108 protein-coding genes, 2 tRNA genes, 1 other RNA gene, 3 pseudogenes and 1 riboswitch (2 of these 115 running past the window's edge) are annotated in these 112,656 nt (G+C 59.5%); of the genes and pseudogenes, 48 read left to right on the top strand and 66 right to left on the bottom strand.

Features of this window, described 5'->3' with window-relative positions; all coding sequences use genetic code 11:
* From ftsZ to rsmI, 17 genes are all read right to left on the bottom strand, one after another.
* Positions 1-280, bottom strand: partial view of a cell division protein FtsZ gene (gene ftsZ, locus ACYZTW_RS27920; RefSeq protein ID WP_047532942.1) — the start only. The gene continues 914 nt to the left of window position 1, outside the view; only the first 280 of its 1,194 coding nucleotides appear in the window; it begins with the start codon at positions 278-280; its stop codon lies beyond the left edge, outside the window.
* Between the two features lie 75 nt (positions 281-355).
* Positions 356-1,615 (bottom strand): cell division protein FtsA, encoded by a 1,260-nt coding sequence (gene ftsA, locus ACYZTW_RS27925; protein WP_033061341.1) that lies wholly within the window; start codon positions 1,613-1,615, stop codon positions 356-358.
* 14 nt (positions 1,616-1,629) lie between these two features.
* On the bottom strand, positions 1,630-2,499 hold the full coding sequence (locus tag ACYZTW_RS27930; protein WP_462002643.1) for a cell division protein FtsQ/DivIB: 870 nt from the start codon (positions 2,497-2,499) through the stop codon (positions 1,630-1,632).
* A gap of 4 nt (positions 2,500-2,503) precedes the next feature.
* Complete coding sequence (locus ACYZTW_RS27935) at positions 2,504-3,472, bottom strand: D-alanine--D-alanine ligase (RefSeq protein WP_462002644.1); 969 nt, start codon at positions 3,470-3,472, stop codon at positions 2,504-2,506.
* Positions 3,469-4,929 carry a UDP-N-acetylmuramate--L-alanine ligase gene (murC, locus tag ACYZTW_RS27940; protein ID WP_462002645.1) on the bottom strand — a complete coding sequence of 487 codons (1,461 nt, stop codon included), beginning with the start codon at positions 4,927-4,929 and terminating at the stop codon, positions 3,469-3,471. Before murC ends, ACYZTW_RS27935 begins: the two co-directional genes overlap by 4 nt.
* On the bottom strand, positions 4,922-5,992 hold the full coding sequence (gene murG, locus ACYZTW_RS27945) for an undecaprenyldiphospho-muramoylpentapeptide beta-N-acetylglucosaminyltransferase (protein ID WP_462002646.1): 1,071 nt from the start codon (positions 5,990-5,992) through the stop codon (positions 4,922-4,924). The genes murC and murG overlap by 8 nt, the downstream gene beginning before the upstream one ends.
* Positions 5,982-7,199, bottom strand: coding sequence for a putative lipid II flippase FtsW (ftsW, locus tag ACYZTW_RS27950; protein WP_462002647.1), 1,218 nt, complete (start codon positions 7,197-7,199; stop codon positions 5,982-5,984). The genes murG and ftsW overlap by 11 nt, the downstream gene beginning before the upstream one ends.
* Complete coding sequence (gene murD, locus ACYZTW_RS27955) at positions 7,196-8,542, bottom strand: UDP-N-acetylmuramoyl-L-alanine--D-glutamate ligase (RefSeq protein ID WP_462002648.1); 1,347 nt, start codon at positions 8,540-8,542, stop codon at positions 7,196-7,198. Before murD ends, ftsW begins: the two co-directional genes overlap by 4 nt.
* 5 nt (positions 8,543-8,547) lie before the next feature.
* Positions 8,548-9,630 (bottom strand): phospho-N-acetylmuramoyl-pentapeptide-transferase, encoded by a 1,083-nt coding sequence (gene mraY / locus ACYZTW_RS27960; RefSeq protein ID WP_123365686.1) that lies wholly within the window; start codon positions 9,628-9,630, stop codon positions 8,548-8,550.
* Positions 9,630-10,997 carry a UDP-N-acetylmuramoyl-tripeptide--D-alanyl-D-alanine ligase gene (locus ACYZTW_RS27965; RefSeq protein WP_462002649.1) on the bottom strand — a complete coding sequence of 456 codons (1,368 nt, stop codon included), beginning with the start codon at positions 10,995-10,997 and terminating at the stop codon, positions 9,630-9,632. Before ACYZTW_RS27965 ends, mraY begins: the two co-directional genes overlap by 1 nt.
* Entirely contained in the window at positions 10,990-12,453 is a 1,464-nt protein-coding gene (locus tag ACYZTW_RS27970; RefSeq protein WP_462002650.1) for a UDP-N-acetylmuramoyl-L-alanyl-D-glutamate--2,6-diaminopimelate ligase, read from the bottom strand. Before ACYZTW_RS27970 ends, ACYZTW_RS27965 begins: the two co-directional genes overlap by 8 nt.
* Entirely contained in the window at positions 12,453-14,192 is a 1,740-nt protein-coding gene (locus ACYZTW_RS27975; protein ID WP_462005849.1) for a peptidoglycan D,D-transpeptidase FtsI family protein, read from the bottom strand. Before ACYZTW_RS27975 ends, ACYZTW_RS27970 begins: the two co-directional genes overlap by 1 nt.
* Complete coding sequence (gene ftsL, locus ACYZTW_RS27980; protein WP_030129814.1) at positions 14,192-14,485, bottom strand: cell division protein FtsL; 294 nt, start codon at positions 14,483-14,485, stop codon at positions 14,192-14,194. The genes ACYZTW_RS27975 and ftsL overlap by 1 nt, the downstream gene beginning before the upstream one ends.
* Complete coding sequence (gene rsmH / locus ACYZTW_RS27985) at positions 14,482-15,429, bottom strand: 16S rRNA (cytosine(1402)-N(4))-methyltransferase RsmH (RefSeq protein WP_462002651.1); 948 nt, start codon at positions 15,427-15,429, stop codon at positions 14,482-14,484. The genes ftsL and rsmH overlap by 4 nt, the downstream gene beginning before the upstream one ends.
* Complete coding sequence (gene mraZ, locus ACYZTW_RS27990; protein ID WP_008147486.1) at positions 15,426-15,881, bottom strand: division/cell wall cluster transcriptional repressor MraZ; 456 nt, start codon at positions 15,879-15,881, stop codon at positions 15,426-15,428. The genes rsmH and mraZ overlap by 4 nt, the downstream gene beginning before the upstream one ends.
* Before the next feature lie 356 nt (positions 15,882-16,237).
* An RNA gene (rnpB, locus tag ACYZTW_RS27995) (RNase P RNA component class A) lies at positions 16,238-16,591 on the bottom strand.
* Positions 16,592-16,666: 75 nt separating this feature from the next.
* Positions 16,667-17,572 (bottom strand): 16S rRNA (cytidine(1402)-2'-O)-methyltransferase, encoded by a 906-nt coding sequence (gene rsmI, locus ACYZTW_RS28000; RefSeq protein ID WP_462002652.1) that lies wholly within the window; start codon positions 17,570-17,572, stop codon positions 16,667-16,669.
* A gap of 176 nt (positions 17,573-17,748) precedes the next feature.
* Here rsmI and ACYZTW_RS28005 point away from each other — a divergent pair, with 176 nt between their 5' ends.
* The 4 genes from ACYZTW_RS28005 to ACYZTW_RS28020 all read left to right on the top strand — a co-directional run bounded on the left by ACYZTW_RS28005 (position 17,749) and on the right by ACYZTW_RS28020 (position 21,195).
* Entirely contained in the window at positions 17,749-19,560 is a 1,812-nt protein-coding gene (locus ACYZTW_RS28005; protein WP_462002653.1) for a penicillin-binding protein activator, read from the top strand.
* On the top strand, positions 19,560-19,922 hold the full coding sequence (locus ACYZTW_RS28010) for a YraN family protein (RefSeq protein WP_282481488.1): 363 nt from the start codon (positions 19,560-19,562) through the stop codon (positions 19,920-19,922). The genes ACYZTW_RS28005 and ACYZTW_RS28010 overlap by 1 nt, the downstream gene beginning before the upstream one ends.
* 104 nt (positions 19,923-20,026) lie before the next feature.
* Positions 20,027-20,620, top strand: coding sequence for a phosphoheptose isomerase (locus tag ACYZTW_RS28015; RefSeq protein ID WP_008025961.1), 594 nt, complete (start codon positions 20,027-20,029; stop codon positions 20,618-20,620).
* On the top strand, positions 20,617-21,195 hold the full coding sequence (locus ACYZTW_RS28020; protein WP_008147477.1) for a BON domain-containing protein: 579 nt from the start codon (positions 20,617-20,619) through the stop codon (positions 21,193-21,195). Before ACYZTW_RS28015 ends, ACYZTW_RS28020 begins: the two co-directional genes overlap by 4 nt.
* Before the next feature lie 191 nt (positions 21,196-21,386).
* On the opposite strand, the gene ACYZTW_RS28025 is transcribed toward ACYZTW_RS28020, so the two are convergent.
* The 7 genes from ACYZTW_RS28025 to rplM all read right to left on the bottom strand — a co-directional run bounded on the left by ACYZTW_RS28025 (position 21,387) and on the right by rplM (position 26,272).
* A complete protein-coding gene (locus ACYZTW_RS28025) occupies positions 21,387-21,800 on the bottom strand; it encodes a ClpXP protease specificity-enhancing factor (protein WP_008155980.1) in 414 nt (137 codons plus the stop codon).
* Positions 21,801-21,816: 16 nt separating this feature from the next.
* Positions 21,817-22,434, bottom strand: coding sequence for a glutathione S-transferase N-terminal domain-containing protein (locus ACYZTW_RS28030; RefSeq protein ID WP_008155978.1), 618 nt, complete (start codon positions 22,432-22,434; stop codon positions 21,817-21,819).
* 148 nt (positions 22,435-22,582) lie between these two features.
* The gene (locus tag ACYZTW_RS28035; protein WP_462002654.1) at positions 22,583-23,365 is read right to left on the bottom strand and encodes a cytochrome c1; all 783 of its coding nucleotides are present in this window, start codon (positions 23,363-23,365) and stop codon (positions 22,583-22,585) included.
* Positions 23,365-24,576: a cytochrome b gene (locus tag ACYZTW_RS28040; protein ID WP_462002655.1), complete on the bottom strand. Its 1,212-nt coding sequence runs from the start codon at positions 24,574-24,576 to the stop codon at positions 23,365-23,367. Before ACYZTW_RS28040 ends, ACYZTW_RS28035 begins: the two co-directional genes overlap by 1 nt.
* Positions 24,576-25,169: a ubiquinol-cytochrome c reductase iron-sulfur subunit gene (gene petA, locus ACYZTW_RS28045; RefSeq protein ID WP_033061319.1), complete on the bottom strand. Its 594-nt coding sequence runs from the start codon at positions 25,167-25,169 to the stop codon at positions 24,576-24,578. Before petA ends, ACYZTW_RS28040 begins: the two co-directional genes overlap by 1 nt.
* Positions 25,170-25,436: 267 nt before the next feature.
* Positions 25,437-25,829, bottom strand: coding sequence for a 30S ribosomal protein S9 (gene rpsI, locus ACYZTW_RS28050; RefSeq protein WP_003216038.1), 393 nt, complete (start codon positions 25,827-25,829; stop codon positions 25,437-25,439).
* Positions 25,830-25,843: 14 nt separating this feature from the next.
* Entirely contained in the window at positions 25,844-26,272 is a 429-nt protein-coding gene (gene rplM, locus ACYZTW_RS28055; RefSeq protein WP_007905295.1) for a 50S ribosomal protein L13, read from the bottom strand.
* Between the two features lie 245 nt (positions 26,273-26,517).
* Here rplM and ACYZTW_RS28060 point away from each other — a divergent pair, with 245 nt between their 5' ends.
* Positions 26,518-27,558 carry an NADP(H)-dependent aldo-keto reductase gene (locus tag ACYZTW_RS28060; protein WP_462002656.1) on the top strand — a complete coding sequence of 347 codons (1,041 nt, stop codon included), beginning with the start codon at positions 26,518-26,520 and terminating at the stop codon, positions 27,556-27,558.
* A gap of 102 nt (positions 27,559-27,660) precedes the next feature.
* Here the strand turns inward: ACYZTW_RS28060 and ACYZTW_RS28065 are convergent, their stop codons facing one another.
* Positions 27,661-28,797, bottom strand: coding sequence for an acyl-CoA dehydrogenase family protein (locus tag ACYZTW_RS28065; RefSeq protein WP_462002657.1), 1,137 nt, complete (start codon positions 28,795-28,797; stop codon positions 27,661-27,663).
* 244 nt (positions 28,798-29,041) lie between these two features.
* On the opposite strand from ACYZTW_RS28065, the gene ACYZTW_RS28070 reads away from it, so the two are divergent.
* Positions 29,042-29,938, top strand: a complete 897-nt coding sequence (locus ACYZTW_RS28070) for a GlxA family transcriptional regulator (RefSeq protein WP_177338842.1) — start codon at positions 29,042-29,044, stop codon at positions 29,936-29,938.
* A 195-nt stretch (positions 29,939-30,133) separates the two neighbouring features.
* On the opposite strand, the gene zapE is transcribed toward ACYZTW_RS28070, so the two are convergent.
* From zapE to ACYZTW_RS28085, 3 genes are all read right to left on the bottom strand, one after another.
* Complete coding sequence (zapE, locus tag ACYZTW_RS28075) at positions 30,134-31,228, bottom strand: cell division protein ZapE (protein ID WP_046048269.1); 1,095 nt, start codon at positions 31,226-31,228, stop codon at positions 30,134-30,136.
* Between the two features lie 91 nt (positions 31,229-31,319).
* The gene (locus tag ACYZTW_RS28080; RefSeq protein WP_462002658.1) at positions 31,320-32,675 is read right to left on the bottom strand and encodes a tryptophan--tRNA ligase; all 1,356 of its coding nucleotides are present in this window, start codon (positions 32,673-32,675) and stop codon (positions 31,320-31,322) included.
* A gap of 24 nt (positions 32,676-32,699) precedes the next feature.
* Positions 32,700-33,329, bottom strand: a complete 630-nt coding sequence (locus ACYZTW_RS28085) for an alpha/beta hydrolase (protein WP_462002659.1) — start codon at positions 33,327-33,329, stop codon at positions 32,700-32,702.
* Between the two features lie 144 nt (positions 33,330-33,473).
* On the opposite strand from ACYZTW_RS28085, the gene ACYZTW_RS28090 reads away from it, so the two are divergent.
* A complete protein-coding gene (locus ACYZTW_RS28090) occupies positions 33,474-33,908 on the top strand; it encodes a Z-ring associated ZapG family protein (RefSeq protein ID WP_123365671.1) in 435 nt (144 codons plus the stop codon).
* A gap of 201 nt (positions 33,909-34,109) precedes the next feature.
* Here ACYZTW_RS28090 and ACYZTW_RS28095 read toward each other — a convergent pair whose 3' ends face one another.
* Complete coding sequence (locus ACYZTW_RS28095; RefSeq protein WP_462002660.1) at positions 34,110-34,832, bottom strand: OmpA family protein; 723 nt, start codon at positions 34,830-34,832, stop codon at positions 34,110-34,112.
* A gap of 114 nt (positions 34,833-34,946) precedes the next feature.
* Entirely contained in the window at positions 34,947-35,591 is a 645-nt protein-coding gene (locus tag ACYZTW_RS28100) for an MBL fold metallo-hydrolase (protein WP_462002661.1), read from the bottom strand.
* Between ACYZTW_RS28100 and ACYZTW_RS28105 the strand changes: the two genes are divergently transcribed.
* Entirely contained in the window at positions 35,590-35,997 is a 408-nt protein-coding gene (locus tag ACYZTW_RS28105) for a hypothetical protein (protein WP_462002662.1), read from the top strand. The genes ACYZTW_RS28100 and ACYZTW_RS28105 overlap by 2 nt on opposite strands.
* Before the next feature lie 3 nt (positions 35,998-36,000).
* A complete protein-coding gene (locus ACYZTW_RS28110; protein ID WP_462002663.1) occupies positions 36,001-36,819 on the top strand; it encodes a PP2C family serine/threonine-protein phosphatase in 819 nt (272 codons plus the stop codon).
* Between the two features lie 54 nt (positions 36,820-36,873).
* Here the strand turns inward: ACYZTW_RS28110 and ACYZTW_RS28115 are convergent, their stop codons facing one another.
* From ACYZTW_RS28115 to ACYZTW_RS28135, 5 genes are all read right to left on the bottom strand, one after another.
* Positions 36,874-39,612 (bottom strand): LuxR C-terminal-related transcriptional regulator, encoded by a 2,739-nt coding sequence (locus ACYZTW_RS28115; RefSeq protein ID WP_462002664.1) that lies wholly within the window; start codon positions 39,610-39,612, stop codon positions 36,874-36,876.
* A 371-nt stretch (positions 39,613-39,983) separates the two neighbouring features.
* Positions 39,984-41,348: a DUF1329 domain-containing protein gene (locus tag ACYZTW_RS28120; RefSeq protein ID WP_462002665.1), complete on the bottom strand. Its 1,365-nt coding sequence runs from the start codon at positions 41,346-41,348 to the stop codon at positions 39,984-39,986.
* A gap of 28 nt (positions 41,349-41,376) precedes the next feature.
* The gene (locus ACYZTW_RS28125) at positions 41,377-43,314 is read right to left on the bottom strand and encodes a DUF1302 domain-containing protein (RefSeq protein ID WP_462002666.1); all 1,938 of its coding nucleotides are present in this window, start codon (positions 43,312-43,314) and stop codon (positions 41,377-41,379) included.
* 337 nt (positions 43,315-43,651) lie between these two features.
* A complete protein-coding gene (locus ACYZTW_RS28130; RefSeq protein ID WP_462002667.1) occupies positions 43,652-45,334 on the bottom strand; it encodes a fatty acid--CoA ligase in 1,683 nt (560 codons plus the stop codon).
* Between the two features lie 160 nt (positions 45,335-45,494).
* Positions 45,495-46,124, bottom strand: coding sequence for a LysE family translocator (locus ACYZTW_RS28135; protein WP_129441329.1), 630 nt, complete (start codon positions 46,122-46,124; stop codon positions 45,495-45,497).
* 91 nt (positions 46,125-46,215) lie between these two features.
* Here ACYZTW_RS28135 and ACYZTW_RS28140 point away from each other — a divergent pair, with 91 nt between their 5' ends.
* The 3 genes from ACYZTW_RS28140 (at position 46,216) to ACYZTW_RS28150 (ending at position 49,062) form a co-directional block, all read left to right on the top strand.
* Entirely contained in the window at positions 46,216-47,181 is a 966-nt protein-coding gene (locus ACYZTW_RS28140) for a 2-hydroxyacid dehydrogenase (protein WP_462002668.1), read from the top strand.
* A gap of 33 nt (positions 47,182-47,214) precedes the next feature.
* On the top strand, positions 47,215-48,213 hold the full coding sequence (locus ACYZTW_RS28145) for a methyltransferase (RefSeq protein ID WP_462002669.1): 999 nt from the start codon (positions 47,215-47,217) through the stop codon (positions 48,211-48,213).
* 51 nt (positions 48,214-48,264) lie between these two features.
* Positions 48,265-48,389: riboswitch (yybP-ykoY riboswitch) on the top strand.
* 88 nt (positions 48,390-48,477) lie between these two features.
* Positions 48,478-49,062: a TMEM165/GDT1 family protein gene (locus ACYZTW_RS28150; RefSeq protein ID WP_008155932.1), complete on the top strand. Its 585-nt coding sequence runs from the start codon at positions 48,478-48,480 to the stop codon at positions 49,060-49,062.
* Between the two features lie 125 nt (positions 49,063-49,187).
* Here the strand turns inward: ACYZTW_RS28150 and ACYZTW_RS28155 are convergent, their stop codons facing one another.
* Positions 49,188-50,003 (bottom strand): M48 family metallopeptidase, encoded by an 816-nt coding sequence (locus tag ACYZTW_RS28155; protein WP_462002670.1) that lies wholly within the window; start codon positions 50,001-50,003, stop codon positions 49,188-49,190.
* A gap of 1,362 nt (positions 50,004-51,365) precedes the next feature.
* On the opposite strand from ACYZTW_RS28155, the pseudogene ACYZTW_RS28160 reads away from it, so the two are divergent.
* Together ACYZTW_RS28160 and ACYZTW_RS28165 are read left to right on the top strand one after the other, a co-directional pair.
* Positions 51,366-51,563 (top strand): annotated as a pseudogene (locus ACYZTW_RS28160) (HAMP domain-containing protein); the annotation flags it as partial.
* Between the two features lie 111 nt (positions 51,564-51,674).
* Positions 51,675-52,418, top strand: coding sequence for a methyl-accepting chemotaxis protein (locus ACYZTW_RS28165; RefSeq protein WP_415773844.1), 744 nt, complete (start codon positions 51,675-51,677; stop codon positions 52,416-52,418).
* 434 nt (positions 52,419-52,852) lie between these two features.
* On the opposite strand, the gene ACYZTW_RS28170 is transcribed toward ACYZTW_RS28165, so the two are convergent.
* Genes ACYZTW_RS28170 through ACYZTW_RS28180 form a run of 3 tightly spaced genes read right to left on the bottom strand, consistent with a single transcriptional unit; the run spans position 52,853 to position 53,967 of the window.
* Complete coding sequence (locus tag ACYZTW_RS28170) at positions 52,853-53,476, bottom strand: SOS response-associated peptidase (RefSeq protein ID WP_462002671.1); 624 nt, start codon at positions 53,474-53,476, stop codon at positions 52,853-52,855.
* Positions 53,477-53,511: 35 nt separating this feature from the next.
* Positions 53,512-53,772, bottom strand: coding sequence for a putative signal transducing protein (locus ACYZTW_RS28175; protein WP_462002672.1), 261 nt, complete (start codon positions 53,770-53,772; stop codon positions 53,512-53,514).
* A 12-nt stretch (positions 53,773-53,784) separates the two neighbouring features.
* Positions 53,785-53,967, bottom strand: a complete 183-nt coding sequence (locus ACYZTW_RS28180) for a CPXCG motif-containing cysteine-rich protein (RefSeq protein ID WP_008153387.1) — start codon at positions 53,965-53,967, stop codon at positions 53,785-53,787.
* A 142-nt stretch (positions 53,968-54,109) separates the two neighbouring features.
* On the opposite strand from ACYZTW_RS28180, the gene ACYZTW_RS28185 reads away from it, so the two are divergent.
* Positions 54,110-55,273 (top strand): 1-acyl-sn-glycerol-3-phosphate acyltransferase, encoded by a 1,164-nt coding sequence (locus tag ACYZTW_RS28185; RefSeq protein WP_462005850.1) that lies wholly within the window; start codon positions 54,110-54,112, stop codon positions 55,271-55,273.
* 125 nt (positions 55,274-55,398) lie between these two features.
* On the opposite strand, the gene ACYZTW_RS28190 is transcribed toward ACYZTW_RS28185, so the two are convergent.
* Positions 55,399-55,683: a hypothetical protein gene (locus ACYZTW_RS28190; protein WP_462002673.1), complete on the bottom strand. Its 285-nt coding sequence runs from the start codon at positions 55,681-55,683 to the stop codon at positions 55,399-55,401.
* A gap of 192 nt (positions 55,684-55,875) precedes the next feature.
* Here ACYZTW_RS28190 and ACYZTW_RS28195 point away from each other — a divergent pair, with 192 nt between their 5' ends.
* The gene (locus ACYZTW_RS28195) at positions 55,876-56,082 is read left to right on the top strand and encodes a hypothetical protein (protein WP_462002674.1); all 207 of its coding nucleotides are present in this window, start codon (positions 55,876-55,878) and stop codon (positions 56,080-56,082) included.
* Positions 56,083-56,273: 191 nt separating this feature from the next.
* Here the strand turns inward: ACYZTW_RS28195 and ACYZTW_RS28200 are convergent, their stop codons facing one another.
* Positions 56,274-56,858 carry a YajG family lipoprotein gene (locus tag ACYZTW_RS28200; RefSeq protein WP_033061281.1) on the bottom strand — a complete coding sequence of 195 codons (585 nt, stop codon included), beginning with the start codon at positions 56,856-56,858 and terminating at the stop codon, positions 56,274-56,276.
* 204 nt (positions 56,859-57,062) lie between these two features.
* On the opposite strand from ACYZTW_RS28200, the gene ACYZTW_RS28205 reads away from it, so the two are divergent.
* Both ACYZTW_RS28205 and mqo read left to right on the top strand, forming a co-directional pair.
* The gene (locus tag ACYZTW_RS28205) at positions 57,063-57,296 is read left to right on the top strand and encodes a hypothetical protein (RefSeq protein WP_462002675.1); all 234 of its coding nucleotides are present in this window, start codon (positions 57,063-57,065) and stop codon (positions 57,294-57,296) included.
* Between the two features lie 739 nt (positions 57,297-58,035).
* Positions 58,036-59,544, top strand: coding sequence for a malate dehydrogenase (quinone) (gene mqo, locus ACYZTW_RS28210; RefSeq protein WP_462002676.1), 1,509 nt, complete (start codon positions 58,036-58,038; stop codon positions 59,542-59,544).
* Positions 59,545-59,747: 203 nt separating this feature from the next.
* Here the strand turns inward: mqo and ACYZTW_RS28215 are convergent, their stop codons facing one another.
* The 4 genes from ACYZTW_RS28215 to ACYZTW_RS28230 all read right to left on the bottom strand — a co-directional run bounded on the left by ACYZTW_RS28215 (position 59,748) and on the right by ACYZTW_RS28230 (position 61,804).
* Positions 59,748-60,038 (bottom strand): PA4642 family protein, encoded by a 291-nt coding sequence (locus ACYZTW_RS28215; protein ID WP_462002677.1) that lies wholly within the window; start codon positions 60,036-60,038, stop codon positions 59,748-59,750.
* Between the two features lie 63 nt (positions 60,039-60,101).
* Positions 60,102-60,587, bottom strand: a complete 486-nt coding sequence (locus tag ACYZTW_RS28220) for a hypothetical protein (RefSeq protein WP_008153398.1) — start codon at positions 60,585-60,587, stop codon at positions 60,102-60,104.
* A gap of 182 nt (positions 60,588-60,769) precedes the next feature.
* Entirely contained in the window at positions 60,770-61,243 is a 474-nt protein-coding gene (locus ACYZTW_RS28225; protein WP_462002678.1) for a WbuC family cupin fold metalloprotein, read from the bottom strand.
* Positions 61,244-61,246: 3 nt separating this feature from the next.
* Entirely contained in the window at positions 61,247-61,804 is a 558-nt protein-coding gene (locus tag ACYZTW_RS28230) for a hypoxanthine-guanine phosphoribosyltransferase (protein ID WP_109634772.1), read from the bottom strand.
* A 176-nt stretch (positions 61,805-61,980) separates the two neighbouring features.
* Here ACYZTW_RS28230 and upp point away from each other — a divergent pair, with 176 nt between their 5' ends.
* Entirely contained in the window at positions 61,981-62,619 is a 639-nt protein-coding gene (gene upp, locus ACYZTW_RS28235; protein ID WP_059406165.1) for a uracil phosphoribosyltransferase, read from the top strand.
* 2 nt (positions 62,620-62,621) lie between these two features.
* A complete protein-coding gene (locus tag ACYZTW_RS28240; RefSeq protein ID WP_282481448.1) occupies positions 62,622-63,896 on the top strand; it encodes a uracil-xanthine permease family protein in 1,275 nt (424 codons plus the stop codon).
* 112 nt (positions 63,897-64,008) lie between these two features.
* Here ACYZTW_RS28240 and hemH read toward each other — a convergent pair whose 3' ends face one another.
* Both hemH and ACYZTW_RS28250 read right to left on the bottom strand, forming a co-directional pair.
* Positions 64,009-65,034, bottom strand: coding sequence for a ferrochelatase (gene hemH, locus ACYZTW_RS28245; RefSeq protein ID WP_462002679.1), 1,026 nt, complete (start codon positions 65,032-65,034; stop codon positions 64,009-64,011).
* Between the two features lie 13 nt (positions 65,035-65,047).
* Complete coding sequence (locus tag ACYZTW_RS28250) at positions 65,048-65,950, bottom strand: TIGR01777 family oxidoreductase (RefSeq protein ID WP_462002680.1); 903 nt, start codon at positions 65,948-65,950, stop codon at positions 65,048-65,050.
* A 196-nt stretch (positions 65,951-66,146) separates the two neighbouring features.
* Between ACYZTW_RS28250 and ACYZTW_RS28255 the strand changes: the two genes are divergently transcribed.
* The 6 genes and pseudogenes from ACYZTW_RS28255 (at position 66,147) to ACYZTW_RS28280 (ending at position 71,421) form a co-directional block, all read left to right on the top strand.
* Positions 66,147-67,133 carry an NAD(P)/FAD-dependent oxidoreductase gene (locus ACYZTW_RS28255; RefSeq protein ID WP_462002681.1) on the top strand — a complete coding sequence of 329 codons (987 nt, stop codon included), beginning with the start codon at positions 66,147-66,149 and terminating at the stop codon, positions 67,131-67,133.
* Positions 67,134-67,292: 159 nt separating this feature from the next.
* A pseudogene (locus ACYZTW_RS28260) lies at positions 67,293-67,727 on the top strand (2-thiouracil desulfurase family protein); the annotation flags it as partial.
* A gap of 26 nt (positions 67,728-67,753) precedes the next feature.
* Positions 67,754-68,695, top strand: coding sequence for a MerR family transcriptional regulator (locus ACYZTW_RS28265; RefSeq protein WP_462002682.1), 942 nt, complete (start codon positions 67,754-67,756; stop codon positions 68,693-68,695).
* A 35-nt stretch (positions 68,696-68,730) separates the two neighbouring features.
* The gene (phrB, locus tag ACYZTW_RS28270; RefSeq protein WP_462005851.1) at positions 68,731-70,176 is read left to right on the top strand and encodes a deoxyribodipyrimidine photo-lyase; all 1,446 of its coding nucleotides are present in this window, start codon (positions 68,731-68,733) and stop codon (positions 70,174-70,176) included.
* 13 nt (positions 70,177-70,189) lie between these two features.
* On the top strand, positions 70,190-70,969 hold the full coding sequence (locus ACYZTW_RS28275; protein WP_462002683.1) for an SDR family NAD(P)-dependent oxidoreductase: 780 nt from the start codon (positions 70,190-70,192) through the stop codon (positions 70,967-70,969).
* A gap of 146 nt (positions 70,970-71,115) precedes the next feature.
* On the top strand, positions 71,116-71,421 hold the full coding sequence (locus ACYZTW_RS28280) for a YkgJ family cysteine cluster protein (RefSeq protein ID WP_008153413.1): 306 nt from the start codon (positions 71,116-71,118) through the stop codon (positions 71,419-71,421).
* Positions 71,422-71,583: 162 nt separating this feature from the next.
* Here the strand turns inward: ACYZTW_RS28280 and ACYZTW_RS28285 are convergent, their stop codons facing one another.
* The 6 genes from ACYZTW_RS28285 to hemA all read right to left on the bottom strand — a co-directional run bounded on the left by ACYZTW_RS28285 (position 71,584) and on the right by hemA (position 76,946).
* Positions 71,584-72,102, bottom strand: a complete 519-nt coding sequence (locus tag ACYZTW_RS28285) for an acyloxyacyl hydrolase (protein ID WP_462002684.1) — start codon at positions 72,100-72,102, stop codon at positions 71,584-71,586.
* 111 nt (positions 72,103-72,213) lie between these two features.
* Positions 72,214-73,005: a glutamate racemase gene (gene murI / locus ACYZTW_RS28290; RefSeq protein WP_462002685.1), complete on the bottom strand. Its 792-nt coding sequence runs from the start codon at positions 73,003-73,005 to the stop codon at positions 72,214-72,216.
* The gene (locus tag ACYZTW_RS28295) at positions 72,998-73,753 is read right to left on the bottom strand and encodes a molybdopterin-synthase adenylyltransferase MoeB (protein ID WP_462002686.1); all 756 of its coding nucleotides are present in this window, start codon (positions 73,751-73,753) and stop codon (positions 72,998-73,000) included. Before ACYZTW_RS28295 ends, murI begins: the two co-directional genes overlap by 8 nt.
* Positions 73,747-74,577: a peptide chain release factor N(5)-glutamine methyltransferase gene (prmC, locus tag ACYZTW_RS28300; RefSeq protein ID WP_462002687.1), complete on the bottom strand. Its 831-nt coding sequence runs from the start codon at positions 74,575-74,577 to the stop codon at positions 73,747-73,749. Before prmC ends, ACYZTW_RS28295 begins: the two co-directional genes overlap by 7 nt.
* Complete coding sequence (prfA, locus tag ACYZTW_RS28305; protein WP_046048306.1) at positions 74,578-75,660, bottom strand: peptide chain release factor 1; 1,083 nt, start codon at positions 75,658-75,660, stop codon at positions 74,578-74,580. It abuts the gene before it with no gap.
* Complete coding sequence (gene hemA / locus ACYZTW_RS28310; protein WP_462002688.1) at positions 75,657-76,946, bottom strand: glutamyl-tRNA reductase; 1,290 nt, start codon at positions 76,944-76,946, stop codon at positions 75,657-75,659. Before hemA ends, prfA begins: the two co-directional genes overlap by 4 nt.
* 182 nt (positions 76,947-77,128) lie before the next feature.
* Between hemA and ACYZTW_RS28315 the strand changes: the two genes are divergently transcribed.
* The 8 genes from ACYZTW_RS28315 (at position 77,129) to ychF (ending at position 84,052) form a co-directional block, all read left to right on the top strand.
* Entirely contained in the window at positions 77,129-78,853 is a 1,725-nt protein-coding gene (locus ACYZTW_RS28315) for a tetratricopeptide repeat protein (protein WP_462002689.1), read from the top strand.
* A 4-nt stretch (positions 78,854-78,857) separates the two neighbouring features.
* Positions 78,858-79,475: a lipoprotein insertase outer membrane protein LolB gene (gene lolB, locus ACYZTW_RS28320; protein WP_309674175.1), complete on the top strand. Its 618-nt coding sequence runs from the start codon at positions 78,858-78,860 to the stop codon at positions 79,473-79,475.
* 2 nt (positions 79,476-79,477) lie between these two features.
* Positions 79,478-80,329, top strand: coding sequence for a 4-(cytidine 5'-diphospho)-2-C-methyl-D-erythritol kinase (ispE, locus tag ACYZTW_RS28325; protein ID WP_462005852.1), 852 nt, complete (start codon positions 79,478-79,480; stop codon positions 80,327-80,329).
* Positions 80,330-80,365: 36 nt separating this feature from the next.
* A tRNA-Gln gene (locus tag ACYZTW_RS28330) sits at positions 80,366-80,440 on the top strand.
* Between the two features lie 46 nt (positions 80,441-80,486).
* Positions 80,487-81,428 carry a ribose-phosphate pyrophosphokinase gene (locus ACYZTW_RS28335; protein ID WP_003208392.1) on the top strand — a complete coding sequence of 314 codons (942 nt, stop codon included), beginning with the start codon at positions 80,487-80,489 and terminating at the stop codon, positions 81,426-81,428.
* Positions 81,429-81,569: 141 nt separating this feature from the next.
* Positions 81,570-82,175: a 50S ribosomal protein L25/general stress protein Ctc gene (locus tag ACYZTW_RS28340; RefSeq protein WP_462005853.1), complete on the top strand. Its 606-nt coding sequence runs from the start codon at positions 81,570-81,572 to the stop codon at positions 82,173-82,175.
* Positions 82,176-82,344: 169 nt separating this feature from the next.
* The gene (pth, locus tag ACYZTW_RS28345; protein ID WP_046030136.1) at positions 82,345-82,929 is read left to right on the top strand and encodes an aminoacyl-tRNA hydrolase; all 585 of its coding nucleotides are present in this window, start codon (positions 82,345-82,347) and stop codon (positions 82,927-82,929) included.
* A 22-nt stretch (positions 82,930-82,951) separates the two neighbouring features.
* Positions 82,952-84,052: a redox-regulated ATPase YchF gene (gene ychF / locus ACYZTW_RS28350; RefSeq protein ID WP_462002690.1), complete on the top strand. Its 1,101-nt coding sequence runs from the start codon at positions 82,952-82,954 to the stop codon at positions 84,050-84,052.
* A gap of 124 nt (positions 84,053-84,176) precedes the next feature.
* Here the strand turns inward: ychF and ACYZTW_RS28355 are convergent, their stop codons facing one another.
* Positions 84,177-85,394 (bottom strand): MFS transporter, encoded by a 1,218-nt coding sequence (locus ACYZTW_RS28355; RefSeq protein ID WP_462002691.1) that lies wholly within the window; start codon positions 85,392-85,394, stop codon positions 84,177-84,179.
* Positions 85,395-85,726: 332 nt separating this feature from the next.
* Here ACYZTW_RS28355 and ACYZTW_RS28360 point away from each other — a divergent pair, with 332 nt between their 5' ends.
* From ACYZTW_RS28360 to ACYZTW_RS28370, 3 genes are all read left to right on the top strand, one after another.
* Positions 85,727-87,784, top strand: coding sequence for a methyl-accepting chemotaxis protein (locus ACYZTW_RS28360; RefSeq protein WP_462002692.1), 2,058 nt, complete (start codon positions 85,727-85,729; stop codon positions 87,782-87,784).
* A gap of 116 nt (positions 87,785-87,900) precedes the next feature.
* Positions 87,901-87,977, top strand: a tRNA-Met gene (locus tag ACYZTW_RS28365).
* A gap of 143 nt (positions 87,978-88,120) precedes the next feature.
* Positions 88,121-89,029 (top strand): bestrophin-like domain, encoded by a 909-nt coding sequence (locus ACYZTW_RS28370; protein ID WP_462002693.1) that lies wholly within the window; start codon positions 88,121-88,123, stop codon positions 89,027-89,029.
* Here the strand turns inward: ACYZTW_RS28370 and ACYZTW_RS28375 are convergent.
* Positions 88,933-90,042 carry a DUF2817 domain-containing protein gene (locus ACYZTW_RS28375; protein ID WP_462002694.1) on the bottom strand — a complete coding sequence of 370 codons (1,110 nt, stop codon included), beginning with the start codon at positions 90,040-90,042 and terminating at the stop codon, positions 88,933-88,935. The two genes, ACYZTW_RS28370 and ACYZTW_RS28375, sit on opposite strands and share 97 nt — an antisense overlap.
* Positions 90,043-90,207: 165 nt before the next feature.
* Here ACYZTW_RS28375 and ggt point away from each other — a divergent pair, with 165 nt between their 5' ends.
* Both ggt and ACYZTW_RS28385 read left to right on the top strand, forming a co-directional pair.
* Entirely contained in the window at positions 90,208-92,040 is a 1,833-nt protein-coding gene (gene ggt, locus ACYZTW_RS28380; RefSeq protein WP_462002695.1) for a gamma-glutamyltransferase, read from the top strand.
* A gap of 258 nt (positions 92,041-92,298) precedes the next feature.
* Complete coding sequence (locus ACYZTW_RS28385; protein WP_462002696.1) at positions 92,299-93,111, top strand: MerR family transcriptional regulator; 813 nt, start codon at positions 92,299-92,301, stop codon at positions 93,109-93,111.
* Positions 93,112-93,152: 41 nt separating this feature from the next.
* Here the strand turns inward: ACYZTW_RS28385 and ACYZTW_RS28390 are convergent, their stop codons facing one another.
* The 3 genes from ACYZTW_RS28390 to ACYZTW_RS28400 are packed head-to-tail and all read right to left on the bottom strand — an operon-like array spanning position 93,153 to position 95,364.
* Positions 93,153-93,581: a TOBE domain-containing protein gene (locus ACYZTW_RS28390; RefSeq protein WP_149628902.1), complete on the bottom strand. Its 429-nt coding sequence runs from the start codon at positions 93,579-93,581 to the stop codon at positions 93,153-93,155.
* Positions 93,582-93,617: 36 nt separating this feature from the next.
* Positions 93,618-94,712, bottom strand: coding sequence for a D-alanine--D-alanine ligase (gene ddlA / locus ACYZTW_RS28395; RefSeq protein WP_462002697.1), 1,095 nt, complete (start codon positions 94,710-94,712; stop codon positions 93,618-93,620).
* Positions 94,713-94,722: 10 nt separating this feature from the next.
* Positions 94,723-95,364, bottom strand: a complete 642-nt coding sequence (locus ACYZTW_RS28400; protein WP_462002698.1) for a LysE family translocator — start codon at positions 95,362-95,364, stop codon at positions 94,723-94,725.
* A gap of 150 nt (positions 95,365-95,514) precedes the next feature.
* On the opposite strand from ACYZTW_RS28400, the gene ACYZTW_RS28405 reads away from it, so the two are divergent.
* Together ACYZTW_RS28405 and ACYZTW_RS28410 are read left to right on the top strand one after the other, a co-directional pair.
* Positions 95,515-96,324 (top strand): AraC family transcriptional regulator, encoded by an 810-nt coding sequence (locus ACYZTW_RS28405; protein WP_462002699.1) that lies wholly within the window; start codon positions 95,515-95,517, stop codon positions 96,322-96,324.
* 76 nt (positions 96,325-96,400) lie between these two features.
* Entirely contained in the window at positions 96,401-96,769 is a 369-nt protein-coding gene (locus ACYZTW_RS28410; protein WP_462002700.1) for a cupin domain-containing protein, read from the top strand.
* Between the two features lie 12 nt (positions 96,770-96,781).
* On the opposite strand, the gene ACYZTW_RS28415 is transcribed toward ACYZTW_RS28410, so the two are convergent.
* The 4 genes and pseudogenes from ACYZTW_RS28415 to ACYZTW_RS28430 form a co-directional block, all read right to left on the bottom strand.
* Entirely contained in the window at positions 96,782-97,381 is a 600-nt protein-coding gene (locus ACYZTW_RS28415; protein WP_462002701.1) for a flavin reductase family protein, read from the bottom strand.
* A 57-nt stretch (positions 97,382-97,438) separates the two neighbouring features.
* Positions 97,439-98,047 (bottom strand): methyl-accepting chemotaxis protein, encoded by a 609-nt coding sequence (locus ACYZTW_RS28420; RefSeq protein ID WP_462005854.1) that lies wholly within the window; start codon positions 98,045-98,047, stop codon positions 97,439-97,441.
* Positions 98,027-98,791: pseudogene (locus ACYZTW_RS28425) on the bottom strand (PAS domain-containing protein); the annotation flags it as partial. The gene ACYZTW_RS28420 and the pseudogene ACYZTW_RS28425, both read right to left, overlap by 21 nt.
* A 93-nt stretch (positions 98,792-98,884) precedes the next feature.
* Complete coding sequence (locus ACYZTW_RS28430; RefSeq protein ID WP_462002702.1) at positions 98,885-100,198, bottom strand: MFS transporter; 1,314 nt, start codon at positions 100,196-100,198, stop codon at positions 98,885-98,887.
* 201 nt (positions 100,199-100,399) lie between these two features.
* On the opposite strand from ACYZTW_RS28430, the gene ACYZTW_RS28435 reads away from it, so the two are divergent.
* The 3 genes from ACYZTW_RS28435 (at position 100,400) to ACYZTW_RS28445 (ending at position 103,771) form a co-directional block, all read left to right on the top strand.
* A complete protein-coding gene (locus tag ACYZTW_RS28435) occupies positions 100,400-101,818 on the top strand; it encodes a short-chain fatty acid transporter (protein WP_462002703.1) in 1,419 nt (472 codons plus the stop codon).
* 111 nt (positions 101,819-101,929) lie between these two features.
* Complete coding sequence (locus ACYZTW_RS28440) at positions 101,930-103,102, top strand: hypothetical protein (protein WP_462002704.1); 1,173 nt, start codon at positions 101,930-101,932, stop codon at positions 103,100-103,102.
* A 144-nt stretch (positions 103,103-103,246) separates the two neighbouring features.
* Positions 103,247-103,771 carry an SET domain-containing protein-lysine N-methyltransferase gene (locus ACYZTW_RS28445; protein ID WP_462002705.1) on the top strand — a complete coding sequence of 175 codons (525 nt, stop codon included), beginning with the start codon at positions 103,247-103,249 and terminating at the stop codon, positions 103,769-103,771.
* Positions 103,772-103,777: 6 nt separating this feature from the next.
* On the opposite strand, the gene can is transcribed toward ACYZTW_RS28445, so the two are convergent.
* Positions 103,778-104,422 carry a carbonate dehydratase gene (gene can, locus ACYZTW_RS28450; RefSeq protein WP_462002706.1) on the bottom strand — a complete coding sequence of 215 codons (645 nt, stop codon included), beginning with the start codon at positions 104,420-104,422 and terminating at the stop codon, positions 103,778-103,780.
* A 141-nt stretch (positions 104,423-104,563) separates the two neighbouring features.
* Here can and ACYZTW_RS28455 point away from each other — a divergent pair, with 141 nt between their 5' ends.
* Positions 104,564-104,968 carry a serine kinase/phosphatase gene (locus ACYZTW_RS28455; RefSeq protein ID WP_462002707.1) on the top strand — a complete coding sequence of 135 codons (405 nt, stop codon included), beginning with the start codon at positions 104,564-104,566 and terminating at the stop codon, positions 104,966-104,968.
* Positions 104,969-105,113: 145 nt separating this feature from the next.
* Here the strand turns inward: ACYZTW_RS28455 and rimI are convergent, their stop codons facing one another.
* Both rimI and ACYZTW_RS28465 read right to left on the bottom strand, forming a co-directional pair.
* Positions 105,114-105,566 carry a ribosomal protein S18-alanine N-acetyltransferase gene (gene rimI / locus ACYZTW_RS28460; protein WP_123365613.1) on the bottom strand — a complete coding sequence of 151 codons (453 nt, stop codon included), beginning with the start codon at positions 105,564-105,566 and terminating at the stop codon, positions 105,114-105,116.
* Entirely contained in the window at positions 105,559-106,299 is a 741-nt protein-coding gene (locus ACYZTW_RS28465) for an energy transducer TonB (protein ID WP_462005855.1), read from the bottom strand. The genes rimI and ACYZTW_RS28465 overlap by 8 nt, the downstream gene beginning before the upstream one ends.
* A gap of 206 nt (positions 106,300-106,505) precedes the next feature.
* Here ACYZTW_RS28465 and mksB point away from each other — a divergent pair, with 206 nt between their 5' ends.
* From mksB to mksF, 3 genes are read left to right on the top strand one after another with little or no spacing between them, the layout of a single operon-like run.
* Positions 106,506-107,795: an Mks condensin complex protein MksB gene (gene mksB, locus ACYZTW_RS28470; RefSeq protein WP_161990823.1), complete on the top strand. Its 1,290-nt coding sequence runs from the start codon at positions 106,506-106,508 to the stop codon at positions 107,793-107,795.
* Positions 107,785-108,486, top strand: a complete 702-nt coding sequence (gene mksE / locus ACYZTW_RS28475; protein ID WP_462002708.1) for an Mks condensin complex protein MksE — start codon at positions 107,785-107,787, stop codon at positions 108,484-108,486. Before mksB ends, mksE begins: the two co-directional genes overlap by 11 nt.
* The gene (mksF, locus tag ACYZTW_RS28480) at positions 108,483-111,323 is read left to right on the top strand and encodes an Mks condensin complex protein MksF (RefSeq protein WP_462002709.1); all 2,841 of its coding nucleotides are present in this window, start codon (positions 108,483-108,485) and stop codon (positions 111,321-111,323) included. Before mksE ends, mksF begins: the two co-directional genes overlap by 4 nt.
* A gap of 225 nt (positions 111,324-111,548) precedes the next feature.
* Here mksF and ACYZTW_RS28485 read toward each other — a convergent pair whose 3' ends face one another.
* Positions 111,549-112,656, bottom strand: the 3' portion of a protein-coding gene (locus ACYZTW_RS28485) for a PqiB family protein (RefSeq protein ID WP_462002710.1). The gene runs 1,196 nt beyond the window's last position; the window shows 1,108 of its 2,304 coding nt (coding positions 1,197-2,304); its start codon lies off the right edge, out of view — the gene reads right to left on this strand; its stop codon occupies positions 111,549-111,551.

Raw genomic sequence — 112,656 nt, forward strand, 5'->3', positions numbered from 1 at the left:
GCAGGACTTCGGCAATGCGCTCACGGTCTTCGAGAGCGGCCTGACGACCTACTTCAGGGTTGGCGCCAGCGCCGAGACCTTTGGTCACGCCGGTGCCCAGTTGCAGGATGGTCCGCGCGCCGATGCTTTTCAGCGCTTGGGCATCAGTGTTGGCGCAGATGAATTCAACGCCTTCAATGTTGCTCTTGACCATGTGGTTGACAGCGTTGCCGCCGCCTCCGCCAACACCGATAACTTTAATAACCGGGCTTGCGGGGATGTTGTCTACGAGTTCGAACATTTTCCCTCTCCTTACATTCTCTAGTTTTTTCGCCTACTGCTTTTTGAAGCGGTGCTGCGGTGCTGCGGTAAATCTTTAGAAGTTGCCTTGTACCCAGCTCTTGAAGCGATCGAGCAAGGCGACTTTCGGTTCTTCATTGCTGTAGCTGTCGCGGCTGCTGATGCCCGAGAACGAAATCCCGTCGGACTGCTTCTGCAGGCCGTACATCAACAGGCCAACGCCTGTGGAATAAATCGGGTTACGAACCACGTCGTCCAGGCCCTTGACGCCATGCGGCACGCCCAGGCGGACCGGCATGTGGAAGATTTCTTCAGCCAATTCGACCGCGCCTTCCATTTTCGACGTACCACCGGTCAGCACGATGCCGGCCGGGATCAGGTCTTCGTAGCCGCTGCGACGCAGTTCGGCCTGGATCAGCGTGAACAGCTCGTCGTAACGCGGCTCGACCACTTCGGCCAGGGCCTGACGGGACAGCTCGCGCGGTGGACGGTCGCCAACGCTTGGCACCTTGATGGTTTCACCGGCACCGGCCAGCTTGGCCAGGGCGCAGGCGTAGCGAATCTTGATTTCTTCGGCGTACTGGGTCGGGGTGCGCAACGCCATGGCGATGTCGTTGGTCACCTGATCGCCCGCAATCGGGATCACCGCGGTGTGACGGATCGCGCCTTCGGTGAAGATCGCGATGTCGGTGGTGCCGCCACCGATGTCCACCAGGCACACGCCCAGCTCTTTCTCGTCGTCGGTCAAGACCGAATACGCGGAAGCAAGCTGCTCGAGAATGATGTCGTCGATTTCCAGGCCGCAGCGGCGCACGCACTTTTCAATGTTCTGTGCGGCGTTCACGGCGCAGGTGACCACGTGAACCTTGGCTTCCAGACGAACGCCCGACATGCCCAGAGGCTCGCGAACGCCTTCCTGGTTATCGATCACGTAATCCTGCGGCAGGGTGTGCAGCACGCGCTGGTCAGCCGGGATTGCCACGGCCTGGGCGGCGTCGAGAACGCGCTCGAGGTCGGCGGAGCTGACTTCGCGATCACGAATCGCCACGATGCCGTGAGAGTTCAGGCTGCGGATATGATTGCCAGCCACGCCGACGAACGCCGAGTGAATGCGGCAACCGGCCATCAGCTGCGCCTCTTCGATCGCGCGCTGGATCGATTGCACGGTGGACTCAATGTTCACCACCACGCCTTTCTTCAGGCCACGGGACGGATGGGTACCAATCCCGACGATTTCCAGCGTGCCGTCGTCCGAGACCTCGCCGACCAGCGCCACCACCTTGGAGGTGCCGATATCGAGACCGACGATCATTTTGCCGCTTTGCACGTTTGCCATGGTCCTGCCTCTTCTTAATTCTTCGCGACAGCGGGTTGGGCTGTCGTGGGCGCTACAGGTTCCCGCCAGCCAACAGCGAGGCCGTTGGCGTAGCGCAGATCGATGCGCGCAATGTTCGTAATCTGTTCTTTAAGCGTTTTGTCGTAGATGGCAATGAAGCGGCGCATCTTTTCCACCAGGTTGCCGCGTCCCAGCAGCAGTTCGATTCCCGGACCTGCGCTTCCAGCGCCGGTGGTCAGAAACCAGCTGCCTCGTTCACGCAACTCCAGGCGTGCAATCGAGAAGCCCAACGGCCTGAGCATCTGGCTCAGCACCTGGTATTGCTGCATCACTTGCTGTTGGGCCCGTTGTGGGCCGAACAGCTGTGGCAAGTGTTCGTAGTTCGCCAGCTCACGCGGGGTGAACGCCTGACCCTGGTTGTTCAACAGCGACTCATCGCCCCAACGGGCCACCGGCAGTTGTTCTTCCAGGCGGATCACCACTTGATCCGGCCACACCCGACGCACTTCGGCGTGGGCAATCCATGGCATCGTTTCAAGCTCGGTGCGCATGCTCTCCAGGTCAATGGTGAAGAAGCTCGACGCCACGTACGGCGCGATCCGCTGCTGCACCGCTTGCTGGCTGATGTAACTCAAGTCGCCCTGCACGTTGATCTTGGTGATCGGCCGGTCGGCGTACGGCAGCAATCGCTGTGCGCCTTCGTATGTACCGAAACCCAGTGCAACCAGCAGTACGGGCCAGAACAGGCTTTTCAGAAAACCAAAATTGGCTTTCGGCAGGCGCGCAGACATCGGCTCTTTGGCCACCATTCGGCTGGCACCCCGCGGCACCGGCTTGCGGCCGGGTGGTGCGGAGGGCTGATGTCTCAGCTGAGCGCCTTGCATGGTCTTAACCTCGCGGCTCGTTATTGCTGCTAATGCTGGCGGCCAGAATCGCCAGAACCAATTGCTGGAAATCCAGACCGGCAGCACGGGCTGCCATCGGCACCAGACTGTGATCGGTCATGCCCGGTGCGGTATTGACTTCCAGGAACCAGAACTGCCCGTCGGCGTCCTGCATCACGTCAGCCCTGCCCCAACCGGCGATACCCAGCGCCTCACAGGCTTTCGCCGTGAGGTCCATCAGTTCTTTTTCTTTGCTGCTGTCCAGGCCACACGGAATCCGGTACTGAGTATCGGAAGCCACGTACTTGGCGTCGTAGTCGTAGAAGCTGTGCGTCGTGCCCAGGGCAATCGGTGGCAACACCTGGTCACGCAGGGTGGCGATGGTGAACTCCGGACCTTGAATCCATTGCTCGACCAACACTTGCGAATCGTAGGTACTGGCCGCTTTCCACGCGTCGATCAACTCAAGAGCTGAAGACACTTTGGCCATCCCGATACTTGAACCTTCATGGGCCGGTTTGACGATCAAAGGGAAGCCCAGTTCCGTCGCCGCGGAAATACAATCGGCCTCAGAGCTCAGTACGGCATGGCGTGGCGTCGGAATACCCAGGCTGTGCCAGACCTGTTTGGTCCGCAGCTTGTCCATGGCCAGCGCGGAAGCAAGAATGCCGCTGCCGGTGTATGGAATACCCAGGCATTCGAGCAGGCCCTGCATGCTGCCGTCTTCACCGCCACGGCCGTGAAGAATGATGAAGGCGCGATCGATTTTTTCGTTCAGCAGACGCTGCAACAGGTCATCGCCCACGTCGAGACCAAACGCGTCCACACCGGCGCTTAGCAGCGCGTCGAGAACCGCGTTACCCGACTTGAGAGAAACCTCACGCTCGGCACTCTTGCCGCCAAAGAGCACGGCGACGCGGCCGAAATCTTTCGGCGCAATAGTGGAGACGAGGTTGGCGTAAGCAGCAGTCATTTCAACTTCCCCACACTCGGCGCAGCAACGGCGCCAGCGAACAACGGACTTTTCAACAATTTCGGTGCGAGACCACCGATGTCACCGGCGCCCTGGCACAGCAGGATGTCGCCGGCACGCAGCAGCGGCTTGACGATCGGCGCGAGGTCGACACCGCGCTCGATGTAGATCGGGTCGAGCTGACCGCGCTGACGGATGCTGTTGCACAGCTTGCGGCTGTCGGCGCCCGGGATCGGTTCTTCACCGGCCGGATAGACTTCCATCAGCAGCAGGACGTTGGCGTCGGCCAGTACATTGACGAAATCGTCGTACAGGTCGCGGGTCCGGCTGTAACGGTGCGGCTGGTAGACCATCACCAGACGGCGTTCCGGCCAGCCACCGCGCACGGCTTTGATGACCGCGGCGACTTCGGTCGGGTGGTGACCGTAGTCGTCGACCAGCATCACATTTCCGCCTTCTACCGGCAGTTCGCCGTAGACCTGGAAGCGTCGGCCGACACCCTGGAACCCGGACAGGCCCTGGACGATGGCTTCATCGCTGACGCCCTCGTCAGTGGCGATGCAGATGGTTGCCAGTGCGTTCAACACGTTATGGTTACCCGGCATGTTCACCGAGACATCCAGCGGATCGCGATCAGGACGCAGCACGGTGAAGAAGGTCTGCATGCCCTGCTGACGCACATTGATTGCGCGTACATCGCAGTCGTCGCCAAAGCCGTAAGTGACGGTCGGACGTTTCACCTGTGGCAGGATTTCACGCACCACCGGATCGTCCAGGCACACCACCGCCAGACCGTAGAACGGCAGGTTGTGCAGGAATTCGACGAAGGTTTTCTTCAGTTTGTTGAAGTCACCGTCGTAGGTCGCCATGTGGTCGGCGTCGATGTTGGTGACCACGGCCACCAGCGGCTGCAGGTGCAGGAAGCTGGCGTCGCTTTCGTCAGCTTCAGCGATCAGGTAACGGCTGGTGCCGAGCTGGGCATTGGTGCCCGCGGCATTCAGACGGCCACCAATGACGAATGTCGGGTCGAGCCCACCTGCGGCAAACACCGAAGCGATCAGGCTGGTGGTGGTGGTTTTGCCATGGGTACCGGCGACGGCAATGCCGTGGCGGTAGCGCATCAGCTCAGCCAGCATTTCAGCGCGAGGCACCACCGGAATGCGGCGTTCCAGGGCGGTGGCGACTTCCGGATTGGACGTGTTCACGGCACTGGAGGTGACCAGTACATCGGCGTTCGCGGTGTTTTCGGCACGGTGGCCGATAAAGATCTGGGCACCGAAGGACTCGAGACGCTCGGTGACCGGCGAAGCTTTCAGGTCGGAACCGGACACTTCATAGCCCAGGTTCAGCAACACTTCGGCGATGCCGCACATGCCCACACCGCCGATCCCGACGAAGTGGATGCGACGGATGCGGCGCATTTCCGGTTGCGGCATGGCTTTCTGATTCTCAACCATGGGCCACCTCCAGGCAGGTATCGACCACGTTACGGGTTGCATCGGGTTTGGCCAGGCGGCGTGCCGCGGTGGCCATGTCGGTGAGTCGTTGTGGTTGCATCAGGACCTCTGTCAGGCGTGCGGCAAGATCCGCTGCGCCAGTCGTTCTTTGCGGCATCAGGAAGGCAGCGCCTTCACGGGCCAAATAATCGGCGTTGCGGGTCTGGTGATCGTCGATCGCGTGGGGCAAAGGCACCAGCATCGAGGGCAGACCGGCGGCGGCCAGTTCACTGATGGTCAGCGCGCCTGCGCGGCACACCACCAGGTCGGCCCAGCCATAGGCTTGGGCCATGTCTTTGATGAAAGGCTGCACTTGCGCCTCGACGCCAGCCGCGCGATAGCGCTCTGCAGTCACTTCATCGTGGTTTTTGCCAGCCTGATGAAACACTTCCGGGCGCAGGTCGGGAGCGACGTGCGACAGGGCTTCAGGCAGCAACTTGTTCAACGGTTCTGCACCCAGGCTTCCGCCCAGGATCAGCAAACGCGCCTTGCGACCGGCCAGAGCCTGTCGCGGTGTTTCGAGGAACAGCTCGGTGCGCACCGGGTTACCGGTGGTCCGACGGCTGCCCGACAGGGTAAAGGTGTCGGGGAACGCTTCACAGACTCGGGCGGCCAACGGCACCAGCAACCGATTGGCGGTACCGGCCACGGCGTTCTGCTCGTGAACGATCACCGGCACACCGGCCAGTTTGGCTGCAACACCACCAGGACCGGTCACATAACCACCAAAACCGACAACACACACCGGCCGCAGCTGACGAATGATCGCCCGCGCCTGCCAGATCGACTTGAGCAACATGAACGGTGCCTTGAGCAGGGACAGCTTGCCCTTGCCACGCAGACCGCTGGCATTGATCCGATGCAGTTCGATGCCGGCCACCGGGACCAGATCGTTCTCGATGCCACGCGGTGTCCCGAGCCAATGCACGGTGTAACCACGGGCCTGGAATTCACGGGCACACGCCAGCGCCGGAAACACGTGGCCACCGGTGCCGCCCGCCATGATCAATACGTTAGCGCCCATGGGTCGGCTCCTCGGCGAAGTCGCTTTCATGGAACTCCATCTCTTCACTGCCCAAGTGGGTTCGACTTTCCCATTCGATGCGCAGCAACAAGCCGAGACAGGCACAGCAGATCACCAACGAACTGCCGCCATAACTGAGGAATGGCAAGGTCAGACCTTTGGTTGGCAGCAGACCGACGTTCACCCCGATGTTGATCAGGAACTGACCAATCCACAGGAACGACAGGCCGTACGCGATGTAGGCGGCAAAGAACTGTTTGGCCTTCTCGGCCCAATAACCGATGTACATGCCACGAATACAGACAAAGACGAACAGCGCCACCGTGCACAACGAACCCACGGCACCCAGTTCTTCGGCCAGGACAGAGAACACGAAGTCGGTGTGAGCTTCCGGCAGGTAGAACTGTTTCTGCACACTGTTGCCCAGGCCAACGCCCAGCCATTCGCCGCGACCAAAAGCGATCAACGCTTGAGACAACTGATAACCGGCACCGAACTGGTCAGCCCACGGATCCGCAAAGTTGGTCAAGCGCGCCATACGGTAAGGCTGCACTTGAATCAACAACACCACCGCCGCGACGGCGAGGATAACCATCAGGGAAAAACGGAACAGCCCGACCCCGCCGAGGAACAGCATCGCCGCAGCCGCCCCCATCATCACGACGGTGGCACCGAAGTCCGGTTCCATCAGCAACAGACCCGCCATCGGCAGCAGAACGATGAACGGCTTGAAGAAGCCCATCCAGCTTTCGCGCACTTCTTTCTGACGACGCACCAGGTAACCCGCAAGGTAAATAACGACAAATACCTTGGCGATTTCCGACGGCTGAACGTTGAAGAAACTGAAGCCGATCCAGCGCATCGAACCGTTCACTTCACGGCCGATCCCCGGGATGATCACCATCACCAGCAAACCGAACGCGCCAATCAGCATCAGCCAGCCCAGGCGTTGCCAGGTGGCGATCGGAATCATCATGGTGACGATGCAGGCACCCAGGCCCAGCACAATGTAGATAAGGTGGCGAATCATGTAATACAGGGCGCTGCCCGACTGCACGGCCGCCACTTCGGTCGATGCCGATGCAATCATGACCAGCCCGAGGCCGAGCAATGCCAGGCAGCCGGCGAGCATAGGGAAATCGAGGTCGATACCGCGCCCGGTGATAAGTGGCGAAGGATACGGCTTGATGATGTTTCTCAGGCTCATGCCAGATCCTCCACAGCGCGGACGAACTGGTGACCACGGTCTTCGTAATTCTTGAACATGTCGAAACTGGCGCAAGCCGGCGACAACAGCACCACGTCGCCCGGTTGCGCAGCGACGCGGCATTGCTCCACCGCTTCGACCAGCGAACCGACGCGGATCAGCGGCACGGCGTCGCCAATGGCCTCACCGATCTTGTCAGAGTCGCGGCCCATCAGGATCACGGCGCGGCAGTTGGCCGTCACCGGATCACGCAGATCCTTGAACTCGGCACCCTTGCCGTCGCCACCGGCGATCAGCACGACCTTGCCGTCGATGTCTGCACCCAGGCCTTCGATGGCGGCCAAAGCGGCGCCGACGTTGGTGGCTTTGGAATCGTTGTAGTAGCTCACGCCATTCAGGTCACGGACCCACTGGCAGCGATGCTCAAGCCCGGCGAAGGTGCGCAGGCTCGACAGCATGGCGTCAAACGGCAGGCCGGCCGCGTGGCCCAGGGCCAATGCCGCCAGGGCGTTGGACTGGTTATGGGCGCCGCGAATTTTCAACTCGCGCACCGGCATCAGGTTCTGGAATTCGAAGGCCAGGTATTTCTCGCCGTCCTCTTCGCGGATACCAAAGGCCTTGAAATCAGGTTTGCTCAAACCGAAAGTCCAGCACGGCTGACCTTCGCCCATCAGCGGACGGCTCAGGGCATCCTGACGGTTGACCACAAACTGCCTGGCACCCCGGAAGATCCGGTGCTTGGCCAAGTGATAGGCCGGCAGACCGCTGTAGCGGTCCATGTGGTCTTCGCTGACGTTGAGTACGGTCGCCACTTCGGCGTTGAGTTGATCGGTGGTTTCGAGCTGGAAGCTCGACAGTTCCATCACGTACAGCTCGACGTCGTCGCTGAGCAGGTCCAGCGCCGGCGTACCAAGGTTGCCGCCAACGGCGACACGCTTGCCGGCCGCTGCTGCCATCTCGCCCACCAGCGTGGTGACGGTGCTTTTCGCGTTAGAACCGCTGATGGCGACAATCGGCGCCTTCGCGTTACGCGCGAACAGCTCGATGTCACCGGACAATTTCACACCACGGGCGGCGGCGGCCTGCAGGGCCGGGGTCGCCAGGGCCAGGCCGGGGCTCACGTAGAGCTCATCGGCGCGGCACAGGAATTCGACGTCCAGCTCGCCACAACGCACTTCCACGTGCGGATAGTCACGCTTGAGCGTGGCCAGTTCCGGTGGATTTTCCCGCGTATCGGCGACAGCAAACGACGTGCCCCGGTTCGCCAGGAAGCGAACCAGGGACATGCCGCTCTTGCCGAGGCCGACAACGATGCGGAAGTGGTCAGAAGCGATCAGAGACACTCGTTCTACCTCAGCTTCAGGGTGGCAAGGCCAACCAGCACGAGAATCACGGTGATGATCCAGAAACGGACGATCACGCGTGGCTCGGGCCAGCCCTTGAGTTCAAAGTGGTGGTGAATCGGTGCCATGCGGAACACACGGCGACCGGTGAGCTTAAAGGACGCAACCTGAATAACGACTGACAGGGTCTCCATCACGAACACGCCGCCCATGATGAACAGGACGATTTCCTGACGGACGATCACCGCAATGGTGCCCAGGGCCGCGCCCAGCGCCAGTGCGCCGACGTCGCCCATGAAGACTTGTGCCGGATAGGTGTTGAACCAGAGAAACCCGAGGCCCGCACCGATCAAGGCGCCGCAGAACACGATCAGCTCGCCTGCGCCCGGTACATACGGAATCAGCAGGTATTCAGCGAATTTCACGTTACCCGACAGGTAGCAGAAGATGCCCAACCCGCCACCGACCATGACGGTGGGCATGATCGCCAGACCGTCGAGGCCGTCGGTCAGGTTGACCGCGTTGCTCGAGCCGACGATCACGAAGTAAGTCAGGACGATGAAACCTGCGCCCAGCGCAATGCTGTGGTCCTTGAGCATCGGCAGGATCAGGGTGGTTTCCACCGGCGTCGCTGCGGTCTTATAAAGGAAGATCGCTGCACCGAGGCCGAACACCGATTGCCAGAAGTACTTCCAGCGGCTCGGCAAGCCACGGGAGTTCTTCTCGATCACTTTGCGGTAATCGTCGACCCAACCGATGGCCCCGAACAACAAGGTCACCAGCAGCACGGTCCATACATAACGGTTGGTCAGGTCAGCCCACAGCAAAGTGCTGACGCCGATGGATGAAAGAATCAGCGCGCCGCCCATGGTAGGGGTGCCGGATTTGGACAGGTGCGATTGTGGACCGTCGTTACGAACGGATTGACCGATCTGACGGTTCTGCAAAGTGCGGATCATCCACGGGCCATAGCACAGCGACAAAACCAGCGCGGTCAGCACACCGAGAATCCCGCGCAGGGTCAGGTACTGAAAGACCGCGAAGCCTTTGTAGAACTGTTGCAGATACTCCGCTAGCAGCAGCAGCATTAATGTTTCTCCAGGCTGGTCCCGCACAAAGCGGCGACGATGTTTTCCATCGCAGCGCTGCGCGAGCCCTTGATCAAAATGGTGGTGTTTGTGTCTTGCTCGGCGCCGAGGGCCTTGATCAGTTCAGCCTGAGTGGTGAAGTGATAGGCCTGCTCGCCGAAAGCGTTCACGGCGTGAGCCATCATTGGCCCGACAGCGTAAAGCGCGGAAACCCTGCCACGGGCGTACTCGCCCACGTCGCGGTGCCCCTGCTCCGCCCAGTCGCCCAACTCGCCGATATCCCCGAGCACCAGAACGGTGCGGCCGGAAAAGCCGGCGAGTATATCAACGGCGGCGCACATAGAGGTGGGGTTCGCGTTGTAGGTGTCATCAATCACGCGCATGCCATTGGTGGCCAGTTGCGCGACGGTGCGACCCTTGACCGGTTGCACCGCGCCAAGACCGGTGGCGATGCCGAACAGCGACACGCCCAGCGCATGGGCGGCTGCGGCGGCGGCCATGGCATTGGCAACGTTATGAGTGCCGAGCAGGTTCAGTTGAACGCGCTCCACACCTTCAGGACTGTGCAGGTCGAACGCCGGGCAACCGCGAGCGTCGCGGTCCAGATCGCTGGCGTAGAAATCGGCGCTGACATTGCTCAAGGCGAAGGTCAGCACTTTGCGACCGCCAGCGCGGGTCTTCCAGATGTCGAACGCCTTGTCGTCAAGATTGAGAACGGCGACGCCATCGGCATCCAGCCCTTCAATAATCTCGCCCTTGGCTTCAACGATTTTTTCCGGTCCGCCGAACTCGCCAACATGGGCGGTCCCTGCGTTGTTGAGCACGGCCACATGAGGCTTGGTCATGCCGACGGTGTAGGCAATTTCGCCGAGACGCGAAGCACCGAGCTCGATGACTGCGGCGGTGTGTTCCGGCGCGAGTTCAAGCAAGGTCAGCGGCACACCGAGGTCATTGTTCAGGTTGCCACGGGTCGCCAACACCGGACCGCGCGTGCGCAGGATGCTGGCGAGCATTTCCTTGACCGTGGTCTTGCCGCTGGAACCGGTGATGGCCGCAACCGGGTGGGTATAAGCAGCACGGTTCAGCGCGCCCAGTTGACCGAGGGCCTGACGAGTATCTTTCACCAGCAATTGCGGCAGCGCGCTGTCGGCGACTTCGCGCTCGACCAATGCCGCTACGGCGCCTTTTGCGGCAACGTCATTGAGATAGTCATGACCATCGAAGCGCGGGCCGGTCAGGGCAATAAAGAGTTGGCCTGGCTTGATCGCGCGGCTGTCGATGCTGACGCCGTCGAAGCGGGCATCGGCAGCAACCAAGCGAGCATTCAGCGCGCCGGTCAGTTCGCTCAGTGTCAGGGCTTTAAGCATGGGCCACCTCCCACGCGGTCAGGGCATGATCGGCCTCGACCAGATCGGAGAAGTCGTGACGCTGGCCGTTGATTTCCTGATAGTCCTCGTGACCTTTACCGGCCAGGACAATCACGTCATCCGCCGAAGCGCTGGCGATCAATTGGGCAATCGCCTGGCCACGGCCAGCGACGAAGGTGACTTTATCCACAGCGGTAAAACCGGCACGGATGTCGTCGAAGATCACTGCCGGGTCTTCGGTGCGCGGGTTGTCATCGGTCACCAGCACGCCGTCAGCCAGACGCTCGACCACTTCGGCCATCAACGGACGCTTGCCGCGATCGCGATCACCACCGCAACCGAACAGGCACAGCAAACGGCCTTTCGCATGTGGACGCAGGGCCATCAAGACTTTTTCCAGTGCATCCGGTGTGTGGGCGTAATCGACCACCACCAGCGGCTGAGTACCGCCGCCGAGGCGTTGCATGCGTCCGGCCGGGCCTTCGAGTTTTGGCAGGACGTTGAGGATTTCGTCCAGCGCGTAGTCCAGACCCAGCAAGGCGCCGACAGCGGCCAGCACGTTGCTCAGGTTGAAACGACCGAGCAAGGTGCTGCGCAAGTGATGCTCACCCTGCGGTGTGACTAACGTGGCGCGCACGCCTTCGTCATCGAACTGCGCTTCACGGCAATACAGGTAGGCGCTGGCGTCTTCCAGGCTGTAGGTGATCAGGCGAGATTCACGTTTGTCCGCAGCCAGTCGGCGGCCGAAATCATCGTCGAGGTTGACCACTTGGCACTTCAAATCATTCCAGGCAAACAGCTTGGCCTTGGCTTCACCGTAGGCTTGCATGGTGCCGTGATAATCCAGGTGATCGCGAGACAGGTTGGTCATCACCGCCACATCGAACGCCAGTGCGGTCACGCGTCCCTGATCCAGACCGTGAGACGAGACTTCCATGGCGACCGCTTTGGCGCCAGCCTTTTTCAGGTCAGCGAGGGTCGCTTGCACGGCGATCGGGTTCGGCGTGGTGTGCAGGCCGCTTTCGAGCGCGCCGTAAAAACCGGTGCCCAACGTGCCGACGATGCCGCAGTGTTGGCCGAGCAAATCCAATGCTTGCGCAACCAACTGCGTCACGCTGGTTTTGCCGTTGGTGCCGGTTACACCCACCAGATTCAGGTGGCGGCTCGGGTCGCCGTAAAAACGCCCGGCGATGTCCGACAGCTGCGCCGCCAGGCCTTTGACCGGAATCAGCGGCACATCGGTAATCGGCAATACGGTCGCGCCTTCGACTTCATACGCCACAGCGGCAGCGCCGCGTTGCAGGGCGTCGGCAATGTGCGCGCGACCGTCGAACTTACCGCCAGGGACGGCGAGAAACAAGTCGCCAGCCCGCACGTTGCGGCTGTCCAGGGTCAGTTCGCGGATCAACAGATCGCGGCCGGCGTGGGCGAAAATCTTGTTCAGACTCAGAGACATCAGCCGCGCCCTCCATTGGCTTTCAGCGGAACGACCGGTGCTGCGTTCGCTTGTTGAGTAGGTGGCAGGTTGTCCGGTGTGATGTTCATCAGACGCAAGGTTCCGGACATCACTTTGCTGAACACCGGCGCCGATACCAGACCACCGAAGTAACCGGCCTTGGTTGGCTCATCAATCACCACCACGATGGCGTAACGCGGATCGCTCATCGGGCCGAAGCCTGCGAACAGCGAACGGTAGGAGTTCTCGGCATAGCCTTTGGCGCCCACAGATGTCTTACGCGCAGTACCCGACTTGCCTGCCACGTGATACGCCGGCACCTGCGCACGGAACACACCGCGCGGGGCTTCGATCACTTGTGTCAGCATGCCTTGCATGGTTTTCGCGACCGCCTCCGGCAATACCTGTGTGGTTTGCGGTGGTTTGTCCGTTTTGATCAGGGTCAACGGCGCGAGACGACCGTTGTTGGCCAGAGCCGAGAAGGCGTGGACCAACTGGATCGCGGTCACGGAAATACCGTAGCCGTAGGACAGCGTGGCGGTTTCAGCCTTGCGCCATTCGCGGTAGTTCGGCAGGTTGCCGACGCGCTCGCCCGGGAAGCCCAGGCCGGTGTCCTGGCCGAGGCCGACTTTTTGCGCCAGACGAAAAATGGTTTCGCCGCCGATATCGAAGGCGACCTTACTCATGCCGACGTTACTGGAATTGATCAGAATGCCGGTCAGGTCCAGCACCGGCCCTTCGGTCTTCGATACGTCCTTGATGGTGTACTTACCAATCTGCAAGGAGCCCGGATACACCTCGACAGTGTCGCTCGGCTTCCAGCGACCGGTTTCAATGGCGGCGCTCATGGAGATCGCTTTCATCGTCGAACCCGGTTCGAACACGTCGATCATCGCGCGGTTACGCATCATCGCCGGTTGCAGGTTGCGACGGTTGTTCGGGTTGTAGGTCGGCTGGTTGACCATGGCGAGGATCTCGCCGGACTTCACGTCCATGATCACCAGGCTGCCGGCCTTGGCGCCGTTCTCGATGATCGCGTTACGCAGCTCACGGTTGGCCAGGTATTGCAGACGCAGGTCAATGGACAACGCCAAGGGCTTTCCGGCCTTGGCGTTTTTGGTGACCTGGACATCCTTGATAAGTCGGCCGCGCCGATCCTTGATCACCTGTCGCTTGCCGGCGACCCCGGCCAGCCATTCGTCGTAGGCCAACTCGACACCTTCACGACCGTGGTCATCGATGTCGGTGAAACCGACCATGTGGGCGGTGACTTCACCGGCCGGGTAGAAACGCCGAAACTCTTCAATGCCATAAACGCCCGGCACTTTCAGGTCGAGCACGGACTGGCCCTGCTCGGGGGTCAGCCCGCGCACCAGGTAGATGAATTCTTTATTGGCTTGAGCCTCGAGACGTTCGGCCAGGGCTTTAGGGTCTTGGCCCAGAGCGGCCGCCAGCGCAGGCCACTTCTCTTTGGCCAGCTGCATTTCCTTGGCGTTGGCCCACAGGGTGGTGACCGGAGTACTGACGGCCAAAGGCTCGCCGTTACGGTCAGTGATCAGACCACGGTGAGCCGGAATCGGAATATGACGAACGCTGCGCGCATCGCCCTGACCTTTAAGGAAGGCACGGTCGACGACTTGCAGGTCGATGATACGCCAGCAAATAGCCACGACCATGACACCGAGCAAACCCAGCACCAGGCGGAACCGCCACGGAAAGAGTGCGCCCTCGAGTTTCATCATGGCGCCACCATCTGCACTTCAGCTGCGCCAGGAATGCGCATCTTCAATTGCTCGGTTGCCAGGACTTCGATACGGCTGTGAGCGGTCCAGGTGCTCTGTTCAAGAATCAAACGGCCCCACTCTGCTTGCGCCTTATCGCGCACGCTCAACTCGTTGTACAGCGAGTTCAGCAGTTGACGGTTCCAGTGGGCGCTGTAGGAAACGCCGATGGCCGACACGAGCACGCCAACAAACAGCAGCAGCATGAAAAAGCTTCCGCCGGGAAGTGGCTTGGCGAAAAGCTTGCTCACCGCAGCTTCTCCGCGACGCGCATGACAGCGCTACGGGAGCGTGGGTTGGCTTTGAGTTCGGCCTCGGAGGCGGACTGTGCTTTGCCATGGATTTTGATGATGGGTTCGAAGGCGACGTGACGTACCGGCAGGTTGCGCGGCAGGTTGTCGGCTTCGCCTTTCACCAGTTTGCGCATGAACAGTTTGACGATGCGGTCTTCCAGCGAGTGGAAGCTGATGACCACCAGACGACCGCCGATTTCCAGGCATTCCAGCGCGGCTTCGAGGCCGGTTTCCAGATCACCCAGTTCGTTGTTGACGTGAATACGCAAACCCTGGAACGCACGGGTCGCCGGGTTCTTGCCCTTTTCCCATGCAGGGTTGGCGACTTTCAGGACTTCAGCCAGATCGGCAGTGCGCTCGAACGGCTTGATGTCGCGACGCTCGGCCACGGCACGGGCCATGCGGCCGGAGAAACGTTCTTCACCGTATTGCTTGAACACCCGGGCGATTTCTTCCACCGGGGCGGTGTTGACGAATTCGGCAGCACTGATCCCGCGGGACGGGTCCATGCGCATGTCCAGCGGGCCATCATTGAGGAAACTGAAGCCGCGCTCAGGGTCGTCGAGCTGCGGCGAGGACACGCCGAGGTCGAGCAAAACGCCGCTGACCTTGCCGGCCAGACCACGTTCGGCGACTTCCGAACCGAGCTCGGCGAAGCTGCGCTGTACAACGACAAAGCGGCCGTCTTCGGCCGCTAGCGTTTGCCCGGTGGCAATCGCTTGAGGATCTTTATCGAATCCGAGCACCCGACCATCCGGGCCGAGTTGGCTCAAGATCAACCGACTGTGCCCACCGCGCCCGAACGTACCGTCCAGATAGCAGCCATCAGGACGTACGGCGAGAGCCTCCACGGCTTCGTCAAGCAGTACGGTGATGTGGTTAAAGCCGCTATCAATAGTCACAGGATCAAATCACGCAGTTCATCAGGCATGGCGCCCGGTTGTTGAATAGCAGCCAGGTCAGCGGCAGAAACCGCATCCCAGGCATCCTCGTCCCACAATTGGAACTTGTTCAGTTGGCCTACCAACATCGCGCGCTTATCCAACTTGGCATATTCACGAAGACGCGGCGGAACCAGAAAACGACCACTGCCATCGAGCTCGAGGTCGACGGCATTACCAATCAGTAAACGTTGCAGGCGGCGGTTCTCTTCGCGAAGCGAAGGCAGTGCACGCAGTTTGGTTTCAATAATTTCCCACTCATCGAGGGGGTAAACACACAAACACGGATCAACGGCATCGATTGTGACGATTAACTGACCGGAACTACGCGAAACGAGCTCGTCACGGTACCGGCTCGGCATAGCGAGACGGCCCTTTGCGTCGAGACTGATAGCGTTAGCTCCGCGAAACACGTCAGCGTTTCTCCAAATATTAGCGTTTTGAGCTCAAAAAACCCACTTCATGCCACTTTCCGCCACTTGCGCACACTATAGGAATGCGGCCACCGCACCGTCAAGGCGCGGATTAAAGGAAAACCCTTACAGAACTGAGATTTAGGAGTGTAAAAGGAGGGGTAGCGAGAATCTGACGTGTCATCCTGCTCAATAACTTGAATCAGCACAGAAGGCTGCGTTCGAAAGTTAAAGTAATTTGTTAAGAGTAAGATTTTTTCGGTATTAGGAAAGTGCTTCTGCTGTTGATTCTGTAAGGAGGGAAATTGCTACTACAGATGCCCTGCTCAATGATTAAAGCAGGGAGGGGGAAAAAGGTGGAGAGTCGATCTGTAAGCCGGGTTCTGTCTTGAACAGTCATTCGTCTACGATGGCCATCACTGGACATCTTTAGCAACCTACCCGGTCCCAGCGCGGGCCACGCCTTGGGACCCTATTTGGTCTTGCTCCAAGTGGGGTTTACCTAGCCACGAACTGTTGCCAGACGTGCGGTGCGCTCTTACCGCACCTTTTCACCCTTACCGGCGCCGAAGCGCTTAGGCGGTTATTTTCTGTGGCACTTTCCGTAGGCTCACGCCTCCCAGGCATTACCTGGCACTTCGCCCTATGGAGCCCGGACTTTCCTCCCCCCCCTAATTTTCATAGAGGGCAGCGACTGTCCGATCGACTCTCCGCCGCGAAGATTAACGGCAGAGCGGCCGAAGGACAAGCGCTAAACGCCTTGGGCCACGCCTGCACGTCGGTTTTTACTCGCCCTTCTGTTTATCCAGCGCGACCTGATAGAGCACGTTCTTGCGCTCGCCGGTAATTTGCGCCGCCAACGCCGCGGCACGCTTGAGCGGCATTTCTTCAAGCAACAGATTCAGAATGCGCATCGCTTCACTGCTGACGGCGTCCTCGGTCTCGGGGGCAGACCAACCCGCCACCAACACCACGCACTCACCGCGCTGCTGATTGCTGTCTGACTCGACGAACTCGCGCAACTCGGCCAGCGGCAAACCCTTAAGGGTTTCAAAGGTTTTAGTGATTTCACGGGCCAGCAAAGCCGGGCGCTCCCCACCGAACACCAGTTCCATGTCTTGCAGACATTCAAGGATGCGGTGTGGCGCCTCATAAAAAATCAGCGTGCGCGGTTCTTCCTTTACCAACTCAAGACGGGCGCGTCGACCGACAGCCTTGGCCGGCAGGAAGCCTTCGAAGATGAAACGGTCCGACGGCAACCCCGCCGCCGACAACGCCGCGATCAACGCGCAGGCACCCGGAACCGGCACCACATTGATTCCCGCAGCCCGAGCCTGACGCACGAGGTGATAACCCGGATCGGAAATCAACGGCGTGCCGGCATCGGAAATCAGCGCCACATCGTCGCCGGCGAGCAAGCGGGTGATAAAGCGGCTACCTTCATCCCGCTCATTGTGCTCATGGCAAGCCGCCAGCGGTGTAGGAATGCCGAAATGCTGCATCAATCGCTGGGAGTGGCGGGTATCCTCGGCGGCGATCAGGGCGACCTCGCGCAGGATCTTCAGCGCACGTGCACTGATGTCGTCCAGGTTGCCGATGGGCGTCGCCACCACATAAAGCGAGCCAGCAGCGGAATTCAAAGCACCTGGAGCAGTCAAAGCGCACACCTCGTAATCGGTAAAAGCCGCCATTGTAGCGCGTCGTGACGTTCGCGATACGCGCAAGCAACCCTCGGTTTTGCAGCCTTTTGTACAGTGCCGCAACATTTGCACGAGCTAAATTGATCGATTCACACCAGTAACATCGCGCCCCGGCCAGTGCTTGGGTACAATTCCACGCTAATTTGATCGAGTATCAGGAACACTACATGATCGCTTGCCTGCGGCTGTTCACTGCCCTCTGCCTCGCTGCCTTGCTGGCGGCTTGCGCCAGCTCGCCCTCCTCCAGCCTTGGCGAACTTCCACGGACCCCGGATGCCAGTATCGAGCAATTGCTCGCACAGGCAGCCCAAAGCAAAGACCCGGAAAAAGCCTCGCTGTTGCGCCTGAGTGCGGCAGACCTGGCCTATCGCCAGGGGAATGCCGGCCAGTCCGCGCAAATCCTGCAACAAGTTCCCGTCGAAACACTCAAGCCTGGCCAGCAGGTTTTCGCCAGCACCCTGGCGGCTGAACTGGCCATGGTTCGCAATCAGCCCAAAGCGGCACTGACTGCCTTGAGTCATCCGAGCCTGCAACGCCTGAGCGAACTGCCGGTTGAGCAACAGGTTCGCACCGGCACTGTCCATGCCCGCGCCCTTGAAGCCGATGGCCAGACGCTGGCCGCCGCACGCGAGCGCATCTTCATCGCGCCAATGCTTGAAGGTGAAGCCGCCAGCAAAAACCACGAAGCGATCTGGACCCTGATCGCTTCGCTGCCGACCGACCAATTGCAGCCAAACACCTCCGATGACCTCGGCGGCTGGATGGGCCTGGCGCAGGCAGTGAAAAGTGCCGGCACCGTGGAACAACAGCAAGCGGCGATCGACAACTGGCGCGCCCAGAATCCTAAACACCCGGCCGCCATTCAACTGCCGTTGCCACTGACCAAACTCAAGGAACTGGCCAGCCAGCCCCTGAGCAAAATCGCCCTGCTGCTGCCACAAGACGGCCCGTTGGCGTCGGTCGGCAAAGCACTGCGCGAAGGTTTCATGGCCGCTCACTACCAGGCCCAACAAGCCGGGCAGAAGCCGCCAGCCATCGAGTTCTATGACAGCTCGAAACTCACTTCGATGGACGAGTTCTACCGCAAGGCCCAAGCCGATGGCGTGCAGTTGGTCGTCGGTCCGCTGGAGAAGCCGCTGGTCAAACAGCTCAGCGCTCGCCCGCAACTGCCGATCACCACCCTGGCGCTGAACTACAGCGAAGGCGAACAAGGTCCGGCCCAGCTGTTCCAGTTCGGTCTTGCGGCCGAAGACGAAGCTCGCGAAGTGTCGCGTCGCGCTCGCGCCGATGGCCTGCATCGCGCAGCCATCATGGTGCCGAAAGGCGAATGGGGCGATCGCGTCATGAGAGCATTCAGCCAGGATTGGCAGGCTAACGGTGGCAGCATTGTCGCTACCGAACGCGTCGACCAACCGGTTCAACTGGCCCAACAGATTGCCGACATGTTCCAGCTGCGTCAGAGCGAAGGTCGTGCCAAGACCTTGCAAAGCACCGTTGGCGCGCAGGTAGCCGCCCAGCCTTCGCGCCGCCAGGACATCGAGTTCATCTTCCTGGCCACAACACCCCAGCAAGCCCAGCAGATCAAGCCGACGCTGAACTTCCAGTACGCCGGTGACGTGCCGGTTTACGCCACCTCCCACGTGTTCAGCGCCAGCGGCGACGTGAATCAGTACAACGACATGAACGGCATTCGCTTCTGCGAAACCCCATGGTTGCTGGAGGCCAACGATCCACTGCGCAAGCAAGTAACCGCTCAATGGCCACAAGCTGCTGGCAGCCTGGGCCGCCTGTACGCGATGGGTGTTGACGCCTATCGCCTGGCACCACGCCTGGGGCAACTCAAGGCCTTGCCGGACAGCCGCATCGAAGGTCAATCAGGCAGCCTGGGCATGACTCAGAACCAACGTGTCGTGCGTCAGTTGCCGTGGGCACAGTTCGTCAATGGTCAGGTTCAACGCCTGCCGGATACCCCGCGCTGATGCCCGACAGGTCACGCCAGCAAAGCGGTAAAGATGCCGAGCGCCATGCGCTCGAGCATCTTCAACAACAAGGTCTGCGCCTGCTGGCGCAGAACTGGTTGTGTAAACGCGGCGAGCTTGATCTGGTCATGCTTGATGGCGATACAGTAGTATTCGTTGAAGTCCGCTACAGAAAAAACACTCAATGGGGTGGCGCGCTCGATAGCATTGATGAGCGCAAACGGCAGAAACTGATAGTTGCCGCGCAGTATTTTCTTCAGCGCGAGTCGCGTTGGGCCAATTCCCCTTGCCGTTTCGACGTGGTTGCCATCGACAGCAACCTCGATCAGTTGAACTGGCTGCAGAATGCCTTCGACAGCTGATCGCGTACGCCCCGAACCGGACACTTTCACCCAACACTTTTGCTCTTTGCTTTGCGGGCTGCACATTCATGTGCCGAGTAGCCGCGCTAATTAAGGTCACACAGATGGACATGCAATCCCGAATTCGCCAGCTTTTTCAGGCCAGTATCGATACCAAGCAAATGGCGATGGACGTACTTGCACCGCACATCGAGCAAGCCAGCCAGGTGATGGTCAACGCCCTGCTCAACGAAGGCAAAATGCTCTCCTGCGGCAACGGCGGCTCCGCCGGTGATGCCCAGCACTTCTCGTCCGAGCTGCTCAACCGCTTCGAGCGCGAACGTCCGAGCCTGCCGGCCATCGCGCTGACCACCGACAGCTCGACGATCACCTCGATCGCCAACGACTACAGCTACAACGAAATCTTCTCCAAACAGATCCGCGCCCTTGGCCAGCCGGGAGACGTATTGCTGGCGATTTCCACCAGCGGCAACTCGGCGAACATTATTCAAGCGATCCAGGCCGCACATGATCGCGAAATGATTGTCGTAGCATTGACCGGTCGCGATGGCGGCGGCATGGCGTCGCTGCTATTGCCCGAGGACGTCGAGATTCGCGTACCGGCCAACGTCACCGCACGTATTCAGGAAGTCCACCTGCTGGCGATCCATTGCCTTTGCGATTTGATCGACAGCCAACTGTTCGGGAGTGAAGAATGACCCCTAATCGCCTAGGCCTTCTGGCCTTGACCCTGTGCCTCGGCATCAGCGGCTGCACCTCGGTGGTTAACGCCAGCCGTGAAGCACCGATTGAAGATGACCGCGGCACCCGCACCTTCGGCAGCAAGATCGACGACTCTCTGATCGACACCAAGGTCGGCGTGAACATCGCCAAGGCCGATCCAGCCCTGGACAACGACTCGCACATCGTCGTCACCAGTTTCAATGGCGTCGTGCTGCTCGCCGGACAAACCCCGCGTGCCGACCTCAAGGCCAAGGCCGAACAGGCCGCTGCGGCTGTACAGCGCGTGAAGACAGTCCACAACGAACTGCAAGTCCTGCCACCTTCCGGCTTCCTTGCCCGCCAGAACGACACCTGGCTGACCTCCAAGATCAAAACCCAGATGCTCACCGACCCGAACATTCCGGGCTCGCGCATCAAGGTCGTCACTGAAAACGGCATCGTCTACCTGCTGGGCCTGCTGACCAAGCAGGAAGCAGCCCAAGCCACCAACCTGGTGCAAGGCGTTTCCGGCGTGCAGAAGATCGTGAAGCTGTTTGAATACATCGACTGACACCCACTTACTGGCGATGGCATCCTTGGATCGCCTTCGACCTGTAGGAGCTGTCGAGTGAAACGAGGCTGCGATCTTTTGATCTTTTAAAAGCAAAATCAAAAGATCGCAGCCTCGTTTCACTCGACAGCTCCTACGCTTGAAAGTGGTGAAGTAATAAAAAAGGCGATCCTTTCGGATCGCCTTTTTTATTACTTCACCACTTTCAAGCTGGGTCGACCGCTGGGACGCGGCGGCTCACTGTCGGGTGGCGGAATATCGTCATCCGGCTCGATCTCTTCCTCGTCTTCCATAGGCGATTCCAGATCGAACACCATGCCCTGACCGTTCTCCCGGGCGTAAATACCCAGGATCGATGCGATAGGCACGTACAGTGTGTGCGGCACGCCACCGAAGCGCCCTTCGAAGCTGACCGCCTCGTTGTCCATGTGCAGATGGCGCACGGCTGCCGGCGACACGTTCAGGACAATCTGTCCGTCACTGGCAAAACCCTGAGGCACCTGCACCGACGGATACTCGGAATTGACCAGCATGTGCGGGGTGCAATCGTTGTCCACAATCCACTCGTAGAGCGCGCGGACCAGATAAGGTCGACTGGAGTTCATAGCGGCTCCTTAAGCCTTAGCGCATATCGCGTTCGACACCAGACAGACTCGCCTGGAAAGCCTCACGCGCAAACGAGCGCTCCATGTAATCAAGCAGCGGCTTGGCAGGCCGCGGCAGTTCTATACCCAGAATTGGCAATCGCCAGAGTATTGGCAATAGGCAGCAATCCACCAGGCTTTGTTCCTCACTGAGGAAAAACGGCTTGTCGGCGAACAACGGCGACACGCCGGTCAGGCTTTCGCGCAGCTCTTTACGAGCCACGACACGGGCCGCTTCCTTGCTGCGCGAATCCAGGATCAGATCCACCAGGCCACACCAGTCACGCTGAATACGATGAATCAGCAGACGGCTGTTGGCACGCGCCACTGGATAAACCGGCAGTAAAGGCGGGTGCGGGTAACGCTCATCCAGATATTCCATCACCACGGTCGACTCCCACAACGCCAGGTCACGATCGACCAGGGTTGGCAAGCTGCCGTAAGGGTTCACTTCAATCAGTTTAGGCGGCTGGCGACCAGCTTCCACGTAAATGATCTCGGCGCTGACACCCTTCTCTGCAAGTACGATACGCACTCGGTGGGAATAGTGGTCGGCGGGGTCGGAGTAACAGGCCAACCGATTGGTCACGCCCATGGCGGTCCTCCTCGCTTGTTGAAATTATCGGAAACGGAAAAACACGCGCGCCCAGAGGGCGCCTCCCGTAACGCCTGGATCACCAGGCTCGTTACACCTTCAGAGACGCCCTTGGGCGCGCGCGATTGACAGCAATTTTACAGCATTATCAATGGACGTCTTTCCAGTATTCACGTTTAAGCAAGTATGCGAATACGAAGAAGAACGCCAGGTACAGCAACACATAGGTACCGATGCGCTGATGCTGCAGCTTCACCGGGTTGGCCGAGTAGGCCAGGAAGGTCACCAGATTCTTGACCTTCTCGTCGAACTGCTCTTCGTTCAGCGTGCCGGTTTTCGGCAGTATGGTCAGCTGGTCGCAGGCTTCATGAGTCAAAGCCGTGCCGGTCAGCGGATCGTATTGCTTCTTGCCGTCATCGACGATTTGAACTTGTTTACAGCCTACCACCTGACGACCCTGCAGGCCGACCAGAACGTTAGGCATCCCGACGTTCGGGAACACCTTGTTGTTCACGCCCCAAGGACGCGATGGGTCTTCGTAGAAAGACTTCAGGTAACCGTAGAGCCAGTCAGTGCCACGAACACGGGCGACCAGGGTCAGGTCGGGCGGCGCCGCACCGAACCAGGTCTTGGCGTCAGCCGGCTGCATGCCGACGCTCATGTGGTCGCCGATCTTGGCGCCGGTGAACACCAGCTTCGAGAGCATCAGGTCGTGCGGAATGCCCAAGTCATCGGCGACACGCTCGTAACGCTGGAACTTGGCGCTGTGACAGCCCATGCAGTAGTTGGCGAATGTACGCGCGCCATCCTGCATGGCAGCCTTGTCGGAAACGTCAATGTCGACCTTTTCGAGCTCAGGACCACCGTGTTCGGCCGCGAAGGACAACACAGGCAAAGCAGCAAGAATCAGTACAGCAAATAGCTTTTTCATCAGCCAGTCACCCTTTCCGGAACCGGTTTGGTCTTCTCGAGCCTGGTGTAGAACGGCATCAGAATGAAGTAGGCGAAGTACAGGAAGGTACAGACCTGCGACAGCAACGTACGCTCAGGGGTAGGCGCCATGACACCCAGCCAGCCAAGAATCACGAACGAGATGCAGAACACCCAGAGCCAGATCCTGCTCAGCCAACCCTTGTAGCGCATGGACTTGACCGGACTGCGATCAAGCCAGGGCAGAACGAACAGCAAGGCAATCGAGGCGCCCATGGCAACAACGCCCAGGAGCTTGTCCGGAATCGCCCGCAGAATCGCGTAGAACGGAGTGAAGTACCAGACCGGAGCGATGTGCTCTGGGGTCTTGAAGGCGTTCGCCACTTCAAAGTTCGGTTTCTCGAGGAAATAGCCGCCCATTTCCGGGAAGAAGAACACGATCGAGCAGAAGATGAACAGGAACACCACCACGCCGACGATATCTTTCACGGTGTAGTACGGGTGGAAGGCAATGCCGTCCAGGGGTACGCCGTTTTCGTCTTTGTGTTTCTTGATGTCCACGCCGTCCGGGTTGTTCGACCCGACTTCGTGCAGCGCCAGAACGTGCAGCACCACCAGACCGAGGATCACGATCGGCAAGGCCACAACGTGCAGGGCGAAGAAGCGGTTCAGGGTGATACCGGAAATCAGGTAGTCACCACGGATCCACTGAGTCAGATCGTTGCCGATGACCGGGATCGCACCGAACAGCGAGATGATCACCTGGGCACCCCAGTAGGACATCTGACCCCACGGCAGCAGGTAACCCATGAAGGCTTCAGCCATCAGCGCCAGATAGATCAGCATGCCGAAGACCCACACCAGCTCACGCGGCTTCTGGTACGAACCGTAGAGCAAGCCACGGAACATGTGCAGATAGACCACGATGAAGAACGCCGAAGCGCCGGTGGAGTGCAGCAGACGCAGGATCGAGCCGTACTCGACGTCGCGCATGATGTATTCGACGGAAGCAAACGCTTCTTCCGCCGACGGGTTGTAGCTCATGGTCAGCCAGACACCGGTAACGATCTGGTTGACCAGAACGAGCAGTGCCAGGGAGCCAAAGAAATAGAAGAAGTTGAAGTTCTTCGGGGCGTAGTACTTGCTGAGATGGTCTTCCCACATTTTAGTCGCGGGAAAGCGCGCATCAACCCAATCCATGAACTTGCTCATCACGCTTTCTCCGTATCGACGCCAATGACAATGATGTCATCGGTCTCATAGGAATGCGGGGGAACTGGCAGGTTCAAAGGCGCAGGTTGCGACTTGTAGACGCGGCCAGCCAGATCGTAGTGGGAACCGTGGCAAGGGCAGAAATAACCACCTACCCAGTCCTTGCCCAGATCCGCAGGTGCCACTTCTGGACGGAAGGTCGGCGAGCAACCCAGGTGCGTGCAGATACCGATCAGCAGCAGAACCTCTGGCTTGATCGAACGCGTTTCGGGGTCGACGTAGGTCGGTTGTGTCGAGTTCTTGGAGGTCGGGTCAGACAGCTGGCCCTCGATCTTTTTCAGATTCCCCAGGATTTCCGCGGTTCGGCGGACAATGAACACCGGCTGACCGCGCCACTCAGCAATCATCTGCTGGCCTGGCTCGATTTTGCTGACATTCACCTTCACCGGTGCACCTGCGGCTTTCGCCTTGGCACTGGGAAACCATGACCCCACGAACGGGACCGCAGCCCCCACCGCTCCTGCAGCACCCACCACGGATGTGGCTGCTACCAAGAAGCGACGCCGGCCTGCATTCACGCCGTCATTGCTCATTCAGTCCTCTCCCATCAGCTTTGTGGCCTGTTAAATCAGGCATCTACTAAGTAAAAATCTGAACTTATAAAAATTTTGCCGAATGGTAATGAAAAGCCCCAATTCTGACAAGGTAATTACCGAGGGGCTCCACTGCCAAGCCTTGCAGTATAGGGCTTCTACCGCTGTGGCAAGTTGTCACAGAGCAATTCTTTGATAAATCGCGCCCATAAAAAAACGCCCAGCTTCGCGAGGAAACTGGGCGTTCTTTTTGAACGTAAAAGCGAATTAACGCTTCGAGTACTGCGGACGCTTACGCGCTTTACGCAGACCAACTTTCTTACGTTCAACTTCACGTGCATCGCGAGTAACGAAGCCAGCTTTGCGCAGAGCGCCACGCAGGGTTTCGTCGTACTGCATCAGTGCGCGAGTGATACCGTGGCGGATTGCGCCAGCTTGACCACTTACACCACCACCGATCACGGTGACGTAGATGTCGAATTTCTCGACAGTCTCAGTCAGTTCCAGCGGCTGACGAACTACCATGCGGGCAGTTTCGCGGCCGAAGAAATTTTCCAGGGTGCGGTTGTTGATGGAGATGTTACCAGTACCCGGACGCAGGAAAACGCGTGCGGTTGCGGTCTTGCGACGGCCAGTGCCGTAATTTTGAGTCGCCGACATAATGAACTATTCCGTTAAAACTTCAGTTCTTGGGGCTGCTGAGCAGTATGAGGGTGTACAGCGCCCGCATAGACTTTCAGCTTACGATACATGTCGCGACCCAGCGGGTTCTTAGGCAGCATGCCTTTGACCGCGGTCTCGATCACGCGCTCAGGGGCTTTAGCGATCAGCTTTTCGAAGTTGATCGACTTGATGCCGCCCGGGAAACCGGAGTGGGAGTAGTAGATTTTGTCGGTGGTTTTAGCACCGGTTACACGAATCTGCTCGGCATTGATAACGACGATGTAATCGCCGGTGTCAACGTGAGGAGTGTACTCAGCTTTATGCTTGCCACGCAGACGGCTCGCGATTTCGGTGGCCAGACGACCCAGGGTCTGACCTGCAGCGTCGACGACAAACCAGTCGCGCTGTACTGTTTCCGGTTTAGCAGTAAAAGTTTTCATTCTTTATAGCCTCAGGGGCCGCCCTGTAAATTAGACGGCGGATCTTACTGAATAGTGCGTACTTTGACAAGTCAAAGGCAGCCGGATACAGACGCTTTCGGGGGCTCGGGTCGGCGCGTCCGTTCAACGGCAAGATTCTTCGGCGGCGGCGCATCACTTCCACTGCAGAAAGAGGTGCGCAATTATGCAGATTGCGAAAAATAATTCAACCTGCTTTTATGATTGTTTTGCCCAAGGAGCACCCGATGGACTATCGACAGCTAGGCCGAACCAATCTGAACGTGAGCGCCATCTGCCTCGGAACCATGACCTGGGGCGAGCAAAACAGCGAGGCTGAAGCCTTCGCCCAGATTGAACGGGCCAAAAGCGCCGGGATCAATTTCATCGATACCGCCGAGATGTACCCGGTGCCGCCCAAGGCCGAAACCTACGCCACCACCGAACGCTACATCGGCAATTACTTCAAAAGCCGCGGCGATCGTGCCGACTGGATCCTGGCGAGCAAGATTGCCGGTCCTGGCAACACCATTGACTACATTCGCGACAAAAACCTGCGACACAACCGCCAGCACATCACCGAAGCCGTGGACGCCAGCCTCAAGCGCTTGCAGACCGACTACATCGACCTCTACCAACTGCATTGGCCAGAGCGCAGCACCAATTTCTTCGGCCAGCTCGGCTATAAACACAAGATCGAAGCCAACCTCACGCCGCTGGAAGACACCCTCGAAGCGCTGGACGAACAGGTCAAGGCCGGCAAGATCCGCCACATCGGCCTGTCCAATGAAACGCCATGGGGCACCATGCGCTTCCTCGCCCTGGCCGAATCCCGTGGCTGGCCGCGCGCCGTGTCGATCCAAAACCCTTACAACCTACTCAACCGCAGCTTCGAAGTCGGTCTGGCGGAAATCGCCATCCGCGAACAGTGCGGCCTGCTCGCCTACTCGCCGCTGGCGTTCGGTTTGCTGTCGGGCAAATACGAAGGTGGCGCGCGTCCGCTTAAAGGCCGCCTGAGCCTCTACAGCCGCTTCAGCCGCTATTTCAACCCGCAGTCGGAAGCAGCGTGCAGTCGTTATGTGGCGCTGGCGCGTGAACACGGCCTGGACCCGGCACAGATGGCATTGGCGTTTGTCACTCAGCAGCCGTTTGTGACCAGCAACATCATTGGCGCGACGACGATGGAGCAATTGGACAGCAACATTGCCAGCTTCGAGTTGAAACTATCCGATGAAGTGCTGGCGGGTATTGAGGCGATCCACAACGATCACCCGAATCCTGCACCTTGATTGATTTCTAGATCCATTCGCGAGCAGGCTCACTCCCACAGGAGATCACTTAACCTGTGGGAGTGAGCCTGCTCGCGAAGGCGGTCTAACGATCACGCTGCATTACAGCGACCGCGCAATAATCTCCTTCATGATTTCATTGGTCCCGGCATAGATCCGCTGCACCCGCGCATCCGCCCACGCCCGGGCAATCGGGTATTCCCACATGAAACCGTAACCGCCATGCAACTGCACGCACTCGTCGAGTACCTTGCATTGCAAGTCGGTGCCCCAATACTTGGCCATCGCCGCTGTCGGCACGTCGAGCTTGCCTTGCAGGTGCAGTTCCAGACAGCGATCGACGAAGACCCGACCGATCTGAATCTCGGTCGCCATCTCCGCCAGTTTGAAGCGGGTGTTCTGGAAGTCGGCAATTGCCTTGCCGAATGCCTTGCGCTCGCGGGTGTACTCCAGCGTCCATTGCAGCGCAGCTTCAGCCGAAGCCAGCCCGCCGACGGCAACGGTAAGACGCTCCTGCGGCAATTCCTGCATCAGGTAAGCGAAGCCCATCCCGGCCTGCCCCAGCAGGTTTTCTTTTGGTACACGCACGTCCTGAAAGAACAGTTCCGAGGTGTCCTGAGCCTTCATGCCGACTTTTTCCAGGCGCTTGCCCTTGGCGAAGCCTGGGGTGTTGGCTTCCACCAGAAACAGACTGGTGCCTTTCGCGCCGGCTTTCGGATCGGTCTTGGCCACGACAATCACCAGGTCCGCCAGATAGCCATTGGTGATGAACGTCTTCGAGCCGTTGATCACATACTCGTCGCCATCGAGTACAGCGGTGGTTTTCACCCCTTGCAGGTCGGAACCGGCACCCGGCTCGGTCATGGCAATCGCCGTGACCATCTCGCCAGACACCAGTTTTGGCAGGTATTTGTGTTTCAACGCTTCACTGCCGTAATGCAGGATGTAAGGGGCGACGATGTCCGAATGCAGGGAAAAACCGATACCGGTCAGGCCGAGACGACCGACCTCTTCGATCACCACTGCGCTGTAGAGAAAGTCCGCCCCCAACCCGCCATATTCTTCCGGAAGATGCGAACAGAGCATCCCCGCCTCCCCTGCCTTGTTCCAGAGTTTGCGGTCGATATAGCCTTGTTTTTCCCATTGCCCATGGAACGGCACGGCCTCTTTTTCGAGGAACGTTCGCACGCTGTCGCGAAAAAGTTCGTGCTCGGAACTGAACAAGGTTCTGGGGATCATGCGGCACCTGTCGTTATTGTTAGCCGGAATTGACCTTCAGAGACTAAGCCCCGCATCCGATACAGGACACTGGACACATCAGACAAAAAATAAGACGATCCAGCCGTCTGGTGACCACTTTCCCCTATAAGAATAAAGTTGAATTATGTCTAACCAAGTCTCCACGCCCTTGCGGCGCGTCAGCATCCTGGCTATCGACCGGGTTTTCGCTTCCACCCTCATGCAAGCCAAGGATTTCTTCCACCTGGCCAGCCTGCGTTACGGCAAACAACTGGGCCAAGGCCTGACGCCGGCGTTCGAAACCCGCCTGGTCAGCCCCGACGGCAAACCGGTGAACAGCTTCAGTGACGTGGTCATGCCGGTGGACGGCGGCCTGGAAAACGCCGACATCATTGTCCTTCCAGCCTTCTGGGACGATTTCGACACCCTTTGCCAACGTTATCCACAGGTCCTGCCCTGGCTGCGTCAGCAACATGCTCGCGGCGCAGTGCTCTGCGGCGAAGCCACCGGGGTGTTCTGGCTGGCCGAGGCCGGGCTGCTCGACGGCAAGGAAGCGACCACTTACTGGCGCTTCTTCAATGCGTTTGCCGAACGCTTCCCACGGGTTCAGCTCAATCAGGACAAACACCTGACCGACGCCGACAACCTGTATTGCGCCGGCGGAACCACCTCGGCCTGCGACCTTTACATTTACCTGATCGAACGCTTCTGCGGCGCCAACGTGTCCCAGGCCGTGGCGCGGGACATTCTTTATGAAGTGCAGCGCAGCTACTCGCCAGGACGAATCGGTTTCGGCGGCCAGAAGCTGCATCAGGATGTGATCATCCTGCAGATCCAGCATTGGCTCGAAGAGCATTTCGCCGATAAATTCCGCTTCGAAGACGTGGCTCGCGAACACGGCATGAGCATCCGCAACTTCATGCGGCGCTTCCAGACCGCCACCGGCGACAAACCGCTGCATTACCTGCAACGCCTGCGTATCGAGACGGCCAAAGGCTTGCTGTCCGGCAGCCGCAAGAGCATCAAGACCATCAGCTATGAAGTCGGTTACGACGATGCGAGTTTCTTCGCTCGGCTGTTCCGTCAGCACACCGAGCTGTCGCCGAACCAATATCGGCAGCAGTTCCAACAGGCTGCTTAGGTTTTAACGCCCCACACAATCCAAATGTGGGAGCGAGCCTGCTCGCGATGGCGGCGGCACATCCAAAAAAGAGGTGACTGACAGACCGCAATCGCGAGCAGGCTCGCTCCCACAGAGATCTTGATGAGCCAGATAGTTTCTATAGCGCACAAAAAAGGGCCTGCATTGCAGGCCCTTTTTATTTTCCAAAAAACCCTACGGCTTGTGCGCCCGGGACAGGAATTCGTGAGACTGCATTTCCAGCAGACGGCTGAGGGTGCGCTGGAACTCGAAGTTCAGACGACCGCCGGTGTAAAGGTCTTTGAGCTCGACTTCAGCGGAAATGATCAGCTTCACGTTGCGGTCGTAGAACTCGTCGACCATGTTGATAAAGCGTCGGGCGATGTCGTCGGTGGTGACGCTCATCTGCTCGACACCGCTGAGCAACACGGCGTGGAAGATCTTGCCCAGTTCGATGTAATCGTTCTGGCTGCGCGGGCCGTCGCAGAGTTCGCGGAAGTCGAACCAGGCCACGTCATCGCACGTGCGCACGGCACGGATTTCGCGGTTCTCGATCATCAACACGTCGTTCTCGATGGCTGCCGTGCATTCCGGCGTCAGGGCGCGGAAGCTCTTGCGCAGGCTTTCGTGGGACGCATCATCCAGCGGAAAGTGGAACAGCTCCGCTTGCTCAAGGTGACGCAGACGGTAATCGACGCCGCTGTCGACGTTGACGATCTCGGTGTTCTGCTTGATCAGCGCAATGGCCGGCAGGAAGCGCGCACGTTGCAAGCCGTCCTTGTACAGACCGTCCGGCACGATGTTCGAGGTCGCGACCAGGGTCACGCCGTTCTTGAACAGCTCTTCCATCAGCGTGCCGAGGATCATCGCGTCGGTAATGTCGGACACGAAGAACTCATCGAAACAAATCACCCGGGCTTCGTCAGAAAAGCGCTTGGCGATGATGGTCAGCGGATTCTTCTCGCCGCCGAGGGTCTTCATCTCTTCGTGCACGCGCTTCATGAAGCGGTGGAAGTGAGTGCGGACTTTTTCCTTGAACGGCAGCGCTTCGAAGAAGGTGTCGACCAGATAAGTCTTGCCGCGACCGACACCACCCCAGAAGTACAGACCCTTGACCGGTGCCGCGTCTTTCTTGCCAAACAGTTTGCCGAACAGACCCGGTTTGCTGTGCGAGGCCGCGACCAGATCGTCGTACAGGCGTTGCAAGTGGCGCACCGCAGTTTCCTGCGCGGCGTCATGGAAGAATTCCGGGCGTTTCAGATCAGCTTGATATCGTTCTAGGGGCGTCATAATTCGTTAGCAAGGCAACAAAAACGGGCCGTCACTGTAGCGACGGCCCGTGGGAATGGCAATCGGCCCTTGGTCGGGCCGAGCCGCTGATTTATTCCTGAACCGGCGTCAGCGCAACCCGCAGGATGTCGATGGCGACGTCGCGAGCCGCACCGTCGGCGAAGGCCGGGCTGTCGGCAACGCACTCGCCTTCGAGCCAGACGCTGAAGCTCAAGTCTTCATTGCGCACATCCAGAGGCTGGCCGGATTGCAGCTGCTTGGTCACCTGGCCTGCGGTTTTACCGTCGGCGAAGTTGCGCGACAGCAGCAGCTGCTCGCCGTCGGCCGACAGCAGACGGAAGCGGAAACTGCCGTCGTCTTCACGGAAGCTGACGAAACGCGCGGCTTTCGCGGCTTTCTTCTTGATGGTGGCAGCGACTTGGGTCTGAGCGACGAAAGAGCGCAGACCAACCGCCTCACGCAGTTCGTGAAGGAACGGTGTCGCCACCGAGCGGGCCTTTTTGGCGCCGATCTGCAGGATGTCTTCCAGGTCTGCCGGGCGCTCGATCAGCTTGTAATAGCGATCGCGGGACTCGCCCAATTCGTTGTCCAACAGCTGGAACAGGCGATTCTTCGCCTCGCCCCAACCCAGCCCCTGCAACAGTTCGCTGCGGAATTCGTCGGACTGCGCCGGGGTGGCGAAGGCCTGGAACAAGGTAAACAGATGCGAGTTGTCCGGATCTTTCGCCTCGCCTGGAGCACGGGAGTCAGTAACGATCCGCGAAATCGCGTCCTTCATTTCCTTGGCGCTGCTGAACAACGGAATGGTGTTGTCGTAGCTCTTCGACATCTTGCGACCGTCGAGGCCTGGCAACGTGGCGACGCTTTCTTCGATCAGCGCTTCAGGCATGGTGAAGAATTCTTTGCCCTGACCGAACAGGTGATTGAAGCGCTGACCGATGTCACGGGCCATTTCCACGTGCTGGATCTGGTCACGACCGACCGGCACCTTGTGGGCGTTGAACATCAGAATGTCCGCTGCCATCAGCACCGGATAGCTGTACAAGCCCATGGTGATGCCGGCGTCCGGGTCTTCGCCGGTTTCGACGTTCTTGTCCACCGAGGCCTTGTAGGCGTGGGCGCGGTTGAGCAGGCCCTTGGCGGCGACGCAGGTCAGCAGCCAGGTCAGCTCGGGGATTTCCGGGATGTCGGACTGGCGATAGAAGGTCACGCGGTCCACGTCCAGGCCACCGGCCAGCCAGGTCGCGGCGATTTCCAGACGCGAGCGCTGGATGCGCAGCGGGTCATCGCATTTGATCAGGGCGTGGTAGTCGGCCAGGAAGTAGAACGAATCGGCATTGCTGTCACGGCTGGCGATGATCGCCGGGCGGATGGCCCCAGCGTAGTTGCCCAGGTGCGGCGTGCCAGTGGTGGTGATGCCGGTGAGGATACGGGTACGAGTCGTCATGGGTAATCGCTTGTCAGACTGCAATCAATTCGAAAGACGCGGCAGGATCAGATCCTTGAGATCGGTCAGCTTGCCATGAAAAAAGTGTCCGCATTCTGCCACTTTCAGCAGCTCATGGGGGCGCTCGAGTTTGTCGGACCAGTCGTAGACAGCTTGCGGATCGATCACTTCGTCGGTTTCCGGCTGGATCAGGGTCAGCTCGCCTTGCTGCGGCAGTTGATCCTGATCGCCCAGACGCATGACCGCAGGCGCGACCATGAACAAATGCTTGAGTTGCTCGCCCTTGGCTTCCAGGCGTCCGCCGAGACTTGCGGCAACAAAACCTCCGAAGGAGAAACCGAACAGGGTCAGCGGCAAATCTGGATGTTTGGCCCGCAGCCATTCGGCCACCGCTTGAGCATCGTCGACTTCGCCCGTGCCCATATCGTGGGTGCCTTCGCTGGCACCCACGCCGCGATAGTTGAAACGCAAAGTAATCAAACCGGCGTCACGCGCAGTGCGCTGCAAGGTCGAGACGACTTTGTTGAGCATGGTGCCACCCTGCACCGGGTTGGGGTGGCAGATCAGCGCCAGGCCACGGGGCTGCTCGTTATCCAAATAAAGAGCTTCCAGTTGGCCGACCGGGCCATCAATCACTACAGGGGTTTCGCGCATAAGCAAGGAAGGAACTCCGTGACCTCGAATCGGGTCGACTCGTCTAGCAAATTGTCTGTGCCAATCTATTGCGAGTGAATCGCGGTATACAGCGCAGGTTCGAGCCGTTAACGTAAAGCAAAGCCGTTTATAGAGGAAGGACTCGTGGAACACTCGCTCTTAGTTTGGTTGTTGCCGACTCTTGCCCTGGTTGTGGGTGTCGCCATTGGATTCCTGATCGCTCGCCTGGTGCCGAATGCCGCTCCTAGCAGCACGCAACGTCAGCTGGATGACGTTCAGGAACGTTTCGACAGTTATCAGAACGAGGTGGTCACCCACTTCAACAGCACTGCAACCCTGGTCAAGAAACTGACTCAGAGCTATCAGGAAGTGCAGGATCATCTCGCCGAGGGTGCCAACCGCCTGGCCCTGGACGAGCAGACTCGTCAACGCTTGCTGGCCTCGCTGCACGCCGATGCGGCAGCCGCCCCACGGGAACGCCTGACGCCGCCGCGCAATCAGGAGCCGCCTCGCGACTACGCCCCCAAAGCCCCGAATGCGCCGGGCATGCTCGATGAGCATTACGGCCTGAAGAAGTAATCAGGTTTCGCGCGACACAAAAAGCCCTCGGACGAGTGATTGTCCGGGGGCTTTTTTGTTGCTGATTCTATTCTCTAGTGCCTGATCCGGCCCCTTCGCGGGCAAGCCCGCGAAGAGGCCGGAACAGGCGACACAAAAAAAATGCCCGATCATTCAAGGATCGGGCATTTTTCCTATCAGGGAGAGATCAGCCCCTTATGGTTACTGCTGAACCTGGCCTTGCTGCTGGTTGCCATACTGCTGACCCGGAATCGCCTTCAGGTTGACTTCGACCCGGCGGTTCTGCGCCCGACCATTGACGTCACCATTGCTGGCAATCGGGTTATCCGGCCCGGCGCCGCGAGCCGACAGGTTGGTACCGCTCACGCCTTGCGACGTCAGGTACGTCGCCACGCTCTGGGCGCGACGCTGGGACAGGTCCATGTTGTGCTGGCGGCTGCCGGTACTGTCGGTGTAGCCGACGATCTCGATCTGATTCTGGCTGAACTCCTTGAGCGAGCCCGCCAGATTGTTCAGCGGCTGATAGAAACCCGACGCGATGTTCGCCGAATCGGTGGCGAAGGTGATGTTGCCCGGCATGATCAGTTTGATCTGATCACCCTGGCGCTGCACTTCCACCCCGGTGTTGGCCATGCTGGCCCGCAGTTTTTTCTCTTGCTGGTCGGCGTAATAACCGTAACCGGCAGCGGAAGCACCCACCACCGCAGCGCCAATCAGCGCGCCCTTGCCACGGTTATCGTGACTGATGGCGGCACCGGCCAGAGCACCGGCCAGAGCGCCGAGACCACCGTACTTAGCGGTTTTGCTCATGCCCGTAGAACCACCATCGGCCTGGCCCTGGTTGTCGTAAGGGTTAGGCGAGGCGCAGCCAGACAGCAAGGCCACAGCCGTAGCGACAATAATCAAACGCTGCTTGGTGAACATGAAGAGCTCCTACTTTTTTGCATTCTGTGGTGCAACGGACTTAAGGCTTCAGCCTTTGCGGGCGTTGGATCATTTCGGACGACAAAAATTCCGTCGGGCTTTCACAACCGCCGATCAGGCCCGAACAAAAGGGTTCTCGCGCATTTCATCGCCCAGACGCGTATCGGGACCATGCCCGGTCACCACCGTCGCCTCTTCGTCGAGGGTGTACAGCCGCTGCTTGATCGACCGCACGATGGTCGCCTGATCGCCACCCCACAAATCCGTGCGCCCTACCCCGCGACGAAACAACGTGTCACCGGCAATCAGCAGCTTAGCCTCTGAAAACCAAAAGCTCATGGAACCCGGCGTATGACCCGGCGTGTGCAACGCCACGCCGCAGCCGCAGGCCAGTTCTTCATCATCGGCCAACCAGCGATCCGGCGATGGCACCGGGGTGTAAGGCACACCGAACATCTGGCACTGCATCTCCAGGTTGTCCCAGAGGAATTGATCTTCTTTATGCAGATGCAGGGTTGCGCCGGTTTTCTCCTTCAACTGACCGGAAGCCAGGAAGTGATCGAGGTGCGCATGGGTGTGAATGATGCTCACCACCTTCAACCCCAAGGCATCGAGACGGGCGAGGATCAGTTCGTGATTGCCACCCGGATCGACCACGATGGATTTTTTAGTAATCGGGTCGCCGATAATCGTGCAGTTGCACTGCAAAGGGCCGACGGGGAAGGTTTCGCGGATAAGGGCTGTATTCGGGGTTTGCATGGGTTTAATCCTGGTGCCAAGGCTGGGTACTGCGGTTGTGATCCGCAAAATTGATAGGTTATCCTCGCGCCGCGCCTATTTTGAAACAAGACGGCAGAAAGCCAATGCCCCCCTTCAATGGAACACGTGCTCGTCGATAAAAGCGTCCTTTTTCTGGACCCGGACATTATCAACCGCATGCGCGGCAAGAATGGTCTGCCCTTTATCGCCCACTCCGATCTTCGCGCTCAAGCGAGCAACGGCACCACAGGACTGCCAGGCAAACTACCCTATTCCCAACAAGGATAATCCCATGCAAGAAGACTCTCTCCTTTGTCAGGAAGACCTCGCCGAAAACCCGACCTCACGCGTGCCCGTTTGCCTCGTGCTGGACATCAAAGGTATTGAAGCCTGGGCACAGGTCTGAACCATGCCCGAGATCCCGGTGGACCACAGCTGTAAAACGGCCTGCGCATTTGTGGCAGGACGCTCGCACCTCAAGACTCAAACGCCTTGCCAGGACTATGTCGCGGCCAGAGAGTCCAACGAGGTGACCTGCATTTCATTGGCCGATGGGGCTGGCTCCAGAGCCAGATCCGACATCGGCGCCCAAGTAGCGGTCACGGCTACGCTGGCCTTTGTCTGCAAAAATTTTGAAAGCCTCTGGCAAAACATGGACAAACACAACGCGAAGGCAGCCCAGCGACTGGTTAATCGCTGCCTGGACGCGTTCAGACGCAAATCTGCAAAGCTTGGCGGCGATATCAACGACCTGGCCTGTACCTTGTCGTTCGTCGCTTACTCACGAGGCCGCTACCTGGCAGGCCACTTGGGCGATGGCGTCATCGCAAGCGTTGATGCGGACGGACAACTTCAGGCCTTTTCTCATCCAGAAAATGGCGAGTTCGCCAATACCACTCTGTTTCTGACTGACCATAAAGCGGCGTCGCGGCTCAGGTTATACCGTGGGCAAATCGAAGCCACGACGGGCTTCGCGATCATGAGCGACGGCACCGCAGAAAGCCTCTATCACAAATCCAGCGGCGTCCCCGCCCCGGCGATCCAAAAGTTGCTGGAGTGGAATGCAACGTTGCCCAGAAAAAAAATGAGAGAAGTGTTGGGTGACAACTTGCAACAGTCCATTGCCAGTAAAACCGGAGATGACTGCTCCATAGGCTTACTGTCGATCCTGAAGCACTCCATTGACGTGGGGCAGACATCCGGAGTGATTGTCTCTGAGGAGAAATGACCGAAAACCTCTGATCGCAAGGCCCAACTTGTTTCGGAGGTCTTCAAACGGCGATTACTGCAATACACCCAACTCTTTCGCCCTGGCGACCGCTTGCGTTCGCCGCTCCACCCCAAGCTTGCTGTTGATATGGCTGGCATGGGTTTTCACCGTGTGCAGCGAAATAAACAACTGATCGCTGATTTCCTGATTCGAACAGCCCTGGGCGATCAGTCGCAGGACGGCCATTTCCCGCGCACTGAGTTGTTCCGCGGCGGCGGATGACTCCGCTGCGGGACGGGCTGTCACTGCCGGAAGTTTTTCTGAAAGACTCAATGAAACGGGGGTCGGCGCACCGAGTTGAAGTTGGTTACGTAGCCAGTCCGGATGTTCAGCCAACAACCCGTCAAACGGTTGCAGCGCTCCCCCGGCTGCAGCTTCCAGTGCCTGACTCAGGGCCTTGCGGGCCTCGGGTTCGCGTCCGCACCCCAGCAACAACATCACTTTTTGAGTCAGTGCCATCACGCTGAGCAGCTGCCTGCCCGTTTGCTGCCCATGCTCAAGCAACGAATTCAATCGTCCTTCGGCCAGCATCGGCTGCCCCTGAATGACCTCCAGCAAGGCCTGCTGCAACTCGATATGCAGCGGCAGTTGCGGATGGAACTCCGGAGGGGCTGCCGCGTGTTCACCGTTATAGGTTTGCCCCAAGCGAGCGAGCCAGGCTTCGGCCAGATCGGTACGCCCCTGAGCCAGCCAGAGTTCGCATTTGACCAGGGTGATCATCGCCAGGTAGTAGATCGGTGGCACGTCCCAGATGTGCATCAGGCGCTCGGCTTCGGCGAGTTCGGCGAAGGCTTTAGCGAATTCGCCGCTGCTGCCCTCAAGCCTGGCGATCACGCAGTAGCCGATCAATACGCTGATATCACGACAGGCGCGTGCTTCACTCAAACCGGCTTGCAAGCGTGCCCGCGCGGCTTGGGGCTGCAAGCGCAGGGCTAGCAAAAAGCCTTCGTACAACGTCAGTCGGGCGCGTACGGCATAGAGCCGTTGCGGGGATAACCGTTGCAGGCGTTGCAGCCCCTGACGCACTTCATCCAGCGAACGAAGGATTTCACCTCGCGCTTGCAGCACACGAGCGCGGTCGTAATGGGCCAGCGCTTCGAACAGCGGGTTGCCGACCCGTTGCGCCAACTCCAGAGATTCACGGTTCAATCCGCGTGCACGCCACAAGTCGCCGTCGGCAATGGCCAGGTTAGACAGGGTCGAGAGGCACATCAGGCGTTGCCCGTAGCGTTTGGCGGGCAGGCTCTCCTGCGCTTCGGTGCAGTAGAGCAGCGTCAGCTCACGATTGCCGCGCCCGCGGGCGATGATCCCGCTCAGGGCCAGCCATTGCGCCAGCATGGATTTCTGCGCGGTGGCCGACGGAGCCGGCAGGAAGCGGCTCAAATGACTGGCCAGCTCCTCGGCGGCGTCCAGCTGACAAGCCAGCCCCAACGCCCAGCTGTACAGCACGATCAACCGTGGTGTGCTGATCAGCAGGCTGTCGGGCAAATCCATTTTCCAGCGCAGCAACATGCCGACGTTCTGTTCGGCCAGCAGTTGTTCTTCGGACAGGTTCTGCACCAGGTTCGCCGCGACGTCCAGGTGCCCGGCACGCAATGCCTGCTCCACGGCCTCATCGAGCAGCCCCTGAGCATTGAACCAGCGACAGGCGCGCAGATGCAGACTGGCAGCCGGCACCATCGCCTGAGCCGTAGGCCGGGTGCGCAACAGGTCGGAAAACAAATGGTGGTAGCGATACCAGTGACCGTTTTCATCCAGTGGCACCAGGAACACCTGATGGGCCAGCAGAAAACGCAGGATCTCGGCACTGTCATGGGCTTCGCGAACGGCGTCGCACAGTTCGCTGCAAAAACGTTCCTGAGGCGCGGTGTCGTAAAGGAATGACTGCACCTCGGCGGGCAGACAATCGATGACTTCTTCCAGCAGGTAATCGCGGATCAGTCCTTCCCCACCATGCAGCGTCTGCGGCAAGGCACCCTGGGAGCCCGCTTCAGACGCCGCCAGCAGCCAGAAACGCAGTCCGGCGACCCAACCTTCGCTGCGCTGGATGAGGTTCTCCAGCGCTTCACCGCGCAAGGAGCTGCTGTGCCGATCAAGCAGGGTCAGGGCTTCGTCGTGAGTCAGGCGCAAGTCCTGTTCATTCAACTCGAGCAGTTGCCGCGACAGCCGCAGGCGCGCCAGATGCCAGTCCGGCCGCTGCCGACTGGTGACCATGACCAGCAAGCCGTCAGGCAGGTGATTGAGGAAAAATTGCAGGCAGCGATCGAGAACCGGGCCCTGCGCCAGATGGTAGTCATCAAGTACCAACAGCAGAGGCGCACTCGCAGACAAGTGCACGGCCAACTCATCGAGCAAACCGTCCAGCCATTCTTCAAAGGCAAACGGCTGGTGCCGCTGCCGCATTTTCAACAGTCCCAGGGACTGGCTGCCCAGTTGCGGAAAAAAGTCCTGGAGGCCTTCGAGCAACCGCTCAAGAAAACGTCCGGGATCGCTGTCTCGCGGACTCAACCCCAGCCACAGACTTTGCCAGTGAGCCGGCAAGCCCTGACAGAACTCCACCGCCAACGAACTCTTGCCAAACCCCGCCGGTGCGCTGACCAGCAACAACCTGCCACCGAGACCCGCACTCAGGCGCTCGCACAGACGAGGCCGCAGCACATGGCCGTCAGGCAACGGAGGCCGAAAAAAACGCCCGTCCAGTGCCGCGACGGCAACGCTTGCAGGGCCCGGGTGTGGGGACAGATCAGTCATGGCCGGCTCTTGTTTGAATGGCGGTTGGCGGCGTTGCAGATGTCCGCAGCCTAGCGGTAAACGAAGAGGGAATGAAGGTTATTGCTACAAATGGCTACAAAAAGAATACACGCAGAAGTATCCGCCTGATCTGAACTCACCTTGTAGCAGCTGTCGAGCTTGCGAGGCTGCGTTCGGCTGCGCAGCAGTCGCTATACCATGCGCCGCATAGTGTCAGGCTGAATGGCGGGGTAGGTTCTGCGACTGCTGCGCAGCCGAACGCAGCCTCGCAAGCTCGACAGCTGCTACAACGGATTGTTATGGCCATACAAAAAAAACGCCCCGAACCAGTCGGGGCGTTTCTCGAGGATGCGGCCTCTGTTCAGTGCAGCTTAGCGAACACCATCCTGGCGCAGAGCGGCCGGGGTGAAGTCGCTGGTGGTGGCGGTGAAGCCGAAGTCATACGCCGATTTTTCTTCGTTCTTCATGCCCAGTGCCAGGTAGCGGCCCGATTGCAGGTCGTACAAGGTTTCCAGGGTGTACCACGGCACTTGAACGTTGTAGTAGTTCTGAGAGTGAGCCTCAGCCACACGCCACAGTTGATTACGACCGTCGTAGTGGTCGATCACGGCCGCTTGCCAGGTGTCTTCGTCGATGTAGAAGTCACGCTTGGCGTAGATGTGACGCTGACCTTCCTTCAAGGTAGCCACCACATGCCAGACCCGGCGCAGCTCGTAACGAGCCAGGTCCTGGTTGATGTGACCGGCCTTGATGATGTCGTCGTACTTGAGTTGCGGCGAGTCGAGTTTGTAGCTGTCGGAGGCAATGTACATCTCTTTCTTGCCTTCGAGTTTCCAGTCGTAACGATCCGGCGCACCGTTGTACATGTCCAGGTTGTCGGACGTACGCAGGCCATCCGCCGCGGTACCCGGCCCGTCATAGGACACTTGTGGCGCACGACGCACGCGGCGTTGACCGGCGTTGTAGACCCACGCCGAACGCGGCTCCTTCACCTGGTCGAGGGTTTCGTGTACCAGCAGCACACCACCGGCCAGACGTGCCGGCGCGGTCACTTTCTGCTTGAAGTAGAACAGGATATTGCCCGGATTCGCCGGATCGTAGTCCTTCATCTTGTCGCGGAACACGAACTGATCCTGGAAATACACCAGGCTGTACGAGCCGTTCGGCTGTGGCGTGGCCTGGGTCACCAGACGGGTCACGCTGCCACCGCGATAGCGGGTGATGTGGTTCCAGATGACTTCGACGCCGGTCTTCGGAATCGGGAATGGAACTGCGGTTTCGAAGTTCTCCAATCCGTTGCCGCCGGACACCAGGTTAGTGGCGGTGGCGTTTTTCTTGATGGAGGCAAACACGGCATCCGGCACGGTCGCGCCGCGATGGGACGGGTAAACCGGCATTTTGAAGGTTTCCGGGTAGCGCTTGAACATCGCGTACTGGCCCGGTGCGAGCTTGTCCTTGTACTGGTCGACGTTCTGCGCCGTGATGGTGAACAGCGGTTTTTCACTGGCGTATGGGTCGGACAGGAAACCTTTGCTGTCGGCGGTGCCGGCGTTTTTCGCCAACGGCTTCCAGGCAGGGATCGATCCGTCAGCGTTGCCCGACATCTCGGCGCCCATCGGGGTCAGGCTCTTGCCCAGTTTGTCCGCTTCGGCCGCAGGGACCGCCGCCATGACGCCGGTCGCCAGCAGCGAAAGCCCCAGAACACCGACGTGGAACAGACTCTTTGTTATTTTCATAGGTGTGTTCGTCCTGATAATGCAGTGCTTAGAAGTTCACGCCGAAGCTGAGCGCAACGAAGTCGCGGTCATCGACGGTGGTGTACTTGCCATCAAAGAAGTTGGTGTAAGCCAGGCTCGCGGTGTAGGTGTTCTGGTACTCGGCATCGAGGCCCAGGCTCACCGCTTTGCGACCTTCCTCGAAGTTGCCGCCAGGGCCAGGCGAGTAGCCTTCCACGTCATGAGACCAGGCCACGTTCGGCTTGAGGTTCACACCGGCGAATACGTCGTTGTATTCCCAGATGGCACGACCGCGGTAACCCCAGGAGTTTGCGGTGGTGAACCCGTCGTTTTCACAGTAACGACTGACGTTGTTTTGCGGTCCGCCTGCCAGGGTAGAGGTGTTCAATGCCACGCACTGACCACTTGGCAATGGGCCAGGGCCGTAGCTCGGGTCACGACCGTAACGCGCTTTGGAAGAGCTTTCCAGACCGCCAACGTGAGTAAAGCCGACCTCGCCAACCAAGGTCAGTCGCTCAGCGCCCATCACCTGGTCGAAGAAGTGAGTAAGGGTCGTCTGGAGCTGGGTCACTTCCTTGCGGCGATAGCCTTGCTGATCCTGCCCTGGCGTCCCCTGAAGCACGGAAACGTTAGGGTTCAGAGGCGTCAGACCAGAAAATAGAATGTCGGTGGTGTTGAGCTGAACCGGAGCATTCGGCCGGTAGCTGACTTCACCACTCCACGCAGTACCTGTAGGTAACGTGGTGGAGAAGCTCAAGCCATACAGGCGAATATCTTCAGGGTACTCGACGTAGTAGCTGGAGTTACCCGCCACCACCAACGGCAGCAAGGTCGGGGCCAGGCCTGCCGCGACACCGGCCGGAACACCCGCAGCCCTCAGTGAACCCACCAGGCCCGCCGCGCTGTAAGCGCTCGCCGGAGCACCTTTGCCGCTGAAAATCGGCGCACGGCTGTGGTAGTTCATGAAGTAGGCGCCGAACTCGGTGTCCAGCGGATCGAACATGTATTTGAAGGACACGCCGAATTGACCGCTGTCACGGGCATCGCGGTCCGGACCGCGACGAACGATTACACCTTCATCCGGGTTGCCCCAGGTCACGCCTTTGGCAGCCAGGGTATTGATGCTTGCATTACGCAGCGAAGCCGGCAGCCCCGCAGCCGTCAATGCACCGTTGAGCCCGTTACGGGTGCGCAGTACGGCCAGGTTGTTATCGCAGCCATCCGCAATCACGTCCGGTTGCGAGAAGAAGGTGCCGCAGTTGTCGACAACGGTCTGGTCCCATTCGAGCTGGTAGAAGGCTTCGGTCGAGAGGTTCTCGGTGAGGCTCTGCGAGACGTAGAACATGTTGACCGGGATCAGGCCTTCCTTGATCTCGGCACCGGGGCGACGGAACGCGGACACGTCGATCGGGTTGATCGAGTTGATACCGCCGCCGATGAAGGTACTTTCACCCCAACTCACTACCTGCTTGCCCAGACGCACGGAGCCCGGCTGATCGGCAACGGAATAGTTGTGGTAGACAAAGGCGTCGAGGATCTGGCCGCCGGAGGACTTGGCGCCTTCCTTGCGGTTGCTGTCGCTGATGTCCTTGAACTCGCGGCTTTCGTCCTTGAGTTCAAAGTCGTACCAGTATTTGCCACGGACGAAAACGCCGGTGTCGCCATATTTCAATTCAAGGTCATGGATGCCCTTGAAGATCTTGGAGAATGTTTCGCCGCTCTTGAAGTTCAGGTGACCGTCATCGGAAGTCTGGGACAGGCCACGGCCGCCGTTGTTGACGCCGATGAGGTTCTTGTTGGCATTTTCAGTAGACCAACTGGCACCGATCGACAGGGACGAGTCGAACTGACCTTCGATTTCACCAACGTTGAAACTGACGCCGAATGCTGGCCCGGCGAGCGTAGAGGCAAGACTGACCGCCAGGGGCAGTTTCGCCCGGCGCCAGAACTGGTTTACTGATGTCATCGACGCTACTCCATGTGCATTATTGTTATGGCAGTGAGCACTTCTAAAAACGCTGTGGATGACTGGGAGCCAAGGTGTCCCTAAGTCATTCCAAAGATGCATCGCCCCGGTTTGTGCGTTTGCTCCGTTCTTAAAAATCCTTGAGCGGACTATAGCCAGCAGGTAGTACTGCTTGATCCCTCTAAAGTGTGATTTGCAGCTGCCAGCCACTCTGGAACAGTCCTTTCGCCAGTCCGACACCTGTCGGCCCGTCTAGGATGGCTGAAAATTCGGATTTGACAAGCCAAGCGCTTGCTTGGTGGGGCTGGCGTGCCCTTTTGGGCACGCCAAGTGACGCTTAAAGCGTCGAGAGGAAGGTGCTGTTGTTGGCTTGCCATTCGGTGATGTCGACGCGAATACGTTTCTTGTCGAGTTTGCCGACACTGGTCTTGGGAATTTCAGTAACAAGGGCGATCTGGCTCGGGATGGCCCACTTGCTCAGGTGCCCCAATTCCACGAACGGCTTGAGGTGTTCCTTCAGTTCTTTGGCCCCGATCACATGGCCTTCGCGGACCACCAGCAAGGCAAACGGACGCTCGCCCCACTGCGGATCGGCGATGCCCACCACTGCTACTTCGCGTACCGCCGCGTGGCGACTGATCAGATCTTCCAGGTCCAGGGAGGAGATCCACTCGCCGCCGGTCTTGATCACGTCTTTGATCCGGTCGCGAATGTCGATCACACCCATGCTGTCCAGGGTCGCTACGTCACCGGTGTGCAGCCAGCCCCCGGCCCAGAGCTCGGCGCCCTTTTGCGGTTCGTTGAAATAACCCTCGGTGAGCCACGGCGCACGCAGCACCAGTTCGCCTTGGGTCTCGCCATCGGCGGGCAGGAAGTTGCCGTCGGTGTCGACGATCGCCGCCTCCACCAATGGCCCCGGCACACCGGCCTTGATCCGGTACGTGGTGCGTTCGTCTTCGGTGCCGGCCATCAGCTCATCGTTGAGGTGTGCACACGACACCAACGGCCCGGTTTCCGACATGCCGTAAGCGGCGGTCAGTTGAATACCCTTGGCCTTGGCCGCTTCATAAAGCGCACGGTTCAGCGCACTGCCGCCGATGACGATTTTCCAGCCACCGAAATCCGTGCCTTGCGCAGCTTTTGAGTTGAGGACCATTTGCAGGATGGTCGGCACGCAATGGGAAAAGGTGACCTTTTCCTTGCGCCATAGCTCCACCAGGTACTCAGGGTCATAGCGACCGGGATAGACCTGCTTGAGCCCGAGCATGGTCGCCACGTACGGCAAGCCCCAAGCGTGCACATGGAACATCGGGGTGATCGGCATGTAGACGTCATTGGTGCCCAGCAAACGCACGCTGTCGATGGCGCCCATGATGGTCGATACGCCCATGGTGTGCAGGACCAGTTGCCGATGGGTGAAGTACACGCCTTTGGGATTACCGGTGGTGCCGGTGGTGTAGAACGTGGTCGCGACCGAGTTTTCGTCGAAGTCCTGGAAGTCGTACTGCGTGCTCGCCGCCGCCAGCAATTGCTCGTACTCGCCGATGAGGTTCGGCAAGTCAGCGGTTTTTTCCGGCAGGTCGGTCAGCAGCAGGGTTTTCTCCACCGTAGTCAGGTGCCCGGCAATGGCCTGGTACAACCCGACGAACTCGCTGTTGACCAGCACAAAGCGGTCCTCGGCGTGGTTCATGGTGTAGAGGATTTGTTCCGGCGACAGGCGCACGTTGATGGTGTGGATCACCGCGCCGATCATCGGGATGGCGAACATGCATTCCAGATAACGATGGCTGTCCCAGTCCATCACCGCCACGGTATCCCCGGCCTTGACGCCGGCCGCCGTCAGCACGTTGGCCAGCCTTGCGACCCGTTCGATCAGGGTCGGATAGCTGTAGCGCAACTGGTCGCGGTAAATGATCTCGCGGGTTTTCTCATAACGAGCGCCGGACATCAGCAGCCGTTTAATCAGCAGCGGATACTGGTAAGCGCCTTCGGCTGGGGGGATAACGCGAGTCTGCAACATAAGAGTCCCTTTTCTGACTGCACGGTCGTGGCTGAAAGTAAGCACTTTAGTGCCCTTGGACGCCAGCCAAATCAGCCAAAGGAATGATTTGCAAAGTCGTGCAAATGCTAGCGTTGCGCCAGCATCTGCGGATATTTCCTATCCATTACTCGTCGCGCGATCAATGCATCTCGGTAAACGCGAGTTTCACACCGATAGCGATCAGTACCGCGCCCATCGTCCGATCGAACCAGTGACCCATCCGGGCAAAACCTGCGCGCACGCGCTGCTGGCTGAACAGCATCGCCACCAGGCAGAACCACACAGCGGTGGCCACCGCGAGGTAGAGGCCGTAGCCCGCCTGAACCGCCAGCGGCGTGTGCGGGTTGATCACCACGGTGAACAGCGAGAGGAAAAACAGCGTCGCTTTCGGGTTCAGACCGTTGGTCACGAACCCCGAAGTGAAGGCGCCGCGAGCAGTGCGCTCGCCTGCTTCCTTATGCAGATCGTCAGCCGCAGGTTGGGCTGGCTGCGCTCGCAGGGCCTTGAAGCCGATGTACAGCAGGTACGCGGCGGCGGCCCATTTCAGGGCATTAAACAACACGATCGACTGGGACACGATCAGGCCAATGCCGAGCAACGAATAGCCGACGTGCAGGAAAATTGCCGTACCGACACCCAGCGCCGTCCAGGTGCCAGCGCGACGACCATGGGTCACGCTCTCACGCACCACCACCGCAAAGTCCGGGCCGGGGCTGGCCACGGCCAGCAAGTGAATCAGGGCAACGGTCAAAAACTCTGTCCAGTACATGGGGGATCCTTTTGGCCAAGCGTAACTGTTTGTTTCATCTGGTAGGCTCGGCAGATTACGCCTTCAGTTCATTGCACAAAAGGTACAGTTGATGACGAACACTCACCGCGCCGTTTTCCTCGACCACCCGTCCCTGGACCTGGGCGACCTCGACCTCAGCCCGCTGCAAGAGTGTTTCAGCGATTTACAGCTTTTCGCCCAGACCACGCCGGACCAGGTGATCGAACGCCTCAAGGGCGCCACCGTTGCCATCAGCAACAAAATCCTGATCGACGCCGCCGCCATCGCCGCCAGCCCCGAGCTGAAGCTGATCCTGATCACCGCCACCGGCACCAACAACGTCGACCTCGCCGCCGCCCGCGCTCACGGGATTACCGTCTGCAACTGCCAGGGTTACGGCACGCCGTCGGTGGCGCAGCACACGATCATGTTGCTGCTCAATCTGGCAACACGCCTGGCCGATTATCAAAAAGCTGTCGGCGAAGGTCACTGGCAGCAGGCGAAACAGTTCTGTCTGCTGGATTACCCGATTGTCGAACTGGAAGGCAAAACCCTCGGCCTGCTCGGTCACGGCGAACTGGGCAGCGCGGTCGCACGATTGGCCGAAGCTTTTGGCATGCGCGTGCTGCTCGGTCAGATTCCCGGGCGCCCTGCCCGGCCGGATCGTTTGCCATTGGATGAGCTGCTGCCGCAGATCGACGCGCTGACCCTGCACTGTCCGCTCAACGAACACACCCGCCACTTCATCGGAGCCCGTGAACTGGCGTCGATGAAATCCGGTGCATTCGTGGTCAACACCGCACGCGGTGGCTTGATCGACGAACAGGCGCTGGCCGATGCCTTGCGCAACGGTCACCTGGGGGGGGCGGCCACCGACGTGTTAAGCGTCGAGCCACCGACCGCCGGCAATCCGCTGCTGGCCCACGACATTCCCCGGTTGATTGTCACCCCGCACAACGCCTGGGGCAGTCGCGAGGCACGCCAGCGGATCGTGGGCCAGTTGACCGAAAACGCGCAGGGATACTTCAGCGGTAAAGCGCTGCGGGTCGTCAGTTGATAGACTGCGGCACTTTTTTCACAGGAGCAGAGTATGGATCCGCGCAGTGAAGTACTGCTTCGTCAGGCCGAGTTATTCCAGGGCTCGGTGCTGCTGGCCGGTTTGCCGGCCGATGACCTGCTGGGCCGTCTGCCCGACGCTCATGGCTGGTGCTGGCATGCCGGCGATCAAGCAGCGCTGGATGCCCGCTTTGCCGAGCGTAGCCATTTCGGTGTGAATGTATCGGAGCGCACGTTCGACACCGCCGTGGTGTTTCTGCCCAAGTCCAAGGACCTGACCGACTACATCCTCAACGCCCTCGCCTCCAAACTGGCCGGCCGTGAACTGTATCTGGTGGGTGAAAAACGCAGCGGCATCGAAGGGGCGGCCAAGCAACTGAACCCCTTCGGCAAACCGCGCAAACTCGACAGCGCGCGGCATTGCCAGCTGTGGCAGGTGACCGTGGCCACTGCGCCAGAAGCCAAGTCGCTGGAAAGCCTGGCCGAAACTTATGAATTGCCGCTGGCCGAAGGTCCGCTAAAAGTCATCAGCCTGCCGGGCGTGTTCAGCCACGGTCGACTGGATCGTGGTAGTGCACTGTTGCTGGAGCATCTGGACAAATTGCCGAGCGGCCATTTGCTGGATTTTGGTTGTGGTGCGGGCGTATTGGGAGCGGCCGTGAAACGCCGTTATCCACACAACCAGGTCACCTTGCTTGATGTGGATGCGTTTGCCGCCGCCAGCAGTCGCCTGACATTGGCTGCCAACGGTCTGGAAGCGGACGTGATTACCGGTGACGGTATCGACGCTGCACCGATGGGTTTGAGTGCAATTCTGAGCAACCCACCCTTTCATGTCGGGGTTCACACCGACTACTTCGCTACCGAGAATTTGCTGCGAAAAGCCGCCAAACATCTGAAAAACGGCGGCGAACTTCGCTTGGTGGCGAACAGCTTCCTGAAGTACCAACCGCTGATCGAAGAGCATCTGGGCGTATGTGCGATCAAGGCTGAAGGACAGGGTTTCAGGATCTACCGAGCCAAACGCGGCTAGGACTACTTTCTAAAAAAGAGGCTTGCCCAATCGGATTTGCCTAGGCAGAATCCGCTCCGTCCTAGGGGAGTAGTCTCCCACGAGCGCCATGCTCGTCCGGCATACGTCAACATACTTGGTCAACAGACCATGGCGTATGCGACCCAAGCGTCCGCATCAGACGGATCGCAGGGTTTGACAAGACCTATGACACGAACACCTTACCCGGGGCGGGAAGGCTGTACGTGTCATAGCCGTGTCGACCCGCCCCTTAGGAAAACCCTGATGTTGGATTCACTTCTCGTTCCCACCGCAATCGTTGCCTTGGCCGAAATCGGCGACAAGACGCAACTGCTCGCGCTCATTCTCGCCGCTCGCTTTCGCAAACCCTGGCCGATCATCGCCGGTATCGTCGCTGCAACCCTGGCCAACCACGCAGCAGCCGGTGCGGTAGGCGCCTGGGTCGGTAGCTTCTTCTCGAATGCGACGCTGCACTGGATCCTCGCCGCGAGCTTCACCGCGACGGCATTGTGGACCCTGGTGCCGGACAAGATGGACGACGACGAAGCCAGCACCGCCCGCAAGTTCGGACCGTTCCTGACCACGCTGATCGCGTTTTTCCTTGCGGAGATGGGCGACAAGACTCAAGTCGCCACGGTGATGCTCGCTGCGCAATACCCGGAACTGTGGCTGGTGATCATCGGCACCACCGCCGGGATGTTGATTGCCAACGTGCCGGTGGTTTTGGCAGGTAACTTTGCCGCGGATAAATTGCCGTTGACCCTGATCCGTCGCCTGGCGGCGTCGGCGTTCTTCATCCTCGCCATTGTCGCGGTGTACAAGGCGATGCAGAGCAGCGGGTGGGTTTGATGTCGTAGGCCGTCAGACCGCGTTATCGTTCTTCGCGAGCAGGCTCGCTCCCACAGGTGATCGCGTTCCAATGTGGGAGTGAGCCTGCTCGCGAAGGCGTCAGCGGCCTCACCGCATGACTATCATTATTTCTTGGCTTTCTCGTACAGCGGCATGACTTTCGGGATCGCCGCCTGCAACGAAGCAATACGACTCGACGACGCCGGGTGAGTGCTCATGAACTCCGGCGGCGAACCTTCCGAAGCCTTGGTCATCTTGTTCCACAGGGTGATCGCGGCGTTCGGGTTGTAACCGGCGCGAGCGGCCAGTTCCAGGCCGATCAGGTCCGCCTCGTTTTCATTGGCGCGACTGTTGGGCAAGGTCATGCCGTAGTTGGCCACGGTATCCGCCAGCGCCAGGCTGTCCTGACCCAGACCGAACAAGGCACCGGCGCCCTGCTTGGCCATTTCGATGCCGTAAGCCTTGGACATCGCTTCACGACCATGCTCACGCAGGGCGTGGGCGATTTCGTGGCCCATGATCGCGGCGATCTCATCATCGGTCAGTTGCAGGCTGTCGATCAGGCCGGTGTAGAAAATGATCTTCCCGCCAGGCCCGCAGTTGGCGTTGAGCTCGTCGCTCTTGATCAGGTTGACTTCCCATTTCCATTGGGCCGAATCCGGACGGAAAACCGGCGCCTGGGCAATCAGCCGGTCGGCAATGGCCTGGACACGTTTGGCCTCGTTACTGGTCTTGTCCAGCACGCCTTTGGTGTTCGCCTCTCCGACGGTCTTTTGATAAGACTGGGCGTACATCTGGTTGACCTCGTCGGTCGACAGCATGCTGAACATGTACTGTTTGCGCTCAACGCCCACCGCGCCACCGCTGGTGGTGTTGACCGACTGACAACCGGCGAGCAGCAGACCTGCGCTCAGTGCACACAAAACCAATCTCTTGTTCATCAAAAAAACCCCTGAAAACATGCGGCGTATCCTAGGCGTGGAATTGTATCGACGCCAGATACATCAGACATTCAGACGCACATTTCGGACAAAGCTCCCGTCGCCGCAGGAAAAAATTCACATAACCTCACCCGCCACGGCCGGTCCCGTCCTGCAATGATTCATTTGCGACATCAACCTCTCCAAAACAGCCAATTCGCCACCGCCCGCTCATGGTCATCCAGCCCCCTGCCGATACACCACCGCAGACGTCCTCTTGCGTGCGGAGCACCCATGAAATTCAAGTCGATCCAGTTTTCCGTGGCGGCCCTCGCCGGCGCCATCGTTCTTAGTGTCGTGGCAGCCCTGGTGCTGTACGCGCTGTTTTCCGGCGCACGAACACAAGACATGGTCCAGCAGCGGACCCAGGCACAATTCGAGCAAGTCATCGAACAGCGCCTGACGTCACTGGCGCAAACCCAGGTCAGCCAGATCCAGCGCGAGCTCGAAGCGCCACTGCTGATTGCCGGTGGGCTGGTGCGAGTCAACGCATTGATTGGCACACCGGGCGCCGATGGCCAGCCACAGCTGAGCCTCAGTCGTGAGCAAATGATCAGCCTGATCAAGGAAAACGTCACCAAGAACCCGAAAATTCTCGGCACCTACATCGGCTGGGAAAAAAACGCCCTCGATCACAACGACGCGGCCTACGTCGACACCAAGGTTGTCGGCATCGACGCCAGCAACGGCCGCTTTCTGCCTTGGTGGTTCCGCAACGAAGACGGCAGCCTGGGCCTGGACAAACTGGTGGACGTCGACGACCAGAAAACCTTGTCCACCGGCGTACGCGCCAGCGAGTACTACCTGTGCTCCAAAGAAACCAAAAAATCATGTGTGATCGATCCGGCGCCCTACAAGGTCGGCGACAAAATCGTCATGCTCGCCTCCTTTATAGAACCGATCATGCTCAACGGGGCCTTCCAGGGCATTGTCGGCGCCGACTTGTCGGTGAACTTCATTCAGGAAATGCTCCTCGGCGCGAATCAGAAGTTGTACAGCGGCTCAGGTGTTATGGCCTTGATCGGCGGTAATGGCCGGATCGTTGCCTACACCAAGGACCCGAGTAAATTCGGCGAGAAAGTCAGCGACATCCTCGACAGCCAGCAGATCGCCAACATGGCCAATCTCAAGCGCGGCGAAGTCACCTACACCGTCGACAAGGCCCAGGGCCGGATCGAGTTGTACCTGCCGTTCGGCATCGGCCAGACCGACGCTCGCTGGACCCTCATGCTGCAACTGCCGCTGAACGCGGTGATGGCCGACCTGCAAAAACTTCAGGGCGATCTGGACGCCCAGCGCAAGTCCGACACCTTCGGCATGGCCATGGTCGGCTTGCTGATTGCCGGTATCGGCTTGCTGGTGATCTGGCTGGTGGGCCACGGCATTGCCCGGCCGCTGAAGCAGATGGTCGCGATGCTCGACGACATCGCTCAGGGCGAAGGTGACCTGACTCGCCGCCTGACCAGCGACCGCGCCGACGAACTGGGCTCGATCGCCAAAGGCTTCAACACCTTCCTGGCCAAGTTGCAGGCGATGATCACCCAGGTGGTGACGTCGGTGCAGAGCGTCAGCGACTCATCGGAACACACCGCCGACATCGCCATCCGCACCAACATCGGTGTGCACAAGCAAATGGCCGAGATCGATCAGGTGGCCACGGCGGTGCATGAAATGACCGCCACCGCCCAGGACGTGGCGCGCAACGCGACCCAGGCTGCGCAAGCCGCCAGTCATGCCGATCAGGCAGCAGCGCAAGGCATGCAAATCGTCCGCGATACGTCGAACTCGATCGGTGTACTGGCGGTGGAAATCGGCAAGGCCGTCAGCGTGGTACAGACCCTGGCCAAGGACAGCGAGAACATCAACGCCATCCTCACCGCCATTCGCGGGATCGCGGAACAAACCAATTTGCTGGCCTTGAACGCCGCCATCGAAGCGGCACGAGCCGGCGAACAGGGACGTGGTTTTGCGGTGGTGGCCGATGAAGTGCGCAACCTGGCGCAGAAAACCCAGAAAGCCACTGAAGAAATCCAGACCATGATCCAACAGTTGCAACAAGGCACCCGCGATGTAGTGCGGGTCATGGAAGACAGTCAGAACCGCACCGATGAAAGCGTGCAGCATGCGGCGAAAGCGGCCGAGGCATTGGAGACGATTACGCAGGCGGTGTCGGTGATCAACGACATGAACACCCAGATTGCCAGTGCTGCCGAGGAACAGAGTGCGGTGGCTGACGACATTAATCGTAACGTGATCAACATTGGGCAAGTGGCCAATGAAGTAGCTGGCGGCGCGGATGAATCGAGTGCGGCCAGTGCGGATCTGACCAAGCTGGCTGAGCAGCAGCGGCGGTTGATCAATCAGTTCAAGGTCTGAAGAGCACCCTCACCCTAACCCTCTCCCGGGGGGAGAGGGGACTGACGGAGGTGATCTTTCGAGATACATCGACCTGAATTACCGAGCCGAACTCAGGATCTGAAAGCAACCGAGATCGGCTCCCTTTCCCCCTCTCCCCCGTGGGGAGAGGGGACTGACGGAGGTGATCTTTCGAGGTACATCGACCTGAGTTACCGAGCCGAACTCAGGTTCTGAAAGCAACCGAGATCGGCTCCCTTTCCCTCTCTCCCCCGTGGGGAGAGGGGACTGACGGAGGTGATCTTTCGAGGTACATCGACCTGAATTACCGAGCCGAACTCAGGTTCTGAAAGCAACCGAGATCGGCTCCCTTTCCCCCTCTCCCCTCTGGGGAGAGGGCTGGGGTGAGGGGTCGATTTTGAACCTGACAAATATTTGAAGACCCTCACGGTTCATCAACCCGGCGTTAGACACTCCGGCCCATTGAGCTTCGGATCATTCACCAGATTCGCCAACACCCGCTCGCGCAACCCCGCGGGTTCACTGGCGAGCAACGCTTGCAAGGCATGCAACGGCGTTTCGGGATTGAGCCACGCCTCCTGCCCCGCCGCATCGAGAATCAACGGCCGGCGCTGACTCGCCGCCGGTTGAGTGATCACCGCTGTACTCAACCACACCTGTTCCTGCACCGGATACGCTTCCCAAATCGCAGCAAAAAACAGCGTCGAGCCCTCCCCCGGTGTCAGCCAGTACGGACGCTTGCGAGTCGTGCCGCGCCATTCGTAAAAACCATTGGCCGGCAGCAGGCAACGGCGTTCGCGCAGGGCCTGGCGAAACATCGGTTGCTCGGCAACGGTCTCGGCCCGGGCATGGGCCGGTGTGCGGGACAGATCGGTCAGCCACGGCGGCGTCAAACCCCATCGCGCTCGGGCCAATTCACGCTGGCCGTCAACGCCCGCACGCAGCATCAGCACCGAATCGTTGGGAGAAATATTCCACTGGGCCTGCTGATCGGCGGGGAAGCCAGGCAGGGCCGCGAAGGCGGGGTTCCAGCGAAACAGGGCATAACGTCCACACATGGGGCAACACGACTCTTGATAAAACGAACACCAGCCTAACAGACCAGCGTGCCGGGAAAACTTTCCGGTTCATCACCGGGCATCGGCAGCGCGGCATTGTACGCGGTGATCAGCTCCCGGGCGTATTCCGCCTGGTCGTTAACAACCGATAATCCCAGCAGGCCGAAGACCGGCAATTCGCCGCTGCCACCGAGCAAGTCACGCCCCACCAGATGCGCTTCGATGCCCTCGCTGGCCAACATGCTTTGCAGCAACTCACCTTCCATGAGGTTTTCCGGCTCGTAGATTCGCTGCATGGGGTGCCCCTTTCATTCGTTTTCGCTGTGAACTTCGAGCAACCATTCCTGACCGTCAGTCTGCAGAACAAACGTTATCGGACGACAACACACCGGACAGTCTTCGATATAGGTCTGATCGCCACCGGACAGGTCCAGAACAGCCTCAGCCTCTTCACCACAATACGGACATTCGTAGCGCTCGGTTTCCAGCATCGCGGTCTCCCAAGTGACTTGTGCGTATAATCGCCGGTCTATTTGCAGGGCTATTTTTGTCTGGCTACCGTTTCAGACCGTGCCCCGCTGGTTTTCGATCAAAACCTTTACTTACCCTAGCCGTTTCTAACAAGAGAGCATGATGGGCGAATTCGATGCCATCCGACCTTACGACGACAGCGAAGTCCCAGCGGTGCTGGACCGGCTGCTTGGCGACAAGGCGTTTCTAGATATCCTCATCCACTTCCGCTTCCCGCGTTTTGCCGGTGCTTTCGGCTGGATGCTCAAACCTCTTATAGCTCATCGGCTGCGCCGTGAGTTCGCCGGCGTGACGTCGGTGGCCACGTTGCAGGATAAAGTCGAGATGTACGTCGACCACACCATCGAGCGAGCCACGGACGGGGTGACGTACACCGGCGTCGAGCAGTTCAAGTCCGGCAGCGCCTACCTGTTCATCGCCAACCACCGCGACATCGTGATGGACCCGGCCTTCGTCAACTACGCCGTGTACCACGCCGGCCTGCCGACACCGCGCATCGCGATCGGCGACAACCTGCTGCAAAAGCCCTTCGTCAGCGATCTGATGCGCCTGAACAAGAGCTTCATCGTGCACCGTTCGATCACCGGTCGCCGCGAGAAGATGGCGGCGTATCAGCTGCTGTCGGCCTACATCAACCACTCGATCCGCAACGATTGCGCGTCGATCTGGATCGCCCAGGCTGAAGGCCGGGCCAAAGATGGCGACGACCGTACCGAGTCGGCCATCCTCAAGATGTTCCACATGAGCCGCAAGGACGAGCCGTTTGGCGAAGTCATTCAGTCGTTGAACCTCACCCCGGTGTCGATCAGCTACGAATATGACCCGTGCGATCAAGCCAAGGCTCGCGAGCTGTTCATCCGCGCCACCACCGGCAGCTACACCAAAGTGCCGGGCGAGGACGATGTGAGCATCGCCAAGGGCATCACCGGCTACAAGGGCCGGGTGCATGTGAACTTCGCCTCGCCGATCACCGAGCTGTTCGACGACACCAAGCAATTGGCGATCGAGATGGACCGACAGATTCTCGGCGGCTACCGCCTGTTCCCGGTGCACTACCTGGCCTACGCCCAGTGGAAAGATGCCGACCCGCAATTGCAGGTGCCGAAAGCCGCTGAGGTGTTTGCGGCGGACGAACTGGCCAAGGCTCAGGAGCAATGGCAACAGCGTCTGGAAGATTGCCCTGAGGAACATCGTCCATTCATGGTGCTGCAATACGCGACGCCGGTGCGCAATCAGTACCGCGTGAAAGCGGGATTGCCGTTGTAAAGTTTGTTTAAAGCAAGATCAAAAGATCGCAGCCTCGTTTCACTCGACAGCTCCTACAGGTAAACGCCATCCCCTGTAGGAGCTGTCGAGTGAAACGAGGCTGCGATCTTTTGCTGTTCAGCGATTCAGACGCGCGTGCTGATCCACGACACCAGCAGCGCCAACCCCAGGCAGGCAAAACCGAATCGATAGAAAAACCGGTTCATGCGCAAGGTCGCCCCATCCAGCATCAACGTCGGGTCATCGATACGACGGCTCTGGCTTTGCGCTTCGAGAGTGGCCAACGCGCGCTGTTCGCGGCGACGAGTGGCATGCAGCAACCAGCCGCCCGGAAAGGCAAACAACAAGGCCAACAGGTTGATCAACTTGGCGGGATGGTTGGTAAACAGCGAAATCAAATGCAACGACATCACGGACCTCAGCAAAACAGGTGTGGCAGACGCCGAACCGACGACCGCGGCGCGGAGTCTACCGAAAGCCTCGCCTCCCGCCCTTGCTTTCCGACAAATAACGAACCATTTGACCGATTCCTGTCCTGTGTCACGGCGCCGTCATCTGAATACGCCAGTCTGGCGCCCCTCAAAACCGACACGGAAGCCGTCATGCTGCACGCCGAAAACCAGGATCGCCTCTACCTCATCGCCCAAAGCGACGAACAGCAAAACCTCGTTGGCAGCCTCGCCTTCAACGTTCAAGACCGCCACTGGCTGGTGTATTGCGCGTTGGGTGGGCATCAACATGCGGATTTGCCGGAGATGGATTTGTTGACGGGCGTGAGTGTGCTGGATTTTTATTCGCAAGCGGCCTGACACCGCGCCCCCCCTGTGGGAGCGAGCCTGCTCGCGAAAGCGGTGTGTCAGTCACCTTCAATGCTGGATGCTAGAAAGCCTTCGCGAGCAGGCTCGCTCCCACAGTTGTTCTGTGTACGTCTGCTGAATCAGCAAGCATGAAAAAGCCCGGGGCCATTGCTGGCCCCGGGCTTTTTCAATCCAGCGAACGCTTATTCGCCGAGAATCTGACCAATCGTCGGATCCTTGAACAGACGCGTCAACGCATCGCTCAACACATCGCTAACCAGCTTGGTATTGGTTTCCTGATTCGGCGCCATACCAAAACGCTGATCCAGGGACGCACCGTAACGACCGCTGTAACGACGGTTGGCATTCTGCACATCAGAGCGGAATGTCGCGCCAATGGTGGCCTCAGTCACATACATGCCTTCTTTAGGCGACTGATACTTCAGCTCGGCCAGCGTCACGGTCAACTGCGGAGCATTCAGCGCATTGGAGGTTGGGGTGAAGCCCAACAACCGCACGGCCGCTTCGGCCTGAGCCTGCAACTTCGGCAGAATCTGCGCGCCCTGCACGGTGATCGCGCTGGTCTCAGGGTACAGGCCACCACGGGTGCCCAGGGTCGGCGACGGACGACCGTCCACCACACGCACCACCACCGGCTGACCATGGCCGACCGGTGCCAGCTGAGTCGTCAGCTTGGGTTCCGGATTCAGTTGTTGCGGGCTGTGGGCGCAGCCGACCAGGGTCAAACTGGTCACAGTGATCAAACCGAACAACAGGCGTTGCAACATGCTCTTCTCTCCAGAATCAGGCACAAACAGGCCCGCAGTATAGCGGTGCGCCACTGCCGCTAACTAGGGCAGCGCAATGATTGAGGTAATTTCCTACAAACCCACCAGAAACCGCCTCGTGTCACACATCTGTCACCGCCCATACACTTGCACGTCACGGTTTGCTGGCTATCTTCATAGCAGTCACCTACAAGGTACTTCGCCATGCGCTATCTCATCTCGCTGTTCAACCCACGCCCTCTGCATCGCTGCTTCGCCCTGCTCGACCACAACGGCCACTGCCAGGCATTCAAACAGTGCAGCCTCCAACCCATGGGTGATGGCTGGGTCGAAATCGAAGAAATCCGTCTCAACTGGCTGCATCATCCCCTGCCCCCTAGCGCCCGTGTCAACCAGCGCCAGCCACGTGCGCGGGCTCAGCAACTGTTGACCACCTGACCGAACACCTAATAAAAGTCATTAAACACGACCATTTCCCTGCGTTTCTTCGCTACAATCTCCCCCCGATTATAAGGACGTCTCCTGATCGGGCCTCGCAGCATCGTCAATGCGCTTGTATTGACACCCCGCACCGCCCACAGAGAGCCGCCCACACAGATCGAGTGAAGCTGGCGCGCTTGCTGTTCCTTAAGCAAAACCCCCACTTTTCGCGAATCTGCAGAGCTGTCATTACGCTCGGTCACTGAGCTGTTTGCCCGTTTTGCCTGTCATGTATCCCATGGCGGCAATCCATCCGGGCACGGTGCCAGGCTGGGGCAGCCCTTTTTTGAGGTTCACGTCTTCAAAAGAGCGTGAAAAAAACGGGTTTTCACAACTTCACAAGAGTGTGGCGAGCAAATGAATAGTTTTGCGTCTGAATATGCACCATTAGCGTCTGAAACAGCCCAACGACACAGGACCGAGTACACCTCGAACACCGGAGCCTGAAGCCTGTCCTCTACGGATTTGGTTGCACAAACGGATGTATCGACCATAAGTCGAATTGCCAGCCGCGCGTTGAAGTGAGTTCATGTAACTCTTTTAGACCCGGCCGGTAGCGTCCGTCGAAGTTGCGAAAAATTGCGAAGATTCGGACATGGCGATACTGCCATGGGTACCTGGGGCATCACTGACACGCCCCTGAACGCCTGGCAGCCATGCCGACAATTTGGTGCTGCAGATTTTGGAGACGCGTTAAATGGCGCATAACGAAGCAGTCGACGTAGTACTGGTTGGGGCCGGCATCATGAGTGCCACCCTCGCTGTACTGCTCAAAGAGCTCGACCCCGCGATCAAGCTGGAAGTCGTCGAGCTGATGGATTCCGGTGCCGCGGAGAGTTCGAACCCGTGGAACAACGCCGGTACCGGACACGCCGGGCTGTGTGAGCTCAACTACACGCCGCAGGCCGCCGACGGCACCGTCGACATCAAGAAAGCCGTGCACATCAACACCCAGTTCGAGGTGTCGAAGCAGTTCTGGTCCTACCTGACCAAGAAAAGCACCTTCGGCTCGTGCAAGACGTTCATCAGCCCGGTGCCGCACCTGAGCTTCGTCCAGGGCGACAATGGCGTTTCCTTCCTCAAGGAACGCTTCAAGACGCTGAGCAAGCACCACGCCTTCTCGGACATGGAATACACCGAAGACAAGGCCATCATGGCCGAGTGGATGCCGCTGATGATGCCTGGCCGGCCGGCCGACGAAGTCGTCGCCGCCACCCGCGTCATGAACGGCACCGACGTCAACTTCGGCGCCCTGACCAATCAACTGCTCAAGCACCTGACCAGCGCACCCGATGCCCAGGTCAAGTACTGCAAGCGCGTGACCGGCCTCAAGCGTAACGGCAACGGTTGGACCGTCAGCATCAAGGACGTCAACAGCGGTAACTCCCGTGACGTCGACGCGAAATTCGTGTTCCTCGGCGCCGGTGGCGCGGCACTGCCGCTGCTGCAAGCTTCGGGCATCGAAGAAAGCAAAGGCTTCGGCGGCTTCCCGATCAGTGGCCAGTGGCTGCGTTGCGACAACCCGGAAGTGGTCAAACACCACCAGGCCAAGGTTTACAGCCAGGCGGCCGTGGGTTCGCCGCCGATGTCGGTGCCGCACCTGGACACCCGCGTCGTCGATGGCAAGAAGTCCCTGCTGTTCGGACCTTACGCCGGTTTCACTACCAAGTTCCTCAAGCACGGCTCGTTCATGGACCTGCCGATGTCGGTTCGTGCCGGTAATATCGGCCCGATGCTGGCCGTGGCCAAAAACAACATGGACCTGACCAAGTATCTGGTCAGCGAAGTGATGCAGTCGATGGAGCAGCGCCTGGATTCCCTGCGCCGCTTCTACCCTGAAGCGAAAGCCGAAGACTGGCGCCTGGAAGTGGCCGGCCAACGGGTGCAGATCATCAAGAAAGACCCGAAAAAGGGCGGCGTTCTGCAGTTCGGTACCGAACTGGTCGCGTCCAAGGACGGTACTCTTGCTGCCCTGCTCGGCGCTTCGCCAGGCGCGTCGGTAACTGTTTCGATCATGCTTGAGCTGATCGAGAAATGCTTCCCGAACAAAGCGTCCGGTGAATGGGCTGCCAAATTGGCGGAAATCTTCCCGGCTCGGGAAAAGGTTCTGGAAACCGACGCTGCGCTGTATCGCAAGATTAATGCGCACAACAACGTCGCCCTGGAACTGGTTGCAGCCAGCAGCGAGACCGAAAGCTACGCTTGATTCGGCCGCATAAAAAACGCCCCGTTCTCATTGAGAGCGGGGCGTTTTGTTATGGGCGGTGAAACAATCTCTGTGGCGAGGGGATTTATCCCCGTTGGGTCGCGAAGCGGCCCCGAACCTTGTGACCAGTCTGTTGAATCGGTTGGCGACTGCTTCGCAGCCGAACGGGGATAAATCCCCTCGCCACAGAGACCTGGATCACCTCAAATACCGCGAGCTTTGTTGATCAGTTCGATGTACTCGGCCGCGTTGCGCTGATCCTTGATCAGGGCGACGAAGTCATTGCCGTGCTCATCCTTGCCGTCCAGATCCAGACCGGCTTCGACGAAGAACGTCAGAAAACGCCCGAAGTCATCGATGCGCAGGCCGCGATAGGCCTTGATCAGTTTGTGCAGCGACGGCGACGTGGCGTCGACCGGTTCGAAATCGAGGAACAGCTTGATCTGCTCATCGCCGATCTCGTCACCAATCACTTGCTTCTTATCTTTACGCATTGCCGACTCCAGCTCGCAGACATTTCACGGGGCGGGCAGTTTACCCCTCCCTTGCCACCGGGCTCAACGCGGACGAACAGCGCCCGTGTGCAGATCGGCCCAGACATGGCCGTTGGCGTAGCTGAGGAACTGGCAATACACCGTGTCATTGCGCAACAAGTCGATCACCACCCGGTACTGGGCCATCGGGTAGAACAGCGTCAGGGTTTTGCTCTTGTCGTCGTAAATCGGCTTTTTCAGGCTTTTGCTTTCGCCATCGAAATTGACCAGCACCTGGTTGATGGTCGCGCCCTTGTTCAAGGATTTGCCCTTGAGACGGATCAGCAACGGTGAGGTCACCGGGATCGGCTGCTGGTTGGACTGGCGCTGGCTGCCGACCACCACCGAGTACTCGGTAACCTGCAACAGCTGTTGCTGTTCGGGCTCCGCGTCACGCAGGGTCAGGTCATCGGGGGGCAGAAACTGCGCGTGCATCGGCGCCGGGGCGGCCGCCAGAGGCAGGCTGACGGTCAGCAACAGGGCGGCGCAGCTGCGGATCAAAAGGCTCATGGCGGGCTCCGAAGGGCGAGGCCGAGCACTGTAGCAGCTGCCGAAGGCTGCGTCCGGCTGCGCAGCAGTCGTAAAACAGGCAATGCAGTTTTTCAATTAAACCGTGGGTTCAGATTCTACGGCTGCTGCGCAGCCGGACGCAGGCTGCGCCAGCTGCTACAGAAACCTGTGGCGCGTGAACATCAATCGAACTGCGCGCGCATCCACGCCTGATACTCGGCCACACCGGCCTCGCCTTCACGTGGCGCCCAAGGAGCAAGCTCGCCTTCACCCACCGGCCGATAAGGCCCGGCCTTGCATTCGAACATCAGACTGTCGGCTTCCAGCACGACCAGGCTATGGAACACGCCGGGAGGAAGATCGACACCCACCGATTCGCCAGCGGCTTGCAGAACCCGCGCGTGGATAACTTCACCGGACTCATCAAAAATCAACAGGCCGAGACGCCCCCGCAGCACCAACAGCGTTTCCGCCTTGTCATCACTCAGGTGCCGATGAGGGGGAATGTACGTACTCGGCTGCAACCCCACCGCCATGCGATGGCACGGCTCTTCCATCTGATGGAAGTTGTGATGCTGGCGCCCGTGCGGATTGGCCGCAGCCTTCTCGGCCAATTCGGTGAACAGCGTTTGATCAAGAAAGCTCGGCGTGGCCAATGATTACATTCCTTTAACAGCAAAAATCCCGTTGGCGTTACGCCAGTAACCTTTGTAGTCCATGCCGTAACCGAAGATGTAACGGTCGATGCAAGGCAGGCCGACGAAATCGGCTTTCAGGTCCGGGCGAGCCTTGCGGTCGTGGTCCTTGTCGATCAGCACGGCGGTGTGCACTTTGCGCGCGCCAGCGTGTTTGCAGAAGTCGATGATCGCGCCCAGGGTGTGACCTTCGTCGAGGATGTCGTCGATGATCAGCACGTCACGGTCGATGAACGACACTTCCGGCTTGGCTTTCCAGAACAGGTCGCCGCCGCTGGTTTCGTTGCGATAACGAGTGGCGTGCAGGTAGGACGCTTCCAGGGGGAACTGCAAATGGGTGAGCAGCTTGCCAGCGAAAATCAGGCCGCCGTTCATCACACAGAACACCACCGGGTTGGTATCTGCCAATTGTTCGTTGATGTGTGCACCGACGCGGGCGATGGCCGCCTCGACTTCAGCTTCGGTGTACAGGCAGTCAGCCTCTCGCATGATTTGACGGATATGCTCGAGATCAGCGGACATGGCGCTCTCCAGGGGGAGGTTGAGGGGAGGGACGGGTTCGGAAAAGCGGGCAAAGGTACGCATCAAGCGAGGCCAGATCAAGCGTTTGTGGACTAACGTACTGTATGTCTATAGGACAACACCCTCGGATAGATTAATCTAGGCCGGTTTTTTTGCCCGCCGCCGGAGCCTTTCCCATGCCCATCCTCGAGATCCGCCATCCGCTGATCCGTCATAAACTTGGCCTTATGCGCCGCGCCGACATCAGCACGAAGAATTTCCGTGAGCTCGCTCAGGAAGTCGGTGCCCTGCTGACCTATGAAGCCACCAAAGACCTGCCGCTGGAAACCTACGATATCCAAGGCTGGGCCGGCACTGTGTCGGTCGAGAAAATCGCCGGCAAGAAAATTACTGTAGTACCGATCCTGCGCGCAGGCATCGGCATGCTCGAAGGCGTGCTGAGCCTGATCCCGGGCGCTAAAGTCAGCGCCGTCGGGGTGGCCCGCAACGAACAAACCCTGCAGGCCCACACCTACCTGGAAAAACTGGTTCCGGAAATCAACGAACGCCTGGCGATGATCATCGACCCGATGCTCGCCACCGGCAGTTCCATGGTCGCGACCATCGACCTGCTGAAAAAGGCCGGTTGCCGGGACATTCGCGCGATGGTGCTGGTGGCTGCCCCTGAAGGCATTGCCGCCGTAGAGAAGGCTCACCCGGACGTGACCATCTACACCGCTTCCATTGACGAGAGACTGAACGAACACGGTTACATCATCCCAGGCCTGGGCGATGCCGGTGACAAGATCTTCGGTACCAAGCAGAAGGACGCTTGAGCATGCAGCAAGAGTTCAACGATCCGCTCTGGCGCACGGTGCTGTCGGGTGCACAGATGCTGTTCGTGGCCTTCGGTGCCCTGGTGTTGATGCCGCTGATTACCGGCCTTGACCCGAACGTGGCGCTGTTCACCGCAGGCCTGGGGACGATTCTGTTCCAGATTGTCACCGGGCGTCAGGTGCCGGTGTTCCTGGCGTCGAGCTTTGCCTTCATCACCCCGATCATTCTCGCCAAGGGCCAGTTCGGCCTCGCGGCGACCATGGGCGGCGTGATGGCGGCCGGTTTCGTCTACACCTTCCTCGGCCTCGCCGTGAAGATCAAAGGCACCGGCTTCATTGACCGTCTGCTGCCACCGGTGGTGATTGGCCCGGTGATCATCTCCATCGGCCTGGCCATGGCGCCGATCGCCGCCAACATGGCGATGGGCAAGGCTGGCGACGGCACCGAACTGATTCATTACCAGACGGCCATGCTGATCTCGATGCCAGCACTGCTGACCACCCTGATCGTCGCGGTGTTCGGTAAAGGCATTTTCCGCCTGGTGCCGATCATCTCCGGCGTGCTGGTGGGTTTTGCGATGGCGTTCTATTTCGGCGTCGTCGACACCGCGAAGATTGCCGCCGCACCGTGGTTTGCCATCCCGCACTTCACCGCGCCGGAATTCAACTGGCAGGCGATTCTGTTCATCGTCCCGGTGGCCCTGGCCCCCGCCATCGAGCACATCGGCGGCGTGATCGCAGTCGGTAGCGTGACCGGTCGCGATTACCTGAAAAAACCCGGCCTGCACCGCACCCTGCTCGGCGATGGCATTGCCACCACCGCAGCCGGCCTGTTTGGCGGCCCGCCCAACACCACCTATGCCGAAGTGACGGGCGCGGTGATGCTAACCAAGAACTACAACCCGAAAATCATGACTTGGGCGGCGATTTTCGCCATCAGCCTGGCGTTCATCGGCAAGTTCGGCGCGCTGCTGCAAAGCATTCCGGTGCCGGTGATGGGCGGGATTTTGTGCCTGTTGTTCGGTTCGATCGCGGCGGTGGGCATGAACACGCTGATTCGCCACAAGATCGACCTGAGCGAAGCGCGCAATCTGGTGATTGTCTCGGTGACTCTGGTGTTCGGGATTGGCGGCGTACTGGTCGGCACCGGCACAGGGCCGGACGACTTCGGCCTCAAAGGCATCGCGCTGTGTGCGGTGACGGCGATTGCGCTGAACCTGTTGCTGCCGGGCAATGACAGCTGGAAGCACAAGAAGGCGAATGAGTCGTTGTTGTAACAGGTGGTGTAAAGCTCTGTGGCGAGGGGATTTATCCCCGTTGGACTGCGCAGCAGTCCCATTTTTTAGGGCCGCTTCGCGACCCAACGGGGATAAATCCCCTCGCCACAATTTACAGGGCCAACGGGGCTCTTTCGCACAAGGTGCTCAATGCCCGCGCCCACTGCGGATCGTCGTTGAGGCACGGCACCAACACCAACTCTTCCCCCCCCGCCTCGCGGAACTGCTCCCGCCCGCGATCACCGATCTCTTCCAGGGTTTCGATGCAATCGGCAACGAACGCCGGGCACATCACCAGTACCTTCTTCACGCCCATTCCAGCCAATTCATCGAGGCGCGCCTCGGTGTAGGGTTCGATCCATTTCGCTCGACCCAAACGCGACTGAAACGACACCGACCACTTGCCGTCCGGCAGGTCCAGCCGTTTAGCAAACTCGGACGCCGTGCGCAGGCATTGCGCGCGGTAGCAGGTCACCAATACTTCTGGCGAAGCGTTCAGGCAGCAATTATCGCTTTTGAAGCAATGGTGACCGGTAGGGTCGATCTTGGTCAGGTGTCGCTCCGGCAATCCGTGAAAGCTTAGCAACAGGTGATCGTGCTCCTGCTCCAGATGCGGCTTGGCGCTGGCCACCAGCGCATCGAGGTATTCCGGCTGATCGTAGAACGGCTGGAGAATCGAAAACTGCACATCCAGCTGCTTCTCGCGCACCACCCGCTTGGCCTCCTCGATCACCGTAGTCACGGTGCTGTCGGCGAACTGTGGATAGAGCGGTGCGAGAGTGACCCTCTTGTGCCCCTGGGCCGCCATGCGCACCAACACCGACTCAATCGACGGCTCACCGTAACGCATCGCCAGTTCCACCGGACCGTGGGTCCACTGGGCAGTCATGGCCTGTTGCAGGCGACGGCTGAGCACCACCAGCGGCGAGCCCTCCTCCCACCAGATCGAAGCGTAGGCGTGGGCTGACTGCTCCGGGCGCTTGAACAGGATCAGCGACACCAGCAAACGTCGCACCGGCCATGGCAGGTCGATCACATACGGGTCCATCAGAAATTGATTGAGGTAACTGCGCACATCCGCCACCGAGGTGGAGGCCGGTGAGCCCAGATTGACCAGAAGCAATGCGTGATCGGTCATGCAACGTCCTATTTCAAAGGCGGCTGGAAAGGTCGTCCAGAGCCGCGCGCAAATCAGTGAACTGGAAAGTGAAACCCGCTTCCAGCAAGCGAGCCGGTACGGCCTTCTGGCCGCCCAGCAACAGCAATGACAATTCGCCCAGACACACCTTTAACGCCAGGGCCGGCATGGGCATGAACGTCGGGCGGTTCAGCACGCGGCCCAACGTCTTGGCAAACTCGCGATTGCGCACCGGTTTGGGCGCGCAGGCATTATAAGGACCACTGGCGTTTTCCTGATGCAGAAGAAAATCAATCAGGGCGATTTGATCGTTGATATGGATCCACGGCATCCACTGCCGGCCATTGCCGATAGGCCCGCCCAGCCCCACTTTGAACGGCAGCAACAGCCGCGACAAAAAGCCGCCCTCGGCCGACAACACCAGCCCGGTACGAATGAAGATCACGCGAATGCCCAAGCCTTCGGCACGCTGGGCGGTTTCTTCCCAGGCGATGCACAACTGGCTGGCGAAATCATCGATGACCGGTGGAGATTTCTCGGTCAATTCCCGCTCGCCCCCATCACCGTACCAGCCGACCGCAGACCCCGATATCAACACCTGCGGTTTTTGCTCACGGGTGTCGAGCCAGGCCAGCAGGGTTTCGGTCAGGGTGATGCGGCTGCTCCACAACAGCGCTTTGCGTCTGGTGGTCCAGGGCCGACCGGCAATCGGTGCCCCTGCGAGGTTGATAATCGCATCCACCGGCTCCTGGCCAATGTCCTCGAGGCGGGCAACTCCGCGCACTTGTGCACCGCAGATTTTCGCGACTTTTGCAGGCTTGCGACTCCAGACCGTCAGGCGATGTCCCTGACTCAACCAGTGTCCGCAGAGCTGACGTCCTATCAAACCAGTACCGCCGGTCAGCAATATGTGCATGACTACTTCCTCGCGTGGCGTTTAACCCTGATCACTAGTCTATTTTTATAAGCAGGGATCTTTGGTATCGGGCAGGCTGTGTGTTTAACAATAGGCCAAGCTGTCAGAACGAGAACGCTAAAAGTTATACCGAAAAACAATATTGTACAGGTTTCAACCACGGCGTAGTCTGTACAGAAAGGTAAACGAGGCCCCTATGACTGTACCTATCGCAATCATCGGCACCGGCATCGCCGGGCTCTCCGCCGCCCAGGCCCTGACAGAGGTCGGGCATGTCGTTCAACTTTTCGATAAAAGCCGCGGCAGTGGCGGACGCATGTCAAGCAAGCGCAGCGATGCGGGTGCTCTGGACATGGGCGCGCAATATTTCACCGCCCGCGATCGCCGTTTCGTCACTGAAGTCCAGCGCTGGCAAGGCAACGGCTGGGTCGCCGAATGGATGCCGCAGCTCTATACCTACCACGGTGGCCAGCTCAACCTGTCGCCGGACGAACAGACGCGCTGGGTCGGCACGCCGCGCATGAGCGCTATTACCCGCGGCCTGCTCGGTGACCTGGAAGTGCATTTCGCCTGCCGCATTACCGAGGTCTATCGCGGCGAAGAACACTGGCACCTGCAGGACGCCGAAGGCTTCACCCACGGCCCGTTCAGTCATGTGATTATTGCCACGCCGGCGCCTCAGGCGACTGCACTGCTGGCCTCCGCGCCGAAACTCGCCGGTGCCGCCGCCGGAGTGAAAATGGACCCTACCTGGGCTGTCGCGCTGGCGTTCGAGACACCGCTGGATACGCCCATGGAAGGCTGCTTCGTACAGGACAGCCCGCTCGATTGGCTGGCTCGCAACCGCAGCAAACCAGGACGTGACAACACGCTGGACACTTGGGTCCTGCATGCCACCAGCGCCTGGAGCCGGCAACATATCGACCTGTCCAAGGAAGCGGTGATCGAGCAATTGCACGGCGCATTTGCCGAGCTGCTGCACGACGCCATGCCCGCCCCGACTTTCAGCCTCGCCCACCGCTGGCTCTACGCCCGCCCCGCCAGCAGCCATGAATGGGGAGTTCTGGCCGATGCCGATCTAGGCTTGTATGTGTGTGGCGACTGGTGCTTGTCCGGTCGTGTCGAAGGCGCCTGGCTCAGCGGCCAGGAAGCCGCCCGCCGCTTGCATGCGCATCTGCAGTGAACCGCATCAATCCGGTAGGAGCTGTCGAAGGCTGCTCCTGCGGGGGGGGACGACGGTAAAACCTATACAAACAATTTGACTTGTACACCTTTGAATCTATGATGAAGTTATGTTGTACAGAGCGAGCAGTCTGTACAGGTTTAGATTCGAGGTGCTCCGATGCCCCACGTCACCGTGAAACCGAAGATCGCCATCAGCGCCTGCCTGATGGGCGCGGAAGTGCGTTACAACGGCGGGCACAAGGCGTCGCGGCTGTGCAGTCGCACCCTCACTGACTATTTCGATTTCATCCCAGTCTGTCCGGAAGTCGCCATCGGTCTCGGCATTCCCCGTGAACCGATCCGTCTGGTGGGCGATCCACAACATCCAGAAGCCATCGGTACCGTTAACACAACACTCAATGTCACCCGGCCGCTGGCCGGGTACGGTCAGCAAATGGCCGCGGAACTGGGCGACATCTGCGGCTATATCTTCATGCAGAAATCCCCGTCATGCGGCCTGGATCGGGTCAAGGTCTACCACGCCAACGGTGCGCCGGTGGACGGTGGTGGCCGTGGCATCTACGCCCAGGCGTTCTGCGCGCGGCATCCGGAAAATCTCAGTCTGCGAAACGCGATCTAATGAAAACCCTACTCGACACCAGCGCCAGGGAAGACCTCGGCGCCGACTTCAAGAAAGCCCTCGACGAAGGCTGGCTGCCGATCCGTGAGGTTGCGCGGCAGACCGGCGTCAACGCCGTCACCCTGCGGGCCTGGGAACGGCGTTATGGCCTGATCGTGCCGCAACGCACACCCAAGGGTCATCGGCTGTTTTCTGCCGGCCACGTTCAACGCATCCTGACGATCCTCACCTGGCTCAACCGCGGCGTGGCCGTCAGCCAGGTCAAGCAACTGCTCGACACCCCACAGGCCTTTACCGAATCCGGCGCAAGCGATTGGCAAGTACTGCGCCATACGCTGTTGCAAGCGGTCACTCAACTGAACGAACGCACCCTCGATGACACCGTCAATCAGGCCATGGCGCTGTATCCACCACGGACCTTGTGCGCACAACTGCTGATGCCGTTGCTGGCTGAACTGGAGCAACGCTGGCAAGGCCAGTTCGGCGCGCAGATGGAGCGGGTGTTTTTTTACTCTTGGTTACGCAGCAAATTTGGCGCACGCATCTACCATAACAACCGTCAGTTACGCACCGCGCCACTGTTGTTGATCAATCAATCGGACCTGCCACTGGAGCCTCACTTGTGGCTGACCGCCTGGCTGATCAGCAGCGCCGATTGCCCGGTGGAAGTGTTCGACTGGCCGCTCCCCGCCGGCGAACTCGCGCTGGCGGTCGATCACCTGCAAGCCCGCGGCGTACTGCTGTATTCCAGCAAAGCGATGAATCTTTCGCAGCTGCCGAAACTTTTGAATGGTGTCAGTTGCCCAAAAATGATTGCTGGACCAGCGGTATGCATCCACCACACCGAGTTGTCCGCACGAACGTTCAAGATTACTGATTTATTCCTGGCTGAAGATCCGTTAGCGGTTCATCAGGGCCTGTTTCAGCGCGGGCTTATTTAATGGCGCATTTTTTAATGAATCGTACGGACACCACCCTGCAATTGATCTGGCTGCGCAGCGACTTGCGCCTACAGGACAACACCGCCCTCTCGGCCGCCGCAGCCCGCGGCCCGACTGTGGCGGTGTATCTGCTGAGTCCGAAGCAATGGCTGGAACACGATGACGCGCCGTGCAAAGTGGATTTCTGGCTGCGCAACCTGAACGCGTTAAGCAGCGCGTTGGGTGAACTGAACATTCCCTTGCTGATCCGTAAGGCCTCTCGCTGGGATGAAGCCCCCAAGGTCCTGCTCGATCTTTGCCAACAGTTGAAGATTGATGCGGTGCACATCAACGAGGAGTACGGCATTCATGAAAGTCGTCGTGACGCAGCCGTGGCCGAAACGCTGAAAGCCAATGCCATCGACTTTTATCGCTACCTTGATCAACTGCTGTTCAAACCGGGCACCGTACTGACCAAAACGGGCACTTACTTTCAGGTGTTCAGCCAGTTCCGCAAGGCGTGCTACGACCGCCTGCGCGGGTCGTTACCGAGACGGATTTCAGCACCCGCCGTGCAGGCGCCGCTGGCGATCAACAGCGACAAGATCCCATCAAATGTTGAAGGTTTCACAACGCCCAGCGACAGCTTGCGCAGTCTTTGGCCTGCCGGTGAAGCCTGCGCCCACCGCCGCCTCGTCACCTTCGCCGATGCCCGGATCGACGACTACAAAAACGAACGCGACTTCCCGGCCAAACCCGGCACCAGTCAACTCTCGGCCTATCTCGCCGCCGGGGTGATTTCCCCCCGTCAATGTCTGCACGCCGCGCTGCAAAGCAATCAGGGCGAATTCGAAAGCGGCAAGGTCGGCGCCGTCACCTGGATCAACGAATTGCTGTGGCGCGAGTTCTACAAACACATTTTGGTGGGCTACCCACGGGTCTCGCGTCATCGCGCCTTCCGCCCGGAAACCGAAGCCTTCGCCTGGCGCGATGCACCCGAAGATCTCCTGGCCTGGCAAGAGGCCCGTACCGGCCTGCCGATCATCGACGCGGCCATGCGCCAATTGCTCGAAACCGGCTGGATGCACAACCGCCTGCGCATGGTGGCAGCGATGTTCCTGACCAAGAACCTGCTGATCGACTGGCGTGAAGGCGAACGTTTTTTCATGCGCCATTTGATCGATGGCGATCTGGCGGCGAACAACGGTGGCTGGCAGTGGAGTTCTTCCACCGGCACCGATTCGGCGCCCTACTTCCGGATTTTCAACCCGCTGAGCCAGTCGGAGAAATTCGACAGCGAGGGGCTGTTCATCAAGTACTGGCTGCCGGAACTGGCCGGGCTGAACAAGAAGGAAGTGCACAACCCGGCGAACCTCGGCGGCCTGTTCGGCGTGACGGATTATCCGTTGCCGATCGTCAATTTGAGCAGCTCTCGCCAACGGGCGCTGGCCGCGTTCAAAAACCTGCCATCACGACAAAATGACGGGCGATTGCCTGGTTGAAAAGGAGAATGGGATGAGTTTTACACCTCCACGGCGATACTGGTTGACTGGCGCCAGCAACGGCGTTGGCGCCTCGCTGGCCGAAGAAATACTGAAAACCGGTGCTCACCTCGCAGTGAGTTCTCGCTCGGTGGCGCCACTCAAAGTCTTGTCCCAGCGTTATCCGGGGCAGGTGCTGGTGGTGGCCGGTGACCTGACCAACAGCCAGACCGTGCGAGAAATCGGTGAGCAGATTGCTGAAGAGTGGGGAGCTCTGGACACGGTGATTGTCAACGCCGGCACTTGCGAATACGTCGACGTTCATCAGTTCGATTCGTCGATCGTCGAGCACGTCGTGCGCACCAACCTGCTTGCCAGCAGCTATTGCATCCAGGCCGCCCTGCCACTCTTGCGCGCCGGCACCGCGCCGCATCTGGTGGGCATCGCCAGCTCGGTCACCTACCTGCCGCTGCCACGGTCCGAGGCTCATGGAGCCTCAAAGCCCGGGCTGCGTTACCTGTTCGAATCGTCGCGCATTGATCTTGCACCGGAAGGCATCGAAGTCACCGTGGTCAGCCCAGGGTTTGTCGAGACGCCGCTGACAGCGGAAAACGTCCGCATGCCACTCAGCTGGCCGGTGGACAAGTCCGCACGCTACATCTTCGCCGAACTCAAGAATCGTCCGCTGGAATTAGCCTTTCCGGCGTTGTTCATGGCCGACCTCTGGCCACTGTCAAAAATACCCAACCGGGAGAAACTGGCGATCGGCAAACGCATAGTACGCAGCAATCCGCCGATCAAGGACCCGCCGTAAAATCGCCATTGCCGGTAACGGCATCTCGGGGCAGGTCGGACCCGCCTGCTGTATCGCAGCCATGAGATCACCCTGTTCGAACCCAGAAACCAAGCGTCCGTCAGGCCTTTCACACAGCACCGGCCCACTGCCTTACACTGGGCGCCATGAAAACCATTCCCCATACGCAAATCGCCGAGCCTGCGGTCACATGCTCGACCTGCGCAGCTTGCTGCTGTCAGCTCGAAGTCATGCTGATCACGGACACGGGCGTGCCCGAACGTTTTATCGATACCGATGACTGGGGTGGGGAAGTCATGCTGCGCCTGGATGACGGCTGGTGCGCCGCGCTGGATCGCAACACGATGATGTGCACCATCTACGAAAAACGCCCGCTGATCTGCCGGGAGTTCGAGATGGGCGCACCGGAATGCATCGATGAGCGCCAAGGGATTACCACGGCGTATCGGTGAATTCGAAGTTAGCCGAATACAAATGTGGGAGCGAGCTTTGTGGCGAGGGGATTTATCCCCGTTGGACTGCGCAGCAGTCCCCTTTTTTAGGGCCGCTTCGCGACCCAACGGGGATAAATCCCCTCGCCACATGGCTCGCTCCCACATTAAAAGCACTGAGGCTTACAACGGCATCGTGTAGTGCAGCGAGTAGCTTTCTACGCCGTCGTTGTAACTGTTAAGACCGGCATTGGAGTAGTGCGTCGCACGAATCCCGACTTCATGTCCGCCCGCAAAGCGCAGACCAAAGCCGAATCGGTCTTCGAACTGAAAAGCGCCACCGAGGTTGTTGCTTTCAAGTTCGCTATGAGAGAACAACGCCACGCCAATCCCGGCCTCCAGGTACGGCTTGACGTTCTGACCGGCAAACTCGTAAACAAACACTGGCGAGAACGACAGGCTGTGGTTGCTGGAGGTCTTGTCGCCTTCCCAATAGGTGTAGGCACCGCTCCAGTAACCGGTCAAGCGACCGACATCACTCTGCAACCAGCTCTTGTCCCAATCGAATTGCATGCCCAGTCTATAGGTCATGGTCGAGTCGCTGGTCTCGCCGACCGCGAACTCCACGCCTGCCGCCCGTGCGGTAAAACTGTGCCCCATCAGTGCGGCCGCAATCGCGGCCAAGCAGAATAGTCGCTTCACTAGAAACATCCTTTTCCGAACGATTTCGTATGGTTTTTTGTTGCTTGACGCTATAGAAGTCGACACTTGATCAGAAGTTCACCCCAATGACTCGTTTGCCCTAAGACTCATCTACTCATTGAAGCTTTGCACAACGCCAGCGGTATTCCACAGTATCGGCAAGATATTTCTGAAATGCTCCGGATCGGCACTCGTCCAGAACTGCGCAGCACGTGCAGGCCCTTGGGCGAGCAATTCACGCTCGGCCAACAGACGCTGAAGTTGCCGCGCTACAGCGGCGCCGGTGTCAATCAGGCTGATGTCTTCAGGGATCATCTGCTTTAGCAACGGCTTTAGGAAGGGGTAATGCGTGCAGCCGAGAATTATTGTGTCGCACCCGGCACCGAGCAGCGGTTCGACATACCTGGCAAGCAATTGGCGCAGGGCAGGACTGTGCAGGTCGCCGTTTTCAATCAGCTCCACCAAGCCGGGGCACGGCTGAGTGAGGACTCGCACATCGGTGGCGAAACGGTCGAGCAACGCGGCGAACTTGGCACTTTGCAAGGTGCCGGTGGTGGCGAGCACACCGACCACACCGCTGCGAGTGGCGGCAGCGGCCGGTTTGACCGCCGGCTCCATGCCGACGATGGGCCACTCGGGATAATCGCGTCGCAAGTCTGCAACGCCAGCGACAGTCGCCGTATTGCAGGCCAGCACCAAGGCCTTGGCACCCTGCTGCTGAAAAAAACCGGCCATCACACTGCAGCGATGACGGATGAATTCCGGGGTTTTCTCGCCGTAGGGAATATTCCCGCAATCGGCGACGTACAACAGTGACTCGTTGGGCAGCAAACGCTGGATCTCGGCCAGCACCGAAAGCCCACCGACACCGGAGTCAAACACGCCAATCGGCGCTTCACGCATGCTTCGAACCACAGACGCTGCAACCCGGATCACGCTTGACCCGCAATTCGCGAAAGCGCGAGCCCAAGGCATCGATCAACAACAGGCGTCCCACCAGCGGCTCGCCGAAACCCACCAGCAACTTCATGGCTTCCAGCGCCTGAAGGCTGCCCACCAGGCCAACCAAAGGCCCCACCACGCCGGCTTCACTGCACGTCAGTTCGGCTTCGCTGCCGTGACCATATAAACAGTGGTAGCACGGACTTTCCGGGCGACGCGGGTCGAACACCGACAACTGCCCTTCGAGCCGAATCGCAGCGCCACTGACCAAGGGTTTGCAGGCGGCGACACACGCAGCGTTGACCGCTTCGCGGGTGGAGAAATTGTCGGAACAGTCCAGGACCAGATCCACTGCAGCTACGGCGGCGGCCAGGGAATCTTCGTCCAGCGCGGTGCGGTGGGCGATCAACTGAATCTCGGGATTGATCGCGCTCAATCGACGAATAGCCGAATCGACCTTGCTCAGGCCGACGCTGTCGGTGTCGTGAACGATCTGGCGTTGCAGGTTGGTCAGGTCGACAGTGTCGAAATCCGCCAAATGCAACTCGCCGACGCCAGCGGCTGCCAGATACAGCGCAACCGGCGAGCCGAGACCGCCGAGACCGACGATCAACACGCGGCTTTCTTTCAGTCGCAACTGGCCGTCGATGTCGACGTGCTGCAACAGAATCTGCCGACTGTAGCGCAACAATTCCTGATCATTCAGCATGGCAGGCGCCCCAGGCTGATACGTTCGTGACCGCCCAGATCGGTGCGGCTGTGGACTTCTTCAAAGCCGCGGGTCAACAGCAAATCGCGTACTGCAGTGGCTTGATCGTAACCGTGTTCGAGCATCAGCCAACCGCCCGCCTCAAGGTAATCCGGCGCCTGGACGACGATCAGACGCAGATCATCGAGCCCGTCGACGCCGGCCACCAAGGCACTGGCCGGTTCGAAGCGCACATCGCCTTCCACCAGATGCGGATCGGCGGAGGCGATGTAAGGCGGGTTGCTGATGATCAGCTGAAAACGCTGACCTTCCAGCGCGCTGAACCAATGACTGCTCAGCACGGTGGCGTTGTTCAGGTGCAAGCGCTGTCGATTGCGCTCGGCCAGGGCCACGGCTTCGAGCACGCGATCCACGGCGGTCACCTTCCAGGCCGGACGCTCGCTGGCCAGGGCCAGGGCAATGGCGCCGCTGCCGGTGCCGAGGTCGAGCACCTTGGCAGGTGTCGCGGGCAACAATTCCAGTGCGGCTTCCACCAGCAATTCGGTGTCCGGGCGCGGAATCAGCGTGTGCGGCGCAACTTCCAGATCTAGCTTCCAGAAACCTTGCTGGCCGAGGATGTAGGCCACTGGTTCACCGCCACGACGGCGTTGCAGGTACTCGGCAAATTTCAGCGCTGCTTCGCTCGGAACGATGCGCTCGGGCCAGGTGTGCAGAAAACTGCGGGACTTGCCCAACGCAGCGGCCAGCAACAATTCGGCATCCAGGCGCGCGGAGGGCGAATCCGGCAGGTCGGCGGCGCGTAACAAACTGGCAATGATCGTCATTTACTCACCTATCGCTGCCAATTGGTCGGCCTGGTATTCGGCCAGCAACGGCTCGATCACCGCATCGACACCGCCCGCGAGGATTTCGTCGAGGGAATACAGCGTCAGATTGACCCGGTGGTCGGTGACCCGGCCCTGGGCAAAGTTGTAGGTGCGGATCCGCTCGGAGCGATCACCCGAGCCCACCAGCAATTTACGCTCGCTGGCGATGGCATTGGCGGCGGCGCTGGTCTGTTGGTCGTTGAGCTTGGCCGACAGCCAGGACATCGCCCGGGCGCGGTTCTTATGCTGGGAACGCTCTTCCTGGCATTCAACGACGATACCGGACGGCAAGTGCGTGATGCGGATCGCCGAGTCCGTCTTGTTGACGTGCTGACCACCGGCACCGGAGGACTTGTAGGTATCGATGCGCAAATCCGAGGGGTTGATCTCGATCGCTTCCTGCTCGTCCGGCTCGGGCAACACGGCTACGGTGCAGGCCGAGGTGTGGATGCGACCCTGGGATTCGGTGGCCGGGACCCGTTGTACGCGGTGGGCACCGGATTCGAATTTCAGCTTGCCGTAAACGTTGTCGCCTTCGACGCGGGCGATGACTTCTTTAAAGCCGCCGTGTTCACCGATGTTCTCCGAGAGGATCTCCACCCGCCAGCCGCGACGCTCGGCGTAACGCGAATACATGCGGAACAGGTCGCCGGAGAAAATCGCCGCCTCGTCACCGCCGGTGCCGGCGCGGATTTCGAGGAACACGTTACGCCCATCGTTCGGATCCTTGGGCAGCAGCATGCGTTGCAGGCTGGCTTCGATGTCGATCAATTGCTCTTTGGCTTCGCGGACTTCTTCCACGGCCATTTCGCGCATGTCCGGATCGCTGTCCTTGAGCAGCGCCTGGGCGCCCTCGAGATCGCTTTGTACTTTGAGCAACTGTTTATAGGTTTCGACAATCGGCTCGACTTCCGCGTATTCCTTGGAATAGGTGCGGAATTTGTTCTGATCGGAAATGACTTCGCCGTCGCCAAGCAAGGCGGTCAATTCCTCGAAACGGTCCTGGAGGATGTCCAGCTTATTGAGCAGTGACGCTTTCATTGCGGTTTTTTATCCGAAAAGCTATCCGATGAGCCCTCATTCAGGGCAAAGAGTTCCTGGGCCATGGCCAGCGCATCGAGGCGGCCTTCGGCAGAGAGCTTTTTCAATTGCACGCTCGGTGCGTGCAAGAGTTTGTTGGTCAGGCCCCGCGCCAGTTGCACCAGCACGTCTTCGGCGCTGCTGCCGTTGGCCAGCATGCGCTGGGCCTTCTGCAATTCTTCGTCGCGCATGCGCTCGCTTTGTTGGCGATAGGCCTTGAGCACATCCACCGCCGCCAGTTCACGCAGGCGGACCATGAAATCTTCGGCACCGACCGAGACCATCTCTTCCGCCGCCTGGGCTGCGCCCTGGCGGCTCTTGAGGTTCTCGGCGACCACTTCGTGGAGATCGTCGACGCTATACAGGTAAACGTCGTCCAGTTCGCCGACTTCCGGCTCGATATCCCGGGGGACGGCGATGTCTACCATGAAGATCGGCTTGTGCTTGCGCAGTTTCAAGGCGCTTTCCACCGCACCCTTGCCAAGGATCGGCAACTGGCTGGCGGTGGAGCTGATGACGATGTCGCTGCGCACCAGTTCCGCCGGGATGTCCGAAAGCAACACCGCGTGGGCGCCGAACTGCTCGGCCAGAATGCTCGCGCGCTCCAGGGTGCGGTTGGCGACGACGATGCGCTTTACACCCAGTTCGTGCAGATGGCGGGCGACCAGGGTGATGGTCTCGCCGGCGCCGATCAGCAAGGCCTGGCTACGTTGCAGGTCGCTGAAAATCTGTTTCGCCAGGCTGACCGCGGCAAACGCCACAGACACCGGGTTCTCGCCGATGGCAGTGTCGGTGCGCACCTGTTTGGCAGCGTTGAACGTGGCCTGGAACAGCCGCCCGAGCAATGGACCGATGGTGCCAGCCTCGCGGGCCACGGCGTAGGCCGATTTCATCTGACCGAGAATCTGCGGTTCGCCCAACACCAGCGAATCGAGCCCGGAGGCCACCCGCATCATGTGACGAACTGCCGCATCATCTTCGTGCACATAAGCACTCGCACGCAGCTCTTCGAGGCTCAAATGGTGATAATCGGCCAGCCAGCGCAGCACGACGTCAGCCGAAAGGTGATCCTGTTCTATATACAGTTCACTGCGATTGCAGGTGGAGAGGATCGCAGCTTCGCGGCTGTCGGTGAGTCGGCAGAGCTGCTGCAAGGCCTCCACCAGCTGCTCAGGGGTAAAGGCCACGCGCTCGCGGACGTCTACTGAAGCAGTCTTGTGGTTAATACCGAGTGCAAGGAAGGCCATTCAAGGTCGCTGATAGTGACGTGAAGCCGGCAATTGTCCTACTTCGACAGAGCCAGAACAACTACCGCTGACTATTGTCCCAATGACCCGCCTCTATAAAGGCACCCATTGAGACTCGGTTATGTTTGGCCGAAGGCTTGTGTCATGATGATCCGACCGCAGGTTAGTCGTCCTCTTCCTATATGAATAGATCTTCCGCGTTGCTCCTCGCTTTTGTCTTCCTCAGCGGCTGCCAGGCCTTGGCACCCGTTTCGTCGGACGGTACGCCGCCGGTCGAAGACAGCACTCCGGCCCCTGAAAAGCCCAAGGTTTACAGCTCATTCAGTGAAGAAACCATCTTCAGTCTGTTGAGCGCCGAACTGGCTGGCCAGCGCAATCGTTTCGACATCGCCCTGGACAACTACGTGACCCAGGCTATCAACACTCAGGATCCGGGCATCTCCGAACGGGCATTCCGCATTGCCGAGTACCTGGGCGCCGATCAGGCTGCCCTGGACACTGCGTTGATCTGGGCGAAAAACGCCCCGGACGACCTCGAGGCGCAACGGGCCGCTGCCGTGCAACTGGCTCGTGCCGGGCGTTATGACGACTCCATGGTCTATATGGAGAAAGTCCTGCAAGGCAAGGGCGACACGCATTTCGACTTCCTCGCTCTGTCTGCGGCCGATACCGACCAGGACACGCGCAACGGCCTGATGAAAGGTTTTGACCGCTTGTTGCAGCGCCATCCGAACAACGGCCAGCTGATTTTCGGCAAAGCCTTACTGCTGCAACAGGACGGTGACGCCAAGGGTGCGTTGGGCCTGCTGGAAGACAATCCGCCGGAAGAGGGCGAAATAGCACCGATTCTGCTGCGCGCGCGCCTGCTACAAACCCTCAGTCGTGGCGATGAAGCCTTGCCGCTGCTGCAAAAAAGCATCAAGAAATACCCGGACGACAAACGCCTTCGCCTGACTTACGCGCGCATGCTGGTTGAACAGGACCGCATGGACGATGCCAAAGCCGAGTTCTCGAGCCTGGTTCAGCAGTACCCGGAAGACGACGAACTGCGTTACTCCCTGGCGCTGGTCTGCCTGGAAGCCAAGGCCTGGAATGAGGCCAAGGGCTATCTGGAAGACCTGATCGCCCGGGAAAGCCACGTCGATTCGGCGCACTTGAACCTCGGTCGTATCGCTGAAGAGCGCAATGACCCTCATGGCGCGCTGATCGAGTACGCCCAAGTCGGGCCGGGCAACGATTACCTGCCGGCGCAATTGCGTCAGGCCGATATCCTGATGAACAACGGCAAGACCGCCGAAGCCCAAAGCCGTCTGGCGGCGGAGCGCGACGAGCAGCCGGATTACGCGATTCAGTTGTATTTGATCGAAGCCGAAACCTTGTCCGCCAATAAACAGCCCGACAAGGCCTGGAATGTATTGAAGCAAGCGTTGCAGCAATACCCGGACGATCTGAATCTGCTGTACACCCGCGCCATGCAAGCGGAAAAACGCAATGACCTGGCGCAGATGGAAAAAGACTTGCGCATGATCATCAAGCGCGACCCGGACAACGCGATGGCGCTGAACGCCCTCGGTTACACCCTGTCCGACCGCACGACGCGCTACGCCGAAGCCAAGGCCTTGATCGAACAGGCGCACCAGATCAATCCGGAAGACCCGGCGGTACTCGACAGCCTCGGCTGGGTGAACTTCCGCATGGGCAATCTCGACGAAGCCGAACGCCTGCTGCGCAAGGCGCTGGAGCGCTTCCCCGATCAGGAAGTCGCCGCGCACCTGGGTGAAGTCCTGTGGGCCAATGGCAAGCAACGGGAAGCCAAACAAATCTGGAGCAAGTTCCTCAAGGAGCAGCCCGACAGCCCCATCCTGCGCAGCACCATCAAGCGCCTGACCGGATCAGAGACTCTTTAAGATTATGTTTTTGCGCCACCTCATTGTTTTCAGCTTCATCGCCCTGCTCGCCGGTTGCGCGGGTTTCGGTGCCCGCGAATCGGTCCAGGGTCAAGGCAACCCGGCCCAATGGCGCGAGTACAAACAGCAACTGACCAGCCTCGACGGCTGGCAGATCAACGGCAAGATCGGCATCCGCGCCCCGAAAGACTCGGGTAGCGGCACGTTGTTCTGGCTGCAGCGACAGGATTACTACGACATTCGCCTCTCCGGCCCCCTGGGTCGCGGCGCAGCACGCCTGACCGGTCGCCCCGGCAAAGTCTCGCTGGAAGTCGCCAACCAGGGCCGCTATGAAGCGCCGACGCCTGAAGTGTTGGTCGAAGAACAACTGGGCTGGAAGTTGCCGGTGTCCAATCTGGCCTGGTGGGTTCGCGGGCTCCCGGCCCCGGACAGTAAAAGCCGTCTGACGCTCGATGCCGACAGCCGCTTGGCCAATCTTGAGCAGGATGGCTGGCAAGTCGAATACCTCAGCTATGCCGAGCAAAATGGCATTTGGCTGCCCGAGCGGATCAAACTGCACGGCACCGACCTTGACGTCACGCTGGTGATCAAGGAATGGCAACCACGCAAACTGGGGCAGTGAACATGACAGCTGCGCGCTTGACGCTGCCCTCCCCGGCCAAACTCAATCTGATGCTGCACATCCTCGGTCGCCGTGAAGACGGTTATCACGAGTTGCAGACTATTTTTCAATTTCTCGATTACGGCGATGAAATCACGTTCGCCGTTCGTGATGACGGTGTGATTCGGTTGCACACCGAATTTGACGGCGTTCCTCATGACAGCAACCTGATCGTCAAAGCCGCCAAAAAACTTCAGGAGCAATCCGGTTGTTCGCTCGGAATTGATATCTGGATCGAAAAAATTCTACCTATGGGCGGTGGCATCGGTGGCGGCAGCTCAAATGCCGCGACGACTTTGCTGGGTCTCAATCATCTCTGGCAACTGGGTTGGGATGAGGATCGGCTGGCCACTTTGGGCCTGACGCTTGGCGCGGACGTCCCGGTTTTCGTGCGTGGGCACGCGGCTTTCGCCGAAGGCGTGGGGGAGAAACTGACCCCCGTTTACCCCGTCGAGCCGTGGTATCTCGTGCTTGTGCCGCAAGTCTCTGTAAGTACAGCAGAAATTTTTTCAGATCCGTTGTTGACACGTAACTCTTCTCCCATTAAAGTGCGCCCCGTTCCCAAGGGAAACAGTCGGAATGACTGCTTACCGGTGGTAGCAAGGCGTTATCCAGATGTACGTAACGCATTGAATTTGTTAGGTAAATTTACCGAAGCAAAACTCACCGGAACTGGAAGTTGTGTGTTTGGGGGCTTCCCAAGCAAAGCTGAAGCTGATAAAGTCTCGGCCCTTCTTACAGAGACCCTTACAGGGTTTGTAGCAAAAGGAAGCAACGTTTCGATGTTGCATCGCAAGCTGCAAAGTCTGCTCTAAAGGAACCGATTACTGGGTAATCGTTGCAACAGATACAGGGGCGTCGCCAAGCGGTAAGGCAGCAGGTTTTGATCCTGCCATGCGTTGGTTCGAATCCAGCCGCCCCTGCCATTTTCCTATACTCATCCAGGTTACCCTCAGCCTTCAGGTACTGCGCGTGTCCAAGATGATGGTCTTTACGGGGAACGCTAACCCCGATCTGGCTCGGCGTGTTGTACGTCAGCTGCATATCCCTCTCGGTGACATCTCTGTCGGTAAGTTCTCCGACGGCGAAATTACCGCCGAGATCAATGAAAACGTCCGCGGTAAAGATGTCTTCATTATTCAGCCGACTTGCGCTCCGACCAACGATAACCTGATGGAACTGGTAGTGATGGCTGATGCCTTCCGCCGCTCCTCGGCTACTCGTATCACTGCTGTTATTCCTTACTTTGGTTATGCCCGTCAGGATCGCCGTCCGCGTTCCGCACGTGTGGCTATCAGCGCGAAAGTCGTTGCTGACATGCTTACCGTAGTCGGCATCGACCGTGTTCTCACGGTTGATCTGCATGCTGACCAAATCCAGGGTTTCTTCGATATTCCGGTAGATAACATCTACGGCTCCCCGGTATTGGTGGATGACATTGAAGATCAGCGCTTCGAAAACCTGATGATCGTGTCCCCGGACATTGGCGGCGTCGTGCGTGCACGTGCTGTTGCCAAATCCCTGGGCGTGGATCTCGGGATCATCGACAAACGCCGAGAGAAAGCCAATCACTCTGAAGTGATGCATATCATCGGTGATGTCGAAGGGCGTACCTGTATTCTGGTCGATGACATGGTCGATACCGCCGGCACTCTGTGCCACGCGGCCAAGGCCCTGAAAGAGCATGGCGCTGCCAAGGTTTTCGCCTACTGCACACACCCAGTGCTGTCCGGTCGGGCGATCGAAAACATCGAAAATTCCATGCTGGACGAACTGGTGGTGACTAACACCATCCCGTTGTCCGCTGCTGCTCAAGCCTGCTCGCGTATCCGTCAACTGGATATCGCGCCGGTAGTTGCCGAAGCGGTTCGCCGCATCAGCAACGAAGAATCGATCAGCGCGATGTTCCGTTAAGGGCCCTGCCCTTCTCGAATATCTCGTTGACGAAAAGCGCCCCGCCCCGGCATTCCTGTCGGGGCGGGGCTTTTTTGCCCATATCGCCTTTAGCGCTGGTCGCAAACGCTGGGGCGAATGTGGTTATTTTGGAGATACAACATGAACGAATTTACTCTGAATGCTGAAGTGCGTTCCGACCTGGGGAAAGGTGCGAGCCGCCGCCTGCGTCGTCTCGCAAGCCTGGTACCTGCTGTAGTTTACGGTGGCGAAAAAGCCCCTGAATCCATCAGCATGCTGGCTAAAGAAGTTGCCAAACTGCTCGAAAACGAAGCGGCTTACAGCCACATCATCGAGCTGAACGTTGGCGGCACCAAGCAAAACGTAATCATCAAAGCTCTGCAGCGTCACCCGGCCAAAGGCCACGTGATGCACGCTGACTTCGTACGCGTTGTAGCTGGCCAGAAACTGACCGCTATCGTGCCTGTACACTTTGTTGGTGAAGAAGCTCCGATCAAGAAAGGCGGCGAAGTTTCGCACGTTGTTGCTGAAATCGAAGTTTCGTGCCTGCCAAAAGACCTGCCTGAATTCATCGAAGTCGACCTGGCTAACGCCGAAATCGGTTCGATCATTCACCTGTCTGACCTCAAAGCCCCTAAAGGCGTTGAGTTTGTTGCTCTGGCACACGGTGATGACAAGGCTGTTGCCAACGTCCACGCTCCACGTGTTGCTCCAGAAGCTACTACTGAAGAAGGCGCAGCAGAGTAATTTCACTCTGTTCGCCGGAGTGACCGGAAACATCGCGGACTAGAGCGTAGCGAGAAAGCGGGCGAGAACGCGGAGTTTACATAATGGTAAATGAGCACTTGTCGTCCACTTTCGCCGCACACAACTGTCGCGGCGATGTTATCCACCACTCCAAGGAAGGGCCCCTATCGTGACTGCCATCAAACTGATCGTTGGCCTGGGAAATCCAGGCGCTGAATACGAACAGACCCGGCATAACGCAGGGGCCCTTTTTGTTGAGCGCATCGCGAACGCACAAGGCGTAAACCTTGTGGCGGATCGCAAATATTTCGGCCTGACCGGGCGCTATTCGCATCAAGGTCAGGATGTTCGTCTGCTGATTCCCACCACCTACATGAACCGCAGCGGCCAGGCCGTCGCGGCACTTGCCGGCTTCTTCCGCATTAAGCCTGAAGAAATTCTGGTGGCGCATGACGAACTCGACCTGCCACCGGGCGTTGCCAAGCTCAAACAGGGCGGCGGCCATGGCGGTCACAACGGGTTGCGCGACATCATCGCGCAACTGGGCAATCAGAATACCTTTCACCGCTTGCGGCTTGGCATTGGCCACCCGGGCGTTGCCAGTATGGTTTCAAATTTCGTCCTGGGTCGTGCGCCACGCGCCGAACAGGAAAAACTCGATGCCAGCATCGATTTTGCCCTCGGCGTGCTGCCGGATATCCTCGCCGGTGAATGGAACCGCGCGATGAAAAACCTGCACAGCCAGAAGGCCTGACTCTTATCCGAGGGGAAACACCATGGGATTCAATTGCGGCATCGTCGGCCTGCCTAACGTCGGCAAGTCCACCCTGTTCAACGCCCTGACCAAATCCGGGATCGCGGCCGAGAACTTCCCCTTCTGCACCATCGAACCGAACACCGGTATCGTGCCGATGCCGGATAGCCGTCTGGAAGCCCTGGCGGCCATCGTCAATCCGAAGCGCATCCTGCCGACCACCATGGAATTCGTCGACATCGCAGGCCTGGTGGCCGGCGCCTCGAAAGGTGAAGGCCTGGGCAACAAGTTCCTGGCCAACATCCGTGAAACCGATGCCATCGCGCACGTAGTCCGCTGCTTCGAAGACGAGAACGTGATTCACGTCTCCAACAGCGTCGACCCGAAACGCGACATCGAAATCATCGACCTGGAACTGATCTTCGCCGACCTCGAGAGCTGCGAGAAGCAACTGCAGAAAGTCGCCCGCAACGCCAAGGGTGGCGACAAGGACGCCGTGGTCCAGAAAGGTCTGCTGGAGCAACTGATTGCTCACTTCACCCTCGGCAAGCCTGCGCGCCCCCTGATGAAGACCATGGGCGCCGACGACAAAGCGGTGATTCGTGGCTTCCATCTGCTGACCACCAAGCCGGTCATGTACATCGCCAACGTCGCTGAAGACGGTTTCGAGAACAATCCGCTGCTGGACATCGTCAAAGCCATCGCCGAAGAAGAAGGCGCCATGGTGGTTCCGGTCTGCAACAAGATCGAAGCCGAAATCGCCGAGCTGGATGACGGCGAAGAGAAAGACATGTTCCTCGAAGCCCTGGGCCTCGAAGAACCTGGCCTGAACCGCGTAATCCGCGCCGGCTACGAAATGCTGCACCTGCAGACCTACTTCACCGCCGGTGTCGAAGAAGTCCGCGCCTGGACCGTCCGCGTGGGTGCCACCGCACCACAAGCCGCTGGCGTGATCCACACCGACTTCGAAAAAGGCTTCATCCGCGCCGAAGTCATCGCCTACGACGACTTCATTCAGTACAAGGGCGAAGCCGGCACCAAAGAAGCCGGTAAATGGCGTCTGGAAGGCAAGGACTACATCGTTAAAGACGGCGACGTGATGCACTTCCGCTTCAACGTGTAAAACACCCGCACAAGAAAAAGCCGCGTTTGATACGCGGCTTTTTTGTGCCTGAAATAATCATCCGCCACACCACCGAACCAATGTGGGAGCGGGCTTGCTCGCCCCCACATTCGATTGTGTTGGGTCAGGCCTTTTTGGTCCGAGGCAGGAAGATCGCCAGCACACCGAACAATGGCAGGAACGAACACAGGAAGTACACGTATTCGATGCCGTGGATGTCCGCCAAATGCCCGAGCAACGCCGCACCAATCCCGCCAAAGCCGAACATCAATCCGAAGAAGACCCCGGCAATCATCCCTACATTGCCCGGCACCAGTTCCTGCGCATACACCACGATCGCCGAGAATGCTGACGCCAGGATGAAGCCGATCACGACGCTGAGGATGCTGGTCCAGAACAGATCAACGTGAGGCAGGATCAGGGTGAACGGCGCGACGCCAAGGATCGAGAACCAGATCACCGCCTTACGCCCGATCTTGTCGCCAATCGGCCCACCGAAGAAGGTCCCCGCCGCTACCGCGCCGAGAAACAGGAACAGGTGCAACTGCGAACTCGCCACCGACAGGTCGAATTTCTCGATCAGGTAAAAGGTGAAGTAGCTGGTGAAGCTGGCCATGTAGAAATACTTGGAGAACACCAGCAATCCGAGCACCACCAGCGCACTGATCACCCGACCTTTCGATAAGCCGTGAGTCGCCGCCTGACCTTGCTTAAGCTTGAACAGGCTCAAGTGATTGGCGTACCAGCGGCTGATCCGATAGAGCACGAACAGCGCAAACACCGCGAACAGTCCGAACCAGGCCACGTGACCCTGACCGAAAGGAATGATGATCGCCGCAGCCAGCAACGGACCGAAGGCCGACCCGGCATTACCGCCGACCTGAAAGGTCGACTGCGCCAGGCCGAAACGCCCACCCGAGGCCAGCCGAGCCACACGAGAAGCTTCCGGGTGAAAGGTCGAGGAGCCGATACCGATCAACCCTGCCGCCAGCAAAATCATCGGAAAACTGCCGACCACCGACATCATCAAAATGCCGATCAATGTGCAAACCGTCCCGGCCGGTAGAAGCCAGGGCTTGGGGTGCCGATCGGTGTAGTAACCGACCCACGGTTGCAACAGCGAAGCCGTCAGCTGGAACGTCAAAGTGATCAAGCCAACCTGGGTGAAGGTCAGGCCATAGTTGGCCTTGAGCATCGGATAGATCGACGGCAGCACCGACTGGATCAAGTCGTTGATCAAATGCGCCAGTGCCACGGCGCCGATGATGCGCATGACCAAAGGGCTGCTTTGTGAAGTCGCGGATGCCGGCTGCGCGCCGGTCTGGACATTGCTGATAGCCATAAGAGTTTCCGTACAACAGATGGGTGCACACGGGCAGGTGCGTCAATGTGCCATTTTTCGGTGCAGCAGCGCCATCCCCTTAGCCTGCTAACGACCTCGATTTTCATCGCTGAAAAGGTGATAGCGCAACGCCATGGTCTGAATCTTGCCTTGGTTATCCGCTTCAACGCGGCCCCTTACAAAGGGGACCGAGAATGGGAAGTTTCGCTACAGAGCCGGCCTACAGAGCTAGCGAGGGTGAACTTTCGAGGCCTTTTAAAAGGGCACAGGTCGCGACCGCAACGGTTGCGACGCACGCCAATGGCGCGTGGTGTCCAGAGGAGTCATGGGGCATGCAGGCTTTTTTATCACCGGGGATCGGGCTGCTGGGGCGTTTTGGCTTCGCACGCAAATTTCAGCTGTTGTTTCTGCTGTTTATCCTGCCGCTGACGGGCAGTCTGTGGATGATCGGTCAAGACTATCGCGACAAACTGAACCTGATTTCCGGCGAACGTGCCGGGGTTCGGCAACTGCTCGCCCTCGATGCTCTGGATAACCTGCTCGCCGCCCAGCGTGACCGCGCGGCTCGCTGGCGCGCCACGGAAACCAATCGCCAGCCGACGCCTGCGACGATCGCGGCGATGGCTGCTTTCGATACGGTTCAGCCCGCCGTCGCCCAAGCCACCTCGGACCTTGGCAACGCACTGCAAACCGAAGGCGCCGAGGGCGAAACCCTGGCCCGTTATCAAGCACTGCAAACCGCACTCAACGGCCTGGACTCGAAAAGCCTGAGCAGCGTCGGTTGGTGGCCGGACGGTTACGATCGCTTCACCAATGCCTTGAGTGCGCTGCAAGCCTTGCGCGAGCAAATCGCCATGGACAATCGCCTGACGCTGGCGCCGTGGCTGGAAACTTATCTGCTGACCCAGATCTCTACGCAGCACGCGCCAGACCTGATTGAACGAGTCGGCCGTCTCGCCAGCGTTGGCCAGGCCTCTGTGGTGTCCGGGCAGTTCACCCTGCAAAGCCGTCTGCAATTGCGCGACTTGCGCAGCCGCATCGGCGATGCCCGGGAGCAACTGGTCAAAACCGCAAGCCTGCTGGAAGCGCGACTGCCCAGCGCGTTGCAAGCCTGGGCCGGGCAATACCATGACAGCCTCAAGCACCTGGACGCCGCGTTGAAAGTCCTCGATGACGGCGTGTTCGGCGGCAGCATCAAGCTCAAGCCGGAAGAGTTCGAAAGCAGCCTCGACGCCCTGCTCTCCGACCTCGCTTCGTTGCGCCAGCAGTCGTTGGTGTCACTGGATCAGCGTCTGGACTATTACCACGGTTCGGCAATCCGCCAGTTCATCCTGGTAGCGACCATTTTTGGCTGCCTGCTGCTGGCCGCGCTGTACCTGTTCATCTGCCTGCAAGCCTCGATCCGTCGCAGCGCCAGCGGCATCACCCTGCTGGCCGAAGCCCTGCGCGACGGCAATCTGAGCCTGCAAGTACCGGTGGAAGGCCGCGACGAACTGGCTGCTATCAGCACTGCCCTCAACGTCGCGGTGGTGCAACTGCGCAACAGCCTGCTGGGGGTCGATCATGAAACCTTGCAGCTGAGCAACGCGGTGCGCACCCTCAACCATCACTCCAGCGGTGCCCTTGGGGAAGTCGAAGCCCAGCAGTTGCAGATCAGCCAGATCGCCGCGGCGGCCACGCAATTGGCCGCGACCTCTCAAGGGGTCGCCCAGAGTTGCGAGCAGGCTTCTGGCAGCGCTCAGCACACCCGGCGCATCGCCGCCGACAGCAGCCGTGACAGCCAGCGCACCACGGCGAGCATTCAGCAACTCAATCAGCGTTTGAACGACACCGCTGCGGCATTGGGCCGGGTCAGTGAGCAAGGGCAGCAGATTCAGTTGGTGGTGGACACCATTCGCGGGGTTGCCGAGCAGACGAACCTGTTGGCACTTAACGCCGCCATCGAGGCCGCTCGCGCCGGTGAGCAAGGTCGCGGCTTTGCGGTGGTGGCCGATGAAGTGCGCAGCCTGTCACAACGCACCCAGTCCTCCACCGCTCAGATTGCCGGCACTGTCGACAGCCTGCGCAGCACCGTAAACGAAGCGGTGAGCCTGATGGAAGCCGCTTGCGGCCAGGCTCAGTCCGACGCCCAAGCCGTCACTGGCCTCGGCGAACGCCTGGGGGAAATTGCCAGTGCCGTGCAGAGCGTCACCGACACCCTGGCGCAGATCGCCACAGCGGTCGACGAGCAAGCGACCACCGCCGACGAGGTCAGCGGCAACATCCAGCAAGTGGATCAGGCGGCGGTACGCTTGCTCGAAGGCGCGCGGGCGGTGAACCTGGCGGCGGACACTTTGAGCCAAGGCAGCAAGGCCTTGAGCGCCAATACCGGGAGATTTCAGCTCAGTTGACGCCCTCCCCTGGCCCGTTTTTTCGGGTCAGGAGGATAAGCGGTTGAAAGCGTAGAGAAATATTTTAGATTTACGCTTGACACATCTCTGTTACGAGCCAATAATGCGCGCCACTTGGCTACATAGCTCAGTTGGTTAGAGCATAGCATTCATAATGCTGGGGTCCGGGGTTCAAGTCCCTGTGTAGCCACCAAGTACTAAAAACGGCTTACCGAAAGGTAGGCCGTTTTTTTATGCCTCAAGAAAAGTGCTCCCGACCCATAAGCGGTTAATGCCCGCTCTTTGCGGTTCTCTCCTACAGTTAATGCCAAAGCTTAAACGCAGAGAGACCACTCTATGCATTGGGGCCTGGACGAGATCATTCTGTTTTTCATCATGGTCGCCATCTTCTGTGTGGTGCTGGAACTCGCTTTTCGTCTCGGCCGTCATCACCGAACCCACAGCAGTGATTCGACCCGATCCCACCTCAGCGCTTTGCAAACCGCCCTCCTCGGTCTGCTCGCGTTGTTGCTGGGTTTCAACTTCGCCATGGCCACCTCACGTTTCGAAGCGCGCAAAACACTGATTCAAGATGAAGTCACGGTGATCGGCTCAACCTATCTTCGAGCGAAGTTACTGCCGTCTGATCTGCGCGGGAAGGTGTCGGCGCTGCTCAAGGATTATGTCTCGGCGCGGATTGAATTCATGCGCGCCGGCACGGACGAGAAACTGCTGAAGGCGGCCAGCGAATCGTCCCGGACGATTGAAGACCAGTTATGGAATCTGGCTGCAGCCGCCGAGGCCCAGGGCGAAGCGACAGCCGCCATGAACCTGGTGATCCAGTCGTTGACCGACGTCTACAACGTCAATGAAAAACGCCGTGCCGCCCTGGACAATCATGTCCCGGCAACCGTCATCAATCTGCTGTTCGTCGTGGCGATCGGTGCGCTGGGTTTCATCGCTTACAGCTATGGCCTGGGCCACCGTCGACGGCACGGTTCGACGGCCATCTTCGCGATCCTGATTGCCATGGTCTTCACCCTCATCCTCGACCTGGATCAGCCTCGCAGCGGCTTCATCCGCGTCGGCGAAGAAAGCATGCTGCGATTGCAGGAAGATTTGAACCGCATGAGTTCGGGCAACGAGAGGCCGCGTCCCCGTAAATTACGTCAGGAACGAATTGCCGGCAATGTTGACAACGCCCGTTCCCAAATCTGCCAGGTGCGCAGCCAGACCATCGCCTGCCAGTCGCTGTCGGCGGGATAGAACTGCTCAACCAGATTCAGTTTGATCCCGCGCCCCACTGCATCACTCGGATTGCCGTGCAGGTGCAGCCAGTGATCATCGCGCAGATGACGATGAACCTCGGCGCCGGGATACGTCCCACACTCGATCACAAACGGCATCAACCGTACGTGCGGCAACGCATTGATCAACGCTTGCGAGGTGTAACCGGTGGCGGTGGCCGCAACGCCGGTTTCGCTCAGCGTGTCGGCGCCCGTGTGCAAGGTATAGAGCCAAGGACCATAAATGGCCTGCGCATCCGAAAGCGCTGGATACGGCGCCTCGGTAATGGTCAGCAACATCGGATGACCGTACTCCCCGGCACCGGTGTGCAAGTCGAAACACATCGCCACATCGGCATGGGAAACATGCTTTTGAATGATCTGATGCAACGTGCGGTTCGACCAGCTCGGTGCCAGTCCGCCGTAAAACAAACCATCGGGATGACGGTGCTGGCCACCCTCGACAATCGACATGACCGCTGGCCAACCGTGTTCGCTGATCTGTTCGTCGAGCAAGGCATCGGCGCGATCACGCTCCGGGCCCTGCAACTGCGTGCAGGCATAGATTTCATGCAGCGCTGCGTAGGCCTGATTATCTGGCAATGCATGGTCGAAGTTCAGGTGATTGCGGTTCAGGTCGATGTTGTCTTCGTTGACCCGACGCAGCCACGCAGTGCCCCACGGATTGATCAGGTGGATCATCACCACCGTGACATCGGCCGGCAGCGAACGCTTGCCCAACTCCTGCAACCATTTGATCTGACATCCCGAACCATAGAAGCCTTCGACGCCATGTGTGCCACTCAGCGCAATCAGCAAACGCTTGGCGCCCGGGTCACCCAGCACGGCCACATCAGTACTCAACGGCTCACCAAACGGCCCTTTGAGTGGATGCGGGTACTCGGTCAGCGTCGCACCGGCCGCGGTCGCAGCGGCCAGGAATTGATCACGCTGGGTGCGGTAGCTGGGTTGGGTGGGGAATTCGGTCTGCATGTCTGCCTCTTGTTGATCTTCTGGCCAGTCTGTTGCCCTCGACCCTACAGAAAATCCGCGGACTCATGAAGGGCAAAAGTGTCTTTGCTGTAGCCCCTGATTTGCGTCACTCCCTTTCGGCCGATAAAGTCCCCTGATCTTTTCCCACGGACGGAGTGCCCCCACGTGTTCTCAGCCTTTCACTTGAGCCGCTATCGCCTGTCAGCCCTTTCGCTGATCGCGGCTGCTTTAACCCTCGCAGCCTGTAGCGCCCCGACCTCTTCGACGTTACCTGTTGCACCGGAAGTTGCCTCGGGTTATCGCGCTGACCTGCAAACCCAATACGCCTCAAAACATATGGCGGCCGCGGCCAATCCGCTGGCGGCCGAGGCCGGGCGGGAGATGTTGCGCCGGGGTGGTTCGGCAATCGATGCCGCGATTGCGATGCAGGCCGTGCTGACCCTGGTCGAGCCGCAATCCTCGGGCATTGGCGGTGGCGCGTTGATCGTGCTGTGGGATGGCAAGGCTGTGCGCACTTATGACGGTCGAGAAACCGCTCCGGCCGGCGCCACCGAGAAGCTTTTCCTGCAAGCCGACGGCAAACCGATGCCGTTCACCCAAGCGCAGATTGGCGGTCGTTCGGTGGGGACACCGGGCGTGTTGCGAGCGCTGGAGTTGGCCCATCAGAAACACGGTCGACTGCCGTGGGCGCAACTGTTCGAACCAGCGATCAAACTCGCGGAGCGAGGCTTCGCCATCTCGCCACGCCTTCACCAGTTGATCGCCTCGGACTCGTCCATGCGAAGCTCTCCAGACATGGTGGCCTACTTCCTGAATGCCGATGGCAGCCCGAAAGCCGTCGGCACGGCGCTGAAAAACCCGGCACTGGCCGCTGTGTTCAAACGCATCGCCAAGGAAGGACCGGATGCGTTGTACAAAGGCCCCATCGCACAGGAGATCGTCGCCAAGGTTCAGGGCCACGCCAACCCCGGCAGCCTGTCGCTGAACGACCTCAACGGTTACAGCGCCAAGGAGCGCGCACCGCTGTGCACCGACTACAAACGCTGGCAGGTCTGCGGCATGCCGCCACCGTCGTCAGGCGGGATCGCCGTGGCGCAGATCCTCGGCACCTTGCAGGCTCTGGAAACCCGTGACCCGCGCTTTGCCCTGGCGCCACTCAAACCGGTCAAGACAAACAAACCTGCGGGCATCGAACCCGCGCCTGAAGCCGTGCACCTGATCTCCGAGGCCGAGCGCCTGGCCTACGCCGACCGCGCGTTGTACGTGGCCGACGCAGACTTCGTGCCCGTCCCCGTCAAAGGTCTGGTGGACCCTGCGTATCTGGCCGACCGTGCGGCCCTGATCGGCGATCGCAGCATGGGCATGGCCAAACCCGGCACCCCGCCGGGCATACAGGTCGCCTACGCACCGGACCGCTCGCCGCTGCGCATCTCCACCTCGCAAGTGGTGGCGGTGGATGACGAAGGCGGCGCCGTGTCCATGACCACCACCGTGGAATCCGCGTTTGGCTCGCACCTGATGGTTCAGGGTTTCCTGCTTAACAATCAGATGACCGACTTCTCGTTCATCCCCGAAGAGAATGGCCAGAAGGTTGCCAACCGCGTCGAACCCGGCAAACGCCCACGCTCATCCATGGCACCGACCCTGATTTTCGACCGCCAGAGCGGCGAATTCCTCGCCACCATCGGCTCCCCCGGCGGCTCGCAGATCATCGAATACGTCGCCAAATCCACCATCGGCCTGCTCGACTGGAACCTCGACCCACAAGCCGCGATCAGCCTGCCCAACTTCGGCAGCCGCAACGGCCCGACGGAGCTGGAACAGGGGCAGTTCAGCCCGACACTGATTCAGGCGCTGAAGGACAAAGGACACAGCGTGAACGAGATCGACATGACCAGCGGGACCCAGGCGATTGTCCGGGTCAAAGATGCCCAGGGGAAAACGTCGTTGGCAGGCGGGGCCGATCCGCGGCGTGAGGGGGCGGCGTTGGGGGATTGAGTCTTACGCGGGAATGAGCAAGGGCTTACCGGGAGGTAGGCCTTTTTTTGACTTAGCGGAAAGAAGGAATAGAGATAATTTTTATGTCCACTTCAAAAATTGCCCTCTAAACAGAAGTTATCGAGCACCTCGTTAGAGATAACCTTGAGGATACCTAGAGATAAGTTCGAAATTAATTGATGGTGGATACAAGGACTTGAGCTTACCCCTACGGCAAGCTCTACCGTGGCCCCCGACCAGTCTAAAAGGAGGTTTCACATGCTTACCATCGGACAAATGGCCCGCAGCCACGGGCTCACCACCAAAACCCTGCGCCACTACGACAGCATCGGCCTGTTTACCCCGGCGCTGACCGGTCGCGACAACGGTTATCGCTATTACCGCCCCGAACAGATCGTCACACTGGGGCGGATCGTCTGGCTCAAACATCTGGGCATGGCGCTGGAGGATATTCGAGGCCTCGCGGTCAACGGTGGGCTGGACAGCGTCGCCAGCCTGCGCGAATCCCTCGAAGGGCATGCCCGGCAGTTGAGAGCCGACATCCAGCGTAGCGAGCAAGTCCTGGGGCAACTGACCCGCTACTTGGCACAACCAGAGCGCAGCCTGCCACCCATGCAAACGCCGGAGCGAATCGCCTACCCCGCCTTGCGGATCATGGGCATGAGTTGGCAACAGGACGACGACGGCACCATCGCCGAGATGTGGCAGCGCTTTGTGCCGCGCGAGGAGGAAATCGATCGTCTGACCGATCCGATGGGCACCTTTGGTGTGTGCCAGCCGCTGGATGACGGTCAATGGCGCTACATCGCCGGACTGCCGGTAGGACCGCACGCCCCGCTTGTTCAAGGCATGCTGGAGATGGAGATACCCGCTCGCCAGTACGCCCGGGTCGAACACCACGGGACGGTCACCACCCTGCCGGAAACATTCCGGGCCGCCTATAGCGAATGGTTACCTGCTGCGGGAATGGTGCCGGCTGAAGGTATCGAATTCGAGTACTGCGGCGAACGCTTTTTCGGGCCAATGCACCCCGACAGCGTGGTCGAGTTGTACATCCCGCTCAAAGACTGACAAAAATCCCGGAGTCTGGAACAGCCGTCTCCGGGTTTGAATCAGGCCGGCACACCCAAAATGATATGCGACGCCTTGATCACCGCCGTCGCGCTCACGCCCGGCGCCAGGCCCAGTTCGGCCACAGCCTGACGTGTCACGATCGAATAGACTTCGGTGCCGCCATCGAGCTGGATGACCACTTCGGCGTTCACGGCGCCATCGATGACACTGGTGACCTTGCCTTCCAGGCAGTTGCGCGCCGACAGGCGAATGTCGCTGGATTCGGTCATCAACATGACCCACGGCGCCTTCACCAGCGCGATCGCTTCCTTGCCGACCGCCAGGCCGAGGTTCTTCACGCTTTCCATGGTCACCACGGCCACCAGTTCATTGCCGCCTGACAGTTTCAGTGAGACTTCGGCGTTGACCGCGCCAGGCTGCAATTGACTGATGGTGCCTTTGAATACGTTACGTGCGCTGACTTTCATGACATGCCTCCTCGAATAATTATTGTTGTATTCAGCCTAGCGAGAGATCTTCAGCGCCTGTCGCGCCTGATGCTTCTCCAGCGCCAGCTCGATCAAACGGCTGACCAGTTCGCTGTAGGTCATACCGGTGGCCTGCCATAACTTGGGGTACATGCTGATGCGGGTGAAGCCGGGCAACGAGTTGATCTCATTGATCAGCACTTCGCCGCTCTCGGTCAGGAACACGTCGACTCGCGCCAGCCCGGAACAGCCCAGCACCTGAAACGCCTCAACGGCCAGGGCACGAATGCGCTCACTGGCCTCGAAGCTGATGTTAGCCGGCACCACCACTTGCGCCGCTTGAGCGTCGATGTATTTGCTGTCGTAGGAATAGAACCCGCTGCGCACCACGATCTCGCCACAACCGCTGGCGATAGCGTCTTCGTTGCCGAGCACCGCGCATTCAATCTCGCGGCCGCTGACGGCGGACTCGACCAAGACTTTCTCATCGAAACCCAAGGCCAGCGCTACTGCTGCCGCGTACTCGGCTTCGTCATTCACCTTGCTGACGCCTACGGAAGATCCCTGGTTTGCCGGTTTGACGAACAGTGGCAGACCGAGTTTGCCTTGCACCTCGGCGAACCCGGTACGCGCCGCAGTGGCGCGAGTCAGGGTGACGAACGGCGTGACCGCCAACCCGGCGTCACGCAGCAGACGTTTGCTGATGTCCTTGTCCATGCAGACGGCCGAACCGAGCACGTCGGAGCCGACAAACGGCAGATCAGCCATGCGCAGCAAACCTTGCAGGCAACCGTCCTCACCCAGGGTGCCGTGGACGATCGGGAAGATCACGTCGACGTGGCCCAGCAGTTCCTGACCGGAGGTTTCCACCAATTGCTGACTGACCTTGCCCGGCACGACGGCCAGTTCACGGTTGGACTGGTTAAGGGCAATCAGCGCCGGGTTTTCCTGGTTGAGCAGGAAGTTTGAGGGGTCGTTCAGATGCCAGTGGCCTTGCTTGTCGATGCCGATCAGCACTGGCTCGAAGCGCGAACGGTCCAGCGCATCGACGATGTTTTTCGCCGATTGCAGCGACACTTCGTGTTCAGCCGAACGACCGCCAAAAATAATGCCTACCCGCAGTTTGCTCATTCAGAACTCCTCAACGATTGGCCACCAGATGTGCGCCGAACAGTAGGTAGCAACTGCCGGCGAAGCGATCCAGCCATTGACGCGAACGATCATAGGCACCCGCGACCCGACGGCTGGCAAACAGCAGCGCCACGCTGCAATACCAACTGAATGACAAGGTCGCCATGGTCAGCACGGCCAGCGCCAGCAACATCGGTGGCGGCGAGGCCGGCATGGCCGTGGCGAAAATCGTTGCGACGAATAGCGCGGCCTTGGGATTGGTCATGTTGCCCACAAAGCCCCGGCCGTAAGCCGATAGCAGCGTGCGACCTGCGCCATTCAGCGAGCGGCTATCGCCCGGCACACTCGGTGGTTTGCGCTTGAACTGCTTCAACCCCAGATAGATAAGGTAACAACCGCCGGCAATCTTGAAGCTCAGGTAGAGCGTCGGCGCAGCGCTGAACAGCGACTTGATGCCCAGGCCACCCGCCAACCCCCAAAGCACCGTGCCCGTGGCCACGCCGAGTGCGGCGACAACGCCGTGGCGCCGGGAGCAACTGGCAGCCAGTTGCGCGGTGTTGAAGAAATTCGGCCCCGGCGTCACCACCGCCACCGTCCACAACAGCGCCAACGACAATAACGGAGCGGCGTAGCTCAGGTGGGATATGTCCATGATGTGGGGCGCCTTCGTGGCTTAAAAAATATGCAACACCTTGCAACATTAGTCCGGGATTTTCTACCAGCCGGGTGATTAGATCGGCAGCAGACAGGCGGCAGGTCAGTGGGGTAACGTGTTCAGCATTGAGTTCAAGGCAACAACACCATGGCCAAGCACACGCCTCCTATCGACTGGTTCCACCGCGCTCCCGACGTTGGCGGGCTTCAGCGTTTCGAGGCATTTTTTGCAGGCCACGGCTACGACCTTCACCGCCACGACACCTACGCCATCGGCCATACCCTGGCCGGTGTGCAGAGTTTTCAGTACCGCGGTGGCTGGCGCCACAGTCTGCCGGGCGGGACCATGGTGCTGCACCCGGACGAAGTTCACGATGGCGAAGCCGGCACCGAGACCGGGTTCCAGTACCGAATGATGTACATCGAACCGGCACTGATCCAGCAGATGCTCGGCGGCCAGCCATTGCCGTTTATCAAGACCGGCCTGTCGAACGATCCCCGTTTGTTCGCCGCCACCGCCGTGCTGCTGCGAAGCCTCGATTGCCCCCTCGAGCCTCTGGAAGAGCAGGATGCGCTGTTCGATCTGGCCCAAGCCTTGAATAGCGTCTCCGGAGTGCCTGCCACCCGCCAGCGTTTCGACTACGTGGCCGCCGAACGCGCGCGGGAGTTTATCCACAGCGCCCTGGACCGCACGGTGACGCTGGAAGAACTGGCGCAGCACAGCGGTCGCGATCGCTGGAGTCTGTCGCGGGATTTTCGCCTGTTGTTCGGCACCAGCCCTTATCGATACCTGACCATGCGCCGCCTCGACCTGGTCCGCTCGCTGCTGATCCAGGGCCAGTCACTGGTCAGCGCCGCGCTGATCGCCGGCTTCACCGATCAGAGCCACATGACCCGGCAGTTCAGCAAAACCTACGGACTGTCGCCGGCCCGCTGGATGAAAATGCACCGCCGCTGAGCCACGCACAATCGTTCAAGATGCACGCCGATACGAGGGCTATCGTGGATGCTGGATCAACCACGAGAGCGGCTTCATGAAAGCTTACGAAAGCCTGAACTTCGCTGAAAAAATCTCCCGGATCGGCCCGTACTGGACGCCTCGGGTCATCGCCGAGATGAACGACTACCAGTTCAAGGTGGTGAAACTGCTGGGGGATTTCATCTGGCATGATCACCCTGATACCGACGAAACGTTCATCGTCCTCGAAGGGCAACTGCGCATCGACTTTCGCGATGGCCACGTGCTGGTGAACGCCGGTGAAATGTATGTGGTATCAAAAGGTGTCGAGCACAAACCGTTCGCCGAGCAGGAGGTGAAACTCCTGCTGATCGAGCCCAAGGGTGTGCTGAACACGGGTAACGAAGGTGGCGAGCGCACTGCGCAGAATGACGTGTGGGTGTGAAAGGCCGGCTGCTTACGGCTGCAAGGTTTTGCCGTCCACTGGATCGCCGATTTTCAGGAAATGCCCGCCCGCCACATGGTGCAAGGTGCGCAACGCGTCTTGCCCTTCGAAGTGCCAGCGACCGTCACTGAACACACGCTCGTCTGCCTGAGCGGCAATCACTTCGGCCAGGAACAGATCGTACTGCTGGTGATTGCCGGGCTCCGGCAGCAGTCGGCATTCCAGCCAGGCGACGCAGCCTTCGAGCATCGGCGCATCGATCAATGCAGCGCTGAAGGTCGGCAAGCCATAGACCTGAAACTTGTCCCGGCCTTGGTCCCGGGTCAATTCCAGGCCGGACGTCGAACCCACGGTCTGGACGATATCGGCCTGGGCGGCGCAGGGAACATTCAGCACAAACGTGCCCGAAGCCTCCAGCAATTGCCGTGTCCAGGTTGACTTGTCCAGCACCACGGCAATTTTCGGCGGCTCGAAATCCAGCGGCATGGCCCAGGCCGCCGCCATGATGTTGCGCTGGCCGTCATGGGCCGCGCTGACCAACACGGTCGGGCCGTGATTGAGCAGACGATAAGCCTTGGCCAAGGGAACCGGACGGCGGTGAGAAACGCTCATGATGGCTGCTCCTGGGGAAAACGCCGATTGTAGCGATTTACGCCACAATGGCAGGCATCAAGTCGCCAACTGATTGGCAAACTGGCCGACCGCATTCACCACTTTCTGTGCGCCGTCCTGAATCTCGACAATCACCGTCCCCGCCTCTGCCGCAAGCGCCAGCCCCTGTTCAGCCTGGAGTTTGCCCTCGGTCATCAGCGCCACGGCGTTGCGCGCCATGTCCTGGTTCTGACGCACCACGCCAACAATCTCATCGGTTGCCTGGCTGGTGCGCGAAGCCAATTGCCGGACCTCATCCGCCACCACTGCGAAACCACGCCCCTGTTCCCCGGCCCGAGCCGCTTCGATGGCCGCGTTGAGCGCCAGCAGGTTGGTCTGTTCGGCAATCCCACTGATGGTTTTGACGATGGTGCCGATCACCAGCGACTGCTCGTTCAGCGCTTCGATGCCTTCGCCGGCGGTCTGCATGTGCTTGGCAAGGTCACGCATCACGTTGACCGCCTGAGTCACCACAGCGTTACCGCGCTGCGCGCTGCTGTCGGTTTGCTGCGAGGTGCTGTAGGCAATGTTGGCCGCTTCGGCGACGGCTTGCTCCTGATTGACTTGATCGGTGATCACCGTGGCGAACTTCACCACTTTGTAGAGCTTGTTGTTGGCATCGGTCACCGGGTTGTAGGAAGCCTCCAGCCAGACGACGCGGCCATGGCTGTCGATGCGTTTGAAACGGCCAGCGACGAACTCGCCTGTATTCAGGCGGCGCCAGAAGTCCTGGTACGCGGCGCTGTTGTAATCCTCCGGTTCGCAGAAGGTGCGGTGATGTTTGCCCTTGATCTGCGCCAGGCTGTAACCCATGCCGCTGAGGAACCGGTCGTTGGCTGCCAGCACATTGCCATTGAGGTCAAACTCGATCACTGCCGTGGAACGCACGAGCGCGCCGATCAGGTTCTCATGCTCACGAGACGCCTCGATGGTGCGGGTCAGGTCACTGGAGTAAATCGAGAAGTGTTTGATCCGGCCGTCCACGGACCGAACCGGCTGCACGATCGAACGCAGCCAGGCTTCCTGGCCATTGCCGCGCAACAAACGCACCGTGCCGGCAAAATGCTCGCCACGGGTCAACGCGGCCTTGAAGCGGTGGTGGAATTCGTCCGACTTCACATGGGCCGGGACGATGTCTTCGATGTGTCGCCCGATCAGGTCGTTGCTTTTGTAGAGCATCTCGCCGATGAAGTTCTGGTTGACCGATTGAATCCGCCCATCGGCATCGAGGGCCAGGACCAGCATCTCGCTTTCCAGACTTTCCTTCACTTGCTGAAGGCTGGAGAGTTCTTCGCGAAGAGCTGACAGCTCCTGCTTCAAGCGTTTGTTGAACATGGGGATACACCGATGGACAGGGATAAAAAGCGGCATGCAGCCTAGCCATCGGCCTTGGGGATATTTTCTGAAGAGTGTTTCAGGGTTGTCCTACAAAAATAGTTGCTACACATACGGCGCTGCCTTCGACTACATCGCGCCAGCAGTCGAGCAGGTGCCAACTCTTGGCATCCGCGTCCCGAAATACGCGGCACTGCTCACACCCACAGCCCCCATCACCGCGCAGAAGATCACGCAGATCCATGGGCTCCATGGCATCAGACCGATCAGCAACAACGGTGTGATACTCGCCCAGACGGCGTAGGCAATGTTGTAGGTGAAGGAAATCCCCGAGACACGAATCCGCGCCGGGAACAGGCTTACCATCACCGACGGCACCGCGCCGACCACCCCGCAACCGAGACCGGCCACCGCGTACGCCAGGCCGATCCAGTTGCCACCGATGATCAGACAGGTATAGAGCACGCCGATGCCCAAAGGCAGCAGCAGGCTATAGAGCATCACCGTGCGCCAGGCGCCCATGCGGTCGACCAGCAGCCCGGCGAGTACGCAGCCAATGTTCAGAAAGACAATGCCCAAGGCACTCAAGGCAAAGGTATGGCTGGCAGTCATACCGAAGGTTTTCTGCATCATGGTCGGAGTGATCACCACGAACACCACCACCGCCGAGGTCAGTACGCAGGTGAGGATCATCGCCGGCAGCATGGCCAGGCGATGCTCACGCAAGACCGTGCGCAGCGGCAGTTCGACGGCCGCATCACGTTGGACCTGCATGGCCATGAACACCGGGGTTTCGCTGAGCCAGCGGCGTAGCCAAACGCCGATTACGCCGAATACGCCGCCCAGCAGGAACGGGTAACGCCAGGCGTAATCAAGGATTTCTGCCGGGGTGAACGCCTGTGCCAGAAAAGTCGCCGTCAGTGCACCGATCAGGTAACCAAACGTCAGCCCGGCCTGCAGGAAACCGAGGGCATAACCGCGATGCCCGACGGGTGCATGCTCGGCGACGAATACCCAGGCGCTCGGCACTTCGCCGCCCACCGCCGCGCCCTGGAAGATTCGCAGGGCCAACAGCAGCAGCGGTGCGAAATAACCGATCTGGGCATAGGTCGGCATGATGCCGATCAACAGGCACGGCAACGCCATCATCAGGATGCTCAGGCTAAAGACCTTCTTGCGGCCCAGTCGATCGGCGAAATGCGCCATCAGAATCCCGCCCAACGGCCGCGCCAAATAACCGGTAGCGAAGATCCCGAAGCTTTGCAGCAGTCGCAGCCACTCAGGCATTTCCGGCGGGAAGAACAGCTGACTGAGGGTCAGGGCGAAAAATACGAAAATGATGAAATCGTAGATTTCCAGCGCGCCGCCCAGGGCCGCAAGGCCGAGGGTCTTGTAATCCGAGCGGGTGAATGGCGCCGGGAGCGAGTGGGTGTTGGCAGTCATGAAAAGAACTCTGGCATAGGCAAAAAACCAAGGCGCCCATGGTCTACGCAAACGCGCCACCGGACAACCCGTTAGACCAAAGTCCTAGACTCGTAAAACTTCGTCACAAAATAGAACCGATTGATTTACTGTTGGTACCTGTCTAGGCGGGCCGTTGCGACCCGGAAGACCACAACAAACATAAAAATTCGAGGTATACCCGTGGCCGCTGTTATCGAAGATACCCGCTCCGCCCGCTTTGCCCTGCGCTGCTCAAGCTTTGCCGAACGCTGGTTCCCCGATTCCTGGGTGTTTGCCGCACTGGCGGTGATTATCGTCGCCGTGGCCACCCTGTTCATGGGCGCCAAGCCCACCGACGCCGCCATGGCCTTCGGTGACGGTTTCTGGAGCCTGATCCCGTTCACCATGCAGATGGCTTTCGTGGTGATCGGCGGTTATGTGGTCGCCAGCTCGCCACCGGCGGTGAAACTGATCGACCGGCTGGCGCGGATCCCGAAAAACGGCCGCTCGGCCGTGGCCTGGGTTGCGTTGATCTCCATGGTCGCTTCGCTCCTGAACTGGGGGCTGTCGCTGGTGTTTGGCGGTTTGCTGGTGCGCGCCCTCGCCCGCCGTACCGATCTGAAAATGGACTACCGCGCTGCGGGTGCCGCCGCCTATCTGGGTCTCGGAGCGGTATGGGCCTTGGGCCTGTCCTCGTCCGCCGCGCAATTGCAGGCCAATCCGGCCAGCCTGCCGCCGTCAATTCTGTCGATCACCGGGGTGATTCCTTTCACACAAACGATCTTTCTCTGGCAGTCCGGCGTGATGTTGCTGGCACTGATCGTGATTTCGCTGATCATTGCTTACGCCACCGCCCCCGGCCCGAACTCGGCCCGTGATGCCAAAGCCTGCGGCATCGATCCGAGCTTTAACCTGCCGCCATTGCAACCGCGCACCCGCCCCGGCGAATGGCTGGAACACAGCCCGCTGCTGACGATTTTGCTGGTGCTGCTGGCGGCCGGATGGCTGTTCCACGAGTTCTCGACCAAACCGGCGATCAGTGCGATTTCCGGGCTGAACACCTACAACTTCCTGTTCATCATGCTCGGGGCCCTGCTGCACTGGCGCCCGCGCAGCTTCCTTGACGCCGTGGCCCGCGCGGTACCGACCACTACGGGCGTACTGATTCAGTTCCCGTTGTACGGCTCGATCGCCGCGCTGATGACCACCGTCAAAGGGACTGACGCTCAGACGCTGGCTCACCACATCTCGACCTTTTTCGTACAAATCGCGTCCCACGACACCTACGCGCTGCTGATGGGCGTGTACTCAGCGATCCTCGGTTTCTTCATCCCGTCCGGCGGGGGCAAGTGGATCATCGAAGCGCCGTACGTCATGCAAGTGGCCACCGACCTGAACTACCACCTGGGTTGGGCCGTGCAGATCTACAACGCCGCCGAAGCCCTGCCGAACCTGATCAACCCGTTCTACATGCTGCCGCTGCTGGGCGTGCTCGGGTTGAAGGCGCGGGACTTGATCGGGTTTTCGTTCGTGCAACTGCTGGTGCACACGCCGCTGGTGCTGTTTCTGCTGTGGGCGCTGGGGACGACGCTGACGTATACGGCGCCGGTGATGCCTTAACGTAAAAAAGGGCCGATATATCTATCGGCCCCTACTTCTTGTTCGGTCTAGTCTGTTTCAGTATGTATGCGCCCCGCCTACGAGGCCCCACACGCTGAAAAGGATCTGAGCATGTTCAAATTCGCAGGATTCACCCTCGCGGCCCTCACCCTGAGTGCCGCCGCCCATGCCGATGTCGACCTGAAGCTGGGCAATACCGAACGCGTCACCCGCCTGTTCGCCTATCCCAACAACTGCAACGTGATCTGCTTTCGCAACTGGACGCTGGAGCAAACGGTCGAGCATTACCTGACCCAAAGCGTGCAGCGCGATGGTTACAGCGCAGCGAAGGTACTGATCAAAACCGATAACGATCAGCTCTATGCTGAAATCAGCGGCGTACCCAAAGGCTATGAAAAACCGTTGGCGGCGTTGCTCGATGCCGGCGATCTGGCCTACACCGGCGCCAGCAAGCTGAATGCCGACGGCAAGTGGGCGTATAGCTGGTACCTGTTCCTGCCATTGGGCATGGCCCTGGAAAACCGCAAAAGCGTTGAACTGTTGCACTTCCCGCCAGACTATTCGTTGACCCAGGCTCAGGATTACCTGCGGTCCGCCACCACCGATCGCTGGGCCACACTGCTGACTGTCAACGGAATCCCTGCCGACCAGACTCCGGGCTACCAGACCATCATCGACATCGCACCGATTGCCGCACCCTCCAGCGCCGGCAAAGATCTGGAAGGTGTCTACGACTATTTCAAGGACTACCAGACCACCATGGTCAAACAACTCAGCCAGAACGCCAGTGGTGTGGTGTTGCCGATGGTCGCCTTCGGCGCGCCAGTGCGTAACTGGATCAAGCAGCAATACGGGCCGACCGTGAACGTGCTGGGCCTGGTCAGCATCAGTCCGAGCGACGGGGTGAAAGTGCCAGTACTGGGTTCCAACCACCCAAGCTACATTTGGTACGCCGCCGACCCGGAAAGCTATACCGGCAACGATGCCCAGGCCAAGGCCGATGCGGCTGGTCTTAAAGTCATGGGCCAAGATTTGAGTGCCGCGTGCTGGCAGGCCGCCATGGGCCGCCAACCGGACAGTAATCCCGACATTGAACTGAGAAGTTGCACCCAAACCTGGCAAGTGGCCCAGTCAGAAAAAACCTGCGAGCTGTTCTATACCTCGATCCGCAACCTGACGCCCGAAAAAGCCGTGGCCAAGTGCGCGACGGCACCGATCAAATCTCAGCTCAAACAGCTGAAAGCCCCGGTACCCGCGACTGCGATCCCTGCCCCGCATCTATAAAACGATGAACGGCCGGTCTACTGTCAGTTATGACAGTAGACCGGTTGTTTCATTTGCGAGACGCTTGAGACGTACCCATGTGTTGCAGAGCTGACAGGATCGTCAGCTGACGGCGGTCGCAGCACCCAGCCGACAAGGATCGTTATGAAAACCCTCGCCCTGCACGAAACGCTTGCACAACCTCCCGATGGGATTTATCCATTTAAGGAGTTGCCCGTTCACCTTGGATTCCCCTCCAGGGCCGACTTCGAGATTATCGACAACGCCGACGGATCGCCGGCCGCCATCGCAGCACTTCGGGACTTCCCCCGTATCAGCCGAATTTGTCGGGCGTCGGGGCACTTGCTGCCTTATCGCTGTCGGCATACCCGGCAAATGGCCCGTGGCATCCATGTCTACGACCCGCGCTTCTGCGGGCTGCTGCGACACTCCTGCGACCCAAACGTATTTCTCGACATGAGCGAGCTGTGGTTATGGGCGCTGAAGGACATCAAAAAAGGCGACCGACTGACGATGGATTACGCCACTACCGAAGACAAACTCCTGCGTCAGTTCGCCTGCCAGTGCGGCTCGTTCGACTGCCGTGGCTGGATCACCGGCTACGATGAACCGCCGAACGCCGACGGCCAGTTGTTCTTGCAACACTGGCGTCGGCGAACGCTCTGCTGAAGGGCGTTACAACGCCTCGACGGGACGCAAACGGTACTGCGGCGGCAGTTGCTCAAAACCGCTGATGGTGGCGTTCAGGCTTTTCCAGCGACCGTCCTTGATGCCATAGATGCAGCCGTGAACAGACAGGCTCTGCCCGCGGTGCCAGGCGTTTTGCACAATGCTGGTGTGCCCGACGTTGGCCACTTGCTGAATCACGTTGAGTTCACAGAGGCGATCGACCCGTTCTTCTTCGGTCGGCAACTGGGCGAGTTCTTCGCGTTTTTCATAATAGAGATCACGAATCGAGCGCAGCCAGCCGTCGATCAGGCCCAACTGACGATCCTGCATCGAGGCGCGCACGCCGCCGCAGCCATAGTGGCCGGTAACGAGGATGTGTTTGACCTTCAGCACGTCAACCGCGTACTGAATCACCGACAGGCAGTTGAGGTCGGTGTGCAGCACTACGTTGGCCACATTGCGGTGGACGAACAGATCGCCGGGCAGCATGCCGACGATCTCGTTCGCCGGTACGCGTGCATCGGAACAGCCGATCCACAGGTACTCAGGCGTCTGTTGGCGGGCCAGCTTGGAGAAGAAGTCCGGATCTTCCTGTTTGATCGCTTCGGCCCAGCGTTCGTTGTTATCAATCAGATCTTGTAATTCGTTCATGCTGTAAAGCCTCAAGAATGATGCGCTGGTTTGACAGACAACCGCCCGTCGGGGTCACGCGCTTGATGCAAGTATGGCCGGTGGAATTCTCAGGAGCCCAGTGGGTCCACCCTAGTAAGGCCCACAGTATGAGGAATTGCCATGACTGATTCACGACGTCCGTACGATGCGGTGCAACCCGAGCCCATCGATGACAACGAAGACCGCATGGGATCGATGCATGAGCTGGATTTCGACGAGGAAACACCCAGCGGCAAAATCGGCGACGAGCTGCCGGAGAAGGAGCGCGAGCGGCTGATGCCTCGGGATCGAGTGCGTGAAGCGGGTATGACCGGGGCCTCGACCGATGACCATGAGTCCACCGACGACGACATGAGCCCGGAAAATCTGATCCGTGAAGACGGTGCGCGGGATGCTCATGAGGCCGGCGAAGGCGAACAGGCCGATTGGGATTTGAGTATTGTCGATGAAGACGACATTGGCGGTGGTAATGGGCTGGATGAAGCGGAAATGGCGCAACGCGATCCGATAGACGGTAATCGTTGATCTGTGGCGAGGGAGCTTGCTCCCGCTCGGCTGCGAAGCAGTCGTAATGAGCATTTGGCAGTCTGATCGTCAGCGCTCGACTGCGAATTTCAGGGCCGCTTCGCGGCCCAGCGGGAGCAAGCTCCCTCGCCACAATAGCCGTACATTAGTCGACCAACGTGCAGGCCATGACGACCGCATCTTCCCGCCCGCCAACCGCCGGGTAGTAATCGCGCCGCCGACCAATCTCGTTAAATCCATAACGCTCATACAACTTAAACGCGCCACGGTTGCTGTCGCGCACTTCAAGGAAACACTCGCGCGCCTTGGCGTCATACGCCCGGGACATTAAATGCTCCAGCAACGTCAAGCCCAGGCCACGGCCCTGGTTTTCCGGTTTGACGGTGATGTTCAGCAGATGCGCTTCATCAAGGATGATCTGCACCACCCCGTGACCGACCTGCTGCTGGCCTTCAAACATCAGCCATATCTGATATTTACCCAGCCCATCGAGAAAAATCCCGCGAGTCCAGGGATGGCTGTAAGCCGCGTATTCGATTTTCAGTACAGCGTCCAGGTCCGCCTCGATCATCGGGCGGAACGATACAGCGTCACTCATTCGATTCTTTCCAGCGCGCCATCAGCCGACGCATGGCTTGCCAGACATCAGCCTTACGCTGTGGCTCTTCCATTAATAATTCCAGGCCCGGCAGGGCCCAGACCGAGCCCAGGCCTTCGACCTGGAGTTCACGGTTGAAGGATTCGGCGTTCGCCTCACCGGCGAAACGCACCGCCGGCAGGCCGATCAGCCACACGCAGACGCATGGAGCGTCTTCCAGCCGGGCCGAGAGAAAACCTTGCACGAAGTCGCGAGCCGCTTCCGGGCCTTGATCCATGGTGCCCCGAGCCAACAGCGGCCAACGCACCGGCTCGCCGATGATTTGCGGGCTGTCCGGCAGACCAGCGGCACGCAGCATGTCCTTGAGCAACAGATAGGCGGGGTCGCGGGTCTGGAACGATTCGCCTGTGGGTAACTCGACCAGCAGCAGACAGCGCCCGGCCCGCAACAATTGCAGGGCGAAACGCGGCGGCGGCACGACCGGCGCCTTGACCGCAACCGGAGCAGCCTCTTCTTCGACTTTGGCGTTGGTGCGCGTGCTGGCCAACGATGGCCGTGGCACCTCGAGTTTCACCCGTTCGACCGGTTTGGCCACAGGTTCCACGGGCACCTCAGCCACAGGAGCCGGCGCCACCGGGGCGACGACCAACGGCTCGGGCATCTCCAGCAGTTCTGGGCGCGAAGGCGCAGCAAAGGGCAATTCGGTGCGCGGCAGCCAGTTGACCACCTGCATGGCGGTCAAATAAGCGCGGCGACGGGACTCGATAAGCAAAGGTCGGCCACTTGTGGATAACTAAAGTGCGGTGATTCTACCGCCCTTCGCTCAAGATCGCCCACGCTTGATCGATAGAAAGCCAACTGTCCGTCCCGAGAGTGAATCGCAACGGGCGTGATGCAGTACAATCGCGACTTTTAATCGCCAACCAGCCGGCCATTCCGATGATCGAACCCAAGCGCGTCTTGCGCGCCCTCGCTGAACACTGGGCACTTCTGGAGCCACTGTGCGAGCACTTCGACCAAGGCACCCTGAGCCTCAACGAATTGCGTTCACAGTTGGCCGCCCAGCAACTGGACAGTACGCCGCAGGACATCACCAGCCTGCTGGACGTGTGGATCCGCCTCGACATTCTGGTTCCCGTGGCGAAAAGCCCGAACCGTTTCGAGCTCAATGCGCAAATCCACGACTTCCTCGCCTACCTGCGCCGTGAGCACCGTCTGGGCCTGTGCCTGGAGATCGAAGCCTATTTGCGTCACCTCGAGCGTCTGGCCGGTTATATCCAGGACGCCTTCGACATCCGCGACGGCCACGACCTGGCGCGCCAGTTGCGCCTGCTCGATATGCGCGTACGGGATGTATTGAAAAAACTCGCCAACGACGAACAGGCCTTGGTGGCCGTCGCCGAGCGGGCCAAGACCAGCGACCGGCAGATTCCCCTGCGTCAGCGTTACGCTGAAGTGCTGGCGACCTGGGACGAATACGTCGAGCCGATGATTCAACTGGTGAACGCCGACGGCGCCTTCGAACAAGGTGTGCGCAAGGTCGAGAACGTGCTGCTGAAGATGCTCACCGAGCAGCAGCGCCTCGGCCATCTGGTCGACGACGACATGCTGCTGCGCACCCACGCGCGCATCCTCGAAATGCAGACCAGCGCCCAGCTGACCCTGCGCCATGCCCGCGAGCTGCTGCTGCCGCTGCGTGAAGAAGCCCGTCGTCACAACGCCGTGACCCGTGGCGCGGCGCTGGCCTTGTCGGCCATTCGTCGCAAGGGCATCGATGCGGTGCCGCAAGCGGCGATGCCGATGTTCACCCGACCGCAAAGCACCTTCTTGGGCAGCGCCAGTCAGGTCGAAGCCTACGTGTATGCGCTGGCCCGTTTCGAGCCGAAACCGGCGCGCTTCCCCAAGGCCCACAAGACGCAGAAAGGTGAAGCGCCACGCGCGCCACGCACGGTTCGGGAAATGCTCGAACGCTGCGAAGACGCCCTGCCGATGCCGGACCTGATGACCTGGCTGCTGGAGCAGGAGCCGGACGGCGCTACCGACGAATTGCTTTATTGGTTCTCGCGCCTGTCGCGGGAAAAACGCTTCACACGCGAGCGTCTGGAACGCCGCGACTACCACACTCATGAGCACCAGGTCAGCCTGCGCTCCTTCGCCCTGCTCTCGGCCCGCGACGCCGCCGAGGATTCTGCGAGCACCCTCTATGCAAGTACTCCACATGCAACTTGATCTATCCGAACTGTCCCAGCTGGCGCCGATCTTTCGCGAGCTGTTCAAGGGCTACCACGTCAGCCGCCGCGACCCGGAGCTGTACGCGCAACTGTCGAACTTCCAGGACCAGTACCGCACGCTGTTCAAGGCGTTGGGCTTCGAACTGGTCTGCGACACCCGTGGTTTCTACTACTTCGTGCCGGACCTCGCTGCTGCGGCGGTGAACAAGACCGCGCAACGTCTGGCGCTGTTCACCTTCATTCTCGTCGAGCATCTGGCCGATCAGGGCCGGGACCCGGTCGCCGTGCTTGACGGTGGCAGCCTCGGCCGCGATGAATTGCCGTCCTTGCTGGAAAAATACCGCGACCTGTTTATCCAGGCCGAAGTGCAGACCGTCGAAGAACTCGAAGAAAAAATCATGCGCCGCATGACCCAACTCGGTTTCGCCGGCGAAGAAAACGGCATCTATCGTTTCCTGCCGCCGATGCACCGTTTCCTCGATGTCTGCCTGTCGGTGCAGCAGGATCGCGACCTGGCCGCCAGCCTGCACAGCGTGCTGCCATTGCCGGTGCCCGTGCTGATCGATGACGACAGCGACGAAAAGCTTTTGGAAACCGATGACCCGCTCGACTTAAGTGACTTCGCTGAAGACAGCGAAGAAGACGCGCTGGCCCGAGCCATTGCCGAAGAACAGGAGACCGACGCATGAGCAAGGAACGCTACGGCATTCGCCGCTTTGCCCTTTTGAACACCGCCGGTTACAGCCTCGGCCTGTTCCCGCTGGAAGAACCGTTGTCGGTGTACGGCGCGAACAACCTCGGTAAATCCGCCTCGATCAACGCCTTGCAGTTCCCCATCCTGGCGCGCATGTCGGACATGAGTTTCGGCAAGTACAGCCTGGAACAATCCCGTCGTTTCTACTTCGCCTCGGACACCAGTTACATCCTGGTCGAAGTCTCGCTGCCTCACGGTCCTCATGTGATTGGCGTGGTCGGTCGTGGCCCGGGTGGTGGTTTCGGTCACCAGTTCTTTGCCTACGCCGGCAAACTGGATCTGGCCCATTACCAGAAAAACGACACCTGCCTGCGTCAAAAAGAATTGTTCACCAACCTTGAGCGCGAAGGCCTGAAAGCCTACGAGCTCAAGCCGGATGAACTGCGTCGTTTGCTGGTGGGCGGTCACACCTCGATCCCGCTGGACCTGACGCTGATCCCGCTGCGCTCCACCAGCGAGCAGAGCCTGAAGACGTTCCGCGCACTGTTCATCAACCTGCTGCACATGCGTGAAATCACCGCGGCCAAGCTCAAGCAGCTGTTTCTCGATGCGTTTGAACACAGCCTGCGTTCCGGTAGCGTCGACTACATCGCCGCGTGCGAAGAAGCGTTCCGCGATGTCCGTCGCATGGAACAGGACTACAACTCGCTGGTCACTGCCGGCCCATTGGTCGAAGCCCTTGCGGCAGGCGTGACCCAGCGCAATATCCTGCGCGGCAAACTGCACCGGATTTCGCCGCTGCTCGATTCCCTGCTCGGCACCTGGTCGGACTACGCCAGTGCGCGCAAGGAAGATCTGACGATTCAGGCCGAGCACTACCGCAACGAACAAGACGCGCTGCAAAACGATCAGCGCGGCGGCACTCAGGAACTGATGCGCTTGGAGCGGGAAATCACCGGCATCCAGCGCTGGCTCGGCGAGCTGTCGGTGCTCAAGCATCGCTTCGCTTTGGTCACTGACGTCAAAGTCCTCGAGCAACAACTGCTTGCGGCCAAGGATGCTCACGATGAACTGGCCGGTGCGCTGGCGCAGTCGCGGCAGTTCAGCGCCGAAGATTTGGAAGAGCGTCTGCGGGATCTGGAAAAACGCCTGAAGTCGGTCAAGCAGCAACTCGATCACGCCGACAACAACAGCTACGCCCGTCTGCGCGAGGAATTCTCGCAACAGGATGTCGAGCGCCTGATGCGTTTGTTCAACAGCGCGTTGTTCAGCCTGCCGCTGGGCGAGCATGGCATTACGCTGGACGAGGACGGTCAGTGGGTCAAATCCATGGAGCTGATCCTCGACGGTTTCAAGGGCGAGCGCTTCGAAGTGCCGGGCCTGTCCATCGACATCTCCAATATCGAGCCGCCAGCCCTGCAAGCCCTGGCTGACCGCGCGGCGTTGCGCGATCAGAAAGAGCGTCTGGACAAAGAACTCAAGCAACTGAAAACCCAACAGGCCGTGGCCGCCGACCGCGCCGCGAGCAAGACCCAGACCGAAGCGCTGTACCAGCAAGTGCTGGATGCGCAGAAAGCGTTGGAAGATTTCCGCCGCGCGCAAACCTTGAGCGCCGAGGAAAACGACAAGCTTGAGCAATTGGCACAGATGGAAGCCGCTCAAGAGGAATTGAAACGTTCCAGCGACGCCTTCACCGAACGCGTCCAGCAACTGTCGGCCAAGCTGCAACTGGTCGGTCGGCAGATCGGCGACATGGAAGCCAAGCAACGCACCCTCGACGACGCCCTGCGCCGCCGCCAGCTGTTGCCGGCAGACCTGCCGTTCGGTACGCCGTTCATGGACCCGATCGACGATTCCATGGACAACCTGCTGCCGCTGCTCAATGACTATCAGGACAGCTGGCAGGGTTTGCAGCGCAGCGACGGTCAGATCGAGGCGTTGTACGCTCAGGTCCGCCTCAAGGGCGTGGCCAAGTTCGACAGCGAAGACGACATGGAGCGTCGCCTGCAACTGCTGATCAACGCTTACGCGCACCGTACCGACGAAGCCTTGACCCTTGGCAAGGCGCGTCGTGCGGCCGTTACCGACATCGCCCGGACCCTGCGCAACATCCGCAGCGACTACGACAGCCTCGAGCATCAACTGGCGCTGTTCAACCGCGAGATCAACAAACGTCAGGTCTCCAACCTTCAAAGCTTCCGCATTGTGCTGGCACCGAACAAGGAAGCGCTCAAGCACATCGACCAGATCATCCACAGTGCCGGTCAGTACGAGGAAGGCGAAACCCTTTCGGTTTTCGACCTGAGCCAAAGCGCCGATCAGGACAATAAGAACGAAGAAGCCAAGGAATACCTGGCGCGGCTGGTGGCGGCTAACCACAACCAGCTCGGCCTCAAGGACTTGTTCGAGCTGGCGTTCGAGATCACCAAGGTCAACGGATCGCCGGTAATTCACACCGACATCGACGGCGCCGCCTCCAACGGTACGACCATGACCATCAAGGCGCTGACCAACATGTACTTGTTGCTGCACTTGATGGACCGCGATCAGGCCGGTCGTGTGCGCCTCCCGTACTATCTCGACGAGGCCGCGGACATCGACGAGAAGAACCAGGCAGCGCTGTTGGAAACCAGTCTGCAACTGGGCTTCGTACCGATCCTGGCGAGTGTGAAGCCACAGGTCTGCGCCAGTGTCGCCATCGACCTGGAAGGCGGCAGTGGCCCGAACGGGATCTACATCGACGAGGCGGACTGGAAGTACATCCGTCGTCACGATGAAGTGAAGGCTGCCGTTACCGTTGAAGCGGATGAACCGGAGCTTGATGCGGTCTGATTTGCGTTAATCGACAGCAATAAAAAGGCCGCGATCCAATGGATCGCGGCCTTTTTATTTGTGGGTACATCCTTCAGGCTTTCAGCGAATTTGAGGGTCCCTTCGCGAGCAGGCTCGCTCCCACATTGGATAAGTCCCGGTCACACATATTGCGTTCACAGCACATCCCTGTGGGAGTGAGCCTGCTCGCGAAAGCGCCATCACAGACGCCCAATTAATTTCCCGCTATTTACCGATGGAGATCTTCGGCGCCCAGGTCAGCCATTCGTCTTCGAACTTATCGAACAGCGGGAACGTTTGCTCAGTTCGCGCCGGACTACCCATGCGCTCGCCGTCCGGCGTGGCGAAAGCGATGCCGCCCTGAATCAGCGTCTCCAGCGATTCGGTACGCATCGTCGCACCTTTGAACAAGCCGTAATCAAAGCCAAAACCACTGGAGTTCCAGAAACGCGTGCCGCTGCGCACCAGCGGCGCGTACTTCGGCTCGATCAGGATGTGGACCAACACTCGATCGGCGGTCTGGCCGAGTTCATAGCCAGTCACTTTGCCCACGGTGATTTCGCGATAGGTGACCGGCACACCGGTTTTCAGCGAACCACGGCGGGCAGCGCTCAACACCAGACTCAAACCGGCTTCTTGTTTAGCGGTTTCCGGCGGATTGGCCAGGGCCACGAAGTTCTTCTGCGGGCCGAGGTTTTTCGCGGCCGGTTGCACTTCGATGTATTGGCCTGTGACCAGCGTTTCGAGGTTCGAGGTTTTGATCAAACCCAATTCAGGCTTGACCACCCAGAACTGACTGCCAACCCGAGCGATGCGCTCCGGCACTTCGGTGATTCTTGCGGTCAGCATCACCGATTGCAGGTCATCCGTGAGGTCGACGTCTTCAATTTTGCCGACATCCAGGCCTTTGAAGCGGATCGGTGTCCCAGTGCGCAGACCATCGGCGCGATCGACCTTGATCGTTACCACGGCGCCTTTCTGGTTTGCCTCGTCATGGCTGGCAAACAGACGAAAACGCGGAATCCGCTTCTGCAACGGCGCCTTGGCTTCCGGGGTTTCGAAGGCAATGCCGCCGGCCATCAGGCTTTGCAGCGACTCACTTTTGACCTGGATTCCACCCGTCAACCCACCCGTCAGCGTGATCCCGCTGGCATTCCAGAACCGTGTCGAGGCGTTGACGAGACCTTCGTACTCCTTCTCGATGTGTACACCGATCACCAACTGTTTTTTGGTGCGTGAGAACTGATAGCTCTGGACCGAACCGACCTTGACCTGTTTGTAGAGGATCGGGCTGCCGACTTCCAGTGAACCCAGGTTCTCTGTGAACAACACC

This window comes from Pseudomonas sp. LB3P25 (assembly GCF_054897985.1).

Bases quoted from the DNA above. Each gene is read 5' to 3' on its own strand.
- ACYZTW_RS28360 (WP_462002692.1), top strand. From the start codon at position 85,727: ATGCAGGCTTTTTTATCACCGGGGATCGGGCTGCTGGGGCGTTTTGGC.
- ACYZTW_RS28375 (WP_462002694.1), bottom strand. From the start codon at position 90,042: ATGCAGACCGAATTCCCCACCCAACCCAGCTACCGCACCCAGCGTGAT.
- ACYZTW_RS28370 (WP_462002693.1), top strand. From the start codon at position 88,121: ATGCATTGGGGCCTGGACGAGATCATTCTGTTTTTCATCATGGTCGCC.
- ACYZTW_RS28175 (WP_462002672.1), bottom strand. From the start codon at position 53,772: ATGCAGCGAATCTACGAGCCGGAAAACCTCATGGAAGGTGAGTTGCTG.
- ACYZTW_RS28400 (WP_462002698.1), bottom strand. From the start codon at position 95,364: ATGGACATATCCCACCTGAGCTACGCCGCTCCGTTATTGTCGTTGGCG.
- ACYZTW_RS28180 (WP_008153387.1), bottom strand. From the start codon at position 53,967: ATGCTGGAAACCGAGCGCTACGAATGTCCGTATTGTGGTGAAGAGGCT.
- ACYZTW_RS28455 (WP_462002707.1), top strand. From the start codon at position 104,564: ATGACTGATTCACGACGTCCGTACGATGCGGTGCAACCCGAGCCCATC.
- ACYZTW_RS28140 (WP_462002668.1), top strand. From the start codon at position 46,216: ATGACGAACACTCACCGCGCCGTTTTCCTCGACCACCCGTCCCTGGAC.
- ACYZTW_RS27970 (WP_462002650.1), bottom strand. From the start codon at position 12,453: ATGTCTCTGAGTCTGAACAAGATTTTCGCCCACGCCGGCCGCGATCTG.
- ACYZTW_RS28410 (WP_462002700.1), top strand. From the start codon at position 96,401: ATGAAAGCTTACGAAAGCCTGAACTTCGCTGAAAAAATCTCCCGGATC.
- ACYZTW_RS28355 (WP_462002691.1), bottom strand. From the start codon at position 85,394: ATGGCTATCAGCAATGTCCAGACCGGCGCGCAGCCGGCATCCGCGACT.
- mraY (WP_123365686.1), bottom strand. From the start codon at position 9,630: ATGCTGCTGCTGCTAGCGGAGTATCTGCAACAGTTCTACAAAGGCTTC.
- ACYZTW_RS28115 (WP_462002664.1), bottom strand. From the start codon at position 39,612: ATGACTGATCTGTCCCCACACCCGGGCCCTGCAAGCGTTGCCGTCGCG.
- mksE (WP_462002708.1), top strand. From the start codon at position 107,785: ATGCAACTTGATCTATCCGAACTGTCCCAGCTGGCGCCGATCTTTCGC.
- ACYZTW_RS28010 (WP_282481488.1), top strand. From the start codon at position 19,560: ATGCCCGACAGGTCACGCCAGCAAAGCGGTAAAGATGCCGAGCGCCAT.
- ACYZTW_RS27930 (WP_462002643.1), bottom strand. From the start codon at position 2,499: ATGCAAGGCGCTCAGCTGAGACATCAGCCCTCCGCACCACCCGGCCGC.
- rimI (WP_123365613.1), bottom strand. From the start codon at position 105,566: ATGAGTGACGCTGTATCGTTCCGCCCGATGATCGAGGCGGACCTGGAC.
- ACYZTW_RS28060 (WP_462002656.1), top strand. From the start codon at position 26,518: ATGGACTATCGACAGCTAGGCCGAACCAATCTGAACGTGAGCGCCATC.
- ACYZTW_RS28230 (WP_109634772.1), bottom strand. From the start codon at position 61,804: ATGTCCGCTGATCTCGAGCATATCCGTCAAATCATGCGAGAGGCTGAC.
- ACYZTW_RS28390 (WP_149628902.1), bottom strand. From the start codon at position 93,581: ATGAAAGTCAGCGCACGTAACGTATTCAAAGGCACCATCAGTCAATTG.
- rplM (WP_007905295.1), bottom strand. From the start codon at position 26,272: ATGAAAACTTTTACTGCTAAACCGGAAACAGTACAGCGCGACTGGTTT.
- ACYZTW_RS28030 (WP_008155978.1), bottom strand. From the start codon at position 22,434: ATGGGCGTGACCAATCGGTTGGCCTGTTACTCCGACCCCGCCGACCAC.
- ACYZTW_RS28445 (WP_462002705.1), top strand. From the start codon at position 103,247: ATGAAAACCCTCGCCCTGCACGAAACGCTTGCACAACCTCCCGATGGG.
- hemA (WP_462002688.1), bottom strand. From the start codon at position 76,946: ATGGCCTTCCTTGCACTCGGTATTAACCACAAGACTGCTTCAGTAGAC.
- ACYZTW_RS28080 (WP_462002658.1), bottom strand. From the start codon at position 32,675: ATGACGACTCGTACCCGTATCCTCACCGGCATCACCACCACTGGCACG.
- murI (WP_462002685.1), bottom strand. From the start codon at position 73,005: ATGCGTGAAGCGCCGATTGGCGTGTTTGACTCCGGTGTCGGTGGGCTT.
- ACYZTW_RS28155 (WP_462002670.1), bottom strand. From the start codon at position 50,003: ATGAACAAGAGATTGGTTTTGTGTGCACTGAGCGCAGGTCTGCTGCTC.
- ychF (WP_462002690.1), top strand. From the start codon at position 82,952: ATGGGATTCAATTGCGGCATCGTCGGCCTGCCTAACGTCGGCAAGTCC.
- lolB (WP_309674175.1), top strand. From the start codon at position 78,858: ATGTTTTTGCGCCACCTCATTGTTTTCAGCTTCATCGCCCTGCTCGCC.
- ACYZTW_RS28295 (WP_462002686.1), bottom strand. From the start codon at position 73,753: ATGCTGAATGATCAGGAATTGTTGCGCTACAGTCGGCAGATTCTGTTG.
- ACYZTW_RS28150 (WP_008155932.1), top strand. From the start codon at position 48,478: ATGTTGGATTCACTTCTCGTTCCCACCGCAATCGTTGCCTTGGCCGAA.
- ACYZTW_RS28275 (WP_462002683.1), top strand. From the start codon at position 70,190: ATGAGTTTTACACCTCCACGGCGATACTGGTTGACTGGCGCCAGCAAC.
- murC (WP_462002645.1), bottom strand. From the start codon at position 4,929: ATGGTTGAGAATCAGAAAGCCATGCCGCAACCGGAAATGCGCCGCATC.
- ACYZTW_RS28265 (WP_462002682.1), top strand. From the start codon at position 67,754: ATGAAAACCCTACTCGACACCAGCGCCAGGGAAGACCTCGGCGCCGAC.
- ACYZTW_RS28190 (WP_462002673.1), bottom strand. From the start codon at position 55,683: ATGTCGTTGCATTTGATTTCGCTGTTTACCAACCATCCCGCCAAGTTG.
- ACYZTW_RS27935 (WP_462002644.1), bottom strand. From the start codon at position 3,472: ATGACTGCTGCTTACGCCAACCTCGTCTCCACTATTGCGCCGAAAGAT.
- ACYZTW_RS28185 (WP_462005850.1), top strand. From the start codon at position 54,110: ATGGGCGAATTCGATGCCATCCGACCTTACGACGACAGCGAAGTCCCA.
- ACYZTW_RS28430 (WP_462002702.1), bottom strand. From the start codon at position 100,198: ATGACTGCCAACACCCACTCGCTCCCGGCGCCATTCACCCGCTCGGAT.
- ACYZTW_RS28165 (WP_415773844.1), top strand. From the start codon at position 51,675: ATGGCCGAGATCGATCAGGTGGCCACGGCGGTGCATGAAATGACCGCC.
- upp (WP_059406165.1), top strand. From the start codon at position 61,981: ATGCCCATCCTCGAGATCCGCCATCCGCTGATCCGTCATAAACTTGGC.
- ACYZTW_RS28120 (WP_462002665.1), bottom strand. From the start codon at position 41,348: ATGAAAATAACAAAGAGTCTGTTCCACGTCGGTGTTCTGGGGCTTTCG.
- mqo (WP_462002676.1), top strand. From the start codon at position 58,036: ATGGCGCATAACGAAGCAGTCGACGTAGTACTGGTTGGGGCCGGCATC.
- ACYZTW_RS28405 (WP_462002699.1), top strand. From the start codon at position 95,515: ATGGCCAAGCACACGCCTCCTATCGACTGGTTCCACCGCGCTCCCGAC.
- ACYZTW_RS28200 (WP_033061281.1), bottom strand. From the start codon at position 56,858: ATGTTGCAACGCCTGTTGTTCGGTTTGATCACTGTGACCAGTTTGACC.
- rpsI (WP_003216038.1), bottom strand. From the start codon at position 25,829: ATGTCGGCGACTCAAAATTACGGCACTGGCCGTCGCAAGACCGCAACC.
- ACYZTW_RS28095 (WP_462002660.1), bottom strand. From the start codon at position 34,832: ATGTTCACCAAGCAGCGTTTGATTATTGTCGCTACGGCTGTGGCCTTG.
- ddlA (WP_462002697.1), bottom strand. From the start codon at position 94,712: ATGAGCAAACTGCGGGTAGGCATTATTTTTGGCGGTCGTTCGGCTGAA.
- ACYZTW_RS28135 (WP_129441329.1), bottom strand. From the start codon at position 46,124: ATGTACTGGACAGAGTTTTTGACCGTTGCCCTGATTCACTTGCTGGCC.
- ACYZTW_RS28215 (WP_462002677.1), bottom strand. From the start codon at position 60,038: ATGCGTAAAGATAAGAAGCAAGTGATTGGTGACGAGATCGGCGATGAG.
- ACYZTW_RS28415 (WP_462002701.1), bottom strand. From the start codon at position 97,381: ATGAGCGTTTCTCACCGCCGTCCGGTTCCCTTGGCCAAGGCTTATCGT.
- ftsW (WP_462002647.1), bottom strand. From the start codon at position 7,199: ATGAGCCTGAGAAACATCATCAAGCCGTATCCTTCGCCACTTATCACC.
- ACYZTW_RS28035 (WP_462002654.1), bottom strand. From the start codon at position 23,365: ATGAAAAAGCTATTTGCTGTACTGATTCTTGCTGCTTTGCCTGTGTTG.
- ACYZTW_RS28130 (WP_462002667.1), bottom strand. From the start codon at position 45,334: ATGTTGCAGACTCGCGTTATCCCCCCAGCCGAAGGCGCTTACCAGTAT.
- ACYZTW_RS28085 (WP_462002659.1), bottom strand. From the start codon at position 33,329: ATGCGCGAAACCCCTGTAGTGATTGATGGCCCGGTCGGCCAACTGGAA.
- ACYZTW_RS28205 (WP_462002675.1), top strand. From the start codon at position 57,063: ATGCGCTATCTCATCTCGCTGTTCAACCCACGCCCTCTGCATCGCTGC.
- ACYZTW_RS28440 (WP_462002704.1), top strand. From the start codon at position 101,930: ATGTTCAAATTCGCAGGATTCACCCTCGCGGCCCTCACCCTGAGTGCC.
- ACYZTW_RS28065 (WP_462002657.1), bottom strand. From the start codon at position 28,797: ATGATCCCCAGAACCTTGTTCAGTTCCGAGCACGAACTTTTTCGCGAC.
- ftsA (WP_033061341.1), bottom strand. From the start codon at position 1,615: ATGGCAAACGTGCAAAGCGGCAAAATGATCGTCGGTCTCGATATCGGC.
- ACYZTW_RS28240 (WP_282481448.1), top strand. From the start codon at position 62,622: ATGCAGCAAGAGTTCAACGATCCGCTCTGGCGCACGGTGCTGTCGGGT.
- ACYZTW_RS28110 (WP_462002663.1), top strand. From the start codon at position 36,001: ATGCCCGAGATCCCGGTGGACCACAGCTGTAAAACGGCCTGCGCATTT.
- ACYZTW_RS28040 (WP_462002655.1), bottom strand. From the start codon at position 24,576: ATGAGCAAGTTCATGGATTGGGTTGATGCGCGCTTTCCCGCGACTAAA.
- ACYZTW_RS28255 (WP_462002681.1), top strand. From the start codon at position 66,147: ATGACTGTACCTATCGCAATCATCGGCACCGGCATCGCCGGGCTCTCC.
- ACYZTW_RS27975 (WP_462005849.1), bottom strand. From the start codon at position 14,192: ATGAAACTCGAGGGCGCACTCTTTCCGTGGCGGTTCCGCCTGGTGCTG.
- ACYZTW_RS28015 (WP_008025961.1), top strand. From the start codon at position 20,027: ATGGACATGCAATCCCGAATTCGCCAGCTTTTTCAGGCCAGTATCGAT.
- ACYZTW_RS28020 (WP_008147477.1), top strand. From the start codon at position 20,617: ATGACCCCTAATCGCCTAGGCCTTCTGGCCTTGACCCTGTGCCTCGGC.
- prfA (WP_046048306.1), bottom strand. From the start codon at position 75,660: ATGAAAGCGTCACTGCTCAATAAGCTGGACATCCTCCAGGACCGTTTC.
- ACYZTW_RS28385 (WP_462002696.1), top strand. From the start codon at position 92,299: ATGCTTACCATCGGACAAATGGCCCGCAGCCACGGGCTCACCACCAAA.
- ACYZTW_RS28125 (WP_462002666.1), bottom strand. From the start codon at position 43,314: ATGACATCAGTAAACCAGTTCTGGCGCCGGGCGAAACTGCCCCTGGCG.
- ACYZTW_RS28100 (WP_462002661.1), bottom strand. From the start codon at position 35,591: ATGCAAACCCCGAATACAGCCCTTATCCGCGAAACCTTCCCCGTCGGC.
- zapE (WP_046048269.1), bottom strand. From the start codon at position 31,228: ATGACGCCCCTAGAACGATATCAAGCTGATCTGAAACGCCCGGAATTC.
- ACYZTW_RS28170 (WP_462002671.1), bottom strand. From the start codon at position 53,476: ATGTGTGGACGTTATGCCCTGTTTCGCTGGAACCCCGCCTTCGCGGCC.
- rsmI (WP_462002652.1), bottom strand. From the start codon at position 17,572: ATGGCGGCTTTTACCGATTACGAGGTGTGCGCTTTGACTGCTCCAGGT.
- ACYZTW_RS28005 (WP_462002653.1), top strand. From the start codon at position 17,749: ATGATCGCTTGCCTGCGGCTGTTCACTGCCCTCTGCCTCGCTGCCTTG.
- ACYZTW_RS28220 (WP_008153398.1), bottom strand. From the start codon at position 60,587: ATGAGCCTTTTGATCCGCAGCTGCGCCGCCCTGTTGCTGACCGTCAGC.
- ACYZTW_RS28340 (WP_462005853.1), top strand. From the start codon at position 81,570: ATGAACGAATTTACTCTGAATGCTGAAGTGCGTTCCGACCTGGGGAAA.
- hemH (WP_462002679.1), bottom strand. From the start codon at position 65,034: ATGACCGATCACGCATTGCTTCTGGTCAATCTGGGCTCACCGGCCTCC.
- ACYZTW_RS28145 (WP_462002669.1), top strand. From the start codon at position 47,215: ATGGATCCGCGCAGTGAAGTACTGCTTCGTCAGGCCGAGTTATTCCAG.
- ACYZTW_RS28465 (WP_462005855.1), bottom strand. From the start codon at position 106,299: ATGCAGGTGGTCAACTGGCTGCCGCGCACCGAATTGCCCTTTGCTGCG.
- mksB (WP_161990823.1), top strand. From the start codon at position 106,506: ATGATCGAACCCAAGCGCGTCTTGCGCGCCCTCGCTGAACACTGGGCA.
- ispE (WP_462005852.1), top strand. From the start codon at position 79,478: ATGACAGCTGCGCGCTTGACGCTGCCCTCCCCGGCCAAACTCAATCTG.
- ACYZTW_RS28105 (WP_462002662.1), top strand. From the start codon at position 35,590: ATGGGTTTAATCCTGGTGCCAAGGCTGGGTACTGCGGTTGTGATCCGC.
- prmC (WP_462002687.1), bottom strand. From the start codon at position 74,577: ATGACGATCATTGCCAGTTTGTTACGCGCCGCCGACCTGCCGGATTCG.
- ACYZTW_RS28025 (WP_008155980.1), bottom strand. From the start codon at position 21,800: ATGAACTCCAGTCGACCTTATCTGGTCCGCGCGCTCTACGAGTGGATT.
- murG (WP_462002646.1), bottom strand. From the start codon at position 5,992: ATGGGCGCTAACGTATTGATCATGGCGGGCGGCACCGGTGGCCACGTG.
- petA (WP_033061319.1), bottom strand. From the start codon at position 25,169: ATGAGCAATGACGGCGTGAATGCAGGCCGGCGTCGCTTCTTGGTAGCA.
- ACYZTW_RS27965 (WP_462002649.1), bottom strand. From the start codon at position 10,997: ATGCTTAAAGCCCTGACACTGAGCGAACTGACCGGCGCGCTGAATGCT.
- ACYZTW_RS28315 (WP_462002689.1), top strand. From the start codon at position 77,129: ATGAATAGATCTTCCGCGTTGCTCCTCGCTTTTGTCTTCCTCAGCGGC.
- ACYZTW_RS28250 (WP_462002680.1), bottom strand. From the start codon at position 65,950: ATGCACATATTGCTGACCGGCGGTACTGGTTTGATAGGACGTCAGCTC.
- ACYZTW_RS28195 (WP_462002674.1), top strand. From the start codon at position 55,876: ATGCTGCACGCCGAAAACCAGGATCGCCTCTACCTCATCGCCCAAAGC.
- mksF (WP_462002709.1), top strand. From the start codon at position 108,483: ATGAGCAAGGAACGCTACGGCATTCGCCGCTTTGCCCTTTTGAACACC.
- ACYZTW_RS28280 (WP_008153413.1), top strand. From the start codon at position 71,116: ATGAAAACCATTCCCCATACGCAAATCGCCGAGCCTGCGGTCACATGC.
- can (WP_462002706.1), bottom strand. From the start codon at position 104,422: ATGAACGAATTACAAGATCTGATTGATAACAACGAACGCTGGGCCGAA.